A 113,552-nucleotide genomic window follows, 5' to 3' on the forward strand; every position below is an offset into this window, starting at 1 on the left:
AGCTCGAGACGACGAAGGTGCGGCAGCGCTGGCGATCATCCCCGCCGACGAAGTCGAGGTTCGTGCGCAGAGCGCGATACGCCTCCGAGTCCGCGCCGCGCGGTGAGACGGCGACGCTGAGGGCGCTGCCCTTCTCGATGAGGGTGTCGGGAATCGCGCCGAGCAGGGGAAGGCCTGTGGCCGACGTGGCCTCCTCGACCGTCTGAATGCGCGTGTCGAGGATCTGGCGCAGCAACGCCACGCCGATACCGACGGCGAGGCCGATCAGCGCGCCGAGAGCGATGTTGAACAGGGGCTTCGGTGCAGAGGGGACCGAGGGGGTGATGGCGGGCTGCAGCACCTCGATGCGCACCAGGCTGTCGTCTTCGCCCGACGTTCCCTCCAGTTCGTCCGCGACGATGGTCGCGAACTGCTGAGCGATCTCGTTGGCGATCTGCACGGTCAGCACGGGGTTTCGATCGGTGACCGTCACCTCGATGTTCTGCGTGTTCACAGGGTTGGACGCGGTGACGCGACCGGCGAGCGCGGCGGCGTCGGTGTCGATGCCGAGCGCATCCGCAACGGGCTCGAGAACGAGTTCCGTCCGGATGATCTGCGCGTAGCTGTTGGCGGCCTGGCGTGCGTAGTTGCTCGAGTTCGCCAAGTTCCAGGAGCCCCCGTCGCTGGGCGTCACTCCGACGAACAGCGTCGTGGACGCCTGATACCGCGGCGCGGTGTTGGCAGCGATCGTGAACCCCGCCGCTGCTCCGATCAGCAGGCACGAGAGGACGATGAGCCAGCTGCGCTTCAGAGCGCGCAGATAGTCGCTCAGTTCCATGCCCCTCCTGCCAGGAACGTCGTGCATCCCCGCTACGATGGGGCACTGCATACAATTCCGACCAACCCTACCTCAGGAGGTGCCGTGTCCTCGCTCGACAGTCTGTTCGCCGGTGATCAGGCGACACGGCTCGTCGAAGCGGCGCGAGCGGACGGCCGACTCGACGCGATGGTGGGGACGGCGGCACCGAGTTCCGCCCCCGTCGACCATGTCGTCGAGCGACAGCGGCTGCAGCAGCTGGTGGGCGCAGCGGGCGGAGTCGTCGCCGGCGCGGATCCCCGCGCGGTTGCCGCGCTTCCCGCGGCCGTCGAGACCCGAACCAAGGCGCGCTCGCGCTTCCTGCGTCGTCAACGTCGAGACTGGCTCGCCGTTGCCTCGGCGGCCGTGGCGATCGTCGCCATCGTCGGAGCGAGCTTCGTCGGGGTACGTGCGGCCGTGGCATCGACGCCGACGGATGATGCACGTACCCTACTGGAGTTCGGAGAGGAAGCACTCGCGAGTTCCGTCGCAGGAGTCAACACCGAACGGAAACGGGTCGAGGCCACCCGGGCCGACATGATGGCCGCCGCAGAGCTCTCGGCGGCGACCTTGGCCTCGTTGGCGGGAACGGCGGATGAGGCGCTGCGTCAGAGTGCGCTCGCTGCCCGCGATATCTACGTCGCCGAGGTGAACGCGATCAGTGTTCCGACGGAGGTCGCCCCGTTCGAGGCGAAGAATGCTGCTCCCGATGCATCGCTCGCTGAGATCGGCGCCGCGCTGGAAGCGGTCAACGCCCGTCAGGTGGAAGCGGATGCCGTGCATCAGGAGCTCCGAGACCTGCGCAAGGCCTTGGAGTCGAAATGCGATGCCTACCGTCTGACCGTCGCGCCCCTGGCTGATTCGATGATCGCGCTCGCCGCCGCATCTCTCGGCGAGAATGTCGAGGCGCTTCCCGAGTTCCGCGCAGCAGTGCAGAACGCGGTGGATGCCTTTGCGGCTGCTCGCACGACGGGGCGCGTCGGCTGGGCAGAGATGCAGCTGCTGGGCGCTGCCATTGTCGCGCTTCGCGCTGACGATGAGCGGGCCATCAGCGAGGCCGCCGAAGAGGACAGCAGCGGCTCGTGGACTCCGCCGGACGCCGGTGGAACGGCGACGCCAGGCCCAGGCGTGACCGAGCCTGGCTCCGGGGAGCAGGGCTCCGTCGACCCGGCCCCGGGCGAACCCGGTCCCACAGAGCCCGGTGTCACAGAACCTGCAGGTGGGGGCAACGCGGGCGCTTAGCGCTTGGTCCGTCCGTGTCGGAGGACACACAGGCGTAGCGCCCGCATTTGGACGCACGCCGGGAGTGTCGTAGACTAGCACCCTTGGTGCCCGACTGCTCGGGTGCCGCGAACGTGAGCCCTCCACTGGCGTGTTCTCATCTCTCAAGAGAGAACCACCCCGGAGTGGGATTCACGAACCTCTCCGTTCGACAAGAAAGCAGCACTATTGTGACGCGCACTTACACCCCGAAGGCCGGCCAGGTCCAGCGTGACTGGGTCGTCATCGACGCCACCGACATCGTTCTCGGTCGTCTGGCCTCGCAGGCGGCCATCCTCCTGCGTGGCAAGCACAAGGCCACCTTCGCCAACCACATCGACGCCGGTGACTTCGTCATCATCGTCAACGCTGAGAAGGTCGCACTGACCGGACAGAAGCTCCAGAAGAAGATGGCGTACCGCCACTCGGGTTACCCGGGCGGCCTCAAGGCTGTCTCGTACGCCGAGCTTCTCGAGAAGAACCCCGTCCGCGCAGTGGAGAAGGCCGTCCGCGGCATGCTCCCCAAGAACACGCTCGGCCGCGAGCAGCTCTCGAAGCTCAAGGTGTACGCAGGTGCAGAGCACCCGCACGCCGCGCAGCAGCCGAAGACGTTCACCCTCGACCAGGTCGCCCAGTAAGCGCCGCACAGACTGACTAAGGACAAACTCGTGGCGAACACCGACACTGACTTCCCCCAGAACTACTCCACCGAGACTCCTGAGACGGAGGCCGTCGAGACGGCTCCCCGTCCCGTGCTGAGCGTTCCCGGCGCAGCCGTGGGTCGTCGCAAGCAGGCTATTGCCCGCGTGCGCCTCATCCCCGGCTCGGGCACCATCACGGTCAACGGCCGCACGCTGGAGGACTACTTCCCGAACAAGCTGCACCAGCAGCTGATCAACGACCCGTTCACGGCGCTCAACCTCGTTGGTGCCTACGACGTCATCGCCCGTATCTCGGGCGGCGGCGACTCGGGCCAGGCCGGCGCTCTTCGTCTCGGCATCGCTCGTGCGCTGAACGAGATCGACGCGGAGAACAACCGTCCGACCCTGAAGAAGGCCGGCTTCCTCTCGCGCGACGCTCGCGTCAAGGAGCGCAAGAAGGCTGGTCTCAAGAAGGCCCGTAAGGCGCCTCAGTACTCGAAGCGTTAAGCACTCAGTTCCTTCATGGCACTGTTTGGCACAGACGGCGTGCGGGGGCTGGCTAACGGCCCCCTCACCGCTGATCTCGCGCTCACCCTGGCCCAGGCGACAGCTGTCGTCCTGGGCCAGGGGCGTATTGCGGAGGCTCGCAAGGCCTCGGGCAAGCGGCTCACGGCGGTTGTCGCTCGTGATCCGCGCATCTCCGGACACTTTCTGAGCGCCGCGGTCGAGGCCGGGCTCGCTTCGTCCGGTGTCGACGTTCTCGACGCCGGGACGCTGCCGACCCCTGCTGCGGCCTTCCTGATCGCCGATATCGACGCAGACTTCGGCGTGATGATCTCCGCGTCCCACAATCCGGCAGAGGACAACGGCATCAAGATCTTCGCTCGCGGCGGCGTGAAGCTTCCCGACGATGTCGAACAGCGCATCGAAGAAGCGATGGCAGGACCCAAACTCCAGCCGACCGGTGCCGAGGTCGGACGCGTCACGCGGTTCTCTGATGCAGAGGACCGCTACGCGATGCACCTCCTTGCCTCGCTACCGCACCGCCTCGACGGCATTCACGTCGTGCTGGACTGCGCGCATGGTGCGGCATCCGGTGTGTCGCCCGAGACATTCCGCAACGCGGGCGCCAAGGTGACGGTCATCGGCGCCGATCCCGATGGTCTCAACATCAATGATGGCGTGGGTTCCACGCATCTCGACAAACTTGCCGGTGAGGTCATCCGTGTGGGTGCGGATGTCGGAATCGCGCATGACGGCGACGCTGATCGCTGCCTCGCTGTCGACGCCGAAGGCAACGTCATCGATGGCGATCAGATCATGGCGATCCTCGCGGTCGCGATGAAAGAGCGCGGGAGCCTCAAGGACGACACTCTCGTCGCCACCGTCATGAGCAATCTCGGACTGCACATGGCGATGAAGGAGCATGGGATCGCGCTGCGCCAGACCGCGGTCGGCGACCGGTACGTTCTCGAAGAGATGAACGCCGGCGGTTTCGCACTGGGTGGCGAGCAGTCCGGCCACGTCATCATGAGCGAGTTCGCGACCACCGGTGACGGTGTGCTCACGGGCCTGCATCTCGTGGCCGAGATGGCGCGACAGAAGAAGTCGATCGCCGAGCTGGCTTCTGTGATGACCGTCTACCCGCAGGTTCTGATCAACGTCAAAGGCGTCGACAAAGACCGCGTCGCCGATGATGAGCACCTCCAGGCATCGGTTCGCGAGGTCGAGTCCGAGCTTGCCGACAGTGGCCGTGTGCTGCTGCGCAAGTCGGGCACGGAACCGCTCGTGCGCGTCATGGTGGAGGCCGCGGATGCGGACTCCGCGCACTCCTACGCTGAGCGTCTTGCCTCGGTGGTCAAGGAGCGCCTCAGCCTCTGAGCATCTGCAGCAGCATAGCGATGGGCCGTTCTAAGGAACGGCCCATCGCTGTATCGGCCAGAGGATCGCGACGACCTTGCCCACGACGTCGCCTCCGTGGGCCCAGCGCCAGCACGTCGGGTCAGCATCCGTCACCCCGCGGCACTGCGCGGCGGAGTCGGATGAGTTGCCACGGTTGTCGCCAAGGACGAGGTAGGAGTCCTCTGGCACGGTCACGCTGTCGAAGCAGCGCAGCGACCTGGGGTCCGTCGTGCAGTCGACGGAGCCCGCGATGAAGGGGAAGTCCTGGAAGACGTAGGGCTCGTCGATGGGAATCCCGTCGACGATGAGCGCTCCCTGAGCGGTGCAGCATTCGACAGTCTGACCTGGCCCTGCGATCACGCGCTTGACGAGGGTGTGCTGTCCGGAGGGGCCGAATCCGCTCACAGAGCCGAGCCAGCGTGCGAAGGCGATCACAGGATTCGCGTCCTGCGGGGCGTGCGCGCCCCAGGTCTCATCGGCGTCGAACACGATGATGTCCCCCGTGGTCGGGACCGCTCCGACATAGGCGAGTCGGTTGACCAGCACCCGGTCGCCGATCTCCAGTGTCTGCTCCATAGAGGCCGAGGGCACCCAATAGGGCTTCGCGATGAAGGAGAGCACGAGGCCCACGACCACGAACGCGAGAACGAGGTGGAACCAGGCGCTGCCGGTGACGCGTTGACGAACGGTGCGTGGGCGAGGCGGGGCAGACACCACATCAGTATGCACTGCTGCCCCGCCGTGGCTCAGAGAATGCCGGCCCCGATCGGGACGCTGACGCCCGGCGTCGTGAGCTGCGCGAACTGTGTGCCGTTCGAGAGGAAGGTCGCCGTCACGGAGAAGTTGACGAGGACGTCGATCGCGATGTTGATTCCGGATCGGCCCGTCACCGCCCAGCCGATCGAACCGAAGTCGACCGTTGCGCCCGAGGCGATGTCACCGAGCGCGAACGTCGTCGACGTGTCCTGTGCGTAGAGGTCTCCCAGGACGCCGTCATTCAGAATGCGAGGCGTGACAGTGGTGCTGCCCACGATTGCGGCACCGGGCAGTGTGCGCGGAGCGAAGCCTCGCAGGTAGACATTGCCGACACCCAGGTTCACGCTGATGCCTGTCGCCTGGGCGACATCGAAGCGTGCGGTGACGTTAGGCACGATGCCGGGGGTGTTTGTCACCCGTAGTTGCGTGGGTGCGGAGGGCAGGATGGTGGCGCTGACGACACCGCCATCGAGCAGCGTCAGAGTCAGCAGCTGTGACGCCCCGCCCACCCACTGCACGGTCGCCGAGTTCACGGAGGCCGCAGCCATCGGCGTCGCCGCTGCCACCGCGAGGACCGGCACGGACCAGGCGGCTCCCTTCACGAGAGTGCGGCGGGAGATGCCCGTCGTGGTTTCCGTCATTGTGAGCCCCTCTTCTCCTGTGCACACACAGGTCTTGCGCGAATAGTTCATTCGCGAGGAGCGACGCATTGTTCCGCATCCCCCAGGAGCGACCCCGCACTGCTCAAGCTAGGGAGCCGCCGTGAGGGGCACACCTGGAGGGCTGCGCATTCTGCGCGAAATGTGCGCAAGTTGCGCGGATAGTTTGTAAGGGGTGGGACCCCTTCCGGTGTCTAGGCCGGTTCGTGCCTGCGGCTCTCGCGCACAGCTCGGGGACTCTGGTGGTACACGGCTTCTGTTGCGCGTCGCAGACTCATCGACGTGGCGAATCCGGACTTCTCGGCGACCTGCTCCACGGACAGCGCATCGAAGCGGCTGTCCGAGAGCAGTGTGTGGGCAGCGCGCGCACGGGCCCGGCGCAGCTCGAGCGCGATCGAAGTGCCTGACTCCGCGAACACGGCCTGCAGCTGGCGCAGCGATGCGTGAACCCCGGCGGCGATGCGCGCGGGGGTCAGAGCAGGATCCGCGCACTCCTGCGAGATCAGTCCCAGTGCGCGGTCACGCAGCACATCGTGTGGGGTGCCCTGCGCCCACTCGGGGCCTGTGCGATCCAGCAACACGGCTCCCGCCATCTCCATGGCCAGCTGCTCGATGGCCGAGCTCTCCACGGCTGATCCGGGGGAACTGGCCTGCAGGACAGCGGCGACGAAGCGATGCATGGCGGTGTCGAGCATCCGCGTGCTCTTGAACACGCCCACGCTGTTCGGCACGAAAGGCACATAGGCCTCGACGGCGCGCAGCGGCAGCTTGGCGACCGTGACGCTCCACGCGCCTCGAATGCGGATGCGCCGTGAACGAACGGTGGGAACGACGATCAGCGGCGCATCGAGGGAGCGCCATGCCTCGCCCGGCGTGCGTGCGCTGATGATGCCGGATTCGACGAAGACGAAGGAGACTTCCGGTTCAGTTCCGCGCGGGGGCTGCATGGAGAATTCGCAGGAGTGCCCCCACAGGCGCCAGAGCCCGACGTGGCCGTACCGTTGACCCTCGATGTCTACACCGAGCGATCCCGGGACTCTGACCAGGTCAAGCTCCGCCAGGCGAGTCGCAATCCGAACCGAAGGCTCGCGATCACCACCCTCTGTCGTGCTCGCTGTGGGCGACTTTGCCCGCTTTCTGGCTACGACAATCTGCGTCACCATTGAAACCGACCCCCACGCCCTCATCGCGAAAGAACCCACTTCGCTGGGTAGGGTAGCAGTCATGTCGCAGAAGGTCACCGTCCAGGCGCTGGGCGCCCTCATCGAGATCGATGCAACGGCACGGACTGCGTCTTCCTTCGCCGCGATCACGGCGGCATGGGCGGAGGGCAGGACCCATCGCACCTCCGCTGACGCCACCGTGGCGATCACCGCTGAGCACGACGATGACGTCATGCTCTCGCAACTCTCGACAGAAGTGACACTCGCGGCTCTTGCGCACAGGAAGGGCGAACTGTGGATGCTGCACGCGGCCGGCCTCGCGGATGAACGAGGCCACACGATCGCTCTCGTCGCACCCTCGGGAACGGGTAAGACCACCGCAGCGCGGGCCCTCTCGGCGGAGCTCGCCTACGTGAGCGACGAGACCGTCGGCATTGATCCGCAGGGCGGCGTGGTCGCGTACCGCAAGCCACTGTCGATCATCGAGTCCGCGAGCGCCCCCAAGGCGCAGGTCTCCTCCGCGACGCTGCCGGGGGTGTCTTGGCGGCCGCCCGTGCTGCGCCTTTCCAAAGTGGCGGTGCTGGACAGAGACCCGAAGGGTCCCGAGCACCCTGAGGTGACTCCTCTGGCCCTCGCGGATGCCCTTGAGCTGCTCGGGCCGCAGACGAGCTATCTGTGCGACCTGCGCGGGGGACTCCGAGTAGTGGCCGCATTGCTCGAGGCGACAGGGGGAGCAGTTCGCATCCGGTATCGCGAGGCGGAGACGCTCTTGCCGGTCGTGCGGGATCTGTTGGGCGCCGAGCCGCCGCAGCTGCCACTGAATCCGGCACCGCGGGCTCTGAACGAGCCGCGGGAGAACTCCGGGGAAGACGGCGACTGTTACTTCCACGCACCGGTGGTAGACGAGCTCGCCCTGGACGACGGCAGGGTCGCAGTCCTGCGACGGGGCGCGTCAGGTGGGGAGCTCCGCGTCCTCGACGGGGTTGGCCCGGCGATCTGGCAGGCGACCGCCTCGGGCGGCCGGTTCGACGACATTCATGCGCACGTGATCGCCGTGCATGGTGAGCCAGAGGGCGTCGACACGCAGGCTGTCCTGCAGGAGGCGCTCGCCGCGCTGGTTCGCGACGGTGAACTCGAGCATGAACGTGCCTGGTGCCTCGCCGATGACGTCGCATGGGTCGAGGAGGAGACGCGCACGACGGCGCTCGCGCTCACGGGGGAGCAGCCCGTTGTGCTCGAAGGATCTTCCGACATCATCTGGCGGGTCCTCAGCGCGGAGACGTCAATGGCGGAATCCGCACTCGTCCGACGGGTGGCGGAGCACTATGGCGAAGACGCTGCAGCGATCCACGGGGACGTCGTCGAGTTCCTGACGACGATGAGTCGTCGAGGGCTGATCGGGCTCGCCTGAACGCCGACTACCTCGCCCGCGTGCGCCGCGACGTCGGCTGCGGCATTTCCGCGGACGTGGACGGCTCCTCGTTCGCCGCGTACGCTTCGTAGCTTCCGTAGTATTCCCGACCGTAGTACGCCGAGGCGGATCCCGTGCGGGGAACACGGTTCAAGACGATGCCGAGCACCCGTCCTGTCGAGCGGGTGATGTTCGCCACAGCGCGCTGGAGCATGTCGAACGTCGTCTTTCCCGAGGACGCGACGATGATCACTCCGTCCGCGGAACCTGCCAGCACCGCTGCATCCGTGACCGGCAGCACCGGCGGTGAGTCAAGAATCACGATGGCCGACTCGCTCAGCGTGCGTATGAAGTCGCGCATGCGGTGCGAGCCGAGGAGCTCGCTCGGGTTCGGGGGGATGCGTCCCGCGCCGATCACGGCGAGTGGAGTTTCTTTCTGCGGGCGGAAAGCGACGTCCTCCAGCTGCGCGCGTCCGGCGAGGATGTCGGTGAGGCCGGCATCCTTCGACATGCCGAAGATGTCGGCGACCACTGGCCGACGAAGATCACAGTCGATCAGGATGGCCCACTGACCTGCCGCGGCCAGGCTCGATGCGAGATTCACAGACACCGTCGACTTGCCGTCGCCGGGAACTGAACTCGTCACGACGATCACCCGCGGTGGTTTGTCGACGTCGATGAACTGCAGATTCGTGCGCAGCTCTCGCATCGCCTCCACGGTGTGGTGAGACACCCGCTCGGTGGATCCGAGCGAGAAGTCGATCACCTGGCGCTCGCCGGTGAGATTCTTCTCCAAGGGGAGCGTGCCGATCACGGAGACACCGGTCTCCCGCTCGATGTCACGCGGATGCCGGACGCGACGGTCAAGGATGTGGCGGAGGAAGGCGTAGCCGAGGCCGATTGCCAGACCGATCAGTGCGCCGAGTGCCACATTGAGTCGGGTGTTCGGCGACGAGGGCGAGGTGGGAAGGCGCGCGGAGTCGCCCACCGTGAGCGTGACGGCGCCCGGGGTGGATGCTGTGCCGCCCTCGAGCTTGGCGATCTCTGTGGCCATGCCGCGCATCCAGGCCTCCGCAAGGGCCTGAGCTGCCTCCGGGGTGCTGCCGCTTGCGGTGACCTTGAGCGCGGTGGTGTCGATGGGGTTCGAGACCGTGACGCGCGGTACCAATGACTCCGGCGACGCGTCGAGGCCCAGCTCGTCTATGGCATGCTCGGCGACAGCGCGCCATGAACCGAGGTTCAAATACGACTTCACCCGACTCTGCGCGAGCTGGTTTCCGATGAGGGCACTGCCGGTCGAGCCGTCACTGGATGTCGCCGTGACGATGCCCGTGGCATCCGCCGTGTAGACCTTGGGCTGCAGCAGGCTCCAGCCGAACGCCGCACCCGCCCCCAGCGCTGTCGCCAGAAGGATGACGATCCAGTGTGCGCGCATGATGCGCAAGTAGTCCCGAAGCTCCACGCGAATCCCCTCAGATGCGGCGCGAGAATCGCGCGATTCCTCTAAGCGAGCATAGGGCGTGCGACCGTTTGTAGACTTCAGACGCAACACGTGCGTCGGCGGGGGAGACGAGGAACGAATGGAAGTAGCGCGACTCGACGTCTCCGCATCCACCGCACTGGCCCATGCGCGGACCGCGCATCTCGGCAGAGTGAACGGCATTCGCGTCCTCTCGATCAAGGGTCCCGTCGCCGATCACTATCGGCTGCGGCCGCCCCGAGTCGCCTCTGATGCGGATGTCTGGGTTGAGCCCGAGCGTCACCGCGAGTTCTGTCTCCTCCTCGAGGCGGAAGGTTGGCATCAGCGCGCGCTCAGGGAGGAACCCTCTTTGATCGGGCTGCACTCGGTGACGTACATTCATGACGAGTGGGGATGCGACATCGACGTCCACCACGACTTTCCCGGATTCTTCGCCGCAGGAGGAGCCGCTTTCGAGCGGATCTGGCGCGATCGCAGAGAACTCGCCGTCGCCGGCACCACTGTCACGGCGCCGTCGCGCGCGGGCGCCAGCGTGATCGCGGCGCTGCACGGGCTTCGCAACGTGAACATCGACCGGCATCGGCACGAGTACGAGTCGGTCGTGAAGGCGCTCACCATTGCGGGTGATGAGGAACGGACCGAGTTCTACGCGGTGGCATGCGAAGGCGGCGCGACGTGGGTGCTTCGTGATCTTCTCGAACGGACGGGCATCGGCACCGTTCGAGACGGTGAGGGCACGGAGCACCAGCGGAAGCGATGGGACCTGCACCGGACGGTCGGGAGTCAGGGGATGGGCGTGACCTGGTGGGTGCATGCTCGATCGCTCCCGTGGCACGCACGACCCGCGTTCATCGCGCGAGCGGTGTGGGTGAGGCGGGCGGAGATCCCTCGAAACGACGCCGCGATCATTCCCACGCGCGCTGAGGCCTGGCGTTTCCAGACCGCTCGCTGGGCCCGCGGGGCGCGTGCCCTGACGCGTCATCTGCTACGTCCGCGCTGACCCCGTCGCCGAGCGCGCTCCTCAGCCGTCGAGGTGGAATGTCAGATTCGCATCATGGTCTCGCCAGTGCGGGGGATCCAGCGGCTACGGCGTCAGAGCGGCGCGCAGCACGCGCTCGACCTCGTCGAGTGCGGGAACGAGTTCGTCTGCGGACTGCTGATAGACCTCTGCGGAACGACGGTACGGGTCGATGACGTCGTCATTGCTCTGATCGGCCGGAGCCTTGCCGCGCTGGTCGGCGACGGCGCGAAGCACCGCCTGCACGCGGGCATGCGGGTCTGAGCCCGCAGCATCCGCCGCGGCGCGAGCCTCTTCGGTCGTCAGAGTCGAAGACAAGCGAGCGAACTCGCGCACCGGGAACGCCCGGCGCAGAAGGCTCGGCATCATCTGCACGGCGTGCGAGCGATGTTCGCGCGCCATCGTGATGACAAGATCGGACTCCGTGAGCAGCGGCTCCACCAGGTAGCGGGCGGCGTGTGCCGAGGCATCCGCCTCGGAAGCCCCCAACCGGAGGGCGAGTTCCTGCGCCTGCGCGGTCATGGCATGACCCACGAGGGCGTGCGTGCCGGCGCTGTGCACCCGCACGCCCAGATCGCGCAGACGCTCGCGCAGCAGCACCTCGGCCATGGGCGAGCGGCAGATGTTGCCCGTGCAGACGGTCAGAATCGTGATCGGGTTCGCCGGGGCATCCGCGGCGGTCGGCCGCGCGTCGGCGAGCGGGACGATGCCCTCGAAAGGCGCGCGCGTCGCCGGAATCGGCTCAGCGGACGCCATCTTCTCGCGCCATTCACGACGGCTCAGATTGGGCCGAGTGTCGTCAAGATCGTGACTCATGACTCCAGCGTAGAACGTCGGCGGTGTGTCATCGTCACGACGATCTGCCACAGCGCCCATCCGAGCGCAGCGCCCGCCGTGTTCGCGATCACGTCCGACAGCGTCGGGAATCTTGTCGGCAGCAGGAACTGCACGCATTCGATCAGCACGCTTGTCGCGCAGCCAGCGATCGTCACTCCCCACCAACGCAGGCGCGGGGCGGATGTCGAGAGCAGCAGCCCGAACGGAACGAACAGCGCGATGTTCGCCAGGAACTCCAGCGGTGCGTACGCCGCGTCGAACGAGACTCCGAACCCGGCGGAGATCCACTCCGCGATCGTCGCGATGATGCCCGTGACTCGCGACGCGTCCTCACCCGGAAGCCACACGATCAGCGCGAGTACGACGAGATATGGCACCAGCAGCACGCGCGCGGCGAGGCGCAGGCGTGTGTCGGTCAGCATCCCTCCACCATAGAACCGCTCAGCGCGCTGTCGCCCACTCCATCTGTTCGATGTAGCGCAGCAGCACACCCTCGCGGAGCGCCCACGGGGAGACCTCGAGCTCGTCCACGCGCAGCGCTGTCATCGCCGCGTGCAGAGCCACAGCGGCCGCGACGATCTGGAACGTGCGGTCGGGTGTGATGCCGGGCAGCTCCTGACGAGCGGACGCGGGGAGCCGGGCGAGTCGGGGGATCCAGGATCCGAGCTCGCCGCGGCGCAGCAGCATCCGCTCTCCGCCCTGCGCGCCCGGGAGCGGGGAGCCGGCCAACCGCGCGAGCGAGCGGATGGCCTTCGACGAGCCGACCACGCGATCCGGGCGGGGGAGCGTCGCGAAAGATGCTGCGACCGGGGCGAGAACCTCGTCGGCGTGCGCGCGCAGATGCTCGACCGCATCCTCGCCGGGCGGGTCGTTCGGCAGGAACTGCACCGTCAGCCGCCCTGCGCCGAGCGGGATGGATGCGGCGACATCGGGAACCTCCTCGGCGCCGGACGCGATCTCGAGCGACCCGCCGCCGATATCGAACAGCAGAATGCGACCGGCCGACCAGCCGAACCAGCGGCGCACCGCCAAGAACGTGTGCCGCGCCTCGGCCTCGCCCTCCAGTACCTGCAGGGGCTGGCCGAGGATCGCCTCCAGGCGAGCGATCACGGCGGGGCCGTTCGCCGCCTCGCGCACCGCACTCGTCGCCGTCGCCAGCAGCGCATCCACGCCCTCGGCGGTCGCAACGGCCTTCGCCTGCGCGACGGCAGCCTCCAGTGCCTGAACGCCCTCCTCGCTGATCGCGCCGGCCGGCGTCAGATAACGCATGAGCCGCACGATGGTGCGATCGCTCGTCGTCGCGAGCGGACGACCGCCAGGGTGCGCATCCGCCGCCAGCAGATGCACCGTGTTGGAACCAATGTCGAGAACTCCGAGTCGCACGTCACGAGAGTAGTCCTCCCGCGTCGGCGTCGAGTCCCGCATCAGTACCATTGAGGCTGTGACCGCCGATCAGAAGACGCCGCTCTCGCCGTACCGGCAGATCGACCGTGCAGAGTGGGCCCGCCTTGCGCAGGGCCTCGACCAGCCGCTCAGTGAGACAGAAGTCGTGGAGATCCGCGGCATCGGCGACCGCCTCGACGTGACCGAGGTGCGCGAGGTCTACCTTCCGCTCAGCCGTCTGCTCAGCCTGTACGCGACCTCGACGAAGCGTCTCGGCGCGGCGACCAGCACGTTCCTGCAGGAGGAGGACTCCACAACGCCGTTCGTCGTCGGCGTCGCAGGGTCGGTGGCGGTGGGCAAATCGACGATCGCCAGACTCCTGCGCGAGCTGATGAGTCGGTGGCCGGGAACGCCGCGCGTCGAACTCGTCACGACCGACGGCTTCCTCTACTCGAATGCCGAACTCGAGCGCCGCGGCCTCATGGACCGCAAGGGCTTCCCCGAGTCGTACGACCGCAGGGCGCTCATCGACTTCCTGACGGAGGTCAAGAGCGGCGCGGCCGAGGTGCGCGCACCTTTCTACTCGCACATCCGCTACGACATCGTGCCCGACGCGCACGTCGTCGTGCGGCGCCCCGACGTCGTGATCGTTGAGGGGCTCAACGTGCTGCAGCCCCCCGCCGCGCCGAACGACGTCGCCGTGAGCGACCTGTTCGACTTCTCGATCTTCGTCGATGCTGCTCCCGAGAACATCGAGCAGTGGTACGTCGATCGCTTCCTTGCATTGCGCAAGGGTGCGTTCTCCAATCCCTCGTCGTACTTCAACGTCTTCGCACACCTCACCGACGAGGAAGCCGTCACGACGGCTCTCGGCTATTGGAACGACATCAACATGCCCAACCTCGTCGAGAACGTCTGGCCGACGCGGCACAGGGCCTCACTCGTGCTGAACAAGGGCACTGATCACGCCGTCGAGAGCGTTCTGCTGCGTAAGCTCTAGGGCTCGCAGAAGGCGGATGCCGCGGCATCCCCTTTCTGCATCGCCACCAGCGGTTATGTTCGGCGTCTGTACAGAACAAATGTTCAGCACCTTCGCAAAAATCCGGCTCTACTCTGGGCGTTATGTGTGGAATCGTCGGATACGTGGGGCCGCGCCCCAGCCAGGAAATCCTGATCGCCGGACTCGCCCGACTGGAGTACCGCGGATACGACTCCGCAGGCATCGCAGTGATCGACGCCGACGGCGACCTCAACATGCGCAAGAAGGCCGGCAAGCTCAGCGTGCTGCGCGACTCGCTCGCTGAGCACGAGCTCGCCGACGGGACGACCGGCATCGGTCACACGCGCTGGGCGACCCACGGTGGGCCCACGGACGTCAACGCGCATCCGCATCTCGCCGACGATGACCGTCTCGCAGTCATTCACAACGGCATCATCGAGAACTTCTCCGCACTGCGCGCCGAGCTCGAAGCAGAGGGCGTGACGTTCCGCAGCGAGACAGACACCGAGGTTGCCGCTGCGCTGCTGGGACGCGAGTACCGCAAGACCGGCGATCTGCAGAGCGCGTTCCTCGCGGTCGTCAACCGCCTGGAAGGTGCGTTCACGCTGCTCGCCATGCACCAGGACCAGCCGGGGCTCGTGGTCGGCGCTCGCCGCAACTCCCCGCTCGTGATCGGCCTGGGCGAGGGGGAGAACTTCCTCGGATCCGACGTCGCCGCCTTCGTCGAGCACACGCGTCACGCGCTCGCGATCGGGCAGGACCAGATCGTCTCGATCACCCCGGATGCCGTCACCGTCACCGACTTCGAAGGCAATCCGGTCCAGCCGGAGCCGTTCGAGGTCTCGTGGGACGCGGCGGCGGCAGAGAAGGGCGGATGGCCGAGCTTCATGGCGAAGGAGGTCGCCGAAGAGCCCGAGGCCGTCGCGAACACGATCCGCGGTCGCGTGCATGACGGTGCCGTCGTCATCCCGGAACTCGACGGACTCGACGAGCTGTTCACCGGCATCAACCGCATAATCATCACTGCCTGCGGCACGGCGTCGTACGCGGGTCTCGTCGGAAAGTACGCGCTGGAGCACTGGGCGCGCATCCCCGTCGACGTCGAGCTCGCGCACGAGTTCCGCTACCGGGACCCGGTGATCGGCGCCGACACGCTCGTCGTGTCCATCAGCCAGTCGGGCGAGACGATGGACACGCTCATGGCGGTGAAGTACGCCCGCGAGCGCGGCGCCCGAACCCTGTCGATCTGCAACACCCAGGGCGCGACGATCCCGCGCGAGTCGGATGCCGTCGTCTACACGCATGCCGGACCCGAGGTCGCCGTGGCATCCACGAAAGCCTTCGTCGCCCAGATCACCGCGCTGCTTCTGCTGGGTCTGCACGTGGGACGTGTTCGCGGTTCGCTGGAGGACGGAGCGGCCTCGGTCGCTGAGCTCGAGGCGCTGCCCGCCAAGCTCGCACACGTCCTCGAGTCTGAGCAGGGCCACGTCGCCCAGCTCGCAGGCTGGATGGCCGACACCCGCTCCGTGCTGTTCCTCGGGCGTCACGTGGGCTACCCGATCGCGCTCGAGGGTGCGCTGAAGCTCAAGGAGATCTCGTACATCCACGCCGAAGGCTTCGCCGCCGGTGAGCTCAAGCACGGTCCGATCGCGCTGATCGAGCCGGGCCAGCCGGTGTTCGTGATCGTCCCGTCGCCGCGGCACTCGGCCCTCATCCACGCCAAGGTCGTCTCCAACATCCAGGAGATCCGCGCCCGCGGCGCCAGGGTCATCGTGGTCGCCGAAGAGGGAGATGCCGCCGTGCTCCCGTTCGCCGACGAGGTCATCCGCATCCCGCTCGCCGGGGCCTTCTTCGAGCCGATCCTCGCGGTCATCCCGCTGCAGATCTTCGCCATGGCGCTGGCCACGGCGAAGGGCCTGGATGTAGACCAGCCGCGCAACCTCGCCAAGTCCGTCACCGTCGAGTGACCCCGGGCACGGGGGCGGGAGATTCGGGCGCAGGCCGCCGTCGACGGCCGATGCGGCCGCCAGGCGTGAAATCTCCCGCCATCCGTACCCTTCATCCACGTCGGGCGCGGACGATCGCGGCGGTGATCGCCCCGACGACGGCGTCCCAATCGTGAACGATCTGCGCATAGTCGAACCGCAACGTCTCATAGCCTCGGCGTGAGGCTGCGGCATCGCGGACCAGGTCGCGGTGCCGCTTCGGCACGCCCTCATGGCTGGCCCGTCCGTCGGCCTCGATGATGAGGCATCCTTCGAGGAGCATGTCGACGCGGCCCACGCCCGCGATCTCGACCTGTGGCTGCACGATGATCCCGAGCAGGTGAAGGCGTAGCCGGAGAAGCGACTCGAGCCCGCTCTGCGCATCGCCCCGGGCGAAATCGACCAGCCACTGCGCATCGCGGGGAAGCGCAGCCCGGATGCGCTGGCGCGCAGACGCCGACAACAGCCTCAGGTTCCACGCGGACTCGAACGCGGCGAAGAAGAGCTCGGAACCGTGACAGGCGAACGCGTGCACAAGGGCGTCTTCGAGCGGCGCGATCCCGAGCAGGAGACGCCCGGGGCGGTAGTGCGGCACGCAGCGACATCCGGAATGCGCGTGCGTGCGATGCCCCGGCCCGAGCCACACGTGCACATGCTCGTCCTGAACATCCAGCACCCAGACGCAGTGCAGGCGCAGGGCGCGGGCACAGGTCACTGCACCGCCGTGGGCCGCGGCGATGACCACGTCCTCGTGAGCGTCGCGGGACGCGAAGACGCCGGGCCGAACGCGGACGATGGTGCGCTGATGGACAGCGGCGCTCAAGCGTTTGCGACTCCAGCCGTACGTCGCGAGTTCGGTTCCGCGCGCGATGCCGTCGCGGGCCGCGAGGATGGTTCTGAGCTGAGGCATCCGATCATCGTGCGTCCGGGTCGCGGCCGGCGGCTCGTCGATCCCGGAACCTGTGCACGGGACGAGAGAGACGCGTGCTGTGCAGAAGGCGTCGACGACATCTGCGGCCCCCACGCTTCGCCGCGCGACAGGACGGATGGCGGGAGCGGGCGCCTCAAACAGGGCTGAACCCATCCGTTTCTCCGGCCAGGCGGGGAATCTCCCGCCATCCGTGCCGGAGCGGTGAAGAGGACAGGATGAGAGCCACACCCGGTCCCGGCCCGGACCCGGCGACTAGGCTGGAACGGTGATCATCGGCACCGGCATCGATCTTGTGGACATCCCGCGGTTCGAACGCACGCTCGAGCGCACGCCGCGGTTGATGGAGCGCCTTTTCGCCCCGTCGGAGCGGATGCTGCGCCTGCCGTCTCTCGCCGCGCGCTACGCGGCCAAAGAGGCCCTCATCAAGGCTCTCGGCGGTTCGGACGGCGTGCACTGGACCGAGATCGAGATCGCCTCCGAGGCATCCGGCCGCCCGATCTTCGTGCTGTCCGGTTCCACGGAGGAGGTCGTGCGCGAGCGCGGGATCACCACCGTGCACCTGACTCTCACACATGATGCCGGAATGGCCGCCGCGTTCGTCGTCGCAGAAGGAGCACCGTGACCGATCTGTTCCGTGAGGCCGTGATCGACCTCGACGCCATCAGCGACAACGTCCGTCACCTGCGCCGACTCACCGGCGTCGACGTCATCGGCATCGTGAAGGCCAACGCCTACGGGCACGGCGACGCCGCGGTCGCCGTGGCAGCGCTCGCCGGCGGTGCCAACCGCCTCGGTACCGCGACGATCGATGAGGCGCTCGCGCTGCGGCGTCACGGCATCACCGCGCCGCTCATGGCATGGCTGCACGCGCCGGGGGAGGACTTCCACGCAGCCGCCGAGGCACGCATCGAGGTCGGCATCTCGTCCTTCGCTCAGATCGAGGCAGTGGGTCGCGCGGCGACAGTCGAACCCGTCGGCGTGCACCTCAAGCTCGACACCGGGCTCTCGCGCAGCGGCATCGCGCCCGCACAGTGGGAGCGGGTCTTCGCCGAGGCGGCGCGCCTGGAGCGCATCGGCCGCATCCGCATCATCGGCCTCTTCAGCCACCTGTCCAACACATCCGACGACGACGACCGGGCGGCGCTCGCCGAGTTCGAGCGCGGCGGCGCGCTTGCGGCGGCATCCGGCATCCACCCGGAGATCCGACACCTCGCCGCGACCGCCGCCGCGATCGCGTTGCCGAAGACGCGCCTCGACGCCGTCCGCATCGGGATCGGCCTGTACGGCCTCTCGCCGTTCGACGATCGCACCTCCAGCGACCTGGGCCTGCGCCCGGCGATGACACTGCGTGCCGCTGTCGCTGCCGTGCGTCGTGTGCCTGCAGGCACGGGCGTCTCCTACAACTACGTGCACCGCACCGCCGCCGAGACGACGCTCGCCCTCGTCCCGCTCGGCTATGCCGATGGTGTTCCGCGCCAGGCATCCGATCTCGGGCCCGTGATGATCAACGGACGACGCTTCCAGGTCGCCGGCCGCATCGCGATGGATCAGTTCGTGGTGGATGTCGGCGATCATCCGGTCGACGTCGGCGACGAGGTCGTGCTGTTCGGCGATCCGACGCTCGGCGTGCCTTCGGCCACGGAGTGGGCGGATGCCGCCGGCACGATCAACTACGAGATCGTGACCCGCATCGGCAATCGCGTGCCACGCCGGAGCGTCTCATGACCCTCGCCGGACGCCGGGAGATCGCGACGACCGACGGCATGGAGCGACTGGGACACGAGGTCGGCACGGCGCTCCGCGCGGGCGACGTCGTGATCCTCACGGGTCCACTCGGCGCAGGCAAGACGACGTTCACGCGCGGCCTGGCTGAGGCGCTCGGCGTGCGCGGGCCGGTGCAGAGCCCTACGTTCGTGATCGCTCGCACACACCCGTCTCTTGTGGGCGGGCCGGACCTCGTGCACATGGACGCGTACCGTCTCGGCTCCGCCGCAGAGGTCGACGACCTCGACATCGACGTCACGCGTTCTGTCGTGGTCGTCGAATGGGGACGCGGAATGGCGGAAGAGCTCGCCGACGAGTGGTGGGACATCGAGATCGAGCGCCCGATCGGCGCGCAGACGGATGCTCCGGACGAAGAGCTCGACGCAGATGCGCCGCGGATCGTCACGATCGAACGCCGCACCGCTTCACGCTGATCCGACGGCGTTTCCCTTGAGACACGCCCGACCGGTAGGATATCGGCCGACTACCCCGTCGCGTGCGCCTGCGTTCAGTGACAGCCCCGAGAGATGAGCTTTCGCCTACATGACTGATCCATCCGCACTATCGCAGACCGCCGTGATCATCGAAGACGACGCCGCCGTTCGAAGCCTGCTCGACGAAGTCTTCCGGTCGGCCGGATTCCGCACGGTCATGGCCGAAACCGGCACCGACGGCGTTGAGGCGGTCATCGCGCACCAGCCGACGATCACGACCCTCGACATCAACCTTCCTGGCATCGACGGCTTCGAAGTGGCCAGGCGCATCCGCAAGGTCAGCTCGACCTACATCATCATGCTGTCGGCGCTGGCGGAAGAGTCCGACATCGTGCTGGGACTCGCTTCGGGCGCCGACGACTACCTGACGAAGCCGTTCCGACCGCGAGAGCTGCGTGCCCGGATCGAGGCGCTGATGCGCCGCCCGCGCACCGAGCTCTCTGTTCCGGATGCTGCCGCTGCCGCCGTCGTTCCGGCGCGAAACCCCACCGTGTCTGTCGACCTGCCCGATCTCGAGGGGGCCGCCGTCTGGCGCCTGCACCGCGATCTCAGCCTGAACCTGGAGACGCACACGGTTCTCGTCGCGCAGAAGGAAGTCGATCTGACTCCCACCGAGTTCGGATTGCTGGCGACTCTTCTCGAGTCGAAGCGCCGCGTGCGCAGCAAGGCCGACCTCGCACTCGTACTGCGCGGCGAGGCGTTCGCGTCATCGTACTTCGTGGGCGAACCCGACAAGCGGGTCATCGAAGCGCACATGGCGAACCTGCGACGCAAGATCGGCGACAACACGGCGGATCCGCGGTACATCGAGACCGTCCGCGGGGTGGGCTATCGCCTCACCCCGCAGGTCGACGGTCGCTGACTACTCCTCGTCGATCAGCGCCCAGGGGGAGCGGTCGCGGTCGGTGATGCCGTCGCTGGGCAGATCTCCCTGCGTCCACCACTTCGCGCGGTAGCCCACGCCTTCGAACATCACTCGGGCGCCCTTCTCGAACGCCTGCGTCTCCGACCACTCGGGGTACGTCCCGGCGGGCAGTGTCGGCAGAGAGAACGGCTCATCATCCGGCATGACCGGGCCGACGAGCACCCAGGAGGTCTGATCGGCCGTCGCGATGGGGTCGTCGGGCTGTGGGCCGCCCGTCACCCACCACTTCGCTGAATACACGTAGCCGTGCCAGACGACGCGCACGCCCGCGGAGTACGACGTCTCCGGTGACCAGATCGGATACGGGCTCGTCGCGGGGTCGTCGGGCACGGGGGTGAACGGTGCGGGCGCAGGATCATCGCTTTCGAGCCGTTCGCCGTCGAACCCGTTGGCGAGCACGCCCGCGAATGATGTACCGGCCTGATCGACGCCACTGCACGCATCCGACACGACCGAGAGGTCGGGATAGTTCGTGCCGCACTGTCGATCGCGATTGAGTGACCACATCGAAAGGCGTGCGAGCTTCGCCTTGCGGGCGAAGGCGTTGAGCTCGCGCGCATCATCGATCGTGAAGACCTCGCTCGCGATGTCGTTCTGGCCGATCATGGGCGTCGCGCCGAGCACCGCCCAGGCGCCTTCGGCCGGGAGACCGATGCGCAGCTCCGCGTAGATATCCGCGAGCTGATCGTGCGTGGCTTCCAGAGCTTCGATCGAGATGTCGGCGAGCGATCGCCGATTGAGGTCGGTGCCGTAGTTCATCGTCATGACGTTGACGCCGGCGAGATCGACGCCGCCGCGCAGCAGCGTGCGCACGGCCTGCAGACCCTCGTCGGTGAGCCCATCGGTCGCGACCGGCAGCGTCACCCAGACATCCAGGCGCCCTCCCGCGGCCTCGCGCTGCTGCTGCAGTGCGGCGACAGCATCCGCGCGGCGCTCGGCCGCGACCGTGTCGGCCAGGTTCTCGCCCTCCAGATCGAGGTCGATCGTCGTGATGTCGTAGCGGTCCAGAACCGCCGAGTACGCCTTCATGAGGTCCGGAACCGACGCGCAGGCCGAGGCCAGTTCGGTATTGATCGCGCCACCGAAGGAGACCGCGACGTGCGTGCCGTCTCGGCGCATCTGGTCGACCCTGCGGTCAAGGTCGAGCTCGCTGCCTGCCTGCCGCAGGCCGTACGCGCCGCCCCAGGTCGGCACGCAGCTCATGTCGCTCTGGGCGACGATGAACGCGAGCACGACGGTGTCGGAAGCGTCGCTCGCGTTCGGCTGCTCCGAGACGGGCGCGGCGGTGACGTCGAAGTATCCGCCGAACCAGTGCGGTCCCGCACCCGCGGTCGTGATGGGTGCGGTGCGCGACAGCTGCCACGGGACGACGATCGCGGCACCCGTGACGGCGAGGACGACGGCCGCGCCGATGAGCACGCGCAGCGGCGACAGGCGCTTGCCGGGGTGACGGCCGGTACGGACACTCATGCGGACACGCTCACGTTCTCATCGCGGGTTTCGGTGACGGGGGAGGGACGGCGGAAGGAGGCGTCGTCGGCGCCCACCGCGGGCACGGTGTCGTACCGAGGGGTGGCCGATGCGGGCAGCACGCTGCGCGTCTCCGCGGCACGACGGATCTCGTCGACGCCGCGCGCACCGGGAGCCGGGTGGCCCTCGTGCAGCACTGTGCGCCAGTCGCGGACGGGCGCAGCATCCGCCTCTCCTGCTGCCGCGGCGTCGGCGTCCTCCACCCACATCCAGTCCGTGAGCCCGTACCAGGTGTCCACGAGTGCGGCGCGGATGCCGACGTTCGCCAGGAACGACCAGGTCGCCAGCGTCGCGTTGACGAGCGAGAAGGCGAGCGTTCCCCAGGATCCCTGCTGGAAGCTGATCCAGGCGACGAAGCCCGAGTACACGATGATCACGATCGGAGCGACGATGTACAGCAGCGGAGCGCTGGTGCGGTCCTTGACCTTCGGCGTGCGTGCGAAGGGGATCTTCATGCCGGTCAGACCCTGCTGGATCGACTTGAGGACTCCGGCCATGTTCACGGGCAGCAGGATCAGGTTGAAGCCGTAGATCCGCAGCACATCCGTGCGCTTGTAGCCGCAGTACTTCAGATCACTCGCCATCGCAAGGAAGTACGGCAGCGCGCCCAGCAGGATGAACGGGCTCACGAGCCGGTTGTCGTAGGGGTACACGAGCAGGAAGATCAGCCCCACGCTCGCCCAGGCGATCGAGGCCATGTAGTTCAGTCGCAGAGCGACTTCGCCGAGCGACAGCGGCGTGTAGGCGCGACGCTGTTCGCGCACGCGACGCCACATCTTCGGCATGATCAGCAGACCGCCGTTCGCCCAGCGTCGACGCTGCACGATGAGTGAGCCGAAGTCCGGCGGCGTCGCGCTGTAGCTCAGGCGCTCGGGGTAGTTGACGAGCTTCCAGCCGTGCACGGCGAGGTCGATGCTCGATTCGGTGTCTTCGATGACCGTGCGGTCCTGCACGTAGCGGCGGATCTCGAAGCCGTTGTCATTCTCGATCTCGAGAATGTCGTCGAGTGCCTCCATGCGGATGACGGCGTTCGCCCCGACCCAGAAGGTCGCGTTGTGATATGTCATGCCCTGATGCAGGATGTGCTGCACATCGGTGGTCGCACCAGCCAGCCGCTCGAGGCGGGTGGGCGCCCCGCGGAACGACGAGTAGGGCGTCTGCGTGACGGCGACGGTGGCGTTCTCAGGCTGCTCGAGGAAGTGCACGAGTCGCAGGCAGTAGTCGCGCAGCAGCAGCGAGTCGGCGTCGAGCGTCAGCACGAAGTCGGAGTAGGGGATGTCGAGATCGGCCCGCGCGCCACCGGGGGCCGGTCGCAGCATGATGCCCTTCTCCGTGTGCTCCTCGACGAAGCGCCCACCGAGAAGGCCGATGTACGAGTTCAGGTTCATCGCCTTGTTCGCCTCGTGCGACAGCGAGATGTACTTCTTGCGCTCGAAGCTCGCGATCTCGGCGGTGAAGATCCACACCAGGCGTCGCAGCAGCTCGTGCACGCGCTCGGCGGGGAGGGTCGAACCCTCGGCGATCGCAGTCCCCACTGCGATCGCCGAGGATTCGAGATCATCAGCCAGTCCGAGCAGAACCTCGTCGATGAAGAAGTCGTCGACGTGGTCCTCTCGCGGCACGCGGGCGGCAAATCTGTGCAGCCAGTCCACGGCATCGTGGTACGCGCCTTCCACGAGCAGGAGGCCGTTCGCGGCATCCCAGTCCTCTTCGAACTCCTCCAGCGTGGTCTGGAACAGCGCAGCAGGCTCGGCCATCTCGAGCGCGATCTCCTGTGCGATACCGCGGGTCTCCGCCATCCGCGCGATGGCGTTCTCGCCTTGCGGGTTCGGGTTGTCATCGATCAGGAGGACCACTCGCAGCGAGGGGTACTCCTGCAGCGCGGCAGACCAGAGCGTCTTGCGGATGACCGCCGGCTCCTCGGCGTACGACGGCACCAGGACGGTCAGCGGGCGATGCGCGTGCGCGAAATGCCGGTCGAGTTCGGCGCGGGGCGTGCGGTGGTGCGTGCGGAAGCGCTCGAACGCTCCCTGCCGTGCGACGAGGTACATGAGGGCCGAGAAGGTGAGGAACGTCACGACGATGACGTAGGAGGCTCCTTCGATCACTCTCCAGGGCGTGTCGAACTCGCCCGCGAAGAACAGCGTCACCACCACCGTGAGCACGTAGAGCATCCACATCGCCACGGTCACCCAGATCGCGACGCGACCGAGGATGAGCTTCGTGGTGGACGGGCGCTCGTGCACGGCAGGCAGCGGTGGCTTCGGGCGCTCAGCGCCCCACTGTCGACGGCGGCGCGGTGCGGGCGTCGTGTCGGGTACAGACGTCGTCTCGCTCATTGCTTTCCTCTTCCCCAGCGCCCGTACGGGGTAGTTTCGGGCGCCCCACAGTCAGGCTAGGGGGCGGTGCTGCGCAGAAAGCGGCCCTGCGGTCTTTCTTCGAGTAATCTTGCGGCTGCGTTGAGCATCGGATGTCGCGCAGCAGGGCATGCTCTTTTGTGAGGGATGCACGCGGACGCCGAGGGCTCAGGATCAGGTGGCGCGTGGGAGAGGACAGGCATGCGACGCAGCGCGTCTGTGTGGCGGTGGCAGCTCATGCTGGCCGCGAGCACCGTGCTCATCGTGGCGCTGATCGCCGCGTTCAGGCCAGAGATCTTCGGAACCCTGCCGTTCCTCTTCGGCATCTTCCTCATCACGGTGATCACGCTTGTGACGCTGGTGGTTCCCTGGCACCGCGTGCGCCCCGGCCTCATGCTCGTCGTCCCGTTCGCGGACATTCTGGCCGTGGGACTCGCCGCGTCGGCGAGTGATGTGCGCCTCAGTTTCCTCTGGGTCTTCCCGGTGACCTGGATCGCCAGCTACTACGCGATGCCGACCATCATCGCGGCGCTTGCTCTGATCAGTGTGTGCCTGGCTGCGCTCACGAACTCGAGCATCTCTCCGTCCGACATGCTGCTGCGCATCATCGTGACGGTGCTGTCGTTGGGCTTCCTCGCGACGACGATCCGCATCGGGACACAACAGGCGCGGGCAGCACGCCGCCTGCTGCTGAGCCAGTCTGAGCAGATGAACCGCATCGCGCAGCGCGCGGAGGCACATGAGCACCGGGTGACGCAGATCATCGATTCCCTGGATCTCGCGCTCGCGGCCGTGACCGCCGATGGTCGGATCGTGAAGACGAATGACGCCTACCGCCAGCTCTATCGCCGGGGCGAGAGCGATGGCGATCTGCCCTCGCGTGCTGTGGAGTACGACGATCGTCAGGGTGAGCCGCTGCCGCCAGAGTGCACCGCGGTGGCCCGCGCCGCACGGGGAGAGCACATGCAGGCCGAGCGCATGTGGCTCTTCGACACTGACGGCGAGTGGCGGGCGCTGCAGGTCTCCTCACAGCCCATAGCAACGGTCGAGGATCGGGCAGGTATCGCCCTCCTGATCATCGAGGACGTGACGGCTCTGCTGGAGGCGGCGCAGGAGCGGAAGGCGGTGGCGGCGATCGTCTCGCATGAGCTGCGCAACCCGCTCACGGCGATCATCGGTCATGTCGATCTGCTGCGGGATCGCGACGATCTGCCCGAGCGAGTGCAGGAGCAGCTGAGCATCGTCGCGAGCGCGGGCGACCGGATGGAGCGGCTTGTGGCGCGCGTGATGGAGGAGAGTCATCCGGACGCGGCCGTGCTGTCGGAACCCGTCGACCTGCGCCAGCTCGTCGACGCCTCGATCGCGTCCTTCCTGCCGATCGCGCAGTCACACCACCTCACCCTCACCGTGGAAGGCGCCCAGACCCTGATGCTCTACGGCGACGCCTTCCGCCTGCGCCAGGTGATCGACAATCTCATCAGCAACGCCGTCAAGTACACACCGCCCGGGGGACACGTCGTCGTCTGGCTCGGTGTCGCCCCTGATGGACAGATCGACTTGCAGATCGTCGATACCGGAATGGGAATGGCGGATGAAGACCTGGCGCGGGTGTTCCAGCCGTATTTCCGTGCGGAGGCCGCCGCAGCCACCGACATCCCGGGCACAGGTCTCGGGATGGGGGTCGTCGAGGAGATCGTCCATCAGCACGGCGGGACGATCGGGGTCGGCAGTGTTCTGGGTGCCGGAACGACCGTTGCGGTGCGCCTGCCCCGCAAGCCCCCGACAGAGGAGAGCCGATGAACGCAGAGACGATGAGCATCGCGCTCGACGTGAATCTCGCGGTGTCACTCGTGTCGCTCGTGACTCTGGCGACCGCATTCGTGATCGGACTCGCTCTCCTGCCACGCCCCAGCAAGGCCACCGTGATCTGGTCCGCGGCGTTCGTCATCGGAACGCTCGGCACATACTGTCTCGTGGCCGCGGGGCAGTTCGAGTCGCGTGCGCTGCGCGCGCTGTCGTCCGGCGTGATGATGACCTTCGTCCCGATCGTGTGGCTCGGACTGCGCGCGCACCTGGGAAAGCGGATGCCCTGGTTCAGCGTGATCGGCTACTCCCTGATCATGGTGGTGGCGTTGCCTCTGCTGGCAGGGCTGCCCGAGTTCTCGCTCGGATTCCGTCTCGCGTTTCTGGGATCCGGTATATTCGCGGGCTTCCTGGCGTATGACCTGATTCGGATGCGCGCCGTGCAGCGTGACATCCTGCTCCCGCTGACGTTCGCCGCCTGTGCTTATGTCCTGATTACGATTCTGGCCGCGATGGACGCGATCACCCAGTTCGCGGCGCCGCGCACAGATCCGCTTGCGGTGGTGCGCGACATCAACGGCGTGGGATCGCTCGTGGTGAGTCAGTGCGCTGCGCTCACGATTGTGCTGCTCGTGCGCACCCAGCGTCGTCGCAACAGGGGCGGCGCCGGAGCGGTCGTGAATCAGCTGACCGAGCGACTGGCGCGCGCCGAAGCGCTGAAGGAGTCCGCCTGGTCGCTCATCGACATCCGTCTCGACAATCGCGAAGACCTGCGGATCGCAGCCAAATCGCAGGGCTACGCGCACATTCTCGACACCTTCCATGAGCGCGTGCGCGCCGGGCTGCCGGCCAGCGCCGACGTGCAGCGCATCGATGAGGCGCGCGTGGTGGCACTGATCCCGGGATCTGAACAGGCGGTACGTCACCATCTGCGCATCCTGTTGACGAAGATCTCGGCTCCGGATGAGGGGCGGGATGCCGCCGCGATCTCCCGCGTCTCCGCGAGCATCGGCTGGGCATCGGTCGCGGAGGCGGGGTACGAGTACCAGGCACTGCTGGCGGCCGCGTCCCTCGGCGCCGCCGACGCGCAGGTGCTCGGCGGTGGACGCTGGGGCCGAGCCCGCGAGCTCGCGACTACCCTGGAAGGGTGATCCTCGCCGTCGACACCTCCCTCGGTACTGCCATCGCCGCCATCGACGGTGCCGGCGCGATCTGCGCGGAGCGTGCGGCGATCGATCCGCTCGGGCATGTCGAAGTCATCGGCGAGATGCTCGCCGAGACGCTGCAGGATGCGGGAGCGGAGCCGCTCACGAACGTCGTCGCAGGCATGGGGCCGGGGCCTTTCACCGGGTTGCGCATCGGCATCGCCGCGGCGCGCGCGGTCGCACTGGCGCGGGCGATCACGGTCGTCCCGGTGCCGAGCCACTTCGCGGCCGCGCTGACCGAGATCGAGGCGGATGCGACGGCAGGCCGTTTCGCGATCGTGACCGACGCGCGCCGGCGCGAGGTCGCCGTGACCGTCTTCGAAGGTCTTGATACCGACGGCGTCCCGCATGTCGTCGCCGACACGGTGCTTGTGCTGCGTGCCGACGCGGAGACGCACCTCGCGGGGATCCGCGCTGTCGAGGTCACCGCGCTCTCCGCGGCTGCCCTCGCGCGGGTCGGTCAGCGTGCGCTCGCCGCAGGGCGCGAGCTCGCAGACAGCGAACCGCTCTACCTGCGCCAGCCCGACGTCGCACAGCCACGCGCTCCGAAACGGGTCGGATCGTGATCCGCCCGGCCGGAGCGTCCGATCTCGACGCGATCATGCGGATCGAGACCGCCTCCTTCCCGACCGATGCCTGGAGCGCCGAGATGATGGCGGCCGAGCTCGTCTCCGAACACGGCCGCTACTTCGTCGATGACGAGTCCGGCGAGATCGTCGGATACGGGGGAGTGCGGGCACTGCGCGGATCCAGCGACGCCGACATCCAGACGATCGCTCTCGACGCCGCCCACCGCGGTTCCGGGCGTGGGCGCGCGCTCCTGCGCGCACTGCTCGGTGAGGCATCCGACCGCGGCGCGAGCGAGGTGTTCCTCGAAGTGCGCGCTGACAACCCCACGGCCGAGCGGCTCTACACCTCTGAAGGATTCGCGGAACTCGGCCGTCGGCCGCGCTACTACCAGCCCGACGATGTCGACGCGATCGTGATGCGTCTCGATCTACGCGTCTGGCGTGAACGCGACGCATCCGCGACATCCGATTCCGCGACCGAGGAGAGCACCGCATGACCACCGCCCCCCTGGTGCTCGGCATCGAGACGAGCTGCGACGAGACCGGTATCGGCATCGTCCGCGGCCGCACCCTGCTGTCGAACACGATCGCGTCCAGCATGGACGAGCATGCCCGCTATGGCGGCGTGGTCCCCGAGGTCGCCGCGCGAGCCCACCTCGAAGCGCTCCAGCCGTCGATCGCCCAGGCGCTCGCCGAGGCACAGGTGCGCCTGGAAGATCTCGACGCGATCGCGGTGACGAGCGGGCCCGGCCTCGCCGGGGCGCTCATGGTCGGCATCGGCGCCGCAAAGGGGCTCGCCGCCGCTCTCGACAAGCCGCTGTACGCGGTCAATCACCTCGTCGGACACATCGCCGCCGACATCCTCGCGGGAGACGCAGAATCTGCGCCTCTTGAGTATCCGACGATCGCGCTCCTCGTGAGCGGCGGGCACACCTCTCTGCTGCACGTACGCGACCTCACGACCGACGTCGAGATGCTCGGCGAGACGATGGACGACGCGGCCGGCGAGGCCTTCGACAAGGTTGCGCGCCTGCTCGGCCTGCCCTACCCCGGTGGGCCGGAGATCGACCGGGCGGCCGTAGGCGGCGACCCCCAGGCGATCCGCTTCCCGCGCGGACTCTCCCGGGCCTCCGACATGGCGAAGCACCGCTACGATTTCTCGTTCTCCGGTCTCAAGACCGCCGTCGCCCGCTGGGTCGAACAGCAGGAGGCGACGGGGGAGCCGGTGCCCGTCGCGGATGTCGCGGCGAGCTTCCGTGAGGCCGTCGTGGATGTGCTCGTGACGAAGGCGCTCGCAGCCTGCCGAGACCTCGGCGTTCCGCGCCTTCTGCTCGGCGGTGGCGTCATCGCGAACCGACGCCTGCGTGACGTCGCCTTGGAGCGGGCGGCAGAGGCCGGGGTGAGTGTGCGGATTCCCCCGCTGTCGCTGTGCACCGACAACGGAGCGATGATCGCAGGGCTCGCCGCAGAGCTCATCGCGTCGGGGCGTCGCCCGTCCACGCTCGCGTTCGGTGCCGACTCGACGCTGCCCGTCACTGAGATCCAGGTCGCGGAACGGGAGGTCGTCGATGTCGGATGACCGCGGCTACAGCCGCCTCCCCACCGCCCCGACGCCGGTCACGGTCGAGACGGGGCCCGACGCCGATCACATCGGATGGCAACCGGACGCGATCGTCGCGGGCGCCGCCGCAGGTTCCGGTGCGACGCCCGCTGTCGCATCCACCCCGCGGATCGGACCGTGGGCACTGTTGGCGGCCATTGTCGCGCTTGTGGCATCGTTCTTCGTAGGCTGGGGAATCCCGCTCGCGATCATTGCCATGGTCGCCTCGATCATCGCCCTGCGGCGACCGGTCGAGAACCGGGCACTCGCGATCTGGTCGCTTGTGCTCGCGGTGCTGGCCACGCTCTACAGCGCGGGCTGGCTGGTCTGGTACGCGTACGAGTTCAACATTCTGGGGTGATCATGTTCACCGAGGTCGAAGCAATGGAGCTTCGTGCCCTGCAGCATCGTGCCTATGGGCGCGGTGGTGCGCTCACCGACGCGGATGCCGCGCGCTTGCGCGAACTGGAGGCCCGCCGAATCGTCCCGACGCCTGAGCCCGGTTATGCAGAAGCGGAAACCGCCACGGCGCGCGGGGAGATCGCGGCGCGCGAGCGCGACGTTTCGAAGGACAGCGGCAACCTGCCCGCAGCCGGAGACGCGCCCGCGTCTGAGGATCTCTCCGACATCGCATCAGAGCCCTCGCACGCACCCGAGCCGTTCGCGGATCGCATCCGCCGACGCCTCGGCGACGGGCTGAAGGAGCTGAGCGCGAAGCCGTGGGCACGGCGTCCACGTGTGATCGTCGGTGCGCTGATCGGCGCACTGATGCTGGCGTTCGGGTTCGGTGTGGCCTTTCCTCGCACACCCGTCGTCGCGCTGCACGAGACGGCGGAACAGCAGGATCGGCGCGCGGCGATCGTCGCACAGTATGAGGACCTCGACGACGGCAGCCTCGCCCTCATCGCTGCGAAGGGCCTCGGAACGCTCTGGTACGCGACGTCGAGCGAGGAGCGGCTCCGGTGCGTGATCGTCGACAACAGCGATCTCATGCAGCAGCAGTGCCTGCGAGCGGGTGACGGATCCTCGGAGGCGCTGCAGGTCTTCCTGGATCCGGCCACTTCCGAGATCCCCGGCTACTTCGGTCAGATCGCCTTCTCGGCCGAGGGGCTGCCGATCGGTTCGCTGCAGGAGCTCACGGGCTTCACCCGCGTGAATGCCTCATTGCTCACGGAGGACGAGCAGCGCTTCTTCGACGGTCTGGTCGAGGAGGGGTATGCGCCCGGTGCGCAGATTCTCGGCTACCTGGACGATGAGCCTATCTGGCTCGCCTACTCCGGCGGAGGATCTCAGACCTGTCTGCTCTATGACGATCCGCTGAGTGAGCTGCAGGTGAGCTGCGATGAAGTCTCCGGTGTCATCACCGCCACGTCGGGAGACGGCGCGGCGGGGCCGGATGCGCGATTGCCGATCTCTTTCCGGACGGTCTCCGCGCAGACCGGGGAGTCCGTGCTGGTCGAGCTGTTCACGACGATCTACGGCGGTTCCTCGCTGACGATCACGCGGTCGGCGGATCATCCGCCGACCGCGTGGGGGCCGCGCATCGAGTGAGGCGCTATCTCGTGCGCTCGGGGTCCCGCGCCGGTGCGCCGAACCCGGAGCACCGACTCAGACCGCGACCCGCTCGCGGACGCCCTTCATCGCGATCGCGGTGATGACCGCGCCGGCGACCGCGACGATCGCCGCCCCGAGGAAGGCGGCAGAGTAGCCCTGGGTCAGTTCCGCGCGAGCGGGTTCCGCGCCCGCAATGCCGTAGGCGACCGCCGTGAGGATCGCCAGGCCGAGCGCGGAGCCGATCTGGTAGCTCGTGCTGACGAGCCCCGACGCCACTCCGGTCTCTGCGGCCGGGGCGGAGTTGATCGCGGTGCCCAGTGAGGGCACGAAGGCGAGCGACATGCCGAGCGCCGCCAGGAGTGAAGCAGGCAGGACGTCGACGCTGTAGCTGCCGTCCGGGCGCACGAAGGAGAGCCAGAACAGTCCGCCTGCCAACAGCACAAGGCCGCTGACGATCATCGACTTCGCGCCGAAACGCGCCTGCAGCCGCGGTGCCAGAGAGATCATCACGAGCACGACAAGGCCCGTCATGGGAAGGAGCGCTGCACCTGCGGCGAAGGCGCCGGCCCCCAGCACCTGCTGCAGGTAGAGGTTGAGGAAGAACCACATCGCGACCCAGGCGGCACCGAGGAGCAGCTGTGCGCTGTTCGCCGCGGCGAGTTGCGGTGCGCGAAGCAGACCGAGGCGCAGGAGCGGGTCGCTGCTGCGGGCCTGAATCACGAAGAAGACGACGAGCAGGATGACACCCGCGGCGAGCAGTCCGACCGTGGTGAGCGAGAACCAGCCGACCTCCGGCGCGTTGACGACGGCGTATACGAGGGCCGCGAGACCGATGGTCACAGTGATCGCGCCACTGAGGTTCACCGAGCCCCCTGTGCCCCGTGATCCCCGGGGAAGTGCGTTCGGGGTGAACGCGAGCACGAGCAGCGCAAGCGGCACCGTGATGTAGAACACCCAGGGCCAGCTCACGTACTCGGTCAGAACACCGCCGAGGAACACGCCGGCGGTGCCGCCAATGGGGGCGGCGGCTCCGTAGATCGCGAATGCCTTGGGCAGGTCGGATGTGCCGCCGAAGAGCATCATGAGAAGCGTGAGTGCGGCGGGTGCGATCAGCGCCGAACCTGCGCCCTGCACGGCGCGGCCGATGATCTCCATGGCGACGCCGTTCGCGGCTCCGGCCACGAGGGAGCCAACGATCAGGACGATCCAGCCGGTGACGAAGATCCTTCGTGCGCCGAAGACGTCAGAGAGGCGCCCGCCGAGCAGCAGCAGGCCACCGAACGCGACGACGTAGGCGTTGAAGACCCAGGACAGCGACTCCGGGGTGAAGCCCAGATCGCGCTGCATGTCGGGAAGGGCGACGCCGATGATCGACGTGTCCATGATGACGACGAACTGCGCAGTGGCGATGAGGGCCAGCCCGAGCCATCGTCGGGATGGGCGGATGGACGAAGGCGACGACATGAGAGTTCCTCCAGGTATCTGGTCGGGATGGGTGACCAGAGCAAGACTATACCTATAGGGGGTAGGGGTATTCAAAACATCGCAAACAAGTGCTGACGACCGTCCCGAGGAGTCGGAGTCGAGGGGTGGGAGCGGGTGCTAGGCGGTGCCGACGCGATCGGCGAGGATCGCGAGCCGCTTGCTGCCGACGCGCGCCAGGATCAGTGTGGCTGCCTTCGGACCCCGCAGTGTGAGCTTCTTCCGGAAGGCCGCGGGGTCGATGTCCACGCCGCGCTTCTTGATCTCCAGCGTTCCGATCTCGCCCGCCCGCAGTGCTGCGCTGATCGCCTTCGGGGTCACGGGCAGCACCTCGCGCACCCGGAACGACTGCACGAAGGGGCTCGTCAGCGCCGCATCCGACGTGAGGTAGGCGATGTGCTCGTCGAGCATCCCCGCCTCCAGCTGGCGAGCGACATCACCGATCAGCCGCGCGCGGATGACGGCGCCGTCCGGCTCGTGCAGGAACGCACCGAGCTCGCGCACCGGCGCGTCCTCGCTGTCCGCGGCGGCGGTCAGCTCGTGGGTGTGATCACCCCGTACGACCATCGCCGCGCGATGCACGCCGGGGCGCGCAAGCGCCCCCGACCACAGCACGAGCTCGACCACGCTGCCGTCGACACTCACCCACTGCGCTTCGCTCTCGGCGGGCAGCTGATCGCGGTCGTGCCCCGGTCCGAGCTTGATGCCGACGGGCATTCGCGTGGCGAGATCGAAGGCCCAGTCGAGGGAGGGGGAGTAGTCGGATGCAGCGACTCGACGCGTCTCGCTGTGTCCTGCCGTGCGCCGGGCGGGGTCCAGCCACACGGCGTCGATGCCGCTGAGGTCTGCGCTCTCAGCGGTGCCGTGCAGCACGGTCGCGTCGTCGCCGAAGGGGGCGAGGTTGAAGGCGGTGAGGGCGGCGGTGACCTCGTCGGCATCCACCGCTGTGACGCGGATCCCCGCGCCCGCGAAGGCCAGGGAGTCGCCGCCGATGCCGCAGCCGAGATCGGCGACGTGGGCGATGCTGGCTGCGCGCAGGCGCCCGGCGTGGCGTGCGGCGACGGCGAGACGCGTGGCCTGCTCGAGTCCTGCGCGGGTGAACAGCATCCGAGAGGCGAATTCGCCGAACTTCGCCCGTGCCTTCGCCCGGAGGTGCGCCTGCCCGACCACTGCGGCGACGACGTCGGGGCCGTGGCCCGCGGCACGCAGCGTCGAGACGGCCCGGGCGGCGGCGTCCGTCGTCTCCACCGTGCCGAGCGCATCCAGCAGGCGCAGGCCCTCGGGGGTGAGCAGGGCGGTGAGCTCAGACATTTCCACCGGATCAGCCTAGACCGGCAGGCGTGTGCGCCCATGGCGAAACGTTGGCACTCGCATTGCGTGAGTGCCAATGAAGCGCGTAAGGTGAGTGTTAGCACTCTCGGGTAGAGAGTGCGAATGACTTCCGATGTCTCTGTCATAGAAAGAGGTAGACCGTGTCGGTTTCCATCAAGCCGCTCGAGGACCGCATCGTCATCAAGCAGGTCGAGGCCGAGCAGACCACCGCGAGTGGCCTGGTCATCCCTGACACTGCCAAGGAGAAGCCCCAGGAGGGCGAGGTCGTGGCCGTGGGCCCCGGCCGCATCGACGACAACGGCAACCGTGTTCCGCTCGACGTCGCCGTTGGTGACCGCGTCCTGTACAGCAAGTACGGCGGCACCGAGGTGAAGTTCGGCGCCGACGAGTACCTCGTCCTCTCGGCACGCGACGTTCTGGCGGTCGTCGTCCGCTGACGACTGCTGCCGGCGAAGGGCTCGGATGCTACGGCATCCGGGCCCTTCGCCGTTTTTTCTCTACAGTTGTCAGATGACAACTGAGCTGCGCATCGGGTTCGCGTACACGGCAGCGGCGTACGTGCTGTGGGGATTCGTTCCGCTCTTCTTCGTCCTGCTCATCCCCACCGGCCCGTGGGAGATCGTCGCGATGCGCGTGCTGTTCTCGCTCGTGCTCTGCGTCCTCCTGCTGACCGTCACCCGCGGGTGGGCGGCGTTCCTCGCGATTCTGCGCGACCGCCGCCTGCGCTGGCTCACTCTTCTCGCGGGCGCGCTCATCTTCATCAACTGGCAGACCTACATCGTGGGCGTCGTCACCGATCGCGTTCTTGAGACCAGCCTCGGCTACTTCATGAACCCGATCCTCATCGTGCTCCTCGGTGTGATCGTGCTGCGCGAGCGCCTGCGGCCGCTGCAGTGGGTTGCCGTCGGTATCGCCGCCGTCGCGGTCGCAGTGACCGTGATCGGTTATGGAACGGTGCCGTGGATCGCCCTGCTGCTCGCCTTCTCGTTCGGCCTCTACGGACTCGTCAAGAAGAAGATCGGCCCCCGGGTGGATGCCGTCTCCGGTCTCACACTCGAGACCATGTGGCTCACGCCGGTCGCGATCATCGAACTCGTGATCGTCGCGATGACGACCGGCATCACCTTCGGAACGCTCGGATGGGGCCATGCCGCGCTGCTCGCCGCGACCGGCGTCGTGACCGCGGTGCCGCTGCTACTTTTCGCCGGGGGAGCGCGGCGGATTCCGCTGAGCATGGCCGGCATCCTGCAGTTCATCACGCCGATCATGATCTTCCTCATCGGCACGTTCCTTCTGCACGAGCCGATGCCGCCCGAGCGGTGGGCTGGCTTCATCCTGGTGTGGATCGCCGTGATGGTGTTCCTGCTCGATGTGCTCCTGAACAGCCGAAAAGGACGGCGGGCGGCACCGGTCGAACTCGTCTAGCAGAGCCCGGCGCACTCGGGGCAGATCGTTAACGCACCGAGACAATGCGTGAGCGTGGTTGTCATAGGGTGAGACCACCCGATAGTGGGCATCGTAAACAGTCCACGTTCATACACGCAAAGGAGCACCATGAACGCACTGAAGAACTCGCGCACCGCGAAGGTCTTCGCAGGCGTCGCGCTGATCGGCGCATCCGCCCTGGTGATTGCAGGCTGCAGCACACCCGGCACGGCGCCCGAGACCGGCGGTGGCGAGAAGCCTGCGACAGAGCTCGCACTCAAGCTCGGCTCGCTGCTCCCGCAGACCGGTTCGCTGTCCTTCCTCGGCCCGCCCATGGAGTCCGGTGTCGGTCTGGCCGTGCAGGAGATCAACGACGCCAAGGCCGGCGTCACGATCGAGATGCTCTCCGAAGACGAGGGCGACACCGACACGAAGGCGTACGAGACCTCGATCACCAAGCTGCAGAACGCCGGCGTCGCCGGCATCGTCGGTGCCGCGGCATCCGGTGTCTCCAAGCTGATCCTCGACGGAAACATCAACGCCGGCATCATCACTATCTCGCCGTCGAACACCTCGCCGGACTTCACGGCCTGGGACGACAACGGGCTGTACTTCCGCACCGCACCGAGCGACCTGCTTCAGGGTGAGGTGCTCGGCAACCTGATCGCCGAAGACGGCAAGAAGACGCTCGGCATCATCTACCAGAACGACGCATACGGCACCGGTCTGTTCGACGCGATCAAGACGACGTTCGAGAGCACGGGCGGCGAGGTCGTCGCAGACGCCTCGTTCAACGTCGGCGACGCACAGTTCGACGCGCAGGTCGCGACGATCACGGCCGCCAACCCGGACGCTGTGGCGATCGTCTCCTTCGACCAGTTCAAGACGATCGCACCGCTGCTGGTGAACGCCGGCATCACGGGCGACAAGTTCTACATGGTCGATGGCAACGTGTCGCAGTACGGCACCGACATCCCGGTCTCGCTCGAAGGCGCACAGGGCACCCGCCCCGGCCCGGAACTCGAGGACGACTTCACCGAGCGGCTCCAGGCTTTCTGGACCGGTGAGGGCAACGCCGAGGTCAAGGACTTCACCTACGCGGCAGAGGCCTACGACGCCGTCGTGCTGATGGCGCTGGCAGCGCTCGCCTCCGGCTCCACCGAAGGGCCGGAGATCGCCGCGAAGATGCAGGAAGTCTCCGGTGGCTCGGGTGACGGCACGCCGTGCACGAGCTTCGCCGACTGCGCGAAGATCATCAACGACGGTGGCGTCGCCGACTACGACGGCTACTCCGGCAAGGTCACCTTCGACGAGAACGGCGACCCGAAGGGTGCTGCGATCGGCATCTTCAAGTTCGGCGCCGACAACATGTACACCCGCGTGAACTGAGTTCCGCAACAGAAAGGCCCCGGATGCTCAGCATCCGGGGCCTTTCTCGTGGTGGTCTACTTCGCGACCAGCGTGGTCTCGAAGCTGTAGCGGTCGGGGCGGTAGCAGTGCAGGCCGAACTCGATCGCATGCCCTGAGCTGTCGAAGGCGATGCGCTCGACCGTGAGTACGGGGCCTCCTTCGTCGATGTCGAGCAGCTCGCTCTCGTCACCTTCGGCGCGGCGGGCACCGATCTTCTGCTTCGCGACGCGGATCGCCGCACCCCGACTCAGCATGATCTGGTACAGGCCGCGCTCTTCCAGCTGTGCGGTGGGAACGTCGGCGAACTCGATGGGCAGGTAGTTCTCCAGCACAGCGACGGGAGAACCGTCCATGCTGCGCTGGCGCCGGAGGTAGACGACGTCGGTGCCGCGCGGAACGCCGAGTGCGGTCGCGACATCCTCGGAGGCGGGGACGATCTCGCGCTGGAGCACTCTCGTGCCGGGTTCGTGGTTCGCGCTTTTGAGGTCTTCGTAGAGACTCGTGAGCTCGACCTGTCGGGTGACCTGCCCCTGCACGACCTGCGTGCCCACACCACGGCGCCGCACGAGCAGTCCCTTGTCGACGAGGTCCTGGATGGCTCGACGAACGGTTGGTCGGGAGAGTCCGAGTCGCTGTGCGATCGCGATCTCGTTCTCGAGGCGCGCGCCGGTCGGAATCGTGCCCGCGTGGATCGCCGATTCGAGGCGGCTGGAGATCTGGTAGTAGAGGGGGACGGGGCCCGTCCGATCGAGGTCGTAGAACAACTCGTCCGGCCAATAGGTCTCGTCGGCTGCCATCTCGTGTCCTCCGGTCGTCAGCCCCGAGGTGGGGCTATATGTGCCGACAACATTACCTGTACGAGCAAATGCCTCTTATGCCTTATGTGTTATTGTTAGGACATTAGCGAGGCTGATCGAGTCTCGTCGAAGAGAGAGCTGTGCACGGAGTATGACTGAGAAGAGCCAAGCCCCTGATGCCCTTGTGCTGGGGCGCCTCGGAGTGGACCTCTATCCCCTCCAGTCCGGCATCGGCCTCGAGGATGTCGAGACATTCGGAAAGTACCTCGGCGGCAGCGCGGCCAACGTCGCGGTTGCCGCAGCGCGCCACGGCAACGCCGCAGCGCTGGTCTCCCGGGTGGGGGATGACCCCTTCGGACGCTACCTCCTGCGCGAACTGGCACGGCTCGGCGTCGATGCCCGCCAGGTGACGACGGACCCGACGCTGAAGACGCCGATCACCTTCTGCGAGATCTACCCGCCCGACGACTTCCCGCTGTACTTCTACCGTGAGCCGAAGGCGCCCGATCTGAACCTGAGCGCGGCGCAGCTCGACCTGACCGCGGTCCGCGATGCCGGAGTTCTGTGGTTCACCGTCACGGGGCTGACGCAGGAGCCGAGCCGGGCCGTGCACCACGAGGCGCTTGCACTTCGCGCCGGACGCCGCCACACCGTGATCGACCTGGACTACCGCCCGATGTTCTGGGAGGACGCCGCTCAGGCGACGGAGCAGATCTCTGCCGTCCTGGGGCAGGTCACTGTCGCCGTCGGAAACCGCGAAGAGTGCGAGGTCGCCGTCGGCGAAACCGAACCGCACCGTGCGGCAGACGCGCTGCTTGAACGGGGCGTCGAACTCGCGATCGTGAAGCAGGGACCCAAGGGCGTTCTCGCGAAGACCCGGGAGGAGTCGGTCGAGGTGCCGCCGCACTTCGTCGATGTGGTCAATGGACTCGGGGCAGGCGATGCCTTCGGCGGCGCGCTCATCCACGGCCTGCTGCAGGGGTGGGATCTGCGTCGGATGCTGCGCTACGCCAACGTCGCCGGAGCGATCGTCGCGTCGCGACTGGAGTGCTCGACCGCCATGCCGACGCCCGCTGAGGTCGATGTGATCCTCGCAGAAGGAGCTTGAGATGCGAACGATTCCCGATCGCGCGGCCTTCGCCGCGCTGCGTGACCTGCGCGCCGAACTGCCCTCTGCCATCGGGCAGGCGCTCGCGAAGCGTCAGCGCCGTGACCTCCTGAAGGGGGATGGGCGGCTGTTCATCGTCGCCGCGGACCATCCGGCCCGTGGCGCCCTCGCGGTCGGCGACGACCCGAGTGCGATGGCGCACCGTGGTGACCTGCTCGAGCGTCTCGCGATCGCCCTGAGTCGTCCGGGCGTCGATGGCGTTCTCGGCACGCCCGACATCATCGATGACCTCGCGGTCATGGGGCTGCTCGATGACAAGATCGTGGTGGGCTCGATGAACCGCGGCGGGCTGCGCGGCGCGTCCTTCGAGATGGACGACCGCTTCACCGCCTACGACGTGCCCTCCATGGTCTCCGCGGGCATCGACTTCGCCAAGACGCTCATGCGCATCAACCTGAATGACGCGGCGACGGCGCGCACGCTCGAGCAGACCGCACGTGTGGTCACCGAGGCCGCGGCCGCGCAGCTTCCGATCATGCTCGAGCCGTTCATGAACGACTGGGTCGACGGGCGGGCCGTCAATGACCTCTCCACGGACGCCGTCATCCAGTCGGTCGCGATCGCCGCCGGGCTCGGGGGCAGCAGCGCCTACACCTGGATGAAGCTTCCCGTCGTCGCCGAGATGGAGCGGGTGATGGAAGCGACGACCATGCCGACCGTGCTCCTCGGTGGTGACGCAGACGGCGACCTCGACGGGGCATTCGCGTCCTGGCAGGGTGCGCTCGGCCTCCCGGGTGTCCGCGGACTGACCGTCGGTCGCACACTGCTGTATCCGCCGGGCGGCGACGTCGCCGCGGCGGTCGATGTCGCGGCATCCCTCGTCCACCCGAATCTCTGAGCAGCAAAGGAATCATCCGTGAGCAGCACTGACGTCACGAACATCGGCCACTGGATCGACGGCGCTGTCCGCCCCTCCGCGAGCGGCCGTACCGCCCCCGTCTACAACCCGGCCACCGGCGCGGTCATCGCGCAGGTGGGTCTCGCCGATCAGGCGGAGATCGACGAGGCGATCCGCTCGGCGCGTGCGGGGTTCGCCGTGTGGAGCAGCTATTCGATCGCGAAGCGACAGACCGTGCTCTTCGCATTCCGCGAGCTGCTCAATGGGCGCAAGCAGGAACTCGCCGAGATCATCACCCGTGAGCACGGCAAGGTCGTCTCCGACGCGATGGGAGAGATCCTGCGCGGTCAGGAGGTCGTCGAGCTGGCGACGGGCTTCCCACACCTCATCAAGGGCGGGTTCTCCGAGAACGCCTCGACCGGCATCGATGTCTACTCGATCAAGCAGCCGCTCGGCGTCGTGGGCATCATCAGCCCGTTCAACTTCCCCGCGATGGTTCCGATGTGGTTCTTCCCGATCGCGATCGCCGCGGGCAACGCCGTCATCCTCAAGCCCTCCGAGAAGGACCCTTCGGCGGCGCTCTGGCTGGCACAGCTCTGGTCGGAGGCAGGTCTGCCCGATGGCGTCTTCACCGTGCTCCAGGGCGACAAGCTGGCCGTCGACGGCCTGATCGAGAGCCCCGACGTGCAGTCGCTGTCCTTCGTCGGGTCGACCCCGATCGCACAGTACATCTACGAGAGCGCCTCGAAGCACGGCAAGCGCGTCCAGGCGTTCGGCGGTGCGAAGAACCACATGCTGGTGCTTCCGGATGCTGACCTCGACCTCGTCGCCGACCAGGCGGTCAACGCGGGCTACGGGGCCGCCGGTGAGCGTTGCATGGCGATCTCGGTCGTGCTCGCGGTCGAGCCCGTCGCGGACGAACTGATCACGAAGATCTCCGAGCGCATCGCGAAGCTCCGTGTCGGAAACGGTGCCGGCGGCGCGGACGGCGAGCCCGACCTCGGCCCGCTGATCTCGGGCGAGCACCGCGCGAAGGTCTCGAACTACGTCGACATCGCTGACGCCGACGGCGCACGCATCGTCGTGGACGGGCGTGGATTCTCGGTGGACGGACTGGAGGAAGGGTTCTTCTTCGGCCCGACGCTGATCGACGGCATCCCGACCACCTCCCGTGCGTACCGCGAGGAGATCTTCGGCCCGGTCCTCTCGATCGTTCGCGTGCAGAGCTTCCAGGAGGGGCTCGACCTCATCAACTCGGGTGAGTTCGGCAATGGCACCGCGATCTTCACGAACGACGGCGGGGCGGCGCGCCGCTTCCAGAACGAGGTCGAGGTCGGAATGATCGGCATCAACGTGCCGATTCCCGTTCCGGTCGCATATCACTCGTTCGGCGGATGGAAGGCCTCGCTCTTCGGCGACGCGAAGGCGTACGGTGTGCACGGGTTCGACTTCTTCACCCGAGAGAAGGCGGTCACGAGCCGCTGGCTCGATCCGGCCACTCATGGCGGGATCAACCTGGGCTTCCCCCAGAACGACTGATCGTGCGGGCGCGTCGGCGAAAGCCGGCGCGCCCCTTTTGACGCACGCGTGCACAAGGACGGAGCATGGAGACGATGCACGAACGCTGGTTCCACCGACGCGGAGACCTCGCCCGAGAGGGGTGGGAGACGATCGTCGACGACGCGACCCCCGGGTGGACGCACACCGGACTCCGTGTCGCCGCGCTGGACGACGGTGATGAGCTGACGTTGGAGGCGGGTGATGTGGAACGCATCGTCGTTCCGCTTGCCGGGTCGTTCCGCGTCGAGCACAGCCTCGACGGTGCATCCACGAGCACCGAGCTCCGTGGCCGCGGCTCGGTCTTCGATGGGCCGACGGATGTGCTCTACCTGGCCTCCGGCACGGCCGCGACGATCAGCGGACGCGGGCGCGTCGCCGTCGCCGCATCGCCGACGTCGGAGCGTCGCGCCAGCCGATACATCCCTGCCAGCGGCACACCTGTCGAGCTGCGCGGTGCGGGCGCATCCAGTCGACAGGTGCACAACTTCGGCACCCCCGACGCGTTGGACGCCGCGCGCCTCATCGTGTGCGAGGTCATCACCCCCGCGGGCAACTGGTCGTCGTACCCTCCGCACAAGCACGATGAGCAGGTCGACGGCCACGAGAGTGCGCTGGAGGAGATCTACTACTTCGAAGCAGCTCCCGCGCGCGGTGCCCCCAGCGAGGCGGATGCTGCGCCCTTCGGGATGTTCAGCACGTACTCGTCGCCGGCGGGCGCGATCGACATCAACGCGATGGTCCAGTCCGGCGATGTCGCGCTCGTGCCGTTCGGCTACCACGGGCCGGCGGTCGCCGCTCCCGGATACGACCTCTACTACCTCAACGTCATGGCGGGACCCGGTGCTGAACGCGCCTGGCTCATCAGCGACGATCCCCACCACGCCTGGGTACGCCAGACCTGGGCAGCAGAAGACATCGATCCGCGTCTGCCCTACGGGGTCGGTTCGCGCGAGGAAGGCGGCGTGCAATGACGAAGACGAAGCGGATGACGGTCAGCCAGGCCCTGATCGAGTTCCTCGCCAACCAGTGGACCGTCGACGGCGACATCCGAGAGCGCACGATCCCCGGAGTGTTCGGCATCTTCGGACACGGAAACGTGGCAGGTATCGGTCAGGCGCTCAAACAGTTCAACGTCGACCAGCCCACCCTCATGCCCTACTATCAGGCCCGCAATGAGCAGGCCATGGTGCACCAGTCGGTGGGCTATGCGCGGATGCATCGGCGTCGTGCGACGTTCGCCTCGGCAGCATCCGTCGGCCCCGGCGCCACGAACATGCTTACGGGGGCTGCCCTGGCAACCACCAACCGTCTGCCTGCGCTGCTGCTGCCGAGCGACACCTTCGCAACGCGCGTGGCAGATCCTGTGCTGCAGCAGTTGGAGCAGCCGTGGGACATCGGCCTCACCGTCAACGATGCGTTCCGCCCACTGTCGAGATTCTTCGACCGGGTACAGCGCCCAGAGCAGCTGTACTCGATTGCTCTCGCGGCGATGCGCGTGCTCACCGACCCCGCCGACACCGGCGCCGTCACGATCTCACTTCCTGAAGATGTGCAGGCGGAGACGATCGATGTGCCCCTGGCGTTCCTCGCAGAGCGTGAGTGGCACATCCGGCGTCCGCGTGCTGATCGCGACGAACTGGTGCGCGCCGCTGCCGCAATTCGCCAGGCGAAGCGACCCTTCATCGTCGCTGGTGGTGGGGTGCTCTACTCCAGCGCTGAAGAACAGCTGCGCGCCTTCGTCGAAGCGACCGGAATCCCCGTCGGCACGACGCAGGCCGGTGGCGGCTCGCTCGCGTGGGATCACCCGCAGTACCTCGGTGCGGTCGGTGCGACGGGTACCGCGGCGGCGAACCGCGTCGCGGCGGAGGCCGACCTCGTGATCGGCATCGGCACCCGCTACAGCGACTTCACGACCGCCTCGCGCACGGCGTTCCAGGATCCGGGTGCGCGGTTCGTCAACCTCAACGTCGCATCTTTCGATGCTTACAAGCACGGCACCGAGCTGCCCCTCGTCGCCGATGCCCGCGAAGCGCTGATCGAGCTGCAGCGAGACCTTGCCGGTCTCGTGGTCGCGCCGGAGTACGCGCGTCGCATCGAGGCGGAGAAGAAGGCCTGGGATGACGTCGTGGACACGGTCTTCTTGCCAGCCGGCGCTGACATGCCCGCAGAGCAAGAGCTGCTGAGTCAAACTCAGATCATCGGCGCCGTGCACGCGGCAAGCTCCCCGCAGGACGTCATCGTGCAGGCCGCGGGATCGCTGCCCGGCGACCTGCACAAGCTCTGGCGCGTGCGCGATCCGCTCGGATACCACGTCGAGTACGCGTTCTCGTGCATGGGCTACGAGATCGCCGGCGGTCTGGGAGTCAAGCGCGGTGCTCTCGCAGATGGCTCTGACCGTGACGTCATCGTCATGGTGGGTGACGGCTCGTACCTGATGCTGAGCTCCGAGCTCGCGACCGCCGTCGCCGAGAACCTGAAGATCATCGTCGTGCTCGTGCAGAACCACGGCTACGCATCGATCGGGCACCTCTCTGAGACTGTGGGGTCTGAGCGTTTCGGCACGAAGTATCGCGCCTACGATGAGACCGCGCGCAACTTCGAAGTCGGCGACACTCTGCCCGTCGACCTCGCGATGAACGCGCGCAGCTACGGCATGGACGTCATCGAGATCGCGCAGGGTGCCTCCGCGCTTCGCGATCTCGAGGCGGCAATGGCCGCAGCCAAGGCATCCGATCGCTCGACCTTCATCCACATCGAGAGTGACCCGCTGCTCTACTCGCCTGATGGTGAGGGGTGGTGGGATGTGCCGATCCCTGCGGAATCGACACTCGCTTCGACGCAGCAGGCGCGCGCCGCGTACGAGAAGCAGCGCCTGCAGCAGCGTCCGCTGCTCGGACCAGAAGCGAACTGAGAACACGACGAAGAAGGCGCCTCACCCGTAAGGGAGAGGCGCCTTCTTCGTCATCAGATGCGGGGCGCTACGAGCGTGTACCCCAGTGGCCAGACGACAGGCCTGCGTCAACAGAAGACCACGCAGCGAGTCGCTCGCGCACATCCTCGCTCTTCTCTGTGCGCAGAGCCTCTTCGAACGACTCAGCGAGAAGCTCAGAGATGACCACACGCGTGCCGCGCTCGGCGCTCAGAGCGGCCGCTTCGACCATGGCGAGGCTCGGGATGTTGTCGCGGACCTCGTTCTCGGGAGTGACACCTGTGCGCACGCTCTCGACGAACGACGCCAGCGAGCCCGAGATCGACTCATAGCCTTCGCCGAGCTCGACAGGCACCTCAGCCACGACGCTGACCTCGTGGTCGCCGTCCCAGAACGCTGAGCCCTTCTCGCCGTAGACGTTCCAGGTGCCGTTCCATGAGGTCTGCAGACCCGGAGTTGCGCGGCTGCCGGCATAGACATACCGCGCCCCGCCCGTGAGCTCGAAGATCGCGCTTGCCGAGGCGAAGCCCTTGAACCAGCTCCACGACGGGTTCCACGCGCTGCAGTCGACCGACACCGGCTCAAGCCCGGTGATGTAGCGCATCTGGTCGAAGTGGTGAATCGACATGTCGACCAGCAGCGGGTGCAGCATCTCTTCGCGGAAGCCGGGCTCGTGGTCTTCGTGGAAGAAGTCCGTCGTGATGGTGCCGAGGGCACCGAGCTCGCGGACCGCACCGCGCAGGGCGCTGAGGTGGTTGTAGTAGCGGCGGGACTGGCTCACCATGAGCAGGCCGCCCGTGACATCAGCCAGCGCAACCTGCTGAATCGCTGCGGGAAGTGTCTCTGCGAGCGGCTTCTCGCACAGCACGGGAAGGCCTGCGCGTAGAGCCGTCTCGTTCACAACGCGGTGTGCGCGCGGCACGGTCACGTTGATGACTGCGGCAGCACCCGACTTCTCGACGACGCCGAGCAGATCCGTGCCGAAGATCGCATCCGCGTTCGGGTCTTCTTGCGTTGCGCGTTCGGCGAGGGCGATGTCGAGGTCGACGACGCCGACCAGGCGTGCATGCGGCGATGTCGCAAGCATCCGCACCCACGAGCGGCCCATGGGGCCCGCGCCGACGACGACGACCGGAAGGCGGTCAGCAGCGATGTTCGTCATACTCGCGCTCACTGCCCGTCTTCGTTCTCGAGAGGCGGGGCAGGCTCGCGCGTGACCGGGTGCACGGGGCCGTCTGGCGTCCACTGCCAGCCGCGGTAGAAGTCGCCGGGCCGGTACATGCGCGTTGCGACATACGACTCGCGGGGGCGATCGGGACGCGCCCAGCCGGCGGCGTTGGCGAGCACGCGCTGGACGTCGGGGTGGTGGTAGACAGGGTAGTCCTGGTCGCCCGGGCTGAAGTAGAAGACGCGCCCGAACCCACGACGGTATGTGACGCCGCTGCGGAAGACCTCGCCGCCGGCGAAGCTGCTGATGAAGACCAGCTCGTCGGGCTCGGGGATGTCGAAGTACTCGCCGTACATCTCGTCCTCGGGAATGATGATCGGATGCGGAACGCCCTCGGCGAGGGGGTGGCGGGGGCTCACGTTCCAGACCAGTTCGCGTTCGCCCTGGTTGCGCCAGCGCAGGCTGCAGGTCGTGCCCATCAGACGCTTGAAGATCTTCGAGTGGTGACCCGAGTGCAGCACGACGATGCCCATGCCCTCGTTGACGTGGCGGGCGATGCGCTCGACGACCTCGTCGCTCACCTCGGCGTGGGCTTTATGGCCCCAGTAGTAGAGAACGTCGGTGCCCGCAAGCGCCTCTTCAGTGAGTCCGTGCTCGGGATCGTCCAGGGTGGCGGTGGTCACGGTGATGTCGGCACCGAGCAGCGTGCGCAGACCGCCGGCGATCGTCTCATGCATGCCGTCGGGATAGAGCGCCCGCACGTGAGGGTTCTCTTGCTCATGGCGGTTCTCGCCCCAGACGAGGGCGCGTATCGGAGTGCTGTTGTCCATGTTCATATGTTATGTCATTTAGTATGGTTCTGCTGAGGGATGCGCGAAACTTCTGCCCGACGGAGGTCTCGAGCACTCTCTGAGCAAATGACACGTCATTTTGACAAAGCGAAAATCATCGTCTTGACTGATTGCTGTTCGCATCAATGGAGAGGTAGCGAGAATGAAGGCAACGAGGTTCGTTCCGGCTGTGGCAGCCGGCGCGATGGCAGTCGTGCTGCTGGCAGGATGCAGCGCGACACCGCAGGCAGAGGACGGCGTCGTCCACCTGACATTTCGGCAGTTCGATCCCGCCGACCAGGTCGCAGGGCTGACGGACGCAGTCGCCGCGTGGAACGCGGAGAACCCGAAGATCCAGGTCGAACTGGAGACGATCACCCCCAACAACCCGCAGCAGTTCGCACGCGAGGCGAACTCCGGCTCCGGCCCCGACATCATCCACATGGCGATGGCCGACGTCGCCTTCCTCGCCCAGCCCAAGGTGCTGCAGCCGCTCGACGACGTCATGGCGGAAGACCCGCTCGACGGCGCTGACGAGTTGCTGGCCACCGAGATGACCGTGCTCGACGGCACCACCTGGGGCGTGCCGTGGACGGCCGACACGATGGCGCTCGTCTACCGTCCCGACGTCCTCGCCGACGCCGGGATCAAGGAGGTGCCGCAGAACTGGGCGGACTTCCAGAAGGCGGCCAAGACCATCACCGAGAAGAGCGACGGCGCCGTCAACGGCTTCTGCTTCCCGGCCGGTGCGCCCGAGACGAGCGCACAGTGGTTCGCGATCAACTACTACCTGTGGAACCACGACTCCTACCTTCTGGAGCAGAAGGGCGACACATGGCAGGTCGGCGTCACGCAGGACGACCTGGTCGACACGATCGACTACTTCAACGAGTTCTTCACGAGCGGCACCACGCCCGCCTCGATGATCTCGCTCAGTGAGTACGCCGACCCGGCGATCGCGACCGGCCTCGACACGGGCAGCTGCGCCATGGCGTACATGCCGCCGGTCGCCTTCCAGTCGATCCGCGACCAGGTCGACGCGGAACTGCTCACGGCACCCATGCCCGGCGGGCTCGAGCAGGGCTCCACGCACCTCGGCGGACGCGCGCTCGGCATCAACGCGAACTCCGAGCACCCGGAAGAGGCCTGGGCCTTCATCAAGTACCTGCTGAGTGCCGAGGTCTTCGAGACGTACTCGCAGTACCCGGCGTCCGCCAAGACGCTCGGCGAACTCGAGGTCGACCCGAGTGAGAGCGGATACATCGAGCAGCTGCCCTTCGCGGTTCCCTTCTCGAAGTACAACGGTGCTCCTGTCACGACGTCGTCCCTGAAGGAGCTCATCAACCAGCAGTTCTCGGCCGTGTACTCGGGTCAGTCCGACAGCGAGACCGCCGCGAAGACCATCATCGACACCATCAACCGAGGTCTGGACAACTAATGCCTGCGATGACGAAGCGCCGGGGCGAGCGTCTGCAACCGTACCTTCTGAGTGCTCCGGCGCTCGTCATCGTCGCGCTGCTGTTCCTCTTCCCCTCCATCTACAACGTCATTCTGGCGTTCCAGAAGCTCTCGCCCTACCAGGCGCCGGGCGACGGCGAATGGGTGGGGTTCAAGAACTTCCAGAACATCCTGAGCGACCCGCAGTTCGGTGCGGCCGCCTTCAACACGATCTTCTGGCTCACTCTTCTCACGGTCATCGCGCGCCTCATCTTCGGCCTCGCGTTCGCCGTCGCGCTGCACTCACCCGTGCTGCAGCGCTGGAAGCTGCGTGGAGTCGCACGCACGATGGCTCTCATCCCGTGGATGGTGCCGCCGGTCGTCGCCATCGCGGCCTGGAAGTGGATCCTCGACGGCAACTCGGGGGTGCTCAACCAGTTCCTCATCTCGATCGGGGTGCTCGACAGCGGAGTTCCGTTCCTCGCCCAGACCGACACGGTCTGGTGGGCGATCGCCACGATCATCGTGTGGCGCGAACTGCCCTTCGCGGTCATGGTGCTCCTCGCCGGCCTCCAGGCGATCCCGCAGGAGCAGTATGAGGCCGCCGCTCTGGACGGTGCCGGCAAGTGGCAGTCGTTCCTCAGCGTCACGCTTCCGAACCTCCGCCCCGTGCTCACGGTCGTGATCCTCGTGACCGTCATCGGCACGTTCAACAACTTCGTCTACGTGTGGCTCACGACCGCCGGTGGCCCCGGAACCTTCACGTCCGTTCTCGCCACGGAGCTCTACTCGACGGCGTTCTTCGCGAACGACCTCGGCGGCGCGGCAGCGATCGGACTCATCATGACGGCGATCATGGCGGTCTTCGCCGTGCTGTACATGCGCGCCACCACGAAGAAGGAAGACTCATGACCGACACCCGCGCCATGATCGTCGCGAAGAGCCCACGCATGCGCAGGCTTCGCGGTACTGACCAGCGGCGGGCATCCGACCTGCTGTTCATCGTGCCGCTGTTCGCGATCCTGCTGATGATCGTCTTCCCGGTGCTGTGGATGCTCTACAGCTCGCTGCGGCCGGCGAAGTCGATCGCCGGAGGTCTGAGCTGGGACACCCTCTTCGCCGACCTCAGCTTCGCCTCCTACGACCGCCTCTTCCAGGCCACGGGCTTCGAGCACTACCTCGTCAACAGCATCGTGATCTCGCTCATCGGAACGGCGATCACCGTCGTGGTGTCGTCGCTCGCCGGGTTCGCGCTCTCGCGCTACGCCTTCCGCGTGAAGAAGGCGGTCATGCTGACGCTCGTGGCCACGCAGCTGCTGCCGTTCGTCGTGCTGGTCACGCCCGTCTATCTCTTCTTCGGCGAGATCGGCCTGCTCAACAACTACGTCGGGATCGTGATCGTGTACGTCGCGATGACGCTGCCGCTGGCCGTGCTGCTGATGACCGGCTTCTTCAACGCGGTCCCACGCACGCTCGATGAGGCGGCGAAGGTCGACGGGGCGTCCACGCTGACCGTGATCGCACGGATCATCGCACCGCTGACCTGGCCGGGCATCGTGACGGTCGCCGTCACGTCGTTCATCGCGATGTGGGAGGAGTTCCTCTTCGCACAGGTATTCCTGACGAGCGATTCGCTCAAGACGGTGCAGGTCGGTCTCTCTGGCCTGTTCGGCGAGTATGGCACCGACTGGGGTGTCGTGATGGCCGCGTCCGTGATCGCTGCGGTGCCGACGATCGTCCTGTTCTCGCTGCTGCAGAAGCGCCTCGTCGCCGGCGTCGCCGCAGGCGCCGTCAAGGAGTGAGCGTGTCCCGACCCAACGTCGTCATCATCTATGCGGATGACCTCGGCTGGGGTGATGTCGGATGCTTTGGCGCCGATGACATCCAGACCCCTGCCATGGATGGGCTCGCCGCATCCGGGCTTCGTCTGACGCAGTGGTATGCGAACTCGCCGGTCTGCTCCCCATCCCGGGCCTCGCTGCTCACGGGCAGGCATCCGGCCCATGCCGGAATCGAGACGATCCTCGGCGGCAGCCGGAGTACGCCGGGGCTTCCGCTCCAGGCGACGATCGCCTCGGAGCTGCGCGATCGCGGGTACCGCACGGGCATGTTCGGCAAGTGGCATCTCGGGGCGGCGTCCGAGTACAGCCCGCTCAACTACGGCTTCGACGAGTTCTTCGGCTTCCGGGCCGGCTGTGTCGACTACTACTCGCACATCTACTACTGGGGCGCGCACAATCCTGTGCACGATCTCTGGGAGGGCGATGAGGAGGCGTGGCACAACGGCGAGTACCTGACCACGGTCTTCGGCGACCGTGTCTCGGAATTCATCGAGCGGAACGCGGAGCATCCGTTCTTCTGCTTCGTGCCGTTCAATGCGCCGCACTATCCGATGCATGCTCCGCAGGCGTACCTCGATCGCTACGCGCACCTTCCCGAGGAGCGCCGCACGATGGCGGCGATGGTGTCGGCGATGGATGATGCGATCGCGCAGATCATGGCGACGCTCGACCGTCTGGGACTGCGTGAGAACACCCTCGTGCTGGTCTCGTCCGACAACGGGCCCTCGGCCGAGAGCCGAAACTGGCTCAACGGCGAGGAGGTATCGTACGCGGGCGGGTCCACGGGAGGTCGTCGCGGCAGCAAGGGCTCCCTCTTCGAGGGGGGCATCCGCGTGCCCACGATCGTGTCCTGGCCTGCCGTACTGCCGAAGGGTGAGGACTTCACCGACGTCGGGCTCATGATGGATGTGCTGCCGACGATCCTCGACGCGGTCGACGGCGAAGGGCCAGTCTCCTCACCGACCGAGAATCTCCTTGACGGACGCTCGCGCCTGGGGGAGTGGACGACGCCGACGGATGCGACACCTGAGCAGGAGCCTGTCTTCTGGGCGTACGACGGGCAGTGGGTGGCGCGTCGCGGCGACCTCAAGCTGATCGTGAACGCTCGCGAGGGGATGGGGCCGCCCGTGGTGGTCGAACGCGCGTTGTACGATCTCGGCGTCGATCCGGGAGAGACCCGCGACATCTCGGCGGAGCGTCCCGATGCGCTCGCCCGCCTCGAAGATGACCTTGCGCTGTTCCGTCTCCGTCACGCGGAGTGGGTCAGCGTGAACCCCTCCCCGCCCGGCGTGTGACGACCGCATCCCGGGGCCATGCCGATGGTGCTCGGCGGCCCCGGGACGGCGGTGTCAGGCGGCGTCGGTCCCGAGCGTCCCGAGGTAGAGCCCGATGACCTTCGGATCGTTCAGCAGCTCACGCCCCGTGCCCTCGTACGCGTCCTTGCCCTGGTCGAGCACATAGCCCCGGTCGCAGATCTGCAGGCAGCGACGCGCGTTCTGCTCGACCATGATCGTGGTCACTCCGGCCTTGTTGATGTCGGAGACGCGGATGAAGGCATCGTCTTGGCGGACCGGCGAGAGCCCCGCGGACGGCTCGTCGAGCAGCAGCACCGAGGGATCCATCATGAGGGCGCGCGACATCGCGACCATCTGACGCTCACCGCCTGAGAGTGACCCGGCGCGCTGGCCGAGTCGTTTGCCGAGCTCCGCGAAGATGCCGGTCACGAACTCCAGGCGCTCGTTGTAGATCTTCGGGTTCTGGTAGAGCCCCATCTGCAGGTTCTCTGCGATCGTGAGCGACGGGAACACATTGTTCGTCTGCGGCACGAACGCCACCCCGCGCTTGACCAGCTTGTCGGCCTTGAGCCCGACGATGCTCTCACCGTTGAGGGTGATCTCGCCGGAGCGCACCTGGAGCATCCCGAAGATCGCCTTCAGCAGAGTCGACTTGCCGGCGCCGTTGGGGCCGATGATGCCGATGAGCTCACCCTGCCGGGCGATCAGGTTGGCGCCGTTGAGAATGTTGACCCCGGGCAGATACCCGGCGTGCACGTCGGTCAGCTCGACGACGATGTTGTCCTCGGTCACGAGCGCTCCTCCTCTGCGGATGCGTCCGCACCCAGCTCTTCGGCCGCCTCGGCCTCGATCACCTCGCGAATCCGCTCCGCGGCCCCCGGCTCCACGACCGTGATGCGTCCGGTGACAGCCCCGAGGTCGACATCCTGGTGCGCGCCCAGATAGGCGTCGATCACCGCGTGGTCTTCCATGACGGTCTCCGGCGGCCCCTCGGCGACGACGCGGCCCTCCGCCATGACGACGACCCAGTCGGCGATGTGCCGCACCATGTGCATGTCGTGCTCGACGAAGAGCACGGTCATGCCGAGTTCCTTGAGATCGAGGATGTGGTCGAGGAGAGACTGTGTGAGTGCCGGGTTGACGCCGGCCATCGGCTCATCCAGCATCACCAGCGTCGGATCGCTCATGAGCGCCCGCGCCATCTCCAGGAGCTTGCGCTGCCCGCCCGAGAGTGAGGCGGCGAAGTCCTTCTCCTTCGCGTCGAGCTTGAATCGGGCGAGGAGCTCCCGCGCCTTGGTCTCGATCTCGGTGTCCTGCGCCCGCCAGATGAACGGGAACAGGCTCGACCAGAACTTCTCTCCGCGCTGGTCGCGTGCGCCGAGCTTCATGTTCTCGAGCACGGTCAGCAGCGAGAGTGACTTGGTGAGCTGGAAAGTGCGCACCTGTCCCATGCGGGCGACCTTGAACGACGGGATGCCGGCGAGGTCATTGCCGTCGAAGGACCAGGTGCCGGTGTTCGGCTTGTCGAATCCGCAGAGCAGGTTGAACAGGGTTGTCTTGCCGGCACCATTGGGGCCGATGAGCGCCGTGATCGCGCCGCGGGGAATCTCCAGGTGATCGACATCGACGGCCGTGAGACCGCCGAATCGCCGGGTCACGGCGTCGACGACGAGGATGGGGTCGACCTTCGCGACGCCGGGCGCTGCCGGTCCCTTCGCGAGGCCGGTCGTCTTCGGACGGCGGATGCTTCCGGTGGGCGTGACGCCGACGGCTGCGGGTCCCGCGTCCGGGGTCAGTTCATTTGACAAAGGTCATCTCCCTCTTGTCTCCGAGGATGCCCTGCGGGCGGAAGATCACGAGCAGCATGAGCGCGATGCCCACGAGCACGAATCGGATGGTTCCCGCCTGCGCGTCGGACATCGGCAGCAGATCCGCCTTGGCAAGATCGGGCAGCAGGTTGCCGAGGAACGCGAACACGAGCCAGAAGATGATCGCGCCGAGCGTCGGACCGAAGACGGTCGCAGCGCCGCCAAGCAGCAGGATCGTCCAGAGGAAGAACGTGAGAGACGTCGAGTAGCTGCCCGGGACGACGGCCGATGGCAGGACGAAGACGATGCCGCCGAGGGCGCCGATCACGCCGCCGATGACGAGCGCCTGCATCTTGTAGCCGAAGACGTTCTTGCCGAGCGAGCGCACGGCGTCTTCGTCTTCGCGGATGCCCTTGAGGACGCGTCCCCAGGGGCTGCGCATGAGTGCCCAGACCACCAGGATCGCGACGGCGAGGACGAGCAGGCCGAAGACGCGGTTCCACAGATCGTTCTCGTTGTAGGTCCACGGGCCGAAGCCGTAGGTTCCCGGAGGGAAGGGGTTCGCGCCGCGGAATCCCGCATGGTACCCGGCGAGGCCGTCCGCCGAGTTGGTCCACTCGTCGAACAGCTGCGTCGTGAACAGCAGGCGCACGATCTCACCCGCGGCGATCGTCGCGATCGCGAGATAGTCGGCGCGCAGGCGCAGGGTCGGGATGCCGAGCAGCAGCGCGAACAGCGCGCCGCCCGCCATGCCGATGATCATGCCGAGCCACCAGGGCAGGCCGAATGAGAGAACCGAGATCGCGTAGCCGTAGCCGCCGATGGCCATGAAGGCCGCCATGCCGAAGTTCAGCAGACCTGCGTAGCCGAAGTGCACGGCGAGACCGGTTGCTGCGAGTGCGTAGGCGATCGTGACCGGGCTGAAGAGATAGCTTGCAGTGTTTCCGAAGATGCTTCCGAAGTCCATGGCGTCAGCCCAATCTCTCGCGGCGGCCGAGCAGACCCTGCGGCCGGATCAGCAGGATGATGATCAGGGCAGCCAGGGCGCTGGCGTACTTCAGGTCGGAGGGGATCCACAGCGTCGAGACCTCGACGGCGATGCCCACGATGAGCGATCCCAGCAGCGCGCCGAACGCGGTGCCGAGGCCGCCGAGGGTGATGGCGCAGAAGATCAGTAGCAGCATCTGCATGCCCATGTCCCACTTGACGCCCGGGCGGAAGTACGCCCAGAGGATGCCGGAGATCGCGGCGAGAACACCGGCGAGAATCCAGACGATGCGGATGACGCGGTCGACATCGATTCCGGATGCGGCCGCCAGCTGCGGGTTATCGGAGATCGCGCGGGTTGCCTTTCCGATCCGCGTGCGGGTCAGGAAGTAGGCCACGGCGAGGATCACGACGAGGCTGACAGCCATGCTGATCAGGTCGATGTACGAGAGCGAGATCGGGCCGAATCTGATGGGGGTCGGGCTTGCCCCCGGCAGCTGTGCCGTGCCTCCGCCGATGACGTACTGGAAGGCATACCGCAGAGCGAGCGAGAGGCCGATGCTGACGATCATGAGCTGGACAATGCCGAGTCCGCGGCGGCGCAGCGGCCGCCAGAGTCCGGCATCCAGAGCCCAGCCGAGCAGAGCGCCGCCGATGACGGCCCCGGCGATACCGGCCCAGAGCGGCAGCTGCCAGAACGAGGTGAACACCAGGGCGACGAGACCGCCCCAGGTCACCATCTCGGCGTGCGCGAAGTTCGACAGACGCGTCGTGCCGTAGATGAGGGCTGCGCCCATGGATGCCAGCGCGAGCAGGAGGCCGAAGTTCAGACCGTTCATCAGGCGTGACAGCAGCTGATCTACGAACGATTCCGTGACCCGTTCGCCTTCGCCGAGGAAGAGGTTGATGATCTTGGTTCCGGTCAGGCCGAACTCCGCCTCGAACGAGCCGGTCGTGCCGGACACGAGCGCGACGCCGTCGGGCAGCTGTGCTGCATCCACGATGACGCCTTCGGGCAGCGTCGTCTCGTCGATCGTGAGCGTGTACTTCTCCTGTTCCGGAACGTACAGTCGCCACTTTCCTTCGGGGTCGGTCTCGGTCTCTGCATCGAAGCCGTTTCCTTCGACACTGATCGTGACGCCTTCGACTGGCTTGTCATCGAACGTGATCGTTCCGGCGAAGTAGAAGTCGGTCACTTCCTGCTCGTCGGTTGCCGCCAGGGCGGCGGCGGGCGCCTGCAGCACGATGATCGCTGTTGCGATCAGTGCGCAGATCGCCGTGAGCAACCATCTTCGGGTGTGCCCGATGGTCGTTGTCCGTTGTCTCACGCATCCTCCACATTGAGTGCGTCGTGCCGGTGCCTCGTTGCGCCAGCGGACGACGGAATGAGCGTAACCCGCAGGCCCCGCGATCACCTATCAAGTTTCCAAATCCGTGACCTTCCGTCTGCAGTGCCGGTGACCAGCGTGACCGCCGGATGTTGTCCGCTGCCACACTCTGTCGGTTCGCAGCGGGACCCCTAGGATCGGAGATGGGAGAACGCTCCCATCTCGTGGGACGGGATGGGAGAAGGGGAACGGGTGGCGGTGACGCGCCATTCAGTGGGGAGGACGCCATGACTGGCGCGTGGAAATCGGTCGAGACTCCTTTGTCGAGACCGCATCTGAACGCGTGGATGGACGCGGGGGCGTCCGCCGACGTGATCATCGTGCAGGCGCCGGGGGGCTCCGGCAAGATCGCACTCATCGAGGATTGGCTTTCGCGACGGCCTCGCGGTGAGCGATCGATCTGGATCGAGATCGATGAAGAGGCGCGCAGCGCCGAAGGGCTGAGCGCCGCGCTGCACCGTGCACTTGCTGCGGAGAATCTCGCGGACGAGGCGAGCGATGGTGCCTGGACTGTCTCGCTGCCGACCGGAGTGCAGGTTCTGCGCGTCGTCGTCCAGCATGCCCACCTGCTGTCGCTCCGTGCGGAGGAGACGCTGTCTCGCTATGCAGGAGCCTTTCCCGACGTGCAGTTCATCATCGCCACCCGGCGCCGCGGGGGTATCGACTCCACCGTGCTCGATCACACCGCCGCACGCGCGATCGTCGAGATTCCGGTCGCTGCGTTCTCGGTCACTGCGGGCGAGGTCCAAGTGCTCGCTCGCGGCCTGGATGCTGAGGTGTCGGAGGCGCAGGCGCGACGCTTGCGCGATGCGACCGACGGGCACCTGCTCACCCTTCGTGTCGTGCTCCGGGATCTCTACGGCGGGGACTCGGCACCCGGATCGAAATGGCTCGACCTGGATGCCGTCGTCGCAACAGCCGAACGACTCGTCACCGACATGGTGCTTCCTCCGCTGTCCGAGCGCGAGCTGCGTGCGGCGATGCTCTTCGCGCATGCGCCCTTCACGGACGCCGCGCTCGCGCAGCGACTCTGGAGTGAGCCCGATGCGCGGGAGATGCTTGACTCGCTCATCGTGGCGGGGGTGGGGGATGTCGACGGCGAAGGGCACTTCTCGTTTCCCGGCTTCGTGCGTCGAGCCCTACTGCGCCGCGCAGACGCGGTTCTCCCACCAGAGGCTCGGCGCTCCGCACGGGTGTGCGCTGCAGATGCACTCGCGCGACGTGACGGCCACGAGGTCGCCGCGCTGAGACTCTATGTCGAGGCCAGGGCGACAGACCGGATCACTGCGCACTTCGCCGCTCAGTTCGAGGCGCTGCTGCGGCAGTCCCACGAGGTCGAGACGATCCTGATGATGCTGTCTGAGGAGGAGATCGCCCAAGACGGGGCCATCGGGATCGCCCTCGCGATCCTGCGTGAGCCGACGGAGCCGATCCCCTCTGCCGGGACTCTGCAGCGGGTGGCTACGGGCATCGCCGAGATCCGCGGCCGCGGACCTGCCCGAAACCGGCGCGAGGAGTTCTTCCGCGGGCTGGCGATCTTCGCCGGCCTTCGCGTCGTCCGTCGGCTCGACGAGGCGAACGAGGTGGGGGAGCACATCCTGCGTCTCTCGAGGACGATCGAGTGCGCAGCCAGAACGGAGACGGCGGAGGGGGTCAATCTCGGAGTCTTCCAGGTGGCCCAGTCGCGCATGCTCACTGGAGACTTCGAACAGGGGCTGCAGATACTCGATCTTCTGGAGGCAGATCCGCGTCGAGGCGAGCGGCGCCGGGGGCTGCGCGCCTTCGCCTATGCGGTTCGCGGCGAGAGCGAACGCGCCGCGAGCATTCTCGAGCAGACGAACGGATTCGATCGGGATCATCCCGTTCCGCCGCACCTGCCCTACGTGCTCGCCCAGGCGATCGTTCGCATCGAGCAGGGACATCCGCGCGACGCGCTCGGACTCCTGCGGGAGATCGAGACGCAGCTCTGGATCAACGAGCACTGGGCGTTCGCGCTGAGCACGCTTGCGCTCGCGCATCTTGCCGTCCAACCCCAGATCGGGTTGGACGACATCGAGCGGCTGCATATGCAGAATCACGGACGGCCGGCCAGTTCTGCGGCGATGTCCATGCTCGATGCCGCACGGGCCGATCTCGCGATCGCGTCGGGAGAGTACGCGCGTGCACGTGCCATCCTCGACGGCGACACGGGCTCCTCGACTCCGTTGCAGTTGGTGCGCGCACGCCTTGCGCTGCTCTCCGGCGGAGAAGATGCCCGTCAGAGTCTTCGTGATGTGCTTGCGGGTCCTCCGCTCTGGCCGCGCGCACGGGCGAACGCCCTTGTGCTCCTGGCCGTGCACGAGCATCGATTCGGCGCACCCGAGGCGGCCCAGCTGTCGCTGCGGCGCGCACACGCACTGGCAATGACGACCGGTATGCGCTCGCCATTCATGATGATTCCGGGGCCGGATCTCCACGCGATCGCGGAGTCGGTCGACATCGCCCTTCCTGACGCGACTCCCGATCCTTTCGGTGCGGTGCTCCTCCGCATCGACCTGACGGCTCGGGAGAGGATCGTGCTGCATGAGCTCGCGACGAGGGACCCGCTGGCGGTCATCGCGGCGCGGCAGCATCTCTCGATCAACACCATCAAGTCGCAGGCCGCGAGCGTCTACCGGAAGTTTCAGGTCGGGTCACGACATGAGGTCGTGTCGGCGGCACGACGGCAGGGGTATCTGCGCGAGGAGATGCTCTGAGGCAGAGCTCACCTCCTGCTGGCTGTCCCAGCGGGTGAGTCCACGGGTGAAATCGGGGATGAAGTCGATGCCGACTCGACCCGCAGCGCCCGCGTTCGGCGGAGTCTGGAAGTCAACTACCCGATTCCGGCGTTTCGTCGCGCTCTGTGGGAGCTCTACCCCAGCCGCTCCGTACAGGGCCGGCAAAGCGTCTCCGCTGGAGACCTCGATGTTTCTCACTCCTCGCGCCCATGCGCATGTCGGTGCGTGCCTCGTGTCGGCCGACGTGCACCGACCGGGAATGCTCCCCGCCGTTCGTGTGCGCGGCGGCACGGTCCGCCTCTGCATCGTGAGAAAGGGTGACCTGCGCATTCTGGTCGACGGCCAGCCGCAGGCGTTGAGGGCCGGGGACGGTCTCATCGCCGGCGGGCGCGCGGTCGTGCCGATGCGGACGAGCGGAGGCTGTGAGCTCGTGACGGTCACGGTGCCGCGCGCTGCACTGGGCGCGGATGATCTAGAGGAGACCGATGTGTCTCCTGTTCTGCGGCAGCAGTCGCTTCTTCCCGCGATCGCAGGCTTCGCCGCAACCCTCTTCCACGCTCCGGAGGCCCGCGGCCAGAGCGGACATCATTTCGAGCTTCTTCTGCGTGACATGCTCCGAGCAGTCCTCGTCGGAATGAACACGACCGGCCAGCTGCGGCCCATGCGCTCGCTCGTGAACAGGTCGATCTCCGCGATGTGGGAGGGTCATGCCGACCCCAGCCTCACGCCGGCGATGATCGCGGCCGTGGTCAACCTCTCGCTGCGCCAGCTCGAACGGGAGTTCCGCGCGGAGGGCAAGACCATTCGGGGTGAACTGCGGCGCGTCCGCGTCGAGTCCGCCACGGCGCTCCTCACCGATCCCCTGCTCGTCGCGAGCAGCATCGACCAGATCGCTCGTCAGGTGGGATTCAGCAACGGATCGAGCCTCGCGCGAGCGATGGCCGCGGAGCAGATGCCCTCACCCGCGCGCCTGCGCGCGGATCACTCAGCGGCCGGCAGACGTCAGGGGGTGGTGAGCAGGCCGGCACCGTCCGAAGTCATACCCCACGCGCCACCTCGCACACACCAAGCGACAGATTCCCGGCAACCGCGCTGAGGACGGTGCCGATTCGGCTCTCATAGTCGCCGGGGGAGGCGGGAGAGTCTCCCGGAAGTGAGGGGAAACCATGAACCAGAACGGAATGACTGCGAACCGAGAGGTCTCGCGGCGCACCGTCGTGAAGGCGGGCGCGTGGGCTGTGCCGGTGGTCGCCGCGGCGGTCGCGCTGCCGATGGCGGCTGCCTCCGGCGGGACGGTCGTGTGGCCGTCGGACCCGTCGGAGAACGGCTCCGAAGGCACGGTGAACTACACCAATGCCACCAATGAGCTCTCGGGTCGAGAAGAGGCCTACTACCTCGTCGAGGTCAGTGGCACCGGTACGGCGACGCTTCCGCCGCTGACCGCGACGTTCACGACGACAGGCGCGTGGACGCAGCCCGTGACCTTCGCGACCTCGAACGGAGGTTCCGCGCTCACTGTCGGGCAGACCCTGTCCGGACGCCAGTCGATCGTGCAGTGGACAGTCGTATCGATCACGGCGGACACCGTCGTGCTCGCGGCGGCGCCGCAGCCGATCCCGGCAGGGACCAGCCAGCGGCTGGCGACGCCTCGGCTCTGGGCCTACGGCAGCGGCGACACCGCGGTCGGCGGTCAGGCAGCCTTCGGAGTCGTGCTCTCCGGCGGCAGTGGCGCCGTGACCGGGTCGAACGGATCCACCGTTCCCGTCGTCTGACTCGCGGGCCGTCTTCGCGACCGCCGCCACGTCATCGTGGCGGCGGTTTCGCGTATCCGGGAATGAACAGTCAGCGACCGCGCTTACAATAGGCAAGCACGGGAGTTGATCCCGTTCCCAGGACGCAGACGTTCCCACGCGAGAGTGTGTTACCGCGCCGTCGGCGCGAGAGGAGCCCCCTATGGACCAGCCCGATCCCTTCGGATTCGTCGGCCTCACCTACGACGATGTGCTGCTCCTGCCCGGGCATACCGACGTCATCCCCAGCGAGGCCGACACCTCCTCGCGCGTGACGCGTCGCATCTCGGTCGCCACCCCGCTGCTCTCCAGCGCGATGGACACCGTGACCGAGGCTCGCATGGCGATCGCCATGGCCCGTGAGGGCGGCATCGGCATCCTGCACCGCAACCTGTCGATCGCCGACCAGGCCGCGCAGGTCGACCGCGTGAAGCGCAGCGAGTCGGGCATGATCACCGATCCCATCACGACCTCGCCGGACGCGACCGTCGACGAGGTCGACGCACTCTGCGCGCAGTATCGCATCTCCGGCCTCCCCGTCGTCGATTCCGACGGTCGCCTCGTCGGCATCATCACGAACCGCGACATGCGCTTCGTCTCCGGATTCGAGCGTCAGTCCACCTTCGTGAAGGACGTCATGACGAGCGAGAACCTCGTCACGGCGCCCGTCGGCGTCGCTGCGGGCGAGGTCATCGCGCTGTTCGCGAAGCACCGGGTCGAGAAGCTGCCGCTCATCGACGGTGACGGAAAGCTTGCCGGTCTCATCACGATCAAGGACTTCGATAAGAGCGAGAAGTACCCGCTGGCCACGAAGGACGAACAGGGGCGGCTTCGCGTCGGCGCGGCGATCGGCTTCTTCGGTGATGCGTGGGAGCGTGCCGAGGCACTGCGTGATGCGGGCGTCGACGTGCTCGTCGTCGACACGGCCAACGGCCAGTCGCAGGGAGTCATCGACCTCGTCAAGCGTCTCAAGGCCGACGAGTCGTTCGCGCACATCGATGTCATCGGTGGCAACGTCGCGACCCGTGAGGGTGCGCAGGCACTCGTTGACGCCGGTGTGGACGCGGTCAAGGTCGGCGTCGGTCCGGGCTCGATCTGCACGACGCGTGTCGTCGCGGGTGTCGGTGTGCCTCAGGTGACGGCGGTCTATGAAGCGTCTCTGGCTGCGCGCCCCGCGGGCGTTCCGGTCATCGCAGACGGTGGCCTGCAGTACTCGGGCGACATCGCGAAGGCCCTCGTCGCCGGCGCGGATGCGGTCATGCTCGGTTCGCTCCTGGCCGGAACCGACGAGTCGCCGGGTGAGATCGTCTTCCAGTCGGGCAAGCAGTTCAAGCAGTACCGCGGCATGGGCTCGCTCGGTGCGATGCAGACGCGAGGCAAGCAGACCTCGTACTCGAAGGACCGCTATTTCCAGGCCGACGTCCCCAGCGACGACAAGCTGATCCCCGAGGGCATCGAGGGCCAGGTGCCGTACCGCGGCCCGCTCGCCGCCGTCGCGTATCAGCTCGTCGGTGGTCTGCGCCAGTCGATGTTCTACGTCGGCGCGCGCACGATCGAAGAGCTCAAGCAGCGCGGCAAGTTCGTGCGGATCACGGCGGCCGGGCTCAAGGAGTCGCACCCGCACGACGTGCAGATCGTCGTCGAGGCGCCGAACTACAAGAAGTAGTCAAGGACACCGGAAGGGGCGGATGCTGATGCATCCGCCCCTTCCTTCTTTTCGCGCCCCAGCGTAGCGTGCGGGTATGTGCCGGAACATCCATACCCTTCATAATTTCGAGCCCGCAGCCTCCTCCGATGAAGTGCAGGCCGCGGCCCTGCAGTACGTGCGCAAGGTCGCCGGGACGACCAGGCCGTCGAAGGCGAATCAGGAGGCCTTCGATCGCGCCGTCGCGGAGATCGCGCATGCGACGCAGCATCTGCTGAACGATCTGGTCGCGGTGCGCCCTCCGAAGAACCGCGAAGAGGAAGCCGCGAAGGCGCGCGCCCGCGCTGTGGCGTCCGGGCGCTACGCCGCCTGAGAGCAGGTGCGCAGCGACGGCGCCGTCTCCTGCGAGACGAAACGACGCCGTATGCGCGGTGCGCTACTCGCAGGTGATGGTTGTTCCGTCGACGTCCCAGACGCCGGGACCCAGGTCGAGGCAGGTGCCGACCATCTCGACCGCTGCGCCGAGGATGGCCGTGCTGACGATGATCGTCACGATCCATCCGATGGTGCCGAGGACGCCGATGATGATGCCCGCGATCGCGAGGCCCTTGCTGGTCCCGCCCGCTTTGTTGATCTTGACGAGGGCGACGATACTGAGGATCGCTCCGAGCGGGGCGATGAGGAACGCCAGGACGAAACCGGCGATCGTGAGGCCGCGCGCGGGTTCGGCCGGGACCGTGGCGGGCGCGGGAACGGGGGCAGGAGTGGTGGGCGACGTCATCGCGATTCCTTCTTCTCTGGGGGTAGACAACGGAGCGTATCTGCCGGCCGAGGATGCGAAACCGCTTCTGTGCGCGGGTCGTGCGCGCTATGCGCGCACCGCGCGTGGATTGCGCGATGCGGCGACGAAAGCGCCCCGCCACCCGAAGGTGACGGGGCGCCTCGGGGCTGCTGCGATCACTCGCAGGTGTAGGTGACGCCATTCACGTCCCACACCCCAGGGCCGAGCTGGGAGCACATCTCGATCACGTTGCCGAGCAGTCCTGCGGCGAGCGTGACGGTGAGGATGATGCCGATGATCCACGCGATCGTCACAAGGATGCCGATGATCAGGCCCGCGATGGCGATGCCCTTGCTGCCGCCGCTCTTGTTGAGCTTCACGAGAGCGATGATGCTCAGGATGATGCCGACGGGAGCGACCAGGAACGCACAGATGAGTCCGGCGATGGCCAGTCCTCGACCCGGAACGGACGGCGCGGCCGCGTAGCCGGGAGCGGGCGGTGCAGCGGGATAGCCGGACGCCGGCGCACCCTGATAGCCGGGAGTGGGATCCGCAGGCGGATACCCGGGGGCAGGTGGTGTCGCGTATCCGGCGGGACCTGCGTAGCCGGGCGCAGCGGGATCGGCGCTCGGCGCATGCGGCACGGACGCGGCCTCCGGCGGAACAGGCGGTGCGGGCGGAACCTCGCCGACCGGGTCTGCGGGTCGTTCGGGGTTCTGCGGATCGTAGTTCGGTGGCAGGGACATGACGACTCCTTTTCAGAGGGGCAGTACCTGGAGGATAGGGGGCGAGCGGGTCGCGGGGAAACCCCCTGCGCGCACGACGGGGCGACACGCTGCATGACGGCATGTGACACGGGGATGACTTCACATGACGCGCGGGGCGCGGCGAGGCATCCGCTGTGGATAGGTTCGCGACATGACACAGCTTCTGGATCCGCCCACCGCCCTTCCGGCGATCTCCGACGACGAGCGCGCCGCACGCCTGAACGCCGCAGGCGCAGCCTGGAGCGAGCGCATCGCCGCGAGTCCGGCGAACGCGCAGCTGAAGACGCGGGTCTCCGGTCGCGCCGTCGGGTCCGTGGCGACCGAGATCCGCGCGGGCAAGCATCGCTTCCTCGTGGACGAGCCGGCCGGTCTCGCGGGCGACGACGCAGCGCCGAGCCCTGTCGAGTACGCGCTGGGCGCTCTCGTCTCCTGCCAGGTCGTCGTGTTCCGTCTCTACGCACAGGCGCTCGGTCTCACGATCGACGAGCTGGAGATCACCGCAGAGGGCGACCTCGACGTGCGCAAGATCTTCGGCATCGACGAATCGGTGCGCGCCGGGTTCCAAGGTGTGCGTGTGAGCGTCGAGATCACGGGGCCGAACACCCCGGAGGAGTACGAGAACCTGCGTCAGATCGTCGACGCGCACTGTCCGGTGCTCGACATCTTCGAGAATCCCGTTCCGACGACGGGCGCGCTGGTCTGAGACCTTCGGCTCGCCAGGATGTGCGTGCAGGCCACTCCGGCTGATAGCCTGGTCGGCTCGCCATTCGGCATCCGGCTACCGTGCGGGCGGAAGGATGGCCACGCACGTGGGGTACATCGATGTCTCTGGCGTCTCGCTGACGCTGCCTGATGGCAGACCGCTGCTCGATGAGGTCGACTTTCGCGTCGGCTCGGGGTCGACGAGCGCCCTGATCGGGCCGAACGGGGCAGGGAAGACGACGCTGCTGCGGATCATCCGGGGCGAGCAGCGCGCCGATGCCGGTGTCGTCACGATCGACGGCGGTCTCGGCGTGATGGATCAGTTCGTCGGGCACGGCGAGGCGGGGCGGACGGTGCAGGAGCTGCTCATCCGGGTTGCGCCGCGGCGCATCCGTGCGGCGGCGGACGCGCTGGAGGCGGCGGAGAACGCGCTGATCGAACGTGATGAGCACGACACGCAGATGGCCTACGCCGCGGCGATCAGCGAGTACGCGGATGCCGGCGGCTACGAGCACGAGACGATCTGGGATCAGTGCACGATCGCGGCTCTCGGCATCCCCTATGAGCGCGCGCGCTTTCGCGAGCTGGTGACGCTGTCCGGCGGGGAGCAGAAGCGCCTCGCCCTCGAGGCGCTGCTCCGGGGCCCTGATGAGGTGCTCCTGCTCGACGAGCCGGACAACTATCTCGATGTTCCTGCGAAGCGCTGGCTCGAGGAGCGGCTGCGGGAGACGCCCAAGACGGTGCTGCTGGTCTCGCACGACCGGGAGCTGCTGGATCGCGCGGTCGACCGGCTCGTCACACTCGAGCCGGGAGGCGCCGGGGCGACCGCGTGGGTGCACGGTGGCGGGTTCTCGACCTATGCGCAGGCGCGCAGCGAGCGGATGGATCGGCTGGACGAGCTCCGACGTCGCTGGGATGAGCAGCATGAGAAACTGCGCGTGCTGGTGGCGAATCTCAAGGTCAAGGCCTCGGCGAACGACGGCTTCGCGTCCCGCTACCAGGCGGCGCAGACGCGTCTGCGCAAGTTCGAGGAGGCGGGACCGCCGGAGGAGCGCCCTCCTGCGCAGGAGTTCGACATGCGGCTGCGGGGAGCGCGCACCGGCAAACGGGCCGTCATCGGGGAGGCTCTCGAGCTGACGGGGCTCATGCGCCCGTTCGACGCGGAGATCTGGTACGGCGACCGGGTCGCGGTGCTGGGATCCAACGGCTCCGGGAAGTCGCACTTCCTGCGGCTGCTCGCTCGCGGTGGAACCGACCCCGACCCCTCGCTGGGGCACATCACATCGACGGGGCAGCAGCTCAGCGCGGTCGCGCACTCCGGGCGCGCGGTGCTGGGCGCGCGAGTCGTGCCGGGACTGTTCGCCCAGACGCACGCGCACCCCGAGTTCGTCGGTCGCACGCTGCTGGAGATCCTCCACCGCGGGGATGAGCGGCGCGCCGGGATGCCTCGGGATGCCGCCAGCTCCGCGCTCGACCGCTACGGCCTCGTGCGTCAGGCGCAGCAGAGCTTCGACTCGCTCTCCGGTGGGCAGCAGGCGCGCTTCCAGGTTCTCCTGCTGGAACTCGCCGGAGCCACTCTGCTGCTGCTCGACGAGCCGACCGACAACCTCGATCTCGAGTCCGCCGAGGAGCTCGAGAAGGCGATCGCACGCTTCGACGGGACGGTGCTCGCGGTCACGCACGACCGCTGGTTCGCGCGCTCGTTCGATCGTTTCCTCGTCTTCGGCTCTGACGGGGCCGTGTATGAGTCGGATGAACCTGTGTGGGACGAGACCCGCGTCGTCCGGGCCCGCTGAGCAGGCCGGGTAGGCTGGAGGGGTGAGCATGGAAATCGAACTTGGCCGGGGCAAGCGCGCGCGTCGCGCATATACGTTCGACGACATTGCGGTGGTGCCGTCGCGGCGCACCCGCAACCCGGAAGATGTGTCGACCGCCTGGACGATCGACGCGTTCTCCTTCGACATCCCGGTTCTCGGCGCGCCGATGGACTCCGTCGTTAGCCCGCGCACGGCGATCATGCTCGGCCAGCTCGGCGGACTCGGCGTGCTCGACCTCGAGGGTCTGTGGACGCGTTACGAGAACCCGGAGCCGCTGCTGGAAGAGATCGCCGGCCTCCCCGAGGCGGAGGCGACGGTGCGGATGCAGCAGCTGTACTCCGAGCCCATCAAGGCCGAGCTCATCACGAAGCGTCTCGATGAGGTTCGCGCCGCCGGCGTCACGGTGGCAGGTTCGCTCACCCCGCAGCACACGCAGGAGTTCTACGACACCGTCGCGAGCGCGGGCGTCGACCTCTTCGTGATCCGCGGTACGACGGTCTCGGCAGAGCACGTTTCGAGCGCGGCAGCACCCCTCAACCTCAAGAAGTTCATCTACGACCTCGACGTTCCCGTCATCGTCGGCGGCGCAGCCACCTACACGGCGGCGCTGCACCTCATGCGCACGGGCGCGGCGGGCGTGCTCGTCGGCTTCGGCGGTGGCGCTGCCTCGACGACGCGTGCAACTCTCGGCATCCACGCTCCGATGGCGACGGCCGTCTCCGATGTCGCCGCTGCGCGCCGCGACTACCTGGACGAGTCGGGCGGACGGTACGTGCACGTGATCGCGGACGGCGGCGTCGGCACCTCCGGTGACATCGTCAAGGCGCTCGCCATGGGTGCCGACGCGGTCATGCTCGGTGTGGCTCTCGCCCGTGCGACGGATGCTCCGGGTCGCGGGTTCCACTGGGGTCCCGAAGCCCACCACCCGCAGCTTCCGCGCGGACGCCGCGTCGCGGTCGACGGTGTGGCAACCCTGGAGGAGATCCTCTACGGACCTGCTCCGGTCGCGGACGGCACGGCGAACCTCATCGGCGCGCTGCGCAAGTCGATGGCCACGACCGGGTACTCCGACCTGAAGGAGTTCCAGCGCGTCGAGGTCGTTCTCGCTCCGTACGAGCAGGTCTGACGGACTTCTGCTCGTGACGACCCCTTTGGCGTTTCCCCCGACGCTGCGTGAGGTGCTTTTCCGCGGCAAGTGGATTCGCATGCTGTTCCTCTGTCTGGTCGTTGCGGGCGTGTTCGCGTGGCTGGGACAGTGGCAGCTCGGCCAGGCGATCGACACCGATCCGCCGCCGGCGGGTGTGACCGAGACCCAGCGCCCGCTCGATGAGGTCGTGCAGCCAGGGGAGTACCTTCCCGAGCCCTACGTGGGGCACAAGGTCGAGACCCGCGGATCCTGGGTACCCGGCGATTTCGTGATCATCGCCTCGCGCTTCAATGACGGTGTCGAGGGCTACTGGGTGACCGGACAGCTGCGCCTCGCGGATGCGGCGGAGCCGACGTCTCTCGCTGTCGCGGCCGGGTGGGCCGCCGATCGGGCGGCGGCGGAAGCTGCTGTCGAGGAACTGGAGAGGTCAGCGGACGGGGCCGTCATCGAGGTTGCCGGACGCATCATCTCGGACGAAGGCGCCGTGGTCCCGCCGCGGGCCGAGCCGTTCCTGTTGACCCGGATGTCTCCCGCGGCGCTGTTGAGTCGCTGGAGCGACATCGACGGGCTTTCTGTGTACCGCCCGTATCTTGCGTCGACGACCGCGATGGGAGGCTTGGATGACATCGCGTCTCCCGCCCCCGCCGAAGGCTCGCCCATCAACTGGCTCAACGTCTTCTACGCGGCCGAGTGGGTCATCTTCGCCGGCTTCGCCTTCTATCTCTGGTACCGCCTGGCGCGGGACGAGTGGGAGCGGGAAGTCGAGGAGTTCGAAGAGCAGCAGGCGATCTGAGTTCGACCCCACGGGTGAGCATCTGTGCTGTGGGCGGAGGAACGCGGCGCAGTGGAGCGTCATCTCAACGTCGGCCTGGCGTCGTAGGTGACCCAGGTGGTTCGGGTGGCGAGGGTGTTGTAGAGGGTCTGGGCCTGGTGGTTGTCGTCCGCAGTCATCCACTGCACCCCGGCGCGCCCCTCTGCGGCGGCCATATCGGTGAGGCGCCCGATGAGTGCCCGCCCGACGCCGCGGCCACGGGCTGCGGGAACGGTGAAGAGGTCGTCCAGGAAGATGTGGCTGGTGCCGGTGTAGGGCGACGAGAAACGTCGGTGGTGAGCGAAGCCGAGAATCCGGCCGTCAGCCTCGGCCACGAGTGCTTTGCACTCGTGGGACGGATCCATGAACCAGCCCCAGGCGCGCGAGACGATGTCCTCGGATGGTTCGAGCATGTAGAAGTCGCGATAGGCGCGGAAGAGGACGCGCCACTGATCCTCGTCGGCAGGCGAGAGGAGGCGAACGGTCGGTGCGATCGTGGGAGTCATTGATGTGTCCTTCAGTCTTGAGAGGGGCAGAGCCGGTGCGACCGCATCGTGCGAAGTGACCTGTGGTGTGCGCCGACTCCTTGAAAAGGGAGGGAGATGCTCGTCTATGCGGCCACGACGGCCTCCTTTCCCGCGTCGGTCTGCCGGGGGCGTTTGCGGCGTGGGGCGAGCGCGAAGCAGACGGCGCTGCCCGCGAGGAGGCCCCAGAATGCCGCACCTACGCTGAGGATGGTGACTCCTGAGAGGGTCACCGCGAGGGTCGTGATCGCGGCGAGGCCCGTGCGGGTGTCACTGTGCATGGCGCCCGTGAGCGCCGTGAGCGTGGAACCCATCAGCGCGACGGCGGCAACGACAGCGACGGTTTCCGGAGGGATCGCCTGGAACCCCGCGACCAGCACTCCCCCGAAGGCGCCGACCACCAGGTAGGTGAGGCCACCCGAAAGACCAGCGACGTAGCGTTTGGTGCGGTCGATGTGGGATTCGGGGCCGAGAGCGATTGCGGCGGTGAGCGCGCCAAGGTTGATGCCGTGCGCGCCGAACGGTGCCAAGGCCGCCGACACTGCGGAGATCGTGCCCACGAGCAGTCGGTCATTCGGCTGGTAGCCCTGTGACTGCAGCAGGGCGAGGCCGGGCGCGTTCTGCGACGCCATCGTGACGATGAACAGCGGCAGCGCGACACTCACCAGCGCGGCAGGCGTGAAGACCGGCATCGTGAACACCGGGCCGCTCAGGGTGAGTGAGGGCGTGACCTCATGGAACGACGCGGTCGCCCAGGTCGTTGCAAGGCCCGCGGCGAGAGCTGCCAGCACCGCGAAGCGGTCGAAGAAGCGCTTGCCGAGAAAGAACGTGACCACGATGCTGCCCGCGATCAGCGGAGCGCTCACGAACGCTCCCACTGCGCTCACGACAAAGGGAAGCAGGATGCCAGCAAGCAGCGCCTGCAGCACCGGGCCGGGCACCTTGGAGAGCAGCAGCCCGAACCAGCCCGTGAATCCTGCGATAGCCGCAGCGACCGACGCCACGAGGAACGCGCCCACGGCCTCGGCGAACGAGAAGCCGCCCAGGGACGCGATGAGGAGCGCAGCGCCCGGCGTCGACCATGCCACGATGACGGGGATGCGGGTGAAGAGGCTGAGCGCGATGCTGCAGACGCCGTTGCCGATCGACAGCGCCCACACCCAGGAAGCAGTCTGGGCTTCGTCAAGACCCGCTGCTCGGGTCGCTTCCAGCACGAGTAAGAACGGCCCGGCGAAGTTGACGAGCGCCGAGAGGAATCCGGCGACCACGGCGGAGACCGAGACGTCCCGCATGATGACGGCGATACGGCTCATGCCCGCGCTGCCCGGTCGACGAGGGTGGCGCGGTACCGTAACGGACTTGCAAAGTTGTGAGTAACGTTATCTACTAGCCTCATGTCCAACGATAACAGAGCGTCGGAGATTGCGGCTCTGCTGCATCAGCGGATCAGCACGGCACCCGCTGGAGAGAAGCTGCCCGGGGTACGGGAACTGTCCAAGGCGTTTCAGGCGAGCGCCGCCACTGTCTCCGCTGCCCTCTCGGAACTCAGCGCCCTGGGCTTGGTGCGTGCGGAACCTGGCCGGGGCACGTTCGTTGCCGAGCGCGGGCGACGTTCCGAGCCGGATTTCGCATGGCAGTCGCAGGCCCTCGGCCCTGCCCGCGTGGACGCAGACCGTGCCTCACGCCTCGGCGGATACGGCACACCGGAGCACATCCCCCTCTCCTGGGGGTATCTTGCGCCAGAACTGCTCCCGATCGACGAACTGCACCGCATCGGCTCACGTGCAGCAAAGAGCAACCGGGCCTGGATGATGACCCCGCCCGCAGGGTCGCCAGAGCTGCGCCGTGTCCTTGCCGCCGACTATCGGGCTGACCCTGGCGATGTGCTCATCGTCTCCGGGGGTCAGCAGGGTCTCGTGTTCACGATGCGCACACTCGCCGAACCGGGCTCGACCGTGATCACCGAGAGTCCGAGCTACCCCGGAGCGATCCTCGCCGCGCAAAGCGCAGGTCTGACGATCGCGTCCGTGCCCGCCGACAGAGACGGAATCATCGTCGAGCGCCTCGCCCACGAACTCGAACGCACCCACGCCCGCGTGATCTATCTGCAACCCAGCTACGCGAACCCGACTGGTGCTGTGCTCAGCCCTGAACGCCGCACGCAGGTACTCGATCTCGCAGCCCGACATGGGGCATTCATCATCGAAGACGACTGGGCCAGGAACCTCGGCCTCGACGGACGCACACCGCTGCCGCTCATCACCGAAGACCCCAATGGTCACGTCGTCACCATCACCACACTCTCGAAGCCGGCCTCGCCAGGGCTCAGGCTCGGCGCGGTGATCGCTCGCGGCCCCGCAGGCGATCGGCTCCGCGCCTCCCGCGCCGCCGATGACCTCTGCGTCGCGCCGATGGTGCAAGAGATCGCCTTGAGCCTGCTGACCTCGAACGCCTGGCCACGGCACCTGAAACGCGTGCGCGCTGAACTCACCGATCGCCGCGACGTCCTCGCCGACGCGATCCGCGAGACCCTGCCGGGCATTCGCATTCAGAGCGTGCCGACCGGGGGCATCCACCTCTGGGCACGGCTGCCCCACGGTGCCGACACCAGGCAGATCAGCGCCGACGCTTACGCCGCCGGGGTCCTCGTCGGAGACGGACGACACTTCTTCGTCAACGAACCCCCGGCGCCGTTCCTCCGATTCTCCTACGGCGCAGCCTCCTCCGCCGAAATCTCCCAAGGCATCCGAAAACTCGCCCGCATCATCGCCTGACACATCATCCGAATCGTCTACTTCCTTCGCTCGCGCTTCACCCCGCTCTGCGGGGATGTGGCGCGTTGCGGTCAGGCGCCGCCTGCTTCACGCAGCCGTGGTCCTCGACCGTGGATGACCATCCGGTGACGAGTGCGTGAAGACCCATTGAGGTGACTCACAGGTTTTCGTAGGCTCGCATCGTGCGTGCGGTGAGGGGGACTCATATGGCCGCCGCATCCGACGGGCTTCACAAGGGCCCGACGGAAGCGTCAACCAGACCGAGGAGACTGTCGATGATGTCTGTCCCAGATGACGGTGCGCACCGCGCACTGTCTCCGTCCTGGCGGAAGGGGCGTCATGGCGCCCTCGCCTTCGCCACCACGATCGCCCTTGCTGCAGGAGCGTTCGCCGCGTCACCCGCCATCGCTGCCGAGACACCGCCACCCGCGGACCAGCAGACGACCACCCCGGCGCCGGAGACACCCGCTCCCGTCGCGACGGAGTCCCCGGCCCCGGACGAGTCCGCCGCGCCGGAAGAGAATCCGGATGCGACGGCGCCGACCTCACCTGCAACTGAAGTGCCGCCTGCGGAGACGGACACGCCCGCTCCGCCCGTCGAGCCCGCGCCCCTGTCCGCGCCGGCGACGCACTCCATCGCCGAGGTGCAGGGCACGACCGACGTCTCACCGCTTGTCGGTCAGAGTGTCACGGTCGAGGGCATCGTGACCGCTGACCACCGCACGGGTGGATACCGCGGCATCGTCATCCAGACGGCGGGCTCGGGCGGCGACGCGGACGCGACGCCGGGAGCATCCGACGGCATCTTCGTGTTCCTCGGCGCGCTCGCGCCGACCCTCGCGATCGGCGACCTCGTCTCGGTCACCGGCTCCGTGAGCGAGTACTTCGGGCAGACACAGATCAGCCCCGTCGCTGTCGAGGGCGTCTCCGTTCTCACCGCGGATGTGGGCGTCCCCGCCGTCACGCCTCTACCCACCACGGTGCAGGGTGCCGACCGGGAAGCGTACGAGAACATGTTCGTCGCGCCGACCGGGGACTACCTGCTCGCATCCAGCCACCAGCTCTACAACTTCGGCACGCTCTGGCTGAATGCCGGTGAGCTCAACGTCAAGAGCACCGAGCAGGTGCAGCCGGGAGACGATGCGGCGGCGATCACCGCTGCCAACCGCGCTTCCCGCATCCTGCTCGATGACGCGTGGTCACTTCAGATCTCCAACCGCAACCACCCCGGAGAGCAGCCCTACTTCACGGCCGAAACGGTCGTGCGCAATGGCGACCTCGTGGACTTCGGAAGCAACGGCTACGTCCTGCAGTGGGGCTTCGACGACTGGCGGCTCCAGCCGGTTGTTCCGATCGACGATGCCACCCCGTCCGCGCAGAAGGCCGGATTCTCGGCACGCAACACGCGCCCGGAGACCGCGCCCGCCGTCGGCGGTGACGTGCAGGTCGCAGCGTTCAACGTCTTCAACTACTTCACGACGCTCAAGAGCGACAACCCGGATGCCCGTGGTGCCGCGGACGCCGAGCAGTTCACGATTCAGAAGTCGAAGATCGTCACCGCGATCAACGGCCTCGACGCCGAGATCGTCGGCCTCATGGAGATCGAGAACTCGATCATCCTCGGCGGTACGGTCGATGAGGCGCTCGCGGACCTCGTCGCCGGGCTGAATGCGGATGCCGGCTCCGATGTCTGGGCCTACGTCCCGACGCCCGCGGCGCTGCAGGATGCGACGACGACCGACGCGATCACGAACGCGATCATCTACAAGAAGGACGCCGTGACACCGCAGGGTGACAGTGCGACCGTCACGGATGAGACCGTCTGGGGCAACGCCCGCGAGCCGATCGCCCAGGCCTTCGACATCGGCGGCCGCGTCGTCACCGTCGTCGCGAACCACTTCAAGTCCAAGTCGCCGCCGTCCGGCGCCGGTGCGGAGCCGGCCGACGGCCAGGGCTTCTTCAACGCCGACCGTGTAGCCCAGGCGCAGTCCGTCCTCGCGTTCACGCAGGAACTCGCCACCGCCAGCGGTTCCGAGGACATCCTGCTCGTCGGGGACTTCAACGCCTACAGCGAGGAAGATCCGATCGACGTCTTCACGGACGCCGGGTGGAGCGACCTCGTCGCAGACACGACCGACGGTCAGTACACCTACACCTTCGACGGTGAACTCGGCTCGCTCGATCACGTGATCGCCTCGCCGTCGCTGACATCGTCGATCACGGGCACGGGCGTGTGGACGATCAACTCTCCGGAGTGGAGCGACCGCGGCTACGCCTTCGGCGCGGCGGAGAGCGGGACGCCCTTCCGCTCCAGCGACCACGACCCGATCATCGTCGGCGTGAGCGCCACCGCCCCGCCGGTCAGCATCGACATCGTGACGATCAACGACTTCCACGGTCGGATCGAAGCGGACGGTGCCGCTGCCGGCGCTGCGGTGCTCGCGGGTGCCGTCCAGCAGTTCCGTGCGGCCAATCCGAACACTGTGTTCGCAGCGGCCGGTGACCTCATCGGCGCATCCACCTTCACCTCCTTCATCCAGGATGACAACCCGACGATCGACGCGCTCAACGCCGCCGGCCTCGACGTGAGCGCCGCGGGCAACCACGAGTTCGACCAGGGGTGGGCAGATCTGCGCGACCGCGTGCAGGATCGCGCCGACTGGGAGTACATCTCGGCCAACGTGTTCCTCACCGAGACCGGTGAGACCGCGCTGGCACCGTCGTGGGTCACCGAGCTCGACGGCGTCAAGGTGGGCTTCGTCGGAGCGGTGACTGAGGATCTCGACTCCCTCGTCTCCAAGGAGGGCATCGCCGACCTCGAGGTGCGCAGCATCGTCGACTCGGTCAACGCCACCGCCGATGACCTGCGTGATGGCGATCCCTCCAACGGCGAAGCGGATGTCGTGATCCTGCTCGTGCACGAAGGCGCTGCGAGCGTCGACGTCGCCAGCATCACGCCGACCTCTCCGCTCGGCGAGATCGTCTACGGGGTCGACGCCGACGTCGATGCGATCGTCTCCGCGCACACGCACCTCGCGTACAACCACGTCATCGACGGCCGCCCGGTCGTCTCGGCGGGGCAGTACGGCGAGAATGTGGGGCTGATGAACCTGCAGGTCGATCCGAACACCAAGGAGCTGCTCTCGATTGTCAACGAGATCAAGCCGCTCACCGAGAACCGGGTGCCGCTGTACCCGGCGGTTCCCGAGGTGCAGGCGATCGTCGACCTGGCGAAAGCCGAGGCCGACGTTCTCGGCGCCGTCTCGGTGGGGCAGATCACGGCCGACTTCAACCGGGCGCGACAGAGCGACGGCAAGACGGAGAACCGGGGTGGCGAGTCGACGATCGGCAACTTCGTCGCCGACGTTCAGAAGTGGTCCACGGGTGCGGACTTCGCACTCATGAACCCGGGCGGAATCCGCGCGAACCTCACCTACGCGTCCAGCGCGGCGGGGGATCCGGACGGCAACGTCACCTTCCGTGAAGCGGCGACCGTGCAGCCTTTCGCCAACACTCTGATGACCCTGCAGCTCACGGGCGCGCAGGTGAAGCAGGTGCTCGAGGAGCAGTGGCAGCCCGCCGGTGCGAGCCGGCCGTTCCTCAAGCTCGGTGTGTCCGAGGGCCTCGTGTACACGTACGACCCGAGCGCGGCTGCCGGGTCGCGGATCACCTCGATCACCCTGAACGGGACGCCCCTGGATGCGACAGCGAGCTACACGGTCGCGGCGAACTCGTTCCTCGCGGCCGGTGGAGACAACTTCTTCACCTTCGCGGAGGGACAGAACAAGGTCGACACGGGCAAGGTGGATCTCGCGTCGATGGTGGACTGGTTCGACGCGAACGGCACCGCGACTCCCGACCTCGCCCAGCGGGCGGTGGGAGTGACGCTGAGCCCACCCGACGCGGATGGCTACAGCGCGGGTGATGTCGTGACCGTCGCGCTCTCCTCGCTGGGCTTCAGCGCGGGGGAGCCGGTGCCGACGAGTGTCTCGCTGTCGCTGGACGGTGCGGAGCTGGCATCCGGGCCCATCGATGCGTCGATCGTCGACACGACCGATGAGAGTGGTCGGGCATCGCTGAGCTTCACGGTGCCTGCGGGCGTGTTCGGTGCGCAGCAGCTCACCGTCGCCGTCGCCGAGACCGGGACGAGCGCGCAGGTGCCGTTCCAGATCGCCGGTGAGGCCGAGTTCGCCGGAGCCATCGCGCTCGGCTCGACGAAGGTGGCCGCGGGCAAGACGCTTACGATCACCGGCGAGGGCTACGCTCCCGGCGAGACGGTGACGGTGCAGCTGCGGCCCAAGAAGGGCGCGGCGCTCACGGTCGGCGAGGTCACGGTCCAGGCGGATGGCACGTTCCAGACGGCGGTGACCGTGCCCAAGAAGGCGCAGCCCGGCAAGTACACCGTCGCGGTGTCACAGGCCGACGGCGACGAGGCGACTGCCACCGTCACCGTGAACCGCGGAGGCGGAGCATCCGTGATCCGCGACCTCATCGACTGGCTGTGGGACCTGATCTCCGGCTGGTTCTGAGGCGCGCACGCCTGAGCGCGGAGGCCGTCGGGACGCGATCCCGACGGCCTCCGTCGCGCCCTGGGAGGACAACAGGGACGCCTGCGCAGGGCGGCTAGACTGGAGCACATGCCCGAACCCAAAGTCGCCAGTTTTCCGGCGATCCGCGGCGCGCTGAAGTTCTATAAGATCGCCTCGATCATCACCGGCGTCATGCTGCTTCTGCTGGTCGCCGAGATGGTGCTCAAGTACACGCCGCTGCACCTCGAACTCTTCCTCGGCGGCAGCGGAGGATTCCTCTGGTTCGCCGAGGCCGTCGAAGGCCCTGACGGGCTCGAATCGACCGGCGACGGAATCAACCTCTCGCTGCTGATCCTCATCGCGCACGGCTGGTTCTACGTCGTGTACCTTTTCGCCTGCTTCCGCGTGTGGAGCCTCATGCGCTGGCCGTTCCTGCGCTTCCTTCTGCTCGCCCTCGGCGGTGTCGTCCCGCTGCTCTCCTTCTTCATGGAGGCCATCGTGGTGCGCGACGTGCAGGCCTATCTTGCCGAGCGCGAATCCGCCGAGGCATCCGCTTCTGACTCTGCAACCCCCGCTACGGAAGGTGCCCGGTGACCGATCACACCAACGCGAACTCGACCGCACAGCGCCCCGCGCTCGTCGTCGACTTCGGCGCACAGTACGCGCAGCTCATCGCTCGCCGCGTGCGTGAGGCCGGCGTCTACAGCGAGATCGTGCCGCACACGGCGACGGCCGAAGAGATCGCCGCCAAGAACCCGGTGGCGCTCATCCTCTCGGGCGGACCGTCGTCCGTGTACGAAGAGGGTGCTCCTCAGCTCGACCCGGCGGTCTTCGAGCTCGGCGTTCCGACGCTCGGCATCTGCTACGGATTCCAGGTCATGGCGCAGACGCTCGGCGGCGAGGTCGCCAACACCGGTCTGCGCGAGTACGGCGCGACCGACGCGACTCTTGCTGGCGAGGGCGGTTCGCTGCTGAGCGGGCAACCCGCAGAGCAGAACGTCTGGATGAGCCACGGCGACCAGGTCTCGCGCGCCCCCGAGGGCTTCGCGGTGCTGGCGTCGACCGGCGCGACCCCTGTGGCGGCCTTCGCCGACGAGGAGCGTCGCTTCTACGGCGTGCAGTGGCACCCCGAGGTCAAGCACTCCGACCACGGCCAGCAGGTCATCGAGAACTTCCTGCACAAGGGTGCGGGTCTCGCCGCCGACTGGAACAGCGACAACGTCATCGCCGAGCAGGTCGAGCGCATCCGCGCGCAGGTCGGCGACGCGCGCGTCATCTCGGCCCTGTCCGGCGGTGTCGACTCGGCGGTCTCCACGGCGCTCGTGCACAAGGCGATCGGCGACCAGCTCACGGCTGTCTTCGTCGACCACGGGCTCCTGCGCAAGGGCGAGCGCGAGCAGGTGCAGAAGGACTACGTCGAGTCCACCGGTGTGCGTCTGATCACCGTCGAGGCGGAGGACACGTTCCTCGGTCACCTCGCGGGCGTCACCGACCCCGAACAGAAGCGCAAGATCATCGGCCGCGAGTTCATCCGCGCATTCGAGCAGGTGCAGCGCGACCTCGTCGAAGAGGCGAAGGCCTCCGGTGGCGCGCCCATCAAGTTCCTCGTCCAGGGCACCCTGTACCCCGACGTCGTCGAGTCCGGCGGCGGTGCGGGCACCGCGAACATCAAGTCGCACCACAACGTGGGCGGGCTTCCCGACGACCTCGACTTCGAGCTCATCGAGCCGCTGCGCACCCTGTTCAAGGACGAGGTCCGCGCGATCGGCCGCGAGCTCGGCATCCCCGAGGCGATCGTCGGCCGTCAGCCGTTCCCGGGCCCCGGCCTCGGCATCCGCATCATCGGCGAGGTCACCCGCGACCGTCTCGACCTCCTTCGCGAGGCCGACGCGATCGCGCGGGAGGAGCTCACCAAGGCGGGCCTCGACCAGGAGATCTGGCAGTGCCCCGTGGTGCTTCTGGCAGACGTCCGTTCGGTGGGCGTGCAGGGCGACGGTCGTACGTACGGCCACCCGATCGTGCTGCGCCCGGTCTCGTCGGAAGACGCGATGACGGCCGACTGGTCGCGCCTGCCCTACGACGTCCTGTCGAAGATCTCCAACCGCATCACGAACGAGGTGCGCGATGTGAACCGTGTGGTTCTCGACGTCACGTCGAAGCCCCCGGGAACCATCGAGTGGGAGTGATCCTCACGAAAGGCGCGAACTTCGGTTCGCGCCTTTCGGCGTTTCCAGCCCCGGTGCGAGAGCCTGTCTGGCATGCTCGTCAGGCCCGAAAACGCTGGTGCTGCGTGCCGAAGGGCGTGATACCGGGTTTCGAATGAAACATGCTACGTTTCCTCGTAAACGAGCATTCTTAGCAGCGGAGTGACATTGTCGAGAACTTCATCCCCCTCCGCTGACCACCATGAGGATGCGCCACCCGCGCCGAATCCGGAGCAGCTGGCGCGAGAGAACATGCCCCTCGCCGTCTACCTGGCAGTGGAGAAGGCTCGCACGACCGATCTCCTCTCGCTCGATGACCTGCTGTCGGCTGCGCGACTCGGACTCGCGAAAGCCGCGATGACCTTCGACCCCAGCCGGGGCGTTCCGTTCGGGTCCTTCGCCCGCGGACCCATCAACTGGTCGATGCTCGACGAGCTTCGCGCGGCGGATCCGGCGGGGGAGTACAGCCGCACGAAGATCAGGCAGGTCAACGACGCCGCGGAGTCGTTCGCCCTGCTCACCGGGCGCACGCCGACGATCGCGGAGCTCGCGGCGGAGGCGAGGATGACCGTCGACGAGGTCAGCCGCATCCGCCGGCTCGACGACTTGGTGTCCAGCGCCATCAGCCTCGACGAGTACGTCGAAGCGGGGGAGGGCCACCACAGTGCGAATCTCACCGACAGCGTCATCCTCCCGGAGCATGCGGCCGAGCGTTCGGAGAATCGCACCATGCTCCTGAAGGCCATCGCGTCCCTCCCCGAGACGAGTCAGCGCATCATCCGGGGGATCTACCTGGAGGACCGCATGGTCAAGGATCTGGCGGAGGAGATGGGCGTCAGCCATGCGTACGTGTCCAAGCTGCGGCGCACGGCGCTCGCCCTGATGCGAGAGACCATGACCTCTGCAGGGAGCGCGCCGCAGGAGCTGCTGGCGACGTACTGACCCCGGCGCGCGAGGGGACAGCGTGCACTCGCGACCGACCCACGCAGGTCTGGTTGTCGAGCGACGCAAAAAAGTTCCGGATTCTGGTTACGCGGACGGTGTCGGGTCGCGAATGTCGGATATGCAGGCCCACGGATGGGCCCGCAGACAACCCCATAACCACGGAGGATTCTCATGGGAAACCAGATCGCAACCAACGTCGGTGCACTCAACGCGTACCGCAACCTCTCCGCCAACCAGAACGACGTGTCGAAGTCGCTGGAGAAGCTCTCGAGCGGTCTGCGCATCAACCGCGCTGCGGACGATGCTGCCGGCCTCGCCATCTCCGAGGGTCTGCGTTCGCAGGTCAACGGCCTGAACGTTGCAGCCCGCAACGCGCAGGACGGCATCTCGGTCATCCAGACCGCAGAAGGTGCCCTCACCGAGGTGCACTCGCTCCTGCAGCGTATGCGCGACCTGTCCGTCCAGGCTGGTAGCGACTCGAACAACGCGGCATCGCGTACGGCCATCCAGACCGAGATCGACGCGCTGGGCCTCGAGCTCACCCGTGTCGCTGCGTCGACGAACTTCAACGGCATCAAGCTCCTTGACGGTTCGAACGCCTCGCTCACCTTCCAGGTGGGTGCGGGCAACAATGCCGCACAGGACCAGATCGCCGTGGCGCTGACCAACGTCACGACCATCGCGACCGCAGCGTCCGCCATCGACGTTGAGACCGACGCCGCATCGCGCCTCGCAGCGATCGGCACGATCGACACGCAGATCGCGGCGATCTCGACCGCTCGCGCCGGCTACGGTGCAGCGCAGAACCGCTTCGAGTCGACCATCAACTCGCTGCAGGTCTCGGCAGAGAACCTCGCTGCCGCGAAGAGCCGCATCGCGGACACCGACATGGCCGCTGAGATGGTGCGCTACACCGCCTCGAACATCCTGCAGCAGGCCGGTACCGCCATGCTTGCTCAGGCCAACCAGTCGGGCCAGGGCGTTCTTCAGCTGCTCCGTTGAGCCCCCGCGCCTGAGGCGCACAGGACGCCCGGGCGAGGTCTTGCACCCCGCCCGGGCGTCTTCCCGTAGGACCGAACCGACGCACCGCAGAGAGGCACCCGAGCATGAAGATCGACGGCCTGGTATCCGGCTTGAACACGGCAGAGCTGATCGACTCGCTCATGAAGGTGAGCGCGATCCCGCAGACGCTGCTGAGCAACAAGATCACAGACCGCAACGCGGTGATCAGCAACCTCCAGTCCTTGAACACGTCGCTGCAGAGCCTGATGGACAAGGCCAAGACGGCCAGAGGTGCCGACTCGCTGGCCGCGTTCACGCCGCGCTCGTCCGCGGAGTCCGTCACCGTCACCGCGGGGTCCACGGCCACCGCCTTCTCGACCAGCATCGTCGTCGACGCCGTGGCCACGGCGCACTCCGTCGTCACCGCCGCCGCGGGAGCGGACGCGTGGGGTGGAACGTTCACGCTCGTCGCGGCCGACGGCACGATGAAGGAGATCACGCCCGCCGGCGGGCGCCCGCAGGACCTGGCGAAGGCGATCAACGCCGCCGGTGCCGGTGTGTCCGCGACCGTCGTCCCTGCGGGCGTGGACGCCTCCGGCGCGCCGCTCTCCCGACTGCAGCTCACCGCGACCGAGACGGGAGCGGCCGGCGCTTTCACCCTGCACAGTGGTGCGCCCGCCGATGTCACGGCAGGCACCTCCACGGATGTGACCGCCGCAGCCGGTGCCGCGCTGCTTCGCCAGGGTGCTGACGCTCAGATTCGCCTGTTCGCGGGGACCTCTGCCGAGCAGATACTCACCGGGGCGAGCAACACCTTCACGGTCGCGGACGGCATCGACGTCACCGTCTCCGAGGTCAGCGGGACCCCGGTCACGATCACCGTCATTCCGGATCCGAAGGCGCAGACCGCGGTGGCCCAGGAGTTCACTGCGATCATCTCGAAGATCCTCGCGGGCATCGACAAGGGCTCCAAGGCCACCGTCGGCGACACGGGACAGAAGACCACGCTGGGCGTCTTCACGGGCGACAGCACGGTGCGTGCGCTGCGTGGCGCACTGGCATCCGCAGTGCAGGCGCCCGTCGACGGAACGTCGCCGTCGACGATCGGCATCTCCTTCGACAAGTCCGGAGTGATGCAGTTCGACGCGGAGAAGTTCGCGGCCGCGATGGCGGAGGATCCGGACAAGACACAGGCGGTGTTCTCGCAGATCGCGGGACGCGTCGAGGACGTCGCGAAGCAGTACTCCGACAAGTACGACGGCCTGCTCACGACTCGCATCACAGGTCAGGAGACCGAGGTGCGCGACCTGAAGAAGCAGGTCGAGCGCTGGGACATCCGCCTGGAGCAGCGTCGCAGCGCGCTCGAGCGCACCTACTCGCAGCTTGAGGTGCAGCTGTCGTCGCTGCAGTCCCAATCCTCCTGGCTCAGCTCGCAGCTCGCCGGGCTCACGCCGAAGAACTGATCGACGCCTCCGGCATTTCCCTCTCGCCCGAACGACACGGAGATCACCCGATGAACGCTTCGCTGGAACGTGCAAAACAGCAGTACCTGGAACTGCAGGTCAGCTCGGCCTCGCCCGAGCGTCTGCTCACGATGCTTTACGACCGGCTGCTCGTCGACATCGACCGGGGGCACGCCGCACTCCAAGCGCAGGAATGGTCCGCAGCGTCCACCCACCTGACGCACGCCCAGCAGATCGTCGCGGAGCTCACCTCGTCTCTGACGGATGCCTGGGACGGCGCCGAGGGACTCCGCTCGCTGTACGTCTTCGTGAGCGGTCGGCTGATTCTGGCGAATGTGACGCGCAACAGCGAGGTGGCCGCGGAGTGCCGTGCGCTCGTCGCCCCGCTGCGGGACGCGTGGCACCAGGCCGCCGCCACGCTGGAGCGGGTACCCGTAGCCGCAGCATCTGCACAGGCGTGACCGCGGTGTCGGACAACCTCGCAGCGTGGCTGAAGCTGCTCGATCAGTTCGAGCGGGCGCTCGACGCCGCCGACGAGACGCTAGAGCCGCAGAGCTTCGACGAGCCGCCAGGGCCGATGCCCGAGGAGGTGCGCGAGCGCGCGGAGGACATCTTCGCTCGCCAGCAGTTGATGATCAACAGCGTCATCACCTCGCGGGCGAAGGTCGCACGGGAGCTCGCTGCGCTCCGACGTGTGGCGACGCCGAGCACGGACGCCCCTGTGTACCTCGACGTCGAAGGCTGACCGATCGGTTACGCCCGTCGCGCCTTGTCGCGATAGTCGTCAGTGAGCACGGATCGCTCGACTCCCGGCCACGGATCGGCCTGTCTCCCCACATCCGGAGTTCCCTGTGCTCGATTCCGTAACTGCGAATGCGCTGTCCGGCGCGCTCGACGGCCTCGCGCTGCGTCAGCGCGCGATCGCCGACAACATCGCGAACATCAACACCCCCGGCTATCAGGCCCAGCGAGTGATGTTCGAAGACGCCCTGCGCCGTGCCGTCGAGAGCGGTTCCGGTGTGGCACAGCCCACTGTCGAGCGCTCCCTCGAGCCGACGCGACTCAACGGCAACAACGTCAACCTCGACACCGAGACCCTCTCGAACATCGACACCGTGCTGCGGTTCCAGTTCGCCAGTCAAGCACTGAGCGGGCAGGCGGCCTCCATCACCAAGGCGATCGGTCAGGCCTCCGCATGACCTTCGACGCCATCGGCATCGCCGGCACAGGCCTGAACGTGCACCGCAAGTGGCTCGACGCCCTCAGCGACAACATCGCGAACGTGAACACGGCGACCCCCGCCGGCGGAGAGGCTTTCCGGGAGAAGCTCGTGACCGTGCAGGCGGGGACCCAGGGGCCGGGTGTCTTCGTCACCGGTGTCGTCGAGTCCGAAGCCGCAGCCAAGCTCGTCTACGACCCAGAGCACCCGTACGCCAATGAACAGGGATACGTGCAGTACCCGAACGTCGATCTGGGCGATCAGATGAGCATGCTCATCCTTGCGCAGCGGGGCTACGAGGCCAACGCCGCCGTCGTCGATCGCGCGAAGACCACCTACGAGGCCGCCCTGCAGATCGGACGCAACGGATGAGCCTGTCGGTCGACGGTGTCTCCGGGGTCAGCGGACTCGGAGCACTGAGCTTCGAGACCGCCGAGGTCGCCGGGGGCACCGGGAGTGCCGATCCGGCCACCGCAGGAGCATTCGCGTCGTCGCTCACCGGGGCGATGGAGAACCTTCAGCAGCTCCAGTCGACCTCGAACGAACTCGCCGTGAATGCGGTCACCGGTGACCTGCAGGACATCCATCAGGCGATGATCGCCTCGGCGCGGGCGTCGGTGACTCTCGACCTGGTCGTCGCCGTGCGCGACCGGGGAGTCGCGGCGTTCAACGACATCATGCGGATGCAGGCCTAAGCCATGCCCAAGATGCTCACCAGCTCGTTCGAGCGCACGAAGCAGATCGTCTCCGGCTTCTCGCTCGCCCAGCGGACGATCGCTCTGATCGGCGTCGCGCTGCTGGTCATGGGTGCCATCGCGCTCGGATCCTGGCTTGCGAAACCGCAGATGAGCCCGCTGTTCACCGGGCTGAGCGCAGCGGACGCCTCGGCGGTGGTGGAGCAGCTCAAGTCCGCCGGTGTCGGATACGAACTCACCGACGGCGGAGCCACGATCCTCGTCCCGGACGCGCAGGTCTACACGCAGCGCCTCGCGGCCGCCGCATCCGGTCTTCCGGGCGACAACCGGGCGGGCTACACGCTTCTGGATGAGATGGGCGTGACGGCCAGTGAGTTCCAGCAGTCGGTGACGTACAAGCGCGCGATCGAGGGGGAGCTCGCGAGTACGGTCAGCGCCATGAAGGGCATCAGCAGCGCCAGTGTGCAGCTGGCGATCCCCGAGGAGAGTGTCTTCGTCTCCGAGAAGCAGCATCCCACCGCATCCGTGTTCGTCAAGACGCAGAGCCGCGCGCTCGACAACGACCAGGTGCAGGCGATCGTCCACCTCGTCAGCGCGTCTGTGGCAGGCATGCGCCCCGAGGATGTCGCTGTCACCGACCACAACGGCAACGTCCTCTCCGCGGTGGGCGCAGGACTCACAGGGAGCGCCTCGACCCAGGCTTCCGAGCATGAGTCGAAGGTCGCGCTCGCCGTGAACAAGATGCTGGAGACCATCGTCGGCCCGGGCAATGCCACCGTCACGGTGTCGGCCAACGTCGCCAATTCGACATCGGAGCGCCTCGATGAGACGTACACCGCGCCGGACGGAGACCTCAGCGCGGCGGAGCAGATCAAGAGCGAGGTCTACACCGGCGGGCCCGGGGTCGGCACGGGCGTGCTCGGACCCGATAACATCGCCGTCCCCAACGGCGCGGAGGGGGCTGGGTCCTACGAGCTCGAAGAGACCTCGCGCAACAACGCCGTGAACAAGACCACCGAGAAGACCGTCACCCCCGCGGGCGAGGTCACCCGTCAGACCGTCAGCATCGCCCTGAACCGCGAAGCCGTCACCGGGGTCACCGCCGCGCAGATCGAGGCTCTCGTCGCGACCGCCGCGGGAATCGACACGGAACGCGGCGACACCGTCGCCGTCGAGTTCGTGTCGTTCAGCCAGACCGGTGCGCAGGCTGCGCAGACCGCGCTCGCCGCGGCGGAGGCGGAGCAGGCTGCGAAGCTGCAGCAGGAGCTGCTCCGCTCGGCGATCATCGGCGGTGCGATTCTGCTCGCCGCGATCGTCCTCGTCGTGTTCCTCGTGATGCGTCACCGCAAGAAGCACCGCGTCGCCTACACCGATGCCGGTCCGATCGAGTACCTGGCGACGTTGACGGAGACCGAGGAGGAGAAGCTGCGCGCGCTCAAGGGCCTGTCCAAGCCGCCGCTGGAAGCATCCGTCCCACCGAAGGTGCTGCCGCAGATCGGGCTGGACATCGAAGAGGAGCCAGAGGTGGATCAGGTGCTCGTCGAGCGTCGGCGTCGGGAGATCGACGAGATGGCCAAGAGCGACCCGCAGGTGATCGCGAGTGCACTGGCCAACATGATGGATGAGGCCAGGGCATGAGCCTGCTCGGCGGCGCGACCGCGGCGACCGCGGTTCGCGACGAGCAGTCGGAGCCCGCGCCCCCTGTGGCCCAGAGTCCCGCAGAGGCCGCGGCCCCCGCGATCTCCGGGCTCCGCAAGGCAGCGATCGTGCTCCTCAACCTCGATCGCGCGGCGAGCGTCGAGGTGCTCCGACACCTGGGCGAGGAGCGCGCGGAAGCTCTCGCTGCGGAACTGACGCAGCTGGGCGGTGTGGACGTCGCGACCACGGCGCGCGCGCTGGGCGAGTTCCGACGGATCGCAGCGGGCGGAGCCGTGCCCTCGCGAGGGGGACAGGATCTCGTGACCGGGCTGCTGGAGACCGCGTTCGGCCGCGAGAAGGCGGTCGGCATGGTCGGACGCGTGATGTCGCAGGGGAGCGTCTCGTTCGACTTCCTCAACGCGGCGGATCCCGGACAGCTCGCGACCGTCCTCGAGGGCGAGCTGCCGACGACCGTGGCCGTGGTGCTCGCGAACCTCCGAGCCGATCGCGCGGCGGCGGTCCTCGCCGAGCTGCAGGATCCGCTGCGCACCGATGTCGCCCAGGCGATCGCGACGATGGGAACGGCCACTCAAGAGGCCATCTCGATCGTCGCCGAGTCGCTGCGCTCACGCACCGGCGTCTTCGCGATGCGCGACATGCATGAGGCGATCGGAGGTGTGCAGCCGCTGGTGGAGATCATCAACCGCGCCGACACAGCTCTGGAGAAGGCGCTGCTGACCGGTCTGGAGGAGCGTGATCTCTTCCTCGCCGAAGATATCCGCAGCCGGATGGTCACGTTCGCCGACATCGTCCGGCTCGAGGATCGCGACGCACAGCTCGTGCTGCGAGGCATGGATCTGCGCATGCTCGCGATGGCGCTCAAGGGCGCCGATGAGCAGATCAGCGAAGTGATCGCGCGCAACATGACCGTCCGGAACCGGGAGAACCTCGAAGAGGAGACGCGCACGCTGGGACCTGTGCGGATGCGTCAGGTCGACGAAGCACGCACCGAAGTCGTGCGCATCATCCGCGAACTCGAGGCGTCCGAGCAGATCCACATCTCGCGCGAGGACGAGGACGAATTGATCGAGTAGAAACCACGATCGCGGCAGTGCGGCGAGGTTACGCGCCCGCTCCATGTCGCGATAGTCGGAAGAGAGCATGGATTGCTCGACATCGCGCCAAGGATCGGCGAGCCACTTACCTCTCAGGATGTGTCGTGCCCGATCCCGCTTTCACCCCGTTGGTGGTCCCTCGCGTCGGCGGGGCTCCCACGGACGCGCGCGGAGAAGCGGAGCGCGCACGTGTCAGAGGACATGCGGCTGGCTTCGCAGAGGGGCGCAGGATCGCTCTTGAAGAGCATCGCGCGCAGCACCTGATCGATCAGGAGCGCCTGCGCGCGCAGGAGGAGTCATCCCGCCGCAGTGTCGCCTCCGGGCTCGAGGCGCTTCGCGCCGCGGCAGAGGAGATCCACCGTCAGACAGAGGCGCTCACGGCCATGGCCGTGGACGAGATCGAACGTCTCGCCGTCGAACTCGCCGAGACGATCCTCGACGCGGAGTTGTCGGACCCCGCGCGATCGGCCGCGCATGCGCTGCGCCGCACCGTCGCCGAGGTCCCGATCGACCGATGGATCCGCGTCAGCCTGAACGAGCGGGATCTCTCCCAGCTCGCCGCGCACGAGTCGCGGCACCTCGACGGCATCGAGGTGGTCGCCGCGGGGCACGTCGACGCGGGCGGAGCGATCGTCGAGGTTCCGCACGGCGCGGTGGACACCCGGGTTTCGCGGGCCCTGGCCCGGGCGCGCAGCGCGCGTGCGGGCGTCGACGATGCCGAGGGGGCATCGGGATGAGTACGGCGACCTGGGAGCGTGTCCTGCGCGCGGCGGCACCGGAGCGCTCCGGAACGGTGAAGGCCGTCGTCGGACTCGGCGTGGAAGTGCTCGGTCTGGACGCCGCCGTCGGTGATCGCGTGCAGATCGAGACGGCCGGACAGCGCCCTGTGGACGCAGAGGTCGTCGCGGTCGACGGCGTCTCGGCACGGTGCATGCCGCTCGGCCCGGTTGATGGGATCACCGCACGGGCCCGTGTGCGTCACGGGGGCGCCGCTCTTCAGGTTCCGACAGGGGCGGCGCTGCTCGGGCGCGTCCTGGACGGGCTCGGCCGTCCGATCGACGGCAAGGGGCCCGTGGATCCGTCCGCGCTGTACGTCCCCTTGGACAACGAGGCGCCCAGCATCATGCAGCGTCAGCGGATCCAGACCCAGCTCGGCCTGGGCGTGCGTGTGCTCGACACGATGACTCCCGTTGGCACCGGTCAGCGTCTGGGGCTGTTCGCCGGATCGGGCGTCGGAAAGTCCTCCCTGATGTCGATGATCGCCCGCGGATCCACCGCTGACGTCATCGTCATCGCGCTCGTCGGGGAGCGCGGACGAGAGGTCCGAGAGTTCCTCGAGGATGACCTCGGCCCCGAGGGGCGTGCGCGGGCGGTCGTGGTCGTGGCCACCTCCGACCAGCCGGCGATGGCTCGGCTCCGGTCGGCGTTCGTCGCGACGCGGATCGCGGAGCAGTTCCGTGCCGACGGCAAGAACGTGGTGCTGATGATGGATTCGCTCACCCGCGTGGCAATGGCGCAGCGCGAGATCGGACTCTCCGCCGGTGAGCCTCCGGCGACGCGAGGCTATCCGCCGTCGACCTTCTCGGTGCTCGCCCGGCTGCTGGAGCGCGCGGGCACAGGAGAGATCGGATCCATCACGGGCCTCTACACGGTGCTGGTCGACGGAGACGATCACAACGAACCGATCGCCGACGCGGCTCGTGGGCTTCTCGATGGGCACGTCGTGCTGGATCGGGGACTCGCGGTGCGCGGTCATTTCCCCGCGGTGGACGTTCTGGGCTCGGTGTCGCGTGTCGTGTCCAAGATCACCACGCCGCAGCAGCGCAAAGACGCCGTGACGTTGCGCAGTGTGCTCGCCGCGAGACGCAGCGCCAACGACCTCATCGACATCGGTGCCTACCGGCCAGGCGCGAACCCCCTTGTGGACGCAGCCCTGACCCACGCGGGCAGTATCGACGGGTTCCTGACACAGGGCATGGACGACCGGGCGGACGCGGGGGACTCGTGGCGTCGCCTGGCCGCGCTCACCCACGACTTCGGAGGACTGATCTGATGGCATTCCCGCTGGCAGGACTGCTGCGCGTGCGCGGCACTCAGGAGCGCATCGCGGCCGAGCAGCTGTCGCTCGCGAGCGAACGGCACAGACAGGCGGAGGCAGCGGTGTTGACGGCGGAGGAATCGGTTGCGGCCATCGGCACCGAGATCCAAGACGGCGCAACGCTGCTGGCCATGGCCGCTGCGCGATCAGCCGGCGCCAGCATGCTCGCGGATCTGCGAGCCCTCACGGAACTGGCAGCAGCGGAGCAGGCGGAGGCCCAGACGACCCACGTCGCCGCACGTCGGGAGCTCAAGGGACTGGAGCGCCTGGAGTCCGCGCATCAGAGTGAGGCAGACAAGGCGGATCGGGACCGCGAGCAGAGCGCGCTCGACGAGATCGCCGTCGTCATGACGGTGCGCCGTGGAGGGCAGGACGCATGACGTCGATGACTCCGCTGCTCACGCTCATCACGCCGTCGTCCTCGCCCGCGGGATCGACAGCCGCCACGCCGACGGCAGAGGGCGACGATGTCTTCGGATTGGCTCTGCAGCAGGCCGAGGCACAGCTCCGCGACGTGACCGAGGCGGAGACCGCGCTGGTCCCCGCGGAGACCGAGTCGCACGGCGAGGTGCCGGGCGAGGCGGGGTCGGCCCCGTCAGGTGCCTCCCCGGCGGCACATCCGACAGTGCCGGTGCCAGTGCCGGTGCCGGTGTCGATGCCCGCCGACCCTCCGCAGTACGCGCAGACGCTCCCGGCCCTTCTCCGTGACCAGCCGCCCGTGTGGCAGCGGCCGACAGTTCCGGCTTCGGACGCGGTGTCGATGCCCCCCGAGGCCACGGCGCTGACGGAGACCCCGGACGCTGCCGTCGTCGTCGAGCGCGTCGTGGGTGCGCCAGCGGCGAGCGGTGTCGTCCCGGCGATGAACAGCCCCGTCTCGCGGGTCGCCGCGGCACCGGCTGCAGCGAGCGGCGTCGTCGAAGCGGAAGCCCCCGCCCCCGCACCGGTGGCGCGTACGGGCACCGATCCGGCGACGACCGTACGTGCCGAGCCTGACCCCGCATCGCCGCAGGCTCCGGGTGCGCGCCCATCGGCCGAGACCGCTGCCGACACCGACGTGCCGGCTGCGACGCACCGTGCCGTCACCGCGGTTGCGGCGCCGATCGCGGCCCCCGTGCCGGCTACGCCGGCCGCGGCGGATCTCGACACGGTCAGCGTCCTTCCGCGCACCGTCGCCGCGCAGGTCGCCCCCGCCCTCATGAGCATCGTGCAGCGTCCCGCGGGCACGCACCAGCTCACGATGACCATCAGCCCCGACACTCTCGGGCCCGTCACGATCCGTGCGCATATCGGTGCCGGCGGCGACGTGCGCGTGGAACTGCTCGGCGGCACCGAGTCGGGTCGCGAGGCTCTCCGCACGATCGTCGTCGACCTGCGCCGCGATCTCGCCGCCGTCATGCCCACCGCGCAGCTCAGCCTGAGCTCCACAGCGACGAGCGACCTCGGCGCGAACGACCGCGGGGGGCAGCCCGGTGCCCCCGGCGCCGACAGCGGCGCACGCGGCGAAGATCGTCCCTCCGAGCGCGGACGCACAGGGGAGGCCTTCACCGAGACTCCGGAGCCCCTCCGCAGCACCCTGACCATGAACCCGATCGGTGCCGCATCCGGTGCCGGTCTCGACACCTTCGCCTGAGAGGGGCATCACCTATGCCTGTTGCACCTGTGACCCAGACGCCACCGCCCACGTCCATCCATACCGGGACCACCACAGACCCGAGCGCACGCAAGCAGACGCTCGATGGTGAGGTCTTCCTCCGCCTGCTGGTGACGCAGCTGACCAACCAGGATCCCTCGAGCCCCATGGACACGAACGCGATGATCTCGCAGACGACCGAGCTGGCGATGATGGAGCAGATCACGGCGCTCACGAACACGAGCAGCGAGGCATTCGCGCTCAACATGCGTCAGGCAGCCACGGCCATCATCGGCCATGAGGTCTCGTACAAGGGACCCGACGGCGTCACGATCACAGGGGTCGCCACGAAGGTCTCCTTCGACGGGCCGATCCCGCTCGTCACCGTCGGCGGCAAGTCCGTCTCGCTGGACGCGCTCACCGCCATCACCTCCACCACGCCCACGGCCGACGCGCCGGCCGCCTGATCACCGACCTTCCCAGAAAGAGAACCGCACATGCTCCGTTCGCTCTACTCCGGAATCTCCGGTCTCCGTTCGCACCAGACCATGCTCGATGTCACGGGCAACAACATCGCCAACGTCAACACCGCAGGCTTCAAGGGCTCCTCGGTCCTGTTCCAGGATTCGCTCTCGCAGATCATCGGCAACCCCGGAATCCCCGCGGACCAGGTCGGCGGACGCAACCCCTCGCAGGTGGGTCTCGGCGTGCAGGTCGGCGCCGTGCGCACCAACTTCGCCCAGGGCGCCCCGCAGTCCACGGGCCGCGGCGGTGATCTGATGATCGCCGGTGACGGCTTCTTCGCGGTCCGCGCCGGCGGCGAGACGCTGTACACCCGTGCGGGTGGCTTCACCTTCGACGCACGCGGTCAGATGGTCACCGCCGACGGCGCGATCGTGCAGGGGTGGACGGCCCAGGACGGCGTCGTCGACAGCGGGCAGATCCCCGGTAACATCACGCTGCCGCTGGATGCGGTCTCCGCGGCCCGGGAGACGACGAGCGCTGCGGTCACCGGCAACCTCCCGTCGACGGCGGCGGTGGGCGATGAGCTCATCCGCGATGTCACCGTGTACGACGCGCAGGGGGCGGCCACGACGCTCAGCCTCGTCTTCACGCGCACCGCGACGGGCTGGAACGTGGCCGAGCCGAACAGCGGCGCCACCGGCTCGCTCAGCTTCACCGACGGCAAGCAGGCGGCTCCCGGGTTGACTCTCACCGCCGGGAGCATGTCGATCGACCTCACCGCCGTCACCGGCTACGCGGACCTCAGCACGGTGGCGATCACCGAGCAGGACGGCACCGCCGCAGGAACGCTCAAGTCGTACGCCGTGACCAGCGACGGATCGATCGTCGGCACCTTCAGCAACGGCCAGACCGAGACCCTCGGCAAGGTCGCGATGGCCACCTTCGCCAACCCGGAGGGACTCGAGAAGGCCGGTGGCACCGCCTACCGCATCTCCGTGAACTCGGGCACGCCCCAGTACGGCGAGGCAGGTCAGGCCGGATTCGGCAGCCTGGTCTCGGGTGCGCTCGAGATGAGCAACGTCGACCTCTCTCAGGAGTTCACCAACCTGATCGTCGCGCAGCGGGGTTTCCAGGCGAACGCGCGCATCATCACCACGAGCGATGAGGTGCTGCAGGAGCTCACCAACCTCAAGCGCTGACGCCCATCCGTCACCGGCGCCCCCGACGCCTGACCGCGCCCGTCCTGGTTACCCAGGACGGGCCGGGTCGCGATAGTCGGAAGCGACACCCCTACCCACTTCCGGAGTTCCCTCGATGATCATCGTCACCCGCCTCGACCACACCCGGTTCGCGGTCAACCCCGACCTCATCGAGCGCGTGCACGAGGCACCCGACACCACGCTGCATGTGGTCGGCGGACGGGTCTACGTCATTCAGGAGTCCCTGCCCGCGCTGATCGACCTCATCGTCGAGTACCGTGCGCGCGTCCTCGCGAGCGCACAGACGCTTGCGCAGCAGCAGTCGGAGGCGTGAGCATGGATCCCGCATTCCTCATCGGCATCGTCATCGCCTTCGGTGCCCTGGTCGCGATGATCAACCTGGAGGGCGCGAGCATCACCGCGCTGCTCCTGCCTGCCCCGATGATCCTGGTCCTCGGATCGACCATCGGCGTCGGCATCGCAAGCCACACGATGCGAGACACGATCACCGCCGTCACGAGCCTCGGCCGCATGGTCCGGGGGCCGAAGACGACGCCGGCGGCCGTGATCCCCTTCCTCGTCGGCTACGCGGAACGCGCCCGCGCAGAGGGCCTCCTGTCGCTGGAGCAGGAGCTGGATGATGCGCCCGACGCCTTCACGCGCAATGCCCTCCAGGCTCTCGCCGACGGTGCAGACGCCGAAGACATGCGCATGGTGATGGAGGACGAGCTGTCCGCGGTCGCCACCCGCAACCGCGTCGCCTCGAAGTTCTTCTCCTCCCTCGGCGGCTACGCGCCGACCATCGGCATCGTGGGCACCGTCGTCTCTCTGACGCACGTCCTCGAGAAGCTGGACGAACCCGACCACCTCGGACCGATGATCGCCGCCGCGTTCGTCGCGACCCTGTGGGGCCTGCTGTCCGCGAACTTCATCTGGAACCCCATCGCGGGTCGACTCGGCCGCATCGGCGCAGTGGAGATCGAACGCATGACCCTCGTCATCGAGGGGACGCTCGCGATCCACTCGGGCAACCCTCCGCACCTCGTGCAGGAGCGGCTGGAGGCGCTGTGCAGCCAGAAGCCGAAGCAGAGGAAGCAGAAGGCGCCTGTCGTCGAGGACGAGCAGTGACCGCAGTCCGCCGGGGCAGGCGTGCCCTCGATGACGACGGCCACGACGAGCCCGACGAGCGATGGGCGGTGTCCTACGCCGACATGGTCACGGTGCTCATGTGTCTGTTCATCGTGATGTTCGCGGTGTCGACCATCGACAAGGGCAAGTTCGAGCAGCTCGCCAACAGCCTCGCCGCGGGCTTCGGGCAGGAGGACACCGGCAAGGGAGCCGATACGACCGAAGGGCTCGTGATCCCCCCGGAGATGGTGGACGAGAACGGTGTCGAGGACCTCACGGGACGGGCCGCCGCCGAGTACGAGTCGCTCGAAGAGCTGCGCGACCAGATGTATAACGCACTGGCCGCGCAGGGTCTCCAGGACACCGTGGCGTTCGTGATCGACGAGCGCGGCCTGAAAGTCGGGCTGGTGGGCGCGGAGACGTTCTTCGAAAACAACAGCACGGACCTCACTCCCAAAGCGGATGCCGTGCTCAACGCCATCGGCGATGTCCTCGTCGGCGTCGACAACGAAGTCAGTGTGGAGGGCCATGCCGACCACCGTGTCGCCGCGACGCCCTTCGCGACGAACTGGGAGCTGTCCGGCGGGCGGGCGACGCAGGTGGCGCGCTTTCTCGTCGAGCATGAGGGCGTCGCCGGACCCCGGGTGCGAGCGACGAGCTTCTCCGACACCCGACCTGTCGTCCAGGGCGACACGATCGAAGCGCTCGCGAGCAACAGACGCGTCGACATCGTCGTCGAATCCAATGAGGAGGAGCGCGTGCGCGCGCTCATCCCCGCGTTGTCCGGCGCCCCTGTGAAGGGCTGACCCGTGACCGCCACGTACCAGGAGGCCGACATGATCGCATCGAGCGTGCTCGACGACCCCGCGAAGCGTTATCCCGCGTATGACTTCAGCCGTCCCGCGCAACTGGGGCGCGACAGCACCCGCCATCTCGAGGCGGCTTTCGAGGCGTTCGCCCGGCTCTGGTCCTCGCAGCTGACCGCCAAGGTGCGTGTCCGCACGCACATCACGCTCGAGAGCGTGGCCCTCACCTCCCACGAGGAGTATGCGCAGACGCTTCCGTCGACCACGGCGATGATCGCCGGCTCCTTCGCCGACCGTGACGAGCCCTGTGTGATCCAGTTCGGCCTCGACAGTGCGCTGCTCTGGGTGGTGCAGATGATGGGGGGCAAGAGCACGACTCTTCCGGAGTCGCGCACCTTCACCCCGATCGAGCACGCACTGGTGCGCCACCTGATGGATGAGACGCTGGAGCACCTCTCGTCCAGCCTCGGCACTCTGCTGCCGGGAGACTGCGTCTTCGCCGGGGTGCACTACAACCCGCAGTACATGCAGGTCATCTCGGCGGCGGCCCCGGTCGTCGTCGCCCGCTACGCGATGCGTCTGGGCGAGATCGACACGGTCGCCACCGTGATGCTCCCCGTGTCTGCGATCGTGGATCGTCTGGCCGAGACGAGCGGCGACACGGGCGCCGCGCACAGCGCTGAGCAGACACTGGAACAGCTGCGTGCCACACCGCTCGACATCACGCTGCGCCTCGCTCCGCTGACGATCGGCGCCGGAGAGATCCTTGAGCTCGCACCCGGGGATCTGCTGCGCCTCCCGCATTCCGAGACCACACCGTTCGAACTCATGGCGGGTTCCGCCCCCATCGCGCGAGCGACCGCGGGGGCGCGCGGATCGCGCCTCACCTGCCAGATCACCAGCATCCATGAGGAGACCACCCGATGAGCACCTTCCAGGAGACCGCAATCGCCGCTGCCATCGCCGGCAAGCTGCCCTTCAGCGTTCCGGTGATCCCCAGCGCCTCCACCGACCCGAGCGCCATCGGAACGGCCGTCGCCGTCACCTTCACCGGCACGCCCGGGGCGCGTCTGGCGATCCAGATCGCCGACCCCGACGCTCTCGCAGACGGGTCCGCGGAGGCGATCCTCGCGGATCGACTGCACCCGATCTTCGAAGCTGCGGTGGTCGTGCTCGGCGCCGGAGCTCTCAGCGAGGCTGAAGAGGTTGACGCCGCGGAGTTCTTCACGGCGTCCGGCACGCAGATCTTCGACATCGTCGCTGAGGACGGCACCGTCATGGCCCGTGCGGCCGTTCGCATCGATGATGAGCGTCGTCGCAGCGGATCGTCGGGCCCGATGCGTTTGAACCGCATCGCCGGCGTCGAGATGGAGCTGGTCGTGGAGATCGGCCGCACGCGGATGCCCGTGCGTGACGTGCTCACACTGGAGCCGGGCCGCGTCGTCGAACTCGACCGCGCCGCCGGATCCCCGGCCGACATCGTGCTCAACGGTCGCCTCATCGGCCACGGCACGGTGGTTGTCGCGGACGGCGATTTTGCGATCCGGGTCGAGCGCATCCTCGACGGCGCGCAGGACATCTGAACCATGGACGAGATCCTGGTCGTCGTCCGGGTCGTCGTCTCGCTGGCGGCGGTGCTCGGTCTCATGCTGTGGCTGGGACGACGGCTGCAGAAGGGGCAGAACACGCGGAACAACCCGCTCGCCGGTCTGGTGCCTGCGAAGCTCGCGGATCGTTTCGCGCCCTCCGGGCCGGCGCGCCCGCGGACGCGAGCGCAGGCAGCAGAGAAGATCAGGGTCGTCGCCCGCACAGGGCTCGGCGGCCGTGCGCAGTTGGTCGTCGCGGAGTTCAGCGGCGTTCGTTACGTTCTGGGCGTCACCGAACGGGGTGTCAACGTCGTGGACACCCTGGAGGCTCCCGCGGAGATCTCGGCAGAGCTGCCCGCGGAGACCATCGTGACCGCCACCGGGGACGTCGTGGGGGAGCGTCGCGCCGCCCGCCTCGCCCGATTCGAAGGCATAGCCGCCGCTACCCGACAGTAGCCCCTCCGGGAGGGTGTGCAACGGACCTGCGCCGTCACGGTTACGGAACACGCCCCTCATCGCGATAGTCGTCTCTGAGCACGGATTGCTCGCACCCTCGGCTACGGATCGGCCACGTCACCCTATCCCGGAGTGCCGCTTTGCCCTCATCCGTGCCCGCCGCCGCTGCTGTTGCGCTCACGCGCCGGCGCCTGTGGTCACTGACGGCGATCGCCCTGGGAATCGTCGCGGTGTCCGCGCTGACGTCCGCCGGCGGTGCCTACGCCGCCGAGCCGCTGGCCGTGCCGGACGGAGAAGGCGTCACGATCAACGGGGTCAACGGGACACCCTCCGACAGCATCCTCACGGTGCTCGGGATCACGGTGCTCAGCGTCGCCCCGGCGCTGCTGCTGATGATGTCGAGCTTCACGAAGATCTTCGTCGTCCTGGCGCTGACCCGCAACGCACTCTCGCTGCCGTCGATCCCTCCGAATCAGGTCCTCGCCGGTCTCAGTCTGTTCCTGACGCTGTTCATCATGTGGCCGGTGCTCGTGGACGTGAACCAGATCGCCGTGACTCCGTTCACCGCGGGGCAGATCGATTTCGGTCGCGCCTTCGATCTTGCTCAAGCCCCGCTCAAGGAGTGGATGCTCGGCTTCACCCGCGAAGAGGACATCGCGCTCATGTACCGCGCGGCGCAGATGGAGAACCCCGCGGATGCCTCGAGCATCGAGCTGTACACGCTCGTGCCGGCCTTCATGCTCAGCGAACTGCGCGCGGCGTTCCTCATCGGCTTCATGATCTTCGTGCCGTTCCTCGTCATCGACCTCGTGGTGGCCAGCGCCCTCATGTCGATGGGAATGATGATGCTCCCGCCGGTGATGATCTCCCTCCCGTTCAAGATCCTGCTGTTCCTGCTCGTCGACGGGTGGGGGCTGGTCGTCACGGCGCTCGTACAGTCCTACGGAGGTGCCCGATGACACCGGAGGCCGTCATGGACATCGGTCAGTCGGCGCTGATCCTCGCCGCGAAGCTCTGCGCGCCACTGCTGATCACCGCGCTCGTCGTCGGATTCGCGATCTCGCTGCTGCAATCGATCACGCAGGTGCAGGAGATGACGATGTCGTTCGTCCCGAAGCTGATCGCCGTGGGCATCGCGCTTCTGGTCTGCGGTCACTGGATGATCTCGGAGACGGTGACCTTCACGCACGAGATGTTCGAGCTGATCCCGCGCCTGCTGAACGGCGGCTGATGTTCATCCCGATCGATTTCCTCTGGCTGGAGGCCACAGCCCTGGCCTGTGCGCGGATCACCGCGTTCCTCGTCATCGCGCCGCCGTTCAACCATTCGACGATCCCCACGCGGATCAAGGCGATGCTCGGCGTCGCCCTCGCCCTTGCCGTCTCGCCGACCGTCAGCGTCGGCTACACGCAGTTGGACACCGGAGCCTTCATCCTGGCGCTGATCGGCCAGGTGATCACGGGAGCGCTGCTGGGCTTTCTCGTGATGGCGCTGTTCAGCGCCATCCAGGGCGCAGGTCACCTCATCGACACGTTCGGTGGCTTCCAGATGGCGCAGGCGTTCGACCCGGGAATGGCGATCAACGGAGCGCAGTTCACCCGCCTGTTCCAGATGACGGCGATTCTGCTGCTCTTCGCCTCCGACGGATACCAGCTCGTGCTGGGAGGGATGTTCCGCTCCTTCGACGCCGTGCCGGTCAGCGGAATGATCGACCTCACGAAGCCCGCCGATGCGCTTCTGGGGGCGGCGGGGCAGATGATGCTCAGCGCCGTCCAGATCGCGGGACCCCTGCTCATCGTGCTCTTCCTCGCGGACGTGGGCCTCGGCCTCATCACCCGCGTCGCACCCGCCCTCAACGCGTTCGCCATGGGCTTCCCGATCAAGATCGGCCTGACCCTGCTCCTGGCCGGCTTGGTATACGCCGCGTTGCCAGGAATCGTCGGCGCGCTCGCAGAAGACGCGGCTCGACTGCTCATGGGGGTGGTCTCATGAGCGGAACCGACAGCGGGGAGCGTACCGAGAAGGCGACCGCCCAACGGCTCCAGGAAGCGCGGAAGAAGGGGCAGATCGGACGCAGCCAGGACTTCACGGCCTGGGTCTGCATCGCCGCGGCCGCCATCATGACGCCGCTGACGATCGCGAATGCGAGCCAGGTGCTCACCGGCCAGGTTCTCGACGTCGCCGCGGTCGCGAAGAACCCCACCCCGGGGAGCGTGATCGACGCCCTCAGCGCGGCGATCTCCTCCATCGGAGGCATCCTGCTGCCGTTTCTGGCGGTGGTCCTCCTGGCGACGACCGCGACCGCGGTGGCGCAGGGCGGGATCCACCTGCGCAACGTTCCGCTGCGGGGAGAGCAGTTCAACATCGTCGCGGGGCTGATGCGCGTCTTCGGAAAGCAGGCGCTCTGGGAGGGCGTCAAGGCACTGCTGAAGACGCTCGCGATCGGCGCAGCCCTCTGGATCGTCGTGTCCAACCTCGTCCCGGTGCTGATGGCGAGCGGCAGCCACAACATCTCCTGGCTGCTCGAGCAGGCCGGAGGCGGTGTCGCGGCACTTCTCCAGGTGGCCGTGGTCGTCGGCATCCTCCTCGCCGCAGCAGACGTCGCCGTCGTGATGAAGCGCAACCGCAAGCACACGCACATGACGAAGCAGGAGGCGAAGGACGAGCACAAGAAAAGCGAGGGCGATCCGCTCGTGCGCTCCCAACGGCGCTCCCGACAGCTCGCTCTGAGCCGCAATCGCATGATCGCGGCGGTCGGCGACAGCGACGTGGTGCTCGTGAACCCGACGCATGTCGCCGTCGCGCTGCGCTATGAACCGGGCAAGTCCGCCCCGCGCGTCATGGCGAAGGGTGCGGGGATCGTGGCACAGAAGATCCGAGAGCGTGCGGAAGAGGCGGGCGTGCCGATGGTGCGCGACATCCCGCTGGCCAGAGCCCTGCACTCCGCCTGCGAGGTGGGGCGGGAGATCCCGGAAGAGCTCTACACGGCCGTCGCGCAGGTGCTCGCTTTCATCGAGCACCTCAAGCGTCGCGGATCGGCACGAGGGACCCACACGATGAACACCGCGGGCGTTCCCCGGACCTGAGATGAGCACATGCGAATGAAGATGAGAAGGCGAGACGGATCGTGAGACAGCTCCTGTTGAAGGCTGCGGTGCCGGTGGGCGTCGTGGGCATCATCCTTCTGCTCATCGTGCCGATTCCGGCGGGGCTGCTGGACGTGCTCATCGTCCTCAACATCGCCTTCGCGCTGCTGATCCTGCTGACCGCGATGTTCGTCAAGCGGCCGTTGGACTTCTCGGTGTTCCCGAGCCTCCTGCTCGTGGCGACGCTGTTCCGGCTCGGGCTGAACGTCGCATCGACCCGACTCGTCCTGAGTGAGGCGCATGCCGGTCAGGTGATCCAGGCGTTCGGGCAGATCACGATCAGTGGCTCGCTGGTGATCGGCGCCGTGATCTTCCTGATCCTCACGGTCATCCAGTTCGTCGTCGTGACCAAGGGTGCGGAGCGCGTGGCGGAGGTCGGCGCACGATTCACGCTCGACGCGATGCCGGGCAAGCAGATGGCGATCGACGCCGACCTCAACGCGGGCCTCATCACGGAGGAGGAGGCGCGCAAGCGTCGCGCGGACGTCTCGGCTGAGGCCGACTTCTACGGCGCGATGGACGGTGCGTCGAAGTTCGTCAAGGGCGACGCGATCGCCGGCATCGTGATCGTGGTGATCAACTTCGTCGGCGGCATCATCATCGGCATGGTGCAGCACGGCATGGAGGCCGATGAGGCGCTCTCCACCTACAGCATCCTGACGATCGGCGACGGGCTCGTCACACAGATCCCGGCGCTGCTCATGGCGGTCGCCACGGGCATGATCGTCACGCGCGAGAACGCGGAATCGGAGATGGGGCAGTCGGCGAGCCGCCAGCTGATGCAGTCTCGCAACGCCCTGCTGATCACCGGTCTGGCTGCCGTCTCGATGGGGTTCATCCCCGGAATGCCGATCCTGCCGTTCCTCCTCATCGGCGCCGCTCTTCTGTTCGCGGCGTCCCGGGTCACGGCGAACGCGGCCAGAGAGTCCGAAGACAAGCTGGACGCCGAGATCCGATCCAGCGAATCCGCGGCCGAGGGGCCGGAGGAGCTGATGGATCGGATGCGGGTGCACGCGCTCGAGATCTCGCTCGCGCCCGACATCGTCGACCTGGCCGCAGGGGGATCCGGCGACCTGCTCACACGGGTCAAGTCCCTGCGCCGCAAACTCGCGATCGAGATCGGCTTCCTCATGCCGCCCGTGCGCACGCGCGACAACATCGACCTCCCGTCCGAGAGCTACGCGATCCTCATCGCCGGCGTAGAGGTCGGCAGGGGGACGGTTCCCCGTGGTCACCTGCTGGCGATCGGCACAGGGCTCGAGCACCTTCCCGGCAGCTCGGTCACGGATCCGGTCTTCGGGCTGGAGGGCAAGTGGATCCCCGTGGAGATGTCGCATGCGGCCGACCTTGCCGGCGCCGCCGTGATCGACCGCGCCAGCGTGATCATCACCCATCTCTCCGACATCGTGCAGGCCCACGCCGACCGGCTGCTCTCACTGGAGGATGTGCGCCAGCTCACCGAGCACCTGAAGCAGACGCATCCGACCGTCGTCGAGGAGCTCACCCCGGCGACGATGAGTCTCGGCGCCATCCAGCGCGTGCTCGCCGGTCTGCTCGCCGAGCGCATCCCTATCAACGATCTGGCGCGCATCTACGAGGCGCTGGCGCTGCGGGCGAAGACGTCGACGGAGACCGCGGCGCTGATCGATGCTGCGCGCGCTGTGCTCGGACCGGCGATCTCCGCGCGCTTCGCCCGAGACGGGCGTCTGCGCGTCGTCATGTTCGACCCCGGGCTCGAGCAGCAGCTGCTGGAGGGCATGCGGGTATCTGACGGCGCGGCGCAGATCGTCCTCGCTCCCGACACGACTCTGCAGCTCCTGGAGAGCGTGCGCACGACGATCAGCACGCTGGACCACACCGGCACTGACCCCGTCCTGGTCTGCGCCCCCTCCATCCGCCAGGCCGTGCGCAAACTGATCGGCGCTCAGGCCGGGGGGATCGCCGTGCTGTCCTACGAGGAGGCCGCCGCCGGCGGGCACGCCACGGATGTGGTGGGCGTCGTGCGGCTCGTCCAGTCGGCTCTGCCCAGCGCCTGAGCGGAGTCACGCGCCTCAGGCCGCATGGGTAGACTCCTGAGCGGGAAGCGCGCAGACGCGCACACAGCCATGGAAGGCGGACGAACACATGCTTGTGCTCACTCGACGTGTGAATGAGAGCATCAAGATCGGCGAGGACATCACGGTGACCGTGCTGGCCGCCGGACCCGGTGGGGTCCGAATCGGGATCGATGCACCTCGCGACCGGCGGATCAACCGGGCGGAGATCATTCAGGCGGTCGTCGATGCGAACCGCGAAGCAGTGCATTCGTCCTCTGACGACGTGGCGCAGGACGTTCTTCGCAGCGTTCTCGCGCGGCCTAATCGATAGAAGCATTTCTGTCAATGGGGACTAATCCCCGGAAAACCGAGTTACTGGCGTACCGAATACCGCGATAGTCAACTACGGCGGGGATTTCTTACTGAACTGGGACGGATGAGGTGACCACCGTGGCCGCTCATGAACTGAGCATGCAACTGATGCGAGAGCGCGAGATGCTCGAGCTGCTGCTCTTCAAGCTCGATGTGCAGCAGATGCTTGTCGCAACCGGGCGAAACCGCTGGGTGCAGCACGCAGCGAACGAGGTCGAGCGCGTCCTCGCAGCGATGCCCGCCACCGCGATCACGCGTGACACCCTTGTCGTCGCAGTCGCCGACGAGTGGGGTGTGCCAGAGGCGACCTCGCTGCGAGAACTCATCGACGCGGCACCGACCGACGCGTGGCGAGAGATCTTCACCGGTCACCTTGAGGCACTCCTCGCCCTGGCCGCGGAGATCACCGAGATGAAGGCGATCAATGAGCAGCGCCTGCGCACAGCGCTCCGGGTCGTCCAAGAGACCATCGCCGCCCTGGACAACTCCACCGGTGAGTACGACCCGTCGGGAGAAGTGATCCGCCCCAGCGGATCTCACATCCTCGACACGCGAGCGTGAGGTAACTGTGTCTTCTTTCGCGGGAATCCGTCTCGCCCAGTCGGGCCTCACGGCGGCAAAGGCCGGGATGAACGTCACCGGTCAGAACATCGCCAACCAGACGACCCCCGGCTACACGCGCCAGCGCATCGAGCAGAGTCCTCTGTTCGCGACGGGGCCGGGCGTCGGCTCCGGCGTGAATGTCACCGGGATCAGCCGACTCGGTGACGCCGTCCTCGACGCACGTGTGCGAGATGCACTGGGCTCCTCCGGCTTCTGGGCCGCCCGCGCGACCTCTGCTCTGCAGGCCGAGGCGGTGATGGCCGAGCCGACGAAGGATGGCCTCGCCGCGAACATGGATCGCTTCTGGGCAGGATGGTCCGACCTCGCGAACGCGCCGGAGCCCGCCGCGGCGCAGGTCGTCCTCACGAATGCCGAGGTGCTCATCGGGCAGATCGCGGCAGGATATGAGTCGATCGCCGGTCAGTGGTCCGCGCTTCGGGGTCAGGTTGACCGGCAGGTCGCCGACGTCAACGCGATGGCGGGTGAGGTCGCCGCGTTGAACGGCGAGATCCGCACTGCCCTGCAGTCCGGTCGCAGCGCGAACGAGCTCATCGACCAGCGCAACGTCCTCGCGCAGCAGCTGTCTTCGGCGATCGGTGCCAAGGGCACGGTCGAAACCGACGGCACGCTGACCATGCGTGTGGATGGCAACCCGCTCGTCGCCGGCGACATCGCGAGAAGGTTGACCGCTGAGGGGGTGACCAACATCGCCGACGGCGGTCGGATCACGATCTCCTGGGCGGATCGCCCCGGGGTTCCCGTCGCCGTCACCGGCGGCTCCATCGGCGGTGCCATCAGCGCGCTCGCCCCGGCCGCCGACGGCGGCACGCTGGCGCGGGTGGCCGATGCCTACAACCGGACGGCGACCGAACTGGCGGCCGCCGTCAACGCGGTCCACGCCACGGGCGTCACATCGACCGGTGTCGCAGGTGGCGCGTTCTTCGCACTGAACGGCTCGGGCCCTGCAGCCCTCGGTCTGAGCGTCGTGCCGACGTCGCTGGACGAGCTGGCGCTGGCGGCTCCGGGTGCCGGTGCCCTGGACACGTCGATCGCAGACAAGATCGCGACGATCGGCAAGTCCGACACCGGGCCCAGCAAGACCTGGTCGAGTTTCGTGACCGGGTTCGCGGTGTCGGTGGGCGGCGACGCGCAGCGCGCCGATTCGGCCGACGCGGGCGCGATCGCAGCGGTCACCGCGCAGCAGTCGAACGCCTCCGTGGACGGCGACGAGGAGACGATCAACCTCCTGACGTACCAGACCGCCTATCAGGCGGCGGCGCGAGTGCTCACCGCGATGGATGAAGCGCTGGACGTTCTGATCAACCGCACCGGCCTCGTGGGTCGCTAGGCATTCGGAGAGAGATCATGATCGGACGAGTCACAAGCACCACGATGGCGGAGCAGACGCTGCGCACCCTGCAGTCGAACCTTGCGGAACGCGACCGACTGCAGAACCAGGCCACGTCGCAGCGCGCGTTCAGCAGGCCCAGCGAAGATCCGACCGGCACCGCCACGGCGCTGGGCGTGCACGGTGAGCAGGCCCGCACGGCGCAGTACGCGCGCAACATCAGCGACGGCCTGGCCTGGGTGACGACCGTCGACACCGCACTGGGCGCGAGCGTCGAACTGCTCAACCGCGCACGGGACCTCGTCGCGCAGGGGGCGAACTCCGGTGCGATGAGCATGCCGGCGCGAGAGGCGATCGCCGCCGAGCTTGAGAGCATCGCCACCGAGCTGCTGTCCCAGGCCAACACGACGGTGCTGGGTCGCAGCGTCTTCGCCGGAACCAGTGATGCCGGACGCGCCTTCGAGGCGGGGACCTTCACGTTCAACGGTGCCGCCGGGAGCGGCGTGCAGCGTCGCATCAGCGACACCGACACCGTTCGGGTGGACAGCGATGGCGCGCAGGTCTTCGGCGAGGGCGCGAACAGCGTGTTCGCGCTCCTGGCCGACATCGCGGGTGAGCTTCGCGGCGGGCAGGAGGTCGGTGTGCGTCTGGGGGACATCGACGACCGGCTCACCTCCATGATCGCGGCACGCGGCACGACCGGTGCGCGCCAGGCCCAGATCGAACGGGCCTCCGCGCAGAATCTCTCGGTGTCGATCGATCTCGAAGCGCAGCGCACCGAGGTCGAGAATGTCGACAGTTTCGAGGTGCTCGTGCAGCTCCAGTCCGCGGAGCTCGTGTACCAGTCCGCCCTGCAGGTCACCGCGCGGAGCCTGCAGACCAATCTGATGGAGTTCCTGCGATGACCGTCGCCCTGAACGTCGCGTTCGTCGCCTCCCCTCCGGGACTGAGTCCGTATACGGCATTCACCCTCGATCCGATCGAGGGTGCCGACGGCCTCTACGCCCTGCGCTCGCAGGAGCAGGATGACGTGCGTCTCTACGTGCTCGACCAGACCGGGGGGCGTTCCGGCTATGCGCCGCACGTGGGCGGGGCGGTCCGTGCCGAGATCGGCGCGGAAGATCCTGCGGATGTTCGTCTCTTCGTGGTCGTGAACCCGACGGAGAGCGGCGTCTTCGTCAACCTTCGCGCTCCGATCATCATGCACCGTGAGAGCGGGAGGGCGTCGCAGATCATCCTGGAAGACGAGAGCTACTCCTTCCGGGAGCCGCTGACAGCATGACGTCGGCCGGGGCTTGAGGGCCCCGGGGGTCGGCTTTCCGCGGTCGTAACATCTGCGAGCGAAGAACCCGTATCCTCTCAAGAACGCGGGGCAGAGCACTGATGCTTAGGCCCGCCGGCCTCATGCGACCCGACATGGCGGCCAGTGTCGCTGTTGCGTGTCCGAGGGAGCTTCTCGGGTGCGGACACCATGGATGGTGAATCATGAGCACGACGATCGAACCTCGCGAGAAGAAGACCTCGGAGTCTCGCATCAGCAGGACCGAGTTCGTCCAGCGGGCTGCGCTGCGGGCGAAGCTCCCGGTCCGCACCATACAGGCGGCGTACGACGCCCTGACCGAGGAGATCATCGACCTCGTCAAGGAGAAGAACCGGGTCACGCTCACGGGCTTCGGGCGCTTCTACCAGCAGCCCCACAAGGGGCATCTGGCGCAGGCCAGCCCGGGGGAGAAGGGCAGTTCGACCACCCGGGTTCCCGACTATGTCGTCCTCAAGTTCTCGGCGACGCGCGATGCCAACAGAAGGCTGTCGATGACGGCCGAGGAGGAGGCGGCGGAACTGCTTCAGAAACGCCGCCCCGCGCAGGGAGAGACGGCTGCGGCACGAGGTCGGGAGGACTGAGGAACGGCGTCGCTCTGATTCGCCACACCGGGCATGCGACCCTTGCTCCGGCGCTCGCCGCACTGCTAACCTGAGTGTGCGCTGAGAGCGATGGCCGCAGGAAGCGCACGTGGGTGGTTTGGGGGAATCGCTCGCTGGGGATTTGTGTACAAATCGAAGGGACCAGCGATGCAGACCTCCACGCGAGATCAGTGGATCATCGACAGCATTCCGCTTGTGGGATACCTGGCCCGCACGGTCTCTGGTGCGGTGTGGTCCGCACATCGTGAGGCGCTGACGACGGCAGGCGCGCTCGCGCTGGTCGATGCGGCGGACTCCTTCGATCCCGCACACGACGCCTCCTTCTCAACGCTCGCGCAGTCGCGCATTCTCGCTGCCTTCGCCACCGTCGCGCGGGATGCGGAAGTCGCATCACTTGAATTCCGGATGCCCACGGCCGCGACGTCGGGGGCTGCTGATGTCCTCGCCGCGACGCTGGGACGGCCGCTGACGGTCGCCGAGGTGGCGATGGTTCTGGGCGTCGACGCGGTGGCCCTCCGCGAGCCTACGGATGACTCCGGCCGCGTCACCGTCTCGTTCGAGGACGATGCGGCGCGACAACTCCTTGTCAGCGGCATGATGTCACCGGAGGTGGCTGCGGAACTGGATGCCGCAGAAGCGCGGCTTCGCGGCGCTCTCGATGCTCTTCCCGAGCGGCTGGCACACGTCGTGCGGGGCCTCTACTTCGAGGGCCGCACGCCGGCGAGCCTCGCGGAGGAGCGGGGCGTGGCAATCGTGGACGTGCTGCAGGAGCGCGCACGGGCATTGCGGCTCCTCCGCGGCACGGTGACGGCGTGTTCGGATGACGCCGCGGTGGTGCAGTTCGAAGAAGATGTGACGCACGCCGCGCCTGCCAAAGAGGCGCACTACAGTCAGATCGCTCAGCGCGGTCGGGACCTGGCGCAGTCGCTGTTCCCGCAGCGCTCGCCGGCATAGCGACATATCCGCAGCCTTGTTGCTCAGGCGAGGTGCTTGAGCGCCTCTCGGCGCGAGAGCGGGGAGAGATTCGGATGCTGCGCGACGAACGTGCGCACCCATGCGGGATCGGTCTTGGCGTACTCTCGCAGCGACCAGCCGATCGCCTTGCGGAGGAAGAACTCGCTGTCGCGGATGTTCGCCTCGATGGCATCCGTCAGCAGGGCCCTGTCCGTGCGGGACTTTCGTCCGAGCTGCGAGATGATCGCCGCGCGTCGCATCCAGAAGTCAGCGTCATCCGCCCAGATCCGCATCTCCACAGCCATCACGTCGGGGTGAGCGTCGAGAAGCTCCGCCAGTCGGTGCGCTGCCTCATCGACGTGATCCCACCAGGCTCCCGTGCGGATCATCTCCTCGTGCACCGGCAGCAGGTCGAGGTCTCCGCGCACTGAACGCGCTGCCAGAAGGGCCTGCGCGGCGTAGCGCTCCTCTCGATGCGTGGCCGTGCGCCACAGTGACAGGGCGGCGCCGCGAAGCACCTGCGCATCCGCGCACCCCTTGGCGCAGGTGCGGGTGATCGCCCGCACCTCCGGGACGCGCACACCGAGGAACGGCATCGTCGACTTCATGTAGGCCTGCTGGCCGGGTGCGAGCTCAGGATCGGCGGCCGCGCGCAGCGCGTCGCGGATGTCGGCCGCGAGAGCGGCGCCGGGATCGTGACTCACGGGGAGATTCTAGGGTGCGGCGGCGGACGGATCACATACATCGTCAGGATGACCGAACTCCGTCCCTCGCCCGATGACCGCAGGAGGTGGCGGTTCCTACCGTGGAGAGCATGCGTGTTTCGTCTCTCTCCCTCGATCGCTCACTCCCGCTGTTCATTGCGGCGGCTCTTGCCGTGATCGTCCTCCTCGTCCCGGTTCCGGGAAGCCTCAGCGTCATCGGAACGCAGTGGCTCGCCTCGCTCGGCGCGACCGTGCCGCACGTCGAGCTCGTGTCAGAGGTCGTGCTGGTGCTGCTGGCTCTCGCAACGGTGACGAGCGTGACGTTGGCGTGGTTTCGGGATCCCGTGCGTCGGCCCTCGCTCGTGGCGGGCGTGGGTGGAGTGGGGGTCGCCTACGCCGCGAGCGAGGCGCTGAAAATGCTCTTCACGCAGCCCCGTCCGTGCACTCGCTGGCCGATCGCTGCGGAATGCCCGCCCGCCGGAGACTGGTCGCTTCCGTCCAATCACGCGACTCTGGCCTTCGCCGCCGCGGTGGTGATCGCCCTTGCATCCGGGAGGGGGTGGATGTCCTGGACTGCAGCGGTGCTGGCGGTCCTCGTCGCGCTCGGACGCGTGGCCCAGGGCGTGCACTACCTGCACGATGTTGCCGCAGGCGCGCTCCTCGGGCTCGTGGCCACAGCGGGCGTCGCGCTCGCCGTCGATCAGCTGCGCGCGCGGTCGCCGCGGCCGACGATGAGCCCGTAGATCAGCAGGACCACGATCGCGCCGCCGATGGCGAGCAGCCAGGTGGACAGATCCCAGAACTCCTCGAGTCCGACACCGAAGATCATGCTGCCGAGCCACCCTCCGAGCAGCGCGCCGACGACGCCCAGCAGCAGTGTGATCAGCCAGCCGCCGCCCTGTTTGCCGGGCAGGATGAGCTTGGCGATGGCTCCGGCGATCAGGCCGAGCAGAAGAAAAGCGAGGAAACCCATGTGTGCGCTCCTTGATGTCGTGAGCCCGGGATGCGGGGCTTCGAGACGTCCATTCTCGGGACCGTGGGAGCGAGCGACAAGACCCTTGCGCGGCGACCGAAACGTGCGCTAACGGAAAAGGCCACCCCGTCGCCGGGGTGGCCTTTTCGAAAAGCGTCAGATCACTCGCTGCCGCGAACGATCGCGATGATGCGCAGGATCTCGACGTACAGCCACACGACCGTGACCATGATGCCGAAGGCGCCCATCCAGCCGTACTTGCGGGGTGCGCCGTTGCGCACGCCCTGCTGGATCTGGTCGAAGTCCATGACCAGCGAGTACGCGGCCATGAAGACGACCAGCACACCGATGATGAGACCGAGCGGGATGCCGAAGATCTCCTGGCTGAGAAGGCCGAACGCCTGGCCGGCCGGCAGGACACCCGTCCACATGAGGACGAGGTTGACGAGGGAGAAGACCAGGTAGCCGATCATCGCGATCATGACGATCTTCGTCATCTTCTTCGACGCACGGATCTTGCCGCTCGCGAACAGCGCCAGGGTGACACCGACGACCGAGAGGGTCGCGAGCGTCGCCTGCATGACGATGCCGGGCCACATGACCTCGAAGAACGCCGAGATCGCACCGACGAACAGGCCCTCAAGCGCGGCGTAGGCGAAGATGAGCGCGGGGCGCACCTTCTTGCGCGAGGTGAAGGTGATGACCATGGCGAGCACGAAGCCGCCGAGCGCGCCGATCATCCACGGCAGCATGGACGCGCCGCGCGCGGGGTCGAGCTGCAGGCCGCCGAGGGTCCACACCCATCCGACAGCGGCAGTGACGAGCAGGATCGCGAACAGACCGGCGGTCTTCCACACCGTGTCTTCGACCGTCATGCGGTCGGTCTCGAGAGCGCCTGCGGACGGAGCGGCATACATGCCGTCGAGCTGCGCGTTCAGTGCAGCATCCACCGTCTGGTGCGACGCGGATGCGGCCTGGGTCTGAGCGCCGTAGCCCTGCTGCGACGCGGTGCCGGGGTAGGTCGCGACATTGCGCGGATCCTGGAACGCCGGGTTGTTGAAAGCGGGGTTGTTGAGTGCCATGGCCTCATACTCCAAAGTGATCGCAACGGTTGCGGTGACACCAGACTAGCGGCGCAACCCTTTGAATGGGGTGTTCTACGCTGAGAGCGTGCCTCGCAGATCTCCGCTCGTCATCGGTCATCGCGGTGCTCCGGGATATCGGCCGGAGCACAGTCGGTCCTCGTACGAGCTGGCGCTGGCCATGGGGGTCGATGCTGTCGAGCCAGATGTCGTGGCCACGCGCGACGGAGTGCTGGTCGTACGGCACGAGAACGAGATATCCGGCACCACTGACATCGTCGAACACCCCGAGTTCGCCGACCGCCGCACGACGAAGAAGATCGACGGCGTCTCGCTGACGGGCTGGTTCACCGAGGACTTCACCTGGGACGAACTGTCGGTGCTGCGCTGCCGCGAGCGGCTGCCCGAGATCCGGCCGGCGAGTGCCTCTTTCGATGACACTCAGCCGATGCTGCGTCTCACCGACCTGCTCGACCTGGTGCGCGAGGGGTCGCTCGCCCACGGACGAGAGATCGGCGTCGTCCTGGAGATCAAGCACGCCACCTACTTCGCGAGCATCGGCCTCGATCTCGCACCCCTGATCGAGCGCGATCTGCGTACTGCAGGTTGGGCCGACGGCGAGTATCCGCTCACGATCGAGGCATTCGAATCGACCGTGCTCGCAGACCTTCGCGCCCGCAGCATCCCGGCCAGCTACATCTATCTGATCGAATCCACCGGCAAGCCCTTCGACCAGGTGGCGCAGCACGGACGCGCCGCCCTCACATACGCGGCGACCGTGTCGCCGCGCGGACTGGATGCGCTGGTCGGCGTCGTCGACGGCATCAGCGTGAGCAAGCGGATGCTGCTGAAGCGCGGACGAGCGCTGGTCGACGACGCGCACGCCCGGGGGTTGCGTGTCTTCACATGGACGGCCCGACCCGAGAACGCGTTCCTCACCGGCGAATTTCGAGCTCTCGGCGGAAAAGGGGCCTTCGGTGACTACGAAAGCGAGTGGGAGGCGATCGCGCGGACCGGCATCGACGGCGTGTTCGTGGATCACCCGGATCTCGGAGTGACGTTCTTCCGCGAATGATCCGCAGTGGTCAACGCGATGCCACCTGCATGTGGTTAGGTGTGGGGCATGCCGTCAATCTCTGCGCAGGGAGTCAGCCGCGCCTTCGGGAGCGTCCAGGCCGTTCGTGACGCGAGCTTCGTTGCGAACGAGGGCCGGATCACGGGGCTGATCGGACCCAACGGGGCGGGCAAGACGACGCTGCTGCTCATGCTGGCGTCGCTCCTCGCCCCCGATACCGGATCGATTCGGATCGGCGATGTCGACCCGATGGAGGACCCCTCCGCCGCGCGCGGACTCATCGGCTGGATGCCCGACGCTCTCGGGGCCTGGCCCTCGCTGACGGCGCGTGAGACGCTCGTGACAACCGGACGCCTGCACGATCTGAGCCGAGAAGAGGCTCGGGCGCGTGCCGCCGAGCTCATCGCTCTCGTCGGACTCGACGAACTCGCCGATCGCCCTGCCCGCGTGCTCTCACGCGGGCAGAAGCAGAAGCTCGGTCTGGCGCGCGCCCTTGTGGCGCGTCCTCAGGTGCTCCTGCTCGACGAGCCCGCCTCGGGCCTGGACCCGATGGCCCGGGTGCAGCTGCGTGTGCTGCTGCGTCAGCTGGCGGATGAGGGCTGCACGATCCTCGTGTCCAGCCACGTCCTCAGCGAGCTGGAGGAGCTCGTCGACGACGCGGTCTTCCTCGTCGCGGGAAGCGTCGTGGATGCCGAGGCATCCGCAGTCCGTGCCCGCGAGTGGCGGGTTCGCGCCGCCGGCGAATCGCTCACCGCGGAACAGGTCTCTCTTGTGCTGACGACGACGGTCTCCCGCATTCGCCTGGATCGGGGCGCTGTGCTTGTCACGCTCCCCGGCGAGCGGGAGGCGGCGGATGCGCTGCGCGCGCTCGTCGCCGCCGGACTTCCGGTCGTCGAATTCGCGCCCGCGCAGGGCGAACTCGAAGACCGATTCCTCACTCTGGGCGGAGGTGCCGCATGAGCATGCAGCGCGTGCTGACGATCGTCCGACTGGAGCTGACGCAGCGTCTGCGGAGCGTGGCGTGGTACGTGCTCCTCGGCGTCTTCGCGGTGGTACTGGTCGGGGTCACGGTGTTGTCCCTGATGATCTTCTCCGGGGTGGACGAGCCGGGCGCTGGTGTCTACTCGGTGGTCGTCAACATCGTGCTGCTGCTGGTCGTTCTGATCTCGCCGACTCTCAGCGGCAACGCCATCAACGGCGACCGTGAGAACGCGACGCTCGCCGCCGTACAGGTGACGCGGGCGACGACCGGTGAGATCGTCTTCGGCAAACTGCTGGCCGCGGTCGTCACGGGCTCAGCGTTCCTCGTCGTGGCGATCCCCTTCCTGATCTTCGCCATGCTCACCGGCGGAGTCTCTCCGCTGACAGGCTTCGTCTCCGTGCTTGTGCTGCTGGCCGAGATCGTCGTGGTCGCGGCGATCGGCGTCGGGTTCAGCGGCGTGCTCGCACGCGGCCTGTTCTCCGTCGCCGCGACGTACCTCGTCGTCGCCGCCTTCGTGCTCGGCACCCTCATCGCGTTCGGTCTCGGGGGTGTGGCCTTCCGTTCCGAGGTCACCTCGCACTCGCGGCCTTACACCGAAAGCGGTCCGGACTGCGAACGCTGGGAGACCTACACGTATGACGCGCCGCGTTTCGACCGGGTGTGGTGGGTGCTCGCGGCGAACCCGTTCATCGTGCTGGCGGATGCGACGCCCGTGGAGTTCTCGCGCGACGGCTATCCGGTCGACCTGTTCGGCCAGATCAAGCTCGGCGTACGTGCAGCGCAGCAGGCGCCCGAGCTTGAGGTTCGCTGGGATGACTGCGAGAACACCTGGCGAGAGGAGCCCTGGAAGACGCCCCAGGAGGTCATCGAGGGCAGTGCGCCGAGCTGGTTCGTCGGACTCGCCCTGCAGGGTGTCGTGGCGGGGCTGCTGTTGTTCGGCGCGGTGCGGCGCACCGACACCCCCGCGAAGCGCCTCCCGCCGGGGACGCGCATCGCCTGATCCGGTCTAACGGGCGAACGCGCCCGTGCGCGTCGACACGATCTCCTTGCCCAGGGGCATGAGCGAGATCGGCACCATCTTGAAGTCGGCGATGCCCATCGGGATGCCGATGATCGTGATGCACAGGGCGACGCCCGAGATGATGTGTCCGATGGCGAGCCACCATCCGGCGAGGATCACCCAGATGACGTTGCCGAGGAACGAGCCCACACCGGCCGTGGGCTTGGACACGATCTGACGTCCGAAGGGCCAGATGGCGTACCCCGCGATCCGGAACGAGGCGATCGCCCAGGGGATCGTGATGATCGGGATGCACAGCAGGATGCCCGCGAGCACGTATCCGAGGAACAGCACGAAGCCGGCAAGGATGAGCCAGATGATGTTCAGGATGGTGCGCATGCTCGCATCCTCTCACCCCCTGGCTGACAGAGCGCCGTTCGTTCCCGAGTCAGTCCGCAGGGGCAGCGGGCCACATCAGACGCAGGACGCTGACGACGTCGTCGGGGTGCGCCCCGGCTGTCGTGGCTTCTTCGATGAGGGCGCGGATACGCCGGGTCACGGTCTCCGGGAGGACGCCTGCGGACTCCGCGACGCGTGTTCCGGCCGCGGTGCGGGTGACGACGAAACCCTCGGCCTCCAGCTGCTTGTAGGCTTTCGCGACTGTTCCGGTGGCGACCCCCAGGTCGGCAGCGGTCTGCCGCACCGTCGGCAGGCGCTCACCCGCGCCGAGCTGCCCCGAGAGGATGAGGCCGCGCAGCTGCTGGTGAATGTCGTTCGTCGTGCTGCCCTCATCGGGGACGCGCAGGGGAGTGGGCGCGCTCATCTGTCCGCCCCGATCAGGGTGGCGGCAGGGGTGGTGTCCGGCGAGGCGGTCCCGGGACGCTTCGCACCTGAGGCGACGAGGAGCAGCAACGTGAATCCGGCGATCTCCAGAACAGGCGCCAGCGAGCCCGCCGTGGATGCGAGACCGGCGTAGCGCCAGATGACCTCGTAGGGCGCGCCGTCGTTGACACCCATGATGGTCAGCTGCGTCGTGGCTCCGGCGTCCGCGATGAGCCGCCATGCTCCGCCCAGGGCGAGCAGGGTTCCGGCGATCACGATGCGGACGGCATCTCGGGCGATGTGAGACCGTGCGCTGCGTTCGCTCGCGACGGACTCCGGACGGAGGTAAGGGCGCACCGCGTTGGCGCGCAGGAGCGCCCAGGCGGCGATCACCAGAGTGAGCGTGCACGCGAGAACGGGCGCACCGTATGCCCAGCCGTAGAACAGTGGGCGCAGGGGGTCGACCTCTGCCTCGTTCGGCACGGGAACGATGAGCAACGCGGAGCGGCCTTGGTCGTCGGTGGAGGAGGCGAGTCCTGCGGCGACCGTCGTACTGATCAAAAGCAGCACGGTCAGCGCGGCGACGGGGAGCCCGAAGCGCGGGCCGAAACTCGCCCAGGTGCGCCGGACCACAGGCAGGACCGGGATCTGTGATGGCGTCGTTCCGCGGACACGGATCACGACGAGGGTGACGAGGAGTGCGAGCGCCGCCGCTGCAAGGGGTGTTGCGTACTGCCACCAGGCGATGACGTCGACGAGCGGCAGCACGTACCCGCTCAGGATGTTCTGGGTGGCGAAGACAAGGATCACGGCGAGTGCACTGAGTGCGAGGGCGCGGTTCTCTGGCGCGTGGCGGGTGCGCACAGCGTCGTCGATGGTGCGGTCGTCTTCCGTGTTCCGGCGGCGACGGGGCCGGTGCGGAGCAAAGGAGAGAACGCAAGCGGCGATCACGATGGCGATGAGCAGCGATCCCAGGGGGAAGGCGAAGGGGAGAAGGAGAAGGTCTGTGATGCTGATCGACGCGAGGGGCATGGCGGCTCCGTTCCGGTTGTGTCATATGTATAGCACAACTTGTATTTCGTACGCGATACAAGTTGCACGCGAGTTCTCCACGAGGTACCAGTGTCCGAGGCCCCGCCTACACTGGAAGGGCAATGACTGACAACGTTCTCCTCGTGCCCCCGGCGGGCGAGCCCACGCCCGACGCAGACCTTCTCGCAGGGCTCAATCCGCAGCAGCTCGAGGCGGTGACCCATCGCGGTCAGGCGCTGCTGATCGTTGCCGGTGCCGGCTCCGGCAAGACGAGTGTTCTCACGCGCCGGATCGCCCTGCTGTTGCGGCGACGCGAAGCCTGGCCGAGTCAGATCCTCGCGATCACCTTCACCAACAAGGCGGCGGGCGAGATGCGCGAGCGCGTCGGCCAGCTCGTCGGCGACGCGTCCCGAGGGATGTGGATCTCCACGTTCCACTCCGCATGCGTGCGCATCCTCCGCAACGAGGCGCAGCAGTTCGGTTTCACCAAGGCGTTCACGATCTACGACTCGGGTGACTCCCGCGCGCTCATCAAGCGCCTCGTCAAGGAGTTCCAGGCAGACTCCTACGGCTTCACGCCCTCGGCCGTGCAGTCGAAGATCTCCAAGCACAAGAACGAGCTGCTGGATGCCGAGGGCTTCGCCCGTCAGGCGAACCTCGCCGATCCCGCAGAACGTGTGTTCTCCGAGGTCTTCCAGGCGTATCAGCGTGAGCTGCAGAAGGCCAACGCCTTCGACTTCGACGACCTCATCGGGCAGACCGTCTTCCTCTTCCGCGCGTTCCCGCACATCGCCGACGTGTACCGTCGCCGGTTCCGTCACATCCTCGTCGACGAGTATCAAGACACCAACCATGCCCAGTACGCGCTGATCCACGAGCTCACCCGCCCCGTCGCGGGGAACTCCGAGCCGTATTCCGCCGGCGGCATGATGATCTTCGAGCCCGAGTCCGCCCCTGAACTCGAAGGCGCGTCCCTCACCGTCGTGGGCGACTCCGACCAGTCGATCTATGCGTTCCGCGGTGCCGACATCCGCAACATCAGCGAGTTCGA

113 protein-coding genes (2 of these 113 cut by a window edge) are annotated in these 113,552 nt (G+C 67.4%); 83 read left to right on the forward strand and 30 right to left on the reverse strand.

All coding sequences use genetic code 11. The features are described from left to right. Positions 1–817: the 5' portion of a tyrosine-protein kinase domain-containing protein gene (locus AC1REM_RS06750; protein ID WP_492513933.1), read on the reverse strand. It extends 545 nt beyond the left edge of the window; only the first 817 of its 1,362 coding nucleotides appear in the window; the start codon lies at positions 815–817; its stop codon lies off the left edge, out of view. Between the two features lie 84 nt (positions 818–901). On the opposite strand from AC1REM_RS06750, the gene AC1REM_RS06755 reads away from it, so the two are divergent. The 4 genes from AC1REM_RS06755 (at position 902) to glmM (ending at position 4,617) form a co-directional block, all read left to right on the forward strand. Beyond that, positions 902–2,077: a hypothetical protein gene (locus tag AC1REM_RS06755; protein WP_492513934.1), complete on the forward strand. Its 1,176-nt coding sequence runs from the start codon at positions 902–904 to the stop codon at positions 2,075–2,077. A gap of 209 nt (positions 2,078–2,286) precedes the next feature. Beyond that, entirely contained in the window at positions 2,287–2,733 is a 447-nt protein-coding gene (gene rplM, locus AC1REM_RS06760; RefSeq protein WP_454126145.1) for a 50S ribosomal protein L13, read from the forward strand. A 30-nt stretch (positions 2,734–2,763) separates the two neighbouring features. Next, positions 2,764–3,243, forward strand: coding sequence for a 30S ribosomal protein S9 (gene rpsI / locus AC1REM_RS06765; protein WP_454126146.1), 480 nt, complete (start codon positions 2,764–2,766; stop codon positions 3,241–3,243). A gap of 15 nt (positions 3,244–3,258) precedes the next feature. Beyond that, positions 3,259–4,617 (forward strand): phosphoglucosamine mutase, encoded by a 1,359-nt coding sequence (gene glmM, locus AC1REM_RS06770; protein ID WP_492513935.1) that lies wholly within the window; start codon positions 3,259–3,261, stop codon positions 4,615–4,617. Positions 4,618–4,647: 30 nt separating this feature from the next. Here the strand turns inward: glmM and lepB are convergent, their stop codons facing one another. The 3 genes from lepB to AC1REM_RS06785 form a co-directional block, all read right to left on the reverse strand. Further along, complete coding sequence (gene lepB, locus AC1REM_RS06775) at positions 4,648–5,352, reverse strand: signal peptidase I (protein ID WP_492513936.1); 705 nt, start codon at positions 5,350–5,352, stop codon at positions 4,648–4,650. A 32-nt stretch (positions 5,353–5,384) separates the two neighbouring features. After that, positions 5,385–6,035, reverse strand: a complete 651-nt coding sequence (locus tag AC1REM_RS06780; RefSeq protein WP_492513937.1) for a hypothetical protein — start codon at positions 6,033–6,035, stop codon at positions 5,385–5,387. 212 nt (positions 6,036–6,247) lie between these two features. Beyond that, a complete protein-coding gene (locus tag AC1REM_RS06785; protein WP_492513938.1) occupies positions 6,248–7,000 on the reverse strand; it encodes a helix-turn-helix domain-containing protein in 753 nt (250 codons plus the stop codon). Between the two features lie 277 nt (positions 7,001–7,277). Here AC1REM_RS06785 and AC1REM_RS06790 point away from each other — a divergent pair, with 277 nt between their 5' ends. Beyond that, on the forward strand, positions 7,278–8,627 hold the full coding sequence (locus AC1REM_RS06790) for a PqqD family peptide modification chaperone (RefSeq protein WP_492513939.1): 1,350 nt from the start codon (positions 7,278–7,280) through the stop codon (positions 8,625–8,627). Between the two features lie 7 nt (positions 8,628–8,634). On the opposite strand, the gene AC1REM_RS06795 is transcribed toward AC1REM_RS06790, so the two are convergent. Further along, complete coding sequence (locus AC1REM_RS06795; protein ID WP_492513940.1) at positions 8,635–10,089, reverse strand: tyrosine-protein kinase domain-containing protein; 1,455 nt, start codon at positions 10,087–10,089, stop codon at positions 8,635–8,637. A gap of 118 nt (positions 10,090–10,207) precedes the next feature. On the opposite strand from AC1REM_RS06795, the gene AC1REM_RS06800 reads away from it, so the two are divergent. Further along, positions 10,208–11,107 carry a nucleotidyltransferase family protein gene (locus tag AC1REM_RS06800; RefSeq protein ID WP_492513941.1) on the forward strand — a complete coding sequence of 300 codons (900 nt, stop codon included), beginning with the start codon at positions 10,208–10,210 and terminating at the stop codon, positions 11,105–11,107. Positions 11,108–11,191: 84 nt separating this feature from the next. Here the strand turns inward: AC1REM_RS06800 and AC1REM_RS06805 are convergent, their stop codons facing one another. From AC1REM_RS06805 to AC1REM_RS06815, 3 genes are read right to left on the reverse strand one after another with little or no spacing between them, the layout of a single operon-like run. Beyond that, positions 11,192–11,941: an arsenate reductase/protein-tyrosine-phosphatase family protein gene (locus tag AC1REM_RS06805; protein WP_492513942.1), complete on the reverse strand. Its 750-nt coding sequence runs from the start codon at positions 11,939–11,941 to the stop codon at positions 11,192–11,194. Beyond that, positions 11,938–12,384: a VanZ family protein gene (locus AC1REM_RS06810; protein ID WP_492513943.1), complete on the reverse strand. Its 447-nt coding sequence runs from the start codon at positions 12,382–12,384 to the stop codon at positions 11,938–11,940. Before AC1REM_RS06810 ends, AC1REM_RS06805 begins: the two co-directional genes overlap by 4 nt. A gap of 19 nt (positions 12,385–12,403) precedes the next feature. Further along, positions 12,404–13,345, reverse strand: coding sequence for a Ppx/GppA phosphatase family protein (locus AC1REM_RS06815; RefSeq protein WP_492513944.1), 942 nt, complete (start codon positions 13,343–13,345; stop codon positions 12,404–12,406). A 58-nt stretch (positions 13,346–13,403) separates the two neighbouring features. On the opposite strand from AC1REM_RS06815, the gene coaA reads away from it, so the two are divergent. Beyond that, positions 13,404–14,345: a type I pantothenate kinase gene (gene coaA / locus AC1REM_RS06820; protein ID WP_204939207.1), complete on the forward strand. Its 942-nt coding sequence runs from the start codon at positions 13,404–13,406 to the stop codon at positions 14,343–14,345. Positions 14,346–14,467: 122 nt separating this feature from the next. Continuing rightward, on the forward strand, positions 14,468–16,312 hold the full coding sequence (gene glmS / locus AC1REM_RS06825; protein ID WP_492513945.1) for a glutamine--fructose-6-phosphate transaminase (isomerizing): 1,845 nt from the start codon (positions 14,468–14,470) through the stop codon (positions 16,310–16,312). A 91-nt stretch (positions 16,313–16,403) separates the two neighbouring features. Here the strand turns inward: glmS and AC1REM_RS06830 are convergent, their stop codons facing one another. Further along, positions 16,404–17,240, reverse strand: a complete 837-nt coding sequence (locus tag AC1REM_RS06830) for a DUF559 domain-containing protein (RefSeq protein WP_492513946.1) — start codon at positions 17,238–17,240, stop codon at positions 16,404–16,406. Positions 17,241–17,526: 286 nt separating this feature from the next. Here AC1REM_RS06830 and AC1REM_RS06835 point away from each other — a divergent pair, with 286 nt between their 5' ends. The 4 genes from AC1REM_RS06835 to AC1REM_RS06850 all read left to right on the forward strand — a co-directional run bounded on the left by AC1REM_RS06835 (position 17,527) and on the right by AC1REM_RS06850 (position 20,381). Beyond that, positions 17,527–17,883: a holo-ACP synthase gene (locus tag AC1REM_RS06835; RefSeq protein ID WP_492513947.1), complete on the forward strand. Its 357-nt coding sequence runs from the start codon at positions 17,527–17,529 to the stop codon at positions 17,881–17,883. Beyond that, positions 17,880–18,986 (forward strand): alanine racemase, encoded by a 1,107-nt coding sequence (gene alr, locus AC1REM_RS06840; protein WP_492513948.1) that lies wholly within the window; start codon positions 17,880–17,882, stop codon positions 18,984–18,986. The genes AC1REM_RS06835 and alr overlap by 4 nt, the downstream gene beginning before the upstream one ends. Beyond that, entirely contained in the window at positions 18,983–19,459 is a 477-nt protein-coding gene (gene tsaE / locus AC1REM_RS06845) for a tRNA (adenosine(37)-N6)-threonylcarbamoyltransferase complex ATPase subunit type 1 TsaE (protein ID WP_492513949.1), read from the forward strand. Before alr ends, tsaE begins: the two co-directional genes overlap by 4 nt. A gap of 109 nt (positions 19,460–19,568) precedes the next feature. Further along, a complete protein-coding gene (locus AC1REM_RS06850) occupies positions 19,569–20,381 on the forward strand; it encodes a response regulator transcription factor (protein ID WP_492513950.1) in 813 nt (270 codons plus the stop codon). On the opposite strand, the gene AC1REM_RS06855 is transcribed toward AC1REM_RS06850, so the two are convergent. Together AC1REM_RS06855 and AC1REM_RS06860 are read right to left on the reverse strand one after the other, a co-directional pair. After that, complete coding sequence (locus AC1REM_RS06855) at positions 20,382–21,914, reverse strand: chitinase (RefSeq protein WP_492513951.1); 1,533 nt, start codon at positions 21,912–21,914, stop codon at positions 20,382–20,384. Then, on the reverse strand, positions 21,911–24,313 hold the full coding sequence (locus tag AC1REM_RS06860) for a glycosyltransferase family 2 protein (RefSeq protein WP_492513952.1): 2,403 nt from the start codon (positions 24,311–24,313) through the stop codon (positions 21,911–21,913). Before AC1REM_RS06860 ends, AC1REM_RS06855 begins: the two co-directional genes overlap by 4 nt. A gap of 219 nt (positions 24,314–24,532) precedes the next feature. Between AC1REM_RS06860 and AC1REM_RS06865 the strand changes: the two genes are divergently transcribed. The 7 genes from AC1REM_RS06865 to AC1REM_RS06895 are packed head-to-tail and all read left to right on the forward strand — an operon-like array spanning position 24,533 to position 31,059. Further along, positions 24,533–26,131 carry an ATP-binding protein gene (locus AC1REM_RS06865; RefSeq protein WP_492513953.1) on the forward strand — a complete coding sequence of 533 codons (1,599 nt, stop codon included), beginning with the start codon at positions 24,533–24,535 and terminating at the stop codon, positions 26,129–26,131. Beyond that, on the forward strand, positions 26,128–27,285 hold the full coding sequence (locus AC1REM_RS06870; protein WP_492513954.1) for a hypothetical protein: 1,158 nt from the start codon (positions 26,128–26,130) through the stop codon (positions 27,283–27,285). Before AC1REM_RS06865 ends, AC1REM_RS06870 begins: the two co-directional genes overlap by 4 nt. Further along, the gene (gene tsaB, locus AC1REM_RS06875) at positions 27,282–27,905 is read left to right on the forward strand and encodes a tRNA (adenosine(37)-N6)-threonylcarbamoyltransferase complex dimerization subunit type 1 TsaB (RefSeq protein WP_492513955.1); all 624 of its coding nucleotides are present in this window, start codon (positions 27,282–27,284) and stop codon (positions 27,903–27,905) included. Before AC1REM_RS06870 ends, tsaB begins: the two co-directional genes overlap by 4 nt. Further along, a complete protein-coding gene (rimI, locus tag AC1REM_RS06880) occupies positions 27,899–28,405 on the forward strand; it encodes a ribosomal protein S18-alanine N-acetyltransferase (protein WP_492514474.1) in 507 nt (168 codons plus the stop codon). The genes tsaB and rimI overlap by 7 nt, the downstream gene beginning before the upstream one ends. Continuing rightward, a complete protein-coding gene (gene tsaD, locus AC1REM_RS06885; protein ID WP_492513956.1) occupies positions 28,402–29,487 on the forward strand; it encodes a tRNA (adenosine(37)-N6)-threonylcarbamoyltransferase complex transferase subunit TsaD in 1,086 nt (361 codons plus the stop codon). Before rimI ends, tsaD begins: the two co-directional genes overlap by 4 nt. After that, positions 29,477–29,869, forward strand: coding sequence for a hypothetical protein (locus tag AC1REM_RS06890; RefSeq protein ID WP_492513957.1), 393 nt, complete (start codon positions 29,477–29,479; stop codon positions 29,867–29,869). Before tsaD ends, AC1REM_RS06890 begins: the two co-directional genes overlap by 11 nt. After that, positions 29,866–31,059, forward strand: a complete 1,194-nt coding sequence (locus tag AC1REM_RS06895) for a hypothetical protein (RefSeq protein WP_492513958.1) — start codon at positions 29,866–29,868, stop codon at positions 31,057–31,059. Before AC1REM_RS06890 ends, AC1REM_RS06895 begins: the two co-directional genes overlap by 4 nt. Before the next feature lie 57 nt (positions 31,060–31,116). Here the strand turns inward: AC1REM_RS06895 and AC1REM_RS06900 are convergent, their stop codons facing one another. Beyond that, positions 31,117–32,526 carry an MFS transporter gene (locus AC1REM_RS06900; RefSeq protein ID WP_492513959.1) on the reverse strand — a complete coding sequence of 470 codons (1,410 nt, stop codon included), beginning with the start codon at positions 32,524–32,526 and terminating at the stop codon, positions 31,117–31,119. A gap of 138 nt (positions 32,527–32,664) precedes the next feature. Further along, positions 32,665–33,861, reverse strand: a complete 1,197-nt coding sequence (locus AC1REM_RS06905) for a class I SAM-dependent methyltransferase (RefSeq protein ID WP_492513960.1) — start codon at positions 33,859–33,861, stop codon at positions 32,665–32,667. 155 nt (positions 33,862–34,016) lie between these two features. Between AC1REM_RS06905 and groES the strand changes: the two genes are divergently transcribed. The 3 genes from groES to AC1REM_RS06920 all read left to right on the forward strand — a co-directional run bounded on the left by groES (position 34,017) and on the right by AC1REM_RS06920 (position 36,690). Continuing rightward, entirely contained in the window at positions 34,017–34,313 is a 297-nt protein-coding gene (gene groES / locus AC1REM_RS06910; protein ID WP_039394204.1) for a co-chaperone GroES, read from the forward strand. A 73-nt stretch (positions 34,314–34,386) separates the two neighbouring features. Next, a complete protein-coding gene (gene rarD, locus AC1REM_RS06915) occupies positions 34,387–35,301 on the forward strand; it encodes an EamA family transporter RarD (protein ID WP_492513961.1) in 915 nt (304 codons plus the stop codon). Between the two features lie 129 nt (positions 35,302–35,430). Further along, positions 35,431–36,690: an ABC transporter substrate-binding protein gene (locus AC1REM_RS06920; protein ID WP_204939231.1), complete on the forward strand. Its 1,260-nt coding sequence runs from the start codon at positions 35,431–35,433 to the stop codon at positions 36,688–36,690. 56 nt (positions 36,691–36,746) lie between these two features. Here the strand turns inward: AC1REM_RS06920 and AC1REM_RS06925 are convergent, their stop codons facing one another. Further along, a complete protein-coding gene (locus AC1REM_RS06925; RefSeq protein WP_492513962.1) occupies positions 36,747–37,508 on the reverse strand; it encodes a GntR family transcriptional regulator in 762 nt (253 codons plus the stop codon). A 151-nt stretch (positions 37,509–37,659) separates the two neighbouring features. On the opposite strand from AC1REM_RS06925, the gene iolC reads away from it, so the two are divergent. From iolC to iolD, 5 genes are all read left to right on the forward strand, one after another. Next, positions 37,660–38,616: a 5-dehydro-2-deoxygluconokinase gene (gene iolC, locus AC1REM_RS06930; protein ID WP_492513963.1), complete on the forward strand. Its 957-nt coding sequence runs from the start codon at positions 37,660–37,662 to the stop codon at positions 38,614–38,616. Position 38,617: 1 nt separating this feature from the next. Then, positions 38,618–39,514 carry a Cgl0159 family (beta/alpha)8-fold protein gene (locus tag AC1REM_RS06935; RefSeq protein WP_492513964.1) on the forward strand — a complete coding sequence of 299 codons (897 nt, stop codon included), beginning with the start codon at positions 38,618–38,620 and terminating at the stop codon, positions 39,512–39,514. 18 nt (positions 39,515–39,532) lie between these two features. Then, positions 39,533–41,053, forward strand: a complete 1,521-nt coding sequence (locus AC1REM_RS06940) for a CoA-acylating methylmalonate-semialdehyde dehydrogenase (protein ID WP_492513965.1) — start codon at positions 39,533–39,535, stop codon at positions 41,051–41,053. Positions 41,054–41,118: 65 nt separating this feature from the next. Then, positions 41,119–42,045 (forward strand): 5-deoxy-glucuronate isomerase, encoded by a 927-nt coding sequence (gene iolB, locus AC1REM_RS06945; protein ID WP_492513966.1) that lies wholly within the window; start codon positions 41,119–41,121, stop codon positions 42,043–42,045. After that, a complete protein-coding gene (gene iolD, locus AC1REM_RS06950) occupies positions 42,042–43,985 on the forward strand; it encodes a 3D-(3,5/4)-trihydroxycyclohexane-1,2-dione acylhydrolase (decyclizing) (protein ID WP_492513967.1) in 1,944 nt (647 codons plus the stop codon). The genes iolB and iolD overlap by 4 nt, the downstream gene beginning before the upstream one ends. Before the next feature lie 67 nt (positions 43,986–44,052). Here the strand turns inward: iolD and AC1REM_RS06955 are convergent, their stop codons facing one another. Continuing rightward, the gene (locus tag AC1REM_RS06955) at positions 44,053–45,165 is read right to left on the reverse strand and encodes a Gfo/Idh/MocA family protein (protein WP_492513968.1); all 1,113 of its coding nucleotides are present in this window, start codon (positions 45,163–45,165) and stop codon (positions 44,053–44,055) included. Between the two features lie 8 nt (positions 45,166–45,173). Then, positions 45,174–46,001: a ThuA domain-containing protein gene (locus AC1REM_RS06960; protein WP_492513969.1), complete on the reverse strand. Its 828-nt coding sequence runs from the start codon at positions 45,999–46,001 to the stop codon at positions 45,174–45,176. A gap of 163 nt (positions 46,002–46,164) precedes the next feature. Between AC1REM_RS06960 and AC1REM_RS06965 the strand changes: the two genes are divergently transcribed. The 4 genes from AC1REM_RS06965 to AC1REM_RS06980 are packed head-to-tail and all read left to right on the forward strand — an operon-like array spanning position 46,165 to position 50,574. Continuing rightward, on the forward strand, positions 46,165–47,439 hold the full coding sequence (locus tag AC1REM_RS06965) for an ABC transporter substrate-binding protein (protein ID WP_492513970.1): 1,275 nt from the start codon (positions 46,165–46,167) through the stop codon (positions 47,437–47,439). 8 nt (positions 47,440–47,447) lie between these two features. Then, on the forward strand, positions 47,448–48,350 hold the full coding sequence (locus tag AC1REM_RS06970) for a carbohydrate ABC transporter permease (RefSeq protein ID WP_492513971.1): 903 nt from the start codon (positions 47,448–47,450) through the stop codon (positions 48,348–48,350). Beyond that, the gene (locus tag AC1REM_RS06975) at positions 48,347–49,240 is read left to right on the forward strand and encodes a carbohydrate ABC transporter permease (protein ID WP_492513972.1); all 894 of its coding nucleotides are present in this window, start codon (positions 48,347–48,349) and stop codon (positions 49,238–49,240) included. Before AC1REM_RS06970 ends, AC1REM_RS06975 begins: the two co-directional genes overlap by 4 nt. Before the next feature lie 2 nt (positions 49,241–49,242). Then, positions 49,243–50,574, forward strand: coding sequence for a sulfatase family protein (locus tag AC1REM_RS06980; protein WP_492513973.1), 1,332 nt, complete (start codon positions 49,243–49,245; stop codon positions 50,572–50,574). Positions 50,575–50,628: 54 nt separating this feature from the next. Here the strand turns inward: AC1REM_RS06980 and AC1REM_RS06985 are convergent, their stop codons facing one another. The 4 genes from AC1REM_RS06985 to AC1REM_RS07000 are packed head-to-tail and all read right to left on the reverse strand — an operon-like array spanning position 50,629 to position 54,655. Then, complete coding sequence (locus tag AC1REM_RS06985) at positions 50,629–51,366, reverse strand: ABC transporter ATP-binding protein (protein ID WP_492513974.1); 738 nt, start codon at positions 51,364–51,366, stop codon at positions 50,629–50,631. Further along, entirely contained in the window at positions 51,363–52,319 is a 957-nt protein-coding gene (locus tag AC1REM_RS06990) for an ABC transporter ATP-binding protein (protein ID WP_492514475.1), read from the reverse strand. The genes AC1REM_RS06985 and AC1REM_RS06990 overlap by 4 nt, the downstream gene beginning before the upstream one ends. 52 nt (positions 52,320–52,371) lie before the next feature. Then, complete coding sequence (locus AC1REM_RS06995) at positions 52,372–53,349, reverse strand: branched-chain amino acid ABC transporter permease (protein WP_204939234.1); 978 nt, start codon at positions 53,347–53,349, stop codon at positions 52,372–52,374. 4 nt (positions 53,350–53,353) lie between these two features. After that, positions 53,354–54,655: a branched-chain amino acid ABC transporter permease gene (locus tag AC1REM_RS07000; RefSeq protein WP_492514476.1), complete on the reverse strand. Its 1,302-nt coding sequence runs from the start codon at positions 54,653–54,655 to the stop codon at positions 53,354–53,356. A 329-nt stretch (positions 54,656–54,984) separates the two neighbouring features. On the opposite strand from AC1REM_RS07000, the gene AC1REM_RS07005 reads away from it, so the two are divergent. From AC1REM_RS07005 to AC1REM_RS07025, 5 genes are all read left to right on the forward strand, one after another. Then, positions 54,985–57,492, forward strand: coding sequence for a LuxR C-terminal-related transcriptional regulator (locus AC1REM_RS07005; protein ID WP_492513975.1), 2,508 nt, complete (start codon positions 54,985–54,987; stop codon positions 57,490–57,492). Positions 57,493–57,700: 208 nt separating this feature from the next. Further along, on the forward strand, positions 57,701–58,609 hold the full coding sequence (locus AC1REM_RS07010) for a helix-turn-helix domain-containing protein (RefSeq protein WP_492513976.1): 909 nt from the start codon (positions 57,701–57,703) through the stop codon (positions 58,607–58,609). A 70-nt stretch (positions 58,610–58,679) separates the two neighbouring features. Next, positions 58,680–59,285 carry a hypothetical protein gene (locus tag AC1REM_RS07015; RefSeq protein ID WP_492513977.1) on the forward strand — a complete coding sequence of 202 codons (606 nt, stop codon included), beginning with the start codon at positions 58,680–58,682 and terminating at the stop codon, positions 59,283–59,285. 181 nt (positions 59,286–59,466) lie between these two features. Further along, the gene (gene guaB, locus AC1REM_RS07020; RefSeq protein WP_492513978.1) at positions 59,467–60,969 is read left to right on the forward strand and encodes an IMP dehydrogenase; all 1,503 of its coding nucleotides are present in this window, start codon (positions 59,467–59,469) and stop codon (positions 60,967–60,969) included. A 76-nt stretch (positions 60,970–61,045) separates the two neighbouring features. Next, positions 61,046–61,321 carry a DUF2277 domain-containing protein gene (locus AC1REM_RS07025; RefSeq protein WP_492513979.1) on the forward strand — a complete coding sequence of 92 codons (276 nt, stop codon included), beginning with the start codon at positions 61,046–61,048 and terminating at the stop codon, positions 61,319–61,321. A gap of 63 nt (positions 61,322–61,384) precedes the next feature. On the opposite strand, the gene AC1REM_RS07030 is transcribed toward AC1REM_RS07025, so the two are convergent. Next, positions 61,385–61,729 (reverse strand): DUF4190 domain-containing protein, encoded by a 345-nt coding sequence (locus AC1REM_RS07030; protein WP_492513980.1) that lies wholly within the window; start codon positions 61,727–61,729, stop codon positions 61,385–61,387. 176 nt (positions 61,730–61,905) lie between these two features. Beyond that, entirely contained in the window at positions 61,906–62,475 is a 570-nt protein-coding gene (locus tag AC1REM_RS07035; protein WP_492513981.1) for a DUF4190 domain-containing protein, read from the reverse strand. A gap of 172 nt (positions 62,476–62,647) precedes the next feature. Between AC1REM_RS07035 and AC1REM_RS07040 the strand changes: the two genes are divergently transcribed. From AC1REM_RS07040 to AC1REM_RS07055, 4 genes are all read left to right on the forward strand, one after another. After that, positions 62,648–63,199, forward strand: coding sequence for an OsmC family protein (locus AC1REM_RS07040; RefSeq protein WP_492513982.1), 552 nt, complete (start codon positions 62,648–62,650; stop codon positions 63,197–63,199). 106 nt (positions 63,200–63,305) lie between these two features. After that, positions 63,306–64,994: an ABC-F family ATP-binding cassette domain-containing protein gene (locus tag AC1REM_RS07045; protein ID WP_492514477.1), complete on the forward strand. Its 1,689-nt coding sequence runs from the start codon at positions 63,306–63,308 to the stop codon at positions 64,992–64,994. A 28-nt stretch (positions 64,995–65,022) separates the two neighbouring features. Beyond that, the gene (locus AC1REM_RS07050; RefSeq protein WP_492513983.1) at positions 65,023–66,141 is read left to right on the forward strand and encodes a GuaB3 family IMP dehydrogenase-related protein; all 1,119 of its coding nucleotides are present in this window, start codon (positions 65,023–65,025) and stop codon (positions 66,139–66,141) included. Positions 66,142–66,220: 79 nt separating this feature from the next. Next, positions 66,221–66,955, forward strand: coding sequence for an SURF1 family cytochrome oxidase biogenesis protein (locus tag AC1REM_RS07055; RefSeq protein ID WP_492514478.1), 735 nt, complete (start codon positions 66,221–66,223; stop codon positions 66,953–66,955). A gap of 59 nt (positions 66,956–67,014) precedes the next feature. Here the strand turns inward: AC1REM_RS07055 and AC1REM_RS07060 are convergent, their stop codons facing one another. Together AC1REM_RS07060 and AC1REM_RS07065 are read right to left on the reverse strand one after the other, a co-directional pair. After that, the gene (locus tag AC1REM_RS07060; protein WP_492513984.1) at positions 67,015–67,479 is read right to left on the reverse strand and encodes a GNAT family N-acetyltransferase; all 465 of its coding nucleotides are present in this window, start codon (positions 67,477–67,479) and stop codon (positions 67,015–67,017) included. 104 nt (positions 67,480–67,583) lie between these two features. Further along, positions 67,584–68,810, reverse strand: coding sequence for a benzoate/H(+) symporter BenE family transporter (locus AC1REM_RS07065; protein WP_492513985.1), 1,227 nt, complete (start codon positions 68,808–68,810; stop codon positions 67,584–67,586). Between the two features lie 81 nt (positions 68,811–68,891). Here AC1REM_RS07065 and AC1REM_RS07070 point away from each other — a divergent pair, with 81 nt between their 5' ends. The 38 genes from AC1REM_RS07070 to AC1REM_RS07255 all read left to right on the forward strand — a co-directional run bounded on the left by AC1REM_RS07070 (position 68,892) and on the right by AC1REM_RS07255 (position 104,831). Further along, the gene (locus AC1REM_RS07070; RefSeq protein ID WP_492513986.1) at positions 68,892–70,271 is read left to right on the forward strand and encodes an aminotransferase-like domain-containing protein; all 1,380 of its coding nucleotides are present in this window, start codon (positions 68,892–68,894) and stop codon (positions 70,269–70,271) included. Between the two features lie 275 nt (positions 70,272–70,546). Then, positions 70,547–74,800, forward strand: a complete 4,254-nt coding sequence (locus AC1REM_RS07075) for an ExeM/NucH family extracellular endonuclease (protein WP_492513987.1) — start codon at positions 70,547–70,549, stop codon at positions 74,798–74,800. A gap of 108 nt (positions 74,801–74,908) precedes the next feature. Beyond that, a complete protein-coding gene (locus tag AC1REM_RS07080) occupies positions 74,909–75,394 on the forward strand; it encodes a DUF3817 domain-containing protein (protein WP_204939241.1) in 486 nt (161 codons plus the stop codon). Next, positions 75,391–76,986: a glutamine-hydrolyzing GMP synthase gene (guaA, locus tag AC1REM_RS07085; RefSeq protein ID WP_492513988.1), complete on the forward strand. Its 1,596-nt coding sequence runs from the start codon at positions 75,391–75,393 to the stop codon at positions 76,984–76,986. The genes AC1REM_RS07080 and guaA overlap by 4 nt, the downstream gene beginning before the upstream one ends. 186 nt (positions 76,987–77,172) lie before the next feature. Beyond that, the gene (locus AC1REM_RS07090; protein WP_492513989.1) at positions 77,173–77,946 is read left to right on the forward strand and encodes a sigma-70 family RNA polymerase sigma factor; all 774 of its coding nucleotides are present in this window, start codon (positions 77,173–77,175) and stop codon (positions 77,944–77,946) included. 174 nt (positions 77,947–78,120) lie between these two features. Beyond that, positions 78,121–78,951 carry a flagellin N-terminal helical domain-containing protein gene (locus AC1REM_RS07095; RefSeq protein ID WP_204939244.1) on the forward strand — a complete coding sequence of 277 codons (831 nt, stop codon included), beginning with the start codon at positions 78,121–78,123 and terminating at the stop codon, positions 78,949–78,951. 104 nt (positions 78,952–79,055) lie between these two features. Continuing rightward, on the forward strand, positions 79,056–80,414 hold the full coding sequence (gene fliD / locus AC1REM_RS07100; protein ID WP_492513990.1) for a flagellar filament capping protein FliD: 1,359 nt from the start codon (positions 79,056–79,058) through the stop codon (positions 80,412–80,414). A gap of 50 nt (positions 80,415–80,464) precedes the next feature. Next, positions 80,465–80,875, forward strand: a complete 411-nt coding sequence (gene fliS, locus AC1REM_RS07105; protein ID WP_492513991.1) for a flagellar export chaperone FliS — start codon at positions 80,465–80,467, stop codon at positions 80,873–80,875. Continuing rightward, complete coding sequence (locus tag AC1REM_RS07110; RefSeq protein ID WP_204939247.1) at positions 80,872–81,159, forward strand: hypothetical protein; 288 nt, start codon at positions 80,872–80,874, stop codon at positions 81,157–81,159. The genes fliS and AC1REM_RS07110 overlap by 4 nt, the downstream gene beginning before the upstream one ends. Before the next feature lie 106 nt (positions 81,160–81,265). Then, positions 81,266–81,613: a flagellar basal body rod protein FlgB gene (locus AC1REM_RS07115; RefSeq protein ID WP_492513992.1), complete on the forward strand. Its 348-nt coding sequence runs from the start codon at positions 81,266–81,268 to the stop codon at positions 81,611–81,613. Then, positions 81,610–82,005 carry a flagellar basal body rod protein FlgC gene (gene flgC / locus AC1REM_RS07120; RefSeq protein ID WP_492513993.1) on the forward strand — a complete coding sequence of 132 codons (396 nt, stop codon included), beginning with the start codon at positions 81,610–81,612 and terminating at the stop codon, positions 82,003–82,005. The genes AC1REM_RS07115 and flgC overlap by 4 nt, the downstream gene beginning before the upstream one ends. Then, positions 82,002–82,328, forward strand: coding sequence for a flagellar hook-basal body complex protein FliE (gene fliE, locus AC1REM_RS07125; protein ID WP_492513994.1), 327 nt, complete (start codon positions 82,002–82,004; stop codon positions 82,326–82,328). Before flgC ends, fliE begins: the two co-directional genes overlap by 4 nt. A gap of 3 nt (positions 82,329–82,331) precedes the next feature. Beyond that, complete coding sequence (fliF, locus tag AC1REM_RS07130) at positions 82,332–83,966, forward strand: flagellar basal-body MS-ring/collar protein FliF (RefSeq protein WP_492513995.1); 1,635 nt, start codon at positions 82,332–82,334, stop codon at positions 83,964–83,966. Next, complete coding sequence (fliG, locus tag AC1REM_RS07135) at positions 83,963–85,060, forward strand: flagellar motor switch protein FliG (protein WP_492513996.1); 1,098 nt, start codon at positions 83,963–83,965, stop codon at positions 85,058–85,060. Before fliF ends, fliG begins: the two co-directional genes overlap by 4 nt. A gap of 125 nt (positions 85,061–85,185) precedes the next feature. Continuing rightward, positions 85,186–85,818: a FliH/SctL family protein gene (locus AC1REM_RS07140; RefSeq protein WP_492513997.1), complete on the forward strand. Its 633-nt coding sequence runs from the start codon at positions 85,186–85,188 to the stop codon at positions 85,816–85,818. After that, the gene (locus AC1REM_RS07145; protein WP_492513998.1) at positions 85,815–87,134 is read left to right on the forward strand and encodes a FliI/YscN family ATPase; all 1,320 of its coding nucleotides are present in this window, start codon (positions 85,815–85,817) and stop codon (positions 87,132–87,134) included. Before AC1REM_RS07140 ends, AC1REM_RS07145 begins: the two co-directional genes overlap by 4 nt. Then, positions 87,134–87,559, forward strand: coding sequence for a flagellar FliJ family protein (locus AC1REM_RS07150; RefSeq protein WP_492513999.1), 426 nt, complete (start codon positions 87,134–87,136; stop codon positions 87,557–87,559). The genes AC1REM_RS07145 and AC1REM_RS07150 overlap by 1 nt, the downstream gene beginning before the upstream one ends. Beyond that, positions 87,556–88,809 (forward strand): hypothetical protein, encoded by a 1,254-nt coding sequence (locus AC1REM_RS07155; protein ID WP_492514000.1) that lies wholly within the window; start codon positions 87,556–87,558, stop codon positions 88,807–88,809. Before AC1REM_RS07150 ends, AC1REM_RS07155 begins: the two co-directional genes overlap by 4 nt. 14 nt (positions 88,810–88,823) lie before the next feature. Further along, positions 88,824–89,276: a flagellar hook assembly protein FlgD gene (locus AC1REM_RS07160; protein WP_492514001.1), complete on the forward strand. Its 453-nt coding sequence runs from the start codon at positions 88,824–88,826 to the stop codon at positions 89,274–89,276. A 30-nt stretch (positions 89,277–89,306) separates the two neighbouring features. Beyond that, positions 89,307–90,473, forward strand: a complete 1,167-nt coding sequence (locus tag AC1REM_RS07165) for a flagellar hook protein FlgE (RefSeq protein ID WP_454126185.1) — start codon at positions 89,307–89,309, stop codon at positions 90,471–90,473. Between the two features lie 115 nt (positions 90,474–90,588). Further along, a complete protein-coding gene (locus AC1REM_RS07170; RefSeq protein WP_492514002.1) occupies positions 90,589–90,807 on the forward strand; it encodes a flagellar FlbD family protein in 219 nt (72 codons plus the stop codon). 2 nt (positions 90,808–90,809) lie between these two features. Further along, positions 90,810–91,601, forward strand: a complete 792-nt coding sequence (locus AC1REM_RS07175; protein WP_492514003.1) for a motility protein A — start codon at positions 90,810–90,812, stop codon at positions 91,599–91,601. Next, complete coding sequence (locus AC1REM_RS07180) at positions 91,598–92,407, forward strand: OmpA/MotB family protein (protein ID WP_492514004.1); 810 nt, start codon at positions 91,598–91,600, stop codon at positions 92,405–92,407. The genes AC1REM_RS07175 and AC1REM_RS07180 overlap by 4 nt, the downstream gene beginning before the upstream one ends. A gap of 3 nt (positions 92,408–92,410) precedes the next feature. After that, on the forward strand, positions 92,411–93,334 hold the full coding sequence (locus tag AC1REM_RS07185) for a flagellar motor switch protein FliM (protein ID WP_489968878.1): 924 nt from the start codon (positions 92,411–92,413) through the stop codon (positions 93,332–93,334). Next, positions 93,331–93,990: a FliM/FliN family flagellar motor switch protein gene (locus AC1REM_RS07190; RefSeq protein ID WP_492514005.1), complete on the forward strand. Its 660-nt coding sequence runs from the start codon at positions 93,331–93,333 to the stop codon at positions 93,988–93,990. Before AC1REM_RS07185 ends, AC1REM_RS07190 begins: the two co-directional genes overlap by 4 nt. A gap of 3 nt (positions 93,991–93,993) precedes the next feature. After that, entirely contained in the window at positions 93,994–94,449 is a 456-nt protein-coding gene (locus AC1REM_RS07195) for a flagellar biosynthetic protein FliO (RefSeq protein ID WP_492514006.1), read from the forward strand. 140 nt (positions 94,450–94,589) lie between these two features. Next, positions 94,590–95,408, forward strand: a complete 819-nt coding sequence (fliP, locus tag AC1REM_RS07200) for a flagellar type III secretion system pore protein FliP (RefSeq protein ID WP_492514007.1) — start codon at positions 94,590–94,592, stop codon at positions 95,406–95,408. Beyond that, entirely contained in the window at positions 95,405–95,680 is a 276-nt protein-coding gene (fliQ, locus tag AC1REM_RS07205) for a flagellar biosynthesis protein FliQ (RefSeq protein WP_204939263.1), read from the forward strand. The genes fliP and fliQ overlap by 4 nt, the downstream gene beginning before the upstream one ends. Beyond that, a complete protein-coding gene (locus AC1REM_RS07210; protein ID WP_378788555.1) occupies positions 95,680–96,441 on the forward strand; it encodes a flagellar biosynthetic protein FliR in 762 nt (253 codons plus the stop codon). Before fliQ ends, AC1REM_RS07210 begins: the two co-directional genes overlap by 1 nt. After that, positions 96,438–97,535, forward strand: coding sequence for an EscU/YscU/HrcU family type III secretion system export apparatus switch protein (locus tag AC1REM_RS07215; protein ID WP_492514008.1), 1,098 nt, complete (start codon positions 96,438–96,440; stop codon positions 97,533–97,535). The genes AC1REM_RS07210 and AC1REM_RS07215 overlap by 4 nt, the downstream gene beginning before the upstream one ends. 41 nt (positions 97,536–97,576) lie before the next feature. Next, on the forward strand, positions 97,577–99,631 hold the full coding sequence (locus AC1REM_RS07220; RefSeq protein ID WP_492514009.1) for a flagellar biosynthesis protein FlhA: 2,055 nt from the start codon (positions 97,577–97,579) through the stop codon (positions 99,629–99,631). 88 nt (positions 99,632–99,719) lie between these two features. Then, complete coding sequence (gene csrA, locus AC1REM_RS07225; RefSeq protein ID WP_204939267.1) at positions 99,720–99,962, forward strand: carbon storage regulator CsrA; 243 nt, start codon at positions 99,720–99,722, stop codon at positions 99,960–99,962. 140 nt (positions 99,963–100,102) lie between these two features. Then, positions 100,103–100,564, forward strand: coding sequence for a flagellar export chaperone FlgN (gene flgN, locus AC1REM_RS07230; protein ID WP_492514010.1), 462 nt, complete (start codon positions 100,103–100,105; stop codon positions 100,562–100,564). Positions 100,565–100,571: 7 nt separating this feature from the next. Beyond that, positions 100,572–101,954, forward strand: coding sequence for a flagellar hook-associated protein FlgK (flgK, locus tag AC1REM_RS07235; RefSeq protein WP_492514011.1), 1,383 nt, complete (start codon positions 100,572–100,574; stop codon positions 101,952–101,954). A gap of 17 nt (positions 101,955–101,971) precedes the next feature. Next, the gene (gene flgL, locus AC1REM_RS07240) at positions 101,972–102,859 is read left to right on the forward strand and encodes a flagellar hook-associated protein FlgL (protein WP_492514012.1); all 888 of its coding nucleotides are present in this window, start codon (positions 101,972–101,974) and stop codon (positions 102,857–102,859) included. Continuing rightward, positions 102,856–103,236, forward strand: a complete 381-nt coding sequence (locus tag AC1REM_RS07245; protein ID WP_492514013.1) for a flagellar assembly protein FliW — start codon at positions 102,856–102,858, stop codon at positions 103,234–103,236. Before flgL ends, AC1REM_RS07245 begins: the two co-directional genes overlap by 4 nt. A 203-nt stretch (positions 103,237–103,439) precedes the next feature. Continuing rightward, positions 103,440–103,856: an HU family DNA-binding protein gene (locus AC1REM_RS07250; protein WP_492514014.1), complete on the forward strand. Its 417-nt coding sequence runs from the start codon at positions 103,440–103,442 to the stop codon at positions 103,854–103,856. A 168-nt stretch (positions 103,857–104,024) separates the two neighbouring features. Continuing rightward, entirely contained in the window at positions 104,025–104,831 is an 807-nt protein-coding gene (locus AC1REM_RS07255; RefSeq protein ID WP_492514015.1) for a sigma-70 family RNA polymerase sigma factor, read from the forward strand. Between the two features lie 23 nt (positions 104,832–104,854). Here the strand turns inward: AC1REM_RS07255 and AC1REM_RS07260 are convergent, their stop codons facing one another. Then, positions 104,855–105,535, reverse strand: coding sequence for a DNA alkylation repair protein (locus tag AC1REM_RS07260; protein WP_492514016.1), 681 nt, complete (start codon positions 105,533–105,535; stop codon positions 104,855–104,857). A gap of 110 nt (positions 105,536–105,645) precedes the next feature. On the opposite strand from AC1REM_RS07260, the gene AC1REM_RS07265 reads away from it, so the two are divergent. Beyond that, the gene (locus tag AC1REM_RS07265; RefSeq protein WP_492514017.1) at positions 105,646–106,278 is read left to right on the forward strand and encodes a phosphatase PAP2 family protein; all 633 of its coding nucleotides are present in this window, start codon (positions 105,646–105,648) and stop codon (positions 106,276–106,278) included. Here AC1REM_RS07265 and AC1REM_RS07270 read toward each other — a convergent pair. Both AC1REM_RS07270 and AC1REM_RS07275 read right to left on the reverse strand, forming a co-directional pair. After that, a complete protein-coding gene (locus tag AC1REM_RS07270; protein ID WP_204939276.1) occupies positions 106,236–106,508 on the reverse strand; it encodes a GlsB/YeaQ/YmgE family stress response membrane protein in 273 nt (90 codons plus the stop codon). The genes AC1REM_RS07265 and AC1REM_RS07270 overlap by 43 nt on opposite strands. A gap of 161 nt (positions 106,509–106,669) precedes the next feature. Further along, positions 106,670–107,590, reverse strand: a complete 921-nt coding sequence (locus AC1REM_RS07275; RefSeq protein ID WP_492514018.1) for a Bax inhibitor-1/YccA family protein — start codon at positions 107,588–107,590, stop codon at positions 106,670–106,672. Positions 107,591–107,678: 88 nt separating this feature from the next. On the opposite strand from AC1REM_RS07275, the gene AC1REM_RS07280 reads away from it, so the two are divergent. Genes AC1REM_RS07280 through AC1REM_RS07290 form a run of 3 tightly spaced genes read left to right on the forward strand, consistent with a single transcriptional unit; the run spans position 107,679 to position 110,647 of the window. Next, positions 107,679–108,665 carry a glycerophosphodiester phosphodiesterase family protein gene (locus AC1REM_RS07280; RefSeq protein ID WP_492514019.1) on the forward strand — a complete coding sequence of 329 codons (987 nt, stop codon included), beginning with the start codon at positions 107,679–107,681 and terminating at the stop codon, positions 108,663–108,665. 48 nt (positions 108,666–108,713) lie between these two features. Continuing rightward, positions 108,714–109,625, forward strand: coding sequence for an ABC transporter ATP-binding protein (locus AC1REM_RS07285; protein WP_492514020.1), 912 nt, complete (start codon positions 108,714–108,716; stop codon positions 109,623–109,625). Next, positions 109,622–110,647, forward strand: a complete 1,026-nt coding sequence (locus AC1REM_RS07290) for an ABC transporter permease (RefSeq protein WP_492514021.1) — start codon at positions 109,622–109,624, stop codon at positions 110,645–110,647. The genes AC1REM_RS07285 and AC1REM_RS07290 overlap by 4 nt, the downstream gene beginning before the upstream one ends. A gap of 6 nt (positions 110,648–110,653) precedes the next feature. Here AC1REM_RS07290 and AC1REM_RS07295 read toward each other — a convergent pair whose 3' ends face one another. Genes AC1REM_RS07295 through AC1REM_RS07305 form a run of 3 tightly spaced genes read right to left on the reverse strand, consistent with a single transcriptional unit; the run spans position 110,654 to position 112,501 of the window. Next, on the reverse strand, positions 110,654–111,046 hold the full coding sequence (locus tag AC1REM_RS07295) for a YccF domain-containing protein (protein ID WP_492514022.1): 393 nt from the start codon (positions 111,044–111,046) through the stop codon (positions 110,654–110,656). 49 nt (positions 111,047–111,095) lie between these two features. Next, positions 111,096–111,470 (reverse strand): GntR family transcriptional regulator, encoded by a 375-nt coding sequence (locus AC1REM_RS07300; protein ID WP_492514023.1) that lies wholly within the window; start codon positions 111,468–111,470, stop codon positions 111,096–111,098. After that, the gene (locus AC1REM_RS07305; RefSeq protein WP_492514024.1) at positions 111,467–112,501 is read right to left on the reverse strand and encodes a hypothetical protein; all 1,035 of its coding nucleotides are present in this window, start codon (positions 112,499–112,501) and stop codon (positions 111,467–111,469) included. The genes AC1REM_RS07300 and AC1REM_RS07305 overlap by 4 nt, the downstream gene beginning before the upstream one ends. Positions 112,502–112,623: 122 nt before the next feature. Here AC1REM_RS07305 and AC1REM_RS07310 point away from each other — a divergent pair, with 122 nt between their 5' ends. After that, on the forward strand, positions 112,624–113,552 hold the 5' end (the start) of the coding sequence (locus AC1REM_RS07310; RefSeq protein WP_492514025.1) for an ATP-dependent helicase. It continues 1,525 nt past the right edge of the window; 929 of the gene's 2,454 nt are visible here — the first part of the coding sequence; the start codon lies at positions 112,624–112,626; its stop codon lies off the right edge, out of view.

Source organism: Microbacterium sp. GW823-FHT02G05 (assembly GCF_058797175.1).

Bases quoted from the DNA above. Each gene is read 5' to 3' on its own strand.
- tsaD (WP_492513956.1), top strand. From the start codon at position 28,402: ATGACCACCGCCCCCCTGGTGCTCGGCATCGAGACGAGCTGCGACGAG.
- flgL (WP_492514012.1), top strand. From the start codon at position 101,972: ATGATCGGACGAGTCACAAGCACCACGATGGCGGAGCAGACGCTGCGC.
- AC1REM_RS06790 (WP_492513939.1), top strand. From the start codon at position 7,278: ATGTCGCAGAAGGTCACCGTCCAGGCGCTGGGCGCCCTCATCGAGATC.
- AC1REM_RS06975 (WP_492513972.1), top strand. From the start codon at position 48,347: ATGACCGACACCCGCGCCATGATCGTCGCGAAGAGCCCACGCATGCGC.
- AC1REM_RS06965 (WP_492513970.1), top strand. From the start codon at position 46,165: ATGAAGGCAACGAGGTTCGTTCCGGCTGTGGCAGCCGGCGCGATGGCA.
- AC1REM_RS06955 (WP_492513968.1), bottom strand. From the start codon at position 45,165: ATGACGAACATCGCTGCTGACCGCCTTCCGGTCGTCGTCGTCGGCGCG.
- rarD (WP_492513961.1), top strand. From the start codon at position 34,387: ATGACAACTGAGCTGCGCATCGGGTTCGCGTACACGGCAGCGGCGTAC.
- AC1REM_RS07030 (WP_492513980.1), bottom strand. From the start codon at position 61,729: ATGACGTCGCCCACCACTCCTGCCCCCGTTCCCGCGCCCGCCACGGTC.
- AC1REM_RS07300 (WP_492514023.1), bottom strand. From the start codon at position 111,470: ATGAGCGCGCCCACTCCCCTGCGCGTCCCCGATGAGGGCAGCACGACG.
- AC1REM_RS07170 (WP_492514002.1), top strand. From the start codon at position 90,589: ATGATCATCGTCACCCGCCTCGACCACACCCGGTTCGCGGTCAACCCC.
- AC1REM_RS06865 (WP_492513953.1), top strand. From the start codon at position 24,533: ATGCGACGCAGCGCGTCTGTGTGGCGGTGGCAGCTCATGCTGGCCGCG.
- AC1REM_RS06935 (WP_492513964.1), top strand. From the start codon at position 38,618: ATGCGAACGATTCCCGATCGCGCGGCCTTCGCCGCGCTGCGTGACCTG.
- AC1REM_RS07095 (WP_204939244.1), top strand. From the start codon at position 78,121: ATGGGAAACCAGATCGCAACCAACGTCGGTGCACTCAACGCGTACCGC.
- AC1REM_RS07305 (WP_492514024.1), bottom strand. From the start codon at position 112,501: ATGCCCCTCGCGTCGATCAGCATCACAGACCTTCTCCTTCTCCCCTTC.
- AC1REM_RS07070 (WP_492513986.1), top strand. From the start codon at position 68,892: ATGTCCAACGATAACAGAGCGTCGGAGATTGCGGCTCTGCTGCATCAG.
- glmM (WP_492513935.1), top strand. From the start codon at position 3,259: ATGGCACTGTTTGGCACAGACGGCGTGCGGGGGCTGGCTAACGGCCCC.
- AC1REM_RS07195 (WP_492514006.1), top strand. From the start codon at position 93,994: ATGGACGAGATCCTGGTCGTCGTCCGGGTCGTCGTCTCGCTGGCGGCG.
- AC1REM_RS06810 (WP_492513943.1), bottom strand. From the start codon at position 12,384: ATGCTGACCGACACACGCCTGCGCCTCGCCGCGCGCGTGCTGCTGGTG.
- tsaE (WP_492513949.1), top strand. From the start codon at position 18,983: ATGACCCTCGCCGGACGCCGGGAGATCGCGACGACCGACGGCATGGAG.
- AC1REM_RS06855 (WP_492513951.1), bottom strand. From the start codon at position 21,914: ATGAGTGTCCGTACCGGCCGTCACCCCGGCAAGCGCCTGTCGCCGCTG.
- AC1REM_RS07005 (WP_492513975.1), top strand. From the start codon at position 54,985: ATGACTGGCGCGTGGAAATCGGTCGAGACTCCTTTGTCGAGACCGCAT.
- fliS (WP_492513991.1), top strand. From the start codon at position 80,465: ATGAACGCTTCGCTGGAACGTGCAAAACAGCAGTACCTGGAACTGCAG.
- AC1REM_RS06970 (WP_492513971.1), top strand. From the start codon at position 47,448: ATGACGAAGCGCCGGGGCGAGCGTCTGCAACCGTACCTTCTGAGTGCT.
- iolD (WP_492513967.1), top strand. From the start codon at position 42,042: ATGACGAAGACGAAGCGGATGACGGTCAGCCAGGCCCTGATCGAGTTC.
- AC1REM_RS07165 (WP_454126185.1), top strand. From the start codon at position 89,307: ATGCTCCGTTCGCTCTACTCCGGAATCTCCGGTCTCCGTTCGCACCAG.
- AC1REM_RS06920 (WP_204939231.1), top strand. From the start codon at position 35,431: ATGAACGCACTGAAGAACTCGCGCACCGCGAAGGTCTTCGCAGGCGTC.
- fliF (WP_492513995.1), top strand. From the start codon at position 82,332: ATGCCCAAGATGCTCACCAGCTCGTTCGAGCGCACGAAGCAGATCGTC.
- AC1REM_RS07215 (WP_492514008.1), top strand. From the start codon at position 96,438: ATGAGCGGAACCGACAGCGGGGAGCGTACCGAGAAGGCGACCGCCCAA.
- AC1REM_RS07040 (WP_492513982.1), top strand. From the start codon at position 62,648: ATGACACAGCTTCTGGATCCGCCCACCGCCCTTCCGGCGATCTCCGAC.
- iolB (WP_492513966.1), top strand. From the start codon at position 41,119: ATGGAGACGATGCACGAACGCTGGTTCCACCGACGCGGAGACCTCGCC.
- glmS (WP_492513945.1), top strand. From the start codon at position 14,468: ATGTGTGGAATCGTCGGATACGTGGGGCCGCGCCCCAGCCAGGAAATC.
- AC1REM_RS07145 (WP_492513998.1), top strand. From the start codon at position 85,815: ATGAGTACGGCGACCTGGGAGCGTGTCCTGCGCGCGGCGGCACCGGAG.
- AC1REM_RS06870 (WP_492513954.1), top strand. From the start codon at position 26,128: ATGAACGCAGAGACGATGAGCATCGCGCTCGACGTGAATCTCGCGGTG.
- AC1REM_RS07190 (WP_492514005.1), top strand. From the start codon at position 93,331: ATGAGCACCTTCCAGGAGACCGCAATCGCCGCTGCCATCGCCGGCAAG.
- fliE (WP_492513994.1), top strand. From the start codon at position 82,002: ATGAGCCTGTCGGTCGACGGTGTCTCCGGGGTCAGCGGACTCGGAGCA.
- AC1REM_RS06860 (WP_492513952.1), bottom strand. From the start codon at position 24,313: ATGAGCGAGACGACGTCTGTACCCGACACGACGCCCGCACCGCGCCGC.
- AC1REM_RS07245 (WP_492514013.1), top strand. From the start codon at position 102,856: ATGACCGTCGCCCTGAACGTCGCGTTCGTCGCCTCCCCTCCGGGACTG.
- fliD (WP_492513990.1), top strand. From the start codon at position 79,056: ATGAAGATCGACGGCCTGGTATCCGGCTTGAACACGGCAGAGCTGATC.
- AC1REM_RS07010 (WP_492513976.1), top strand. From the start codon at position 57,701: ATGTTTCTCACTCCTCGCGCCCATGCGCATGTCGGTGCGTGCCTCGTG.
- AC1REM_RS06995 (WP_204939234.1), bottom strand. From the start codon at position 53,349: ATGGACTTCGGAAGCATCTTCGGAAACACTGCAAGCTATCTCTTCAGC.
- AC1REM_RS06830 (WP_492513946.1), bottom strand. From the start codon at position 17,240: ATGCCTCAGCTCAGAACCATCCTCGCGGCCCGCGACGGCATCGCGCGC.
- fliQ (WP_204939263.1), top strand. From the start codon at position 95,405: ATGACACCGGAGGCCGTCATGGACATCGGTCAGTCGGCGCTGATCCTC.
- fliG (WP_492513996.1), top strand. From the start codon at position 83,963: ATGAGCCTGCTCGGCGGCGCGACCGCGGCGACCGCGGTTCGCGACGAG.
- AC1REM_RS06800 (WP_492513941.1), top strand. From the start codon at position 10,208: ATGGAAGTAGCGCGACTCGACGTCTCCGCATCCACCGCACTGGCCCAT.
- AC1REM_RS07255 (WP_492514015.1), top strand. From the start codon at position 104,025: ATGCAGACCTCCACGCGAGATCAGTGGATCATCGACAGCATTCCGCTT.
- AC1REM_RS07250 (WP_492514014.1), top strand. From the start codon at position 103,440: ATGAGCACGACGATCGAACCTCGCGAGAAGAAGACCTCGGAGTCTCGC.
- AC1REM_RS07290 (WP_492514021.1), top strand. From the start codon at position 109,622: ATGAGCATGCAGCGCGTGCTGACGATCGTCCGACTGGAGCTGACGCAG.
- AC1REM_RS07160 (WP_492514001.1), top strand. From the start codon at position 88,824: ATGCCTGTTGCACCTGTGACCCAGACGCCACCGCCCACGTCCATCCAT.
- AC1REM_RS07060 (WP_492513984.1), bottom strand. From the start codon at position 67,479: ATGACTCCCACGATCGCACCGACCGTTCGCCTCCTCTCGCCTGCCGAC.
- AC1REM_RS07055 (WP_492514478.1), top strand. From the start codon at position 66,221: ATGCTGTTCCTCTGTCTGGTCGTTGCGGGCGTGTTCGCGTGGCTGGGA.
- AC1REM_RS07275 (WP_492514018.1), bottom strand. From the start codon at position 107,590: ATGGCACTCAACAACCCCGCTTTCAACAACCCGGCGTTCCAGGATCCG.
- AC1REM_RS07270 (WP_204939276.1), bottom strand. From the start codon at position 106,508: ATGGGTTTCCTCGCTTTTCTTCTGCTCGGCCTGATCGCCGGAGCCATC.
- iolC (WP_492513963.1), top strand. From the start codon at position 37,660: ATGACTGAGAAGAGCCAAGCCCCTGATGCCCTTGTGCTGGGGCGCCTC.
- AC1REM_RS06890 (WP_492513957.1), top strand. From the start codon at position 29,477: ATGTCGGATGACCGCGGCTACAGCCGCCTCCCCACCGCCCCGACGCCG.
- AC1REM_RS06850 (WP_492513950.1), top strand. From the start codon at position 19,569: ATGACTGATCCATCCGCACTATCGCAGACCGCCGTGATCATCGAAGAC.
- AC1REM_RS07050 (WP_492513983.1), top strand. From the start codon at position 65,023: ATGGAAATCGAACTTGGCCGGGGCAAGCGCGCGCGTCGCGCATATACG.
- AC1REM_RS07065 (WP_492513985.1), bottom strand. From the start codon at position 68,810: ATGAGCCGTATCGCCGTCATCATGCGGGACGTCTCGGTCTCCGCCGTG.
- flgC (WP_492513993.1), top strand. From the start codon at position 81,610: ATGACCTTCGACGCCATCGGCATCGCCGGCACAGGCCTGAACGTGCAC.
- AC1REM_RS07075 (WP_492513987.1), top strand. From the start codon at position 70,547: ATGATGTCTGTCCCAGATGACGGTGCGCACCGCGCACTGTCTCCGTCC.
- flgN (WP_492514010.1), top strand. From the start codon at position 100,103: ATGCAACTGATGCGAGAGCGCGAGATGCTCGAGCTGCTGCTCTTCAAG.
- AC1REM_RS06900 (WP_492513959.1), bottom strand. From the start codon at position 32,526: ATGTCGTCGCCTTCGTCCATCCGCCCATCCCGACGATGGCTCGGGCTG.
- AC1REM_RS07175 (WP_492514003.1), top strand. From the start codon at position 90,810: ATGGATCCCGCATTCCTCATCGGCATCGTCATCGCCTTCGGTGCCCTG.
- AC1REM_RS07210 (WP_378788555.1), top strand. From the start codon at position 95,680: ATGTTCATCCCGATCGATTTCCTCTGGCTGGAGGCCACAGCCCTGGCC.
- AC1REM_RS07080 (WP_204939241.1), top strand. From the start codon at position 74,909: ATGCCCGAACCCAAAGTCGCCAGTTTTCCGGCGATCCGCGGCGCGCTG.
- AC1REM_RS07265 (WP_492514017.1), top strand. From the start codon at position 105,646: ATGCGTGTTTCGTCTCTCTCCCTCGATCGCTCACTCCCGCTGTTCATT.
- AC1REM_RS07025 (WP_492513979.1), top strand. From the start codon at position 61,046: ATGTGCCGGAACATCCATACCCTTCATAATTTCGAGCCCGCAGCCTCC.
- AC1REM_RS07035 (WP_492513981.1), bottom strand. From the start codon at position 62,475: ATGTCCCTGCCACCGAACTACGATCCGCAGAACCCCGAACGACCCGCA.
- AC1REM_RS07295 (WP_492514022.1), bottom strand. From the start codon at position 111,046: ATGCGCACCATCCTGAACATCATCTGGCTCATCCTTGCCGGCTTCGTG.
- AC1REM_RS07150 (WP_492513999.1), top strand. From the start codon at position 87,134: ATGGCATTCCCGCTGGCAGGACTGCTGCGCGTGCGCGGCACTCAGGAG.
- AC1REM_RS07015 (WP_492513977.1), top strand. From the start codon at position 58,680: ATGAACCAGAACGGAATGACTGCGAACCGAGAGGTCTCGCGGCGCACC.
- AC1REM_RS06805 (WP_492513942.1), bottom strand. From the start codon at position 11,941: ATGAGTCACGATCTTGACGACACTCGGCCCAATCTGAGCCGTCGTGAA.
- AC1REM_RS06925 (WP_492513962.1), bottom strand. From the start codon at position 37,508: ATGGCAGCCGACGAGACCTATTGGCCGGACGAGTTGTTCTACGACCTC.
- AC1REM_RS06785 (WP_492513938.1), bottom strand. From the start codon at position 7,000: ATGCAGCCCCCGCGCGGAACTGAACCGGAAGTCTCCTTCGTCTTCGTC.
- AC1REM_RS07155 (WP_492514000.1), top strand. From the start codon at position 87,556: ATGACGTCGATGACTCCGCTGCTCACGCTCATCACGCCGTCGTCCTCG.
- csrA (WP_204939267.1), top strand. From the start codon at position 99,720: ATGCTTGTGCTCACTCGACGTGTGAATGAGAGCATCAAGATCGGCGAG.
- AC1REM_RS06780 (WP_492513937.1), bottom strand. From the start codon at position 6,035: ATGACGGAAACCACGACGGGCATCTCCCGCCGCACTCTCGTGAAGGGA.
- AC1REM_RS07285 (WP_492514020.1), top strand. From the start codon at position 108,714: ATGCCGTCAATCTCTGCGCAGGGAGTCAGCCGCGCCTTCGGGAGCGTC.
- guaB (WP_492513978.1), top strand. From the start codon at position 59,467: ATGGACCAGCCCGATCCCTTCGGATTCGTCGGCCTCACCTACGACGAT.
- AC1REM_RS06960 (WP_492513969.1), bottom strand. From the start codon at position 46,001: ATGGACAACAGCACTCCGATACGCGCCCTCGTCTGGGGCGAGAACCGC.